97 protein-coding genes and 2 pseudogenes are annotated in these 92,478 nt (G+C 59.6%); 49 read left to right on the top strand and 50 right to left on the bottom strand.

Going from position 1 to position 92,478, the window contains the following annotated elements; translation table 11 throughout:
* Positions 1–506, bottom strand: a 506-nt coding sequence (locus HNQ81_RS13040) for an IS1595 family transposase (RefSeq protein ID WP_183351741.1), incomplete at its 3' end; no start/stop codon positions are given.
* Positions 507–636: 130 nt separating this feature from the next.
* Here HNQ81_RS13040 and HNQ81_RS13035 point away from each other — a divergent pair.
* Together HNQ81_RS13035 and HNQ81_RS13030 are read left to right on the top strand one after the other, a co-directional pair.
* Positions 637–894, top strand: a pseudogene (locus HNQ81_RS13035) (type II toxin-antitoxin system RelE/ParE family toxin); the annotation flags it as partial.
* A gap of 4 nt (positions 895–898) precedes the next feature.
* Positions 899–1,174 carry a helix-turn-helix domain-containing protein gene (locus HNQ81_RS13030; protein ID WP_183351740.1) on the top strand — a complete coding sequence of 92 codons (276 nt, stop codon included), beginning with the start codon at positions 899–901 and terminating at the stop codon, positions 1,172–1,174.
* Here HNQ81_RS13030 and HNQ81_RS13025 read toward each other — a convergent pair.
* The 3 genes from HNQ81_RS13025 to HNQ81_RS13015 all read right to left on the bottom strand — a co-directional run bounded on the left by HNQ81_RS13025 (position 1,171) and on the right by HNQ81_RS13015 (position 6,503).
* A complete protein-coding gene (locus tag HNQ81_RS13025) occupies positions 1,171–2,463 on the bottom strand; it encodes a D-alanyl-D-alanine carboxypeptidase/D-alanyl-D-alanine-endopeptidase (protein ID WP_183351739.1) in 1,293 nt (430 codons plus the stop codon). The two genes, HNQ81_RS13030 and HNQ81_RS13025, sit on opposite strands and share 4 nt — an antisense overlap.
* A gap of 49 nt (positions 2,464–2,512) precedes the next feature.
* Positions 2,513–3,856, bottom strand: coding sequence for a TrpB-like pyridoxal phosphate-dependent enzyme (locus tag HNQ81_RS13020; RefSeq protein WP_183351738.1), 1,344 nt, complete (start codon positions 3,854–3,856; stop codon positions 2,513–2,515).
* A 91-nt stretch (positions 3,857–3,947) separates the two neighbouring features.
* Positions 3,948–6,503 carry a TIGR03960 family B12-binding radical SAM protein gene (locus HNQ81_RS13015; RefSeq protein WP_183351737.1) on the bottom strand — a complete coding sequence of 852 codons (2,556 nt, stop codon included), beginning with the start codon at positions 6,501–6,503 and terminating at the stop codon, positions 3,948–3,950.
* 160 nt (positions 6,504–6,663) lie between these two features.
* Between HNQ81_RS13015 and HNQ81_RS13010 the strand changes: the two genes are divergently transcribed.
* The gene (locus HNQ81_RS13010; RefSeq protein WP_183351736.1) at positions 6,664–7,725 is read left to right on the top strand and encodes an AMIN domain-containing protein; all 1,062 of its coding nucleotides are present in this window, start codon (positions 6,664–6,666) and stop codon (positions 7,723–7,725) included.
* Between the two features lie 2 nt (positions 7,726–7,727).
* On the opposite strand, the gene HNQ81_RS13005 is transcribed toward HNQ81_RS13010, so the two are convergent.
* The 14 genes from HNQ81_RS13005 to HNQ81_RS12940 form a co-directional block, all read right to left on the bottom strand.
* On the bottom strand, positions 7,728–8,558 hold the full coding sequence (locus HNQ81_RS13005) for a hypothetical protein (RefSeq protein WP_183351735.1): 831 nt from the start codon (positions 8,556–8,558) through the stop codon (positions 7,728–7,730).
* Positions 8,530–10,269, bottom strand: a complete 1,740-nt coding sequence (locus HNQ81_RS13000; RefSeq protein WP_183351734.1) for a tetratricopeptide repeat protein — start codon at positions 10,267–10,269, stop codon at positions 8,530–8,532. The genes HNQ81_RS13005 and HNQ81_RS13000 overlap by 29 nt, the downstream gene beginning before the upstream one ends.
* A 4-nt stretch (positions 10,270–10,273) precedes the next feature.
* The gene (gene tmk, locus HNQ81_RS12995) at positions 10,274–10,909 is read right to left on the bottom strand and encodes a dTMP kinase (RefSeq protein WP_183351733.1); all 636 of its coding nucleotides are present in this window, start codon (positions 10,907–10,909) and stop codon (positions 10,274–10,276) included.
* On the bottom strand, positions 10,906–11,886 hold the full coding sequence (gene pdxA, locus HNQ81_RS12990; RefSeq protein ID WP_240191697.1) for a 4-hydroxythreonine-4-phosphate dehydrogenase PdxA: 981 nt from the start codon (positions 11,884–11,886) through the stop codon (positions 10,906–10,908). The genes tmk and pdxA overlap by 4 nt, the downstream gene beginning before the upstream one ends.
* A 96-nt stretch (positions 11,887–11,982) precedes the next feature.
* Positions 11,983–12,363 (bottom strand): YraN family protein, encoded by a 381-nt coding sequence (locus HNQ81_RS12985; protein WP_205240215.1) that lies wholly within the window; start codon positions 12,361–12,363, stop codon positions 11,983–11,985.
* Positions 12,353–13,024 carry a ribonuclease HII gene (gene rnhB / locus HNQ81_RS12980; RefSeq protein WP_183351730.1) on the bottom strand — a complete coding sequence of 224 codons (672 nt, stop codon included), beginning with the start codon at positions 13,022–13,024 and terminating at the stop codon, positions 12,353–12,355. The genes HNQ81_RS12985 and rnhB overlap by 11 nt, the downstream gene beginning before the upstream one ends.
* Positions 13,025–13,096: 72 nt before the next feature.
* Positions 13,097–13,450: a 50S ribosomal protein L19 gene (rplS, locus tag HNQ81_RS12975; RefSeq protein ID WP_183351729.1), complete on the bottom strand. Its 354-nt coding sequence runs from the start codon at positions 13,448–13,450 to the stop codon at positions 13,097–13,099.
* A gap of 64 nt (positions 13,451–13,514) precedes the next feature.
* Positions 13,515–14,084 (bottom strand): RNA methyltransferase, encoded by a 570-nt coding sequence (locus HNQ81_RS12970; RefSeq protein ID WP_183351728.1) that lies wholly within the window; start codon positions 14,082–14,084, stop codon positions 13,515–13,517.
* Entirely contained in the window at positions 14,081–14,845 is a 765-nt protein-coding gene (gene trmD, locus HNQ81_RS12965) for a tRNA (guanosine(37)-N1)-methyltransferase TrmD (protein WP_183351727.1), read from the bottom strand. Before trmD ends, HNQ81_RS12970 begins: the two co-directional genes overlap by 4 nt.
* A gap of 15 nt (positions 14,846–14,860) precedes the next feature.
* On the bottom strand, positions 14,861–15,412 hold the full coding sequence (gene rimM / locus HNQ81_RS12960) for a ribosome maturation factor RimM (RefSeq protein WP_183351726.1): 552 nt from the start codon (positions 15,410–15,412) through the stop codon (positions 14,861–14,863).
* A 15-nt stretch (positions 15,413–15,427) separates the two neighbouring features.
* Positions 15,428–15,658 (bottom strand): KH domain-containing protein, encoded by a 231-nt coding sequence (locus tag HNQ81_RS12955; protein WP_183351725.1) that lies wholly within the window; start codon positions 15,656–15,658, stop codon positions 15,428–15,430.
* A 5-nt stretch (positions 15,659–15,663) separates the two neighbouring features.
* Complete coding sequence (gene rpsP, locus HNQ81_RS12950; protein ID WP_183351724.1) at positions 15,664–15,909, bottom strand: 30S ribosomal protein S16; 246 nt, start codon at positions 15,907–15,909, stop codon at positions 15,664–15,666.
* 77 nt (positions 15,910–15,986) lie between these two features.
* Complete coding sequence (gene ffh, locus HNQ81_RS12945) at positions 15,987–17,339, bottom strand: signal recognition particle protein (protein ID WP_183351723.1); 1,353 nt, start codon at positions 17,337–17,339, stop codon at positions 15,987–15,989.
* 241 nt (positions 17,340–17,580) lie between these two features.
* Complete coding sequence (locus HNQ81_RS12940; protein ID WP_183351722.1) at positions 17,581–17,895, bottom strand: hypothetical protein; 315 nt, start codon at positions 17,893–17,895, stop codon at positions 17,581–17,583.
* Positions 17,896–18,137: 242 nt separating this feature from the next.
* Here HNQ81_RS12940 and HNQ81_RS12935 point away from each other — a divergent pair, with 242 nt between their 5' ends.
* Genes HNQ81_RS12935 through HNQ81_RS17375 form a run of 3 tightly spaced genes read left to right on the top strand, consistent with a single transcriptional unit; the run spans position 18,138 to position 21,740 of the window.
* The gene (locus HNQ81_RS12935) at positions 18,138–18,953 is read left to right on the top strand and encodes a CbbQ/NirQ/NorQ/GpvN family protein (RefSeq protein WP_183351721.1); all 816 of its coding nucleotides are present in this window, start codon (positions 18,138–18,140) and stop codon (positions 18,951–18,953) included.
* A gap of 11 nt (positions 18,954–18,964) precedes the next feature.
* Positions 18,965–21,223, top strand: coding sequence for a nitric oxide reductase activation protein NorD (locus tag HNQ81_RS12930; protein WP_183351720.1), 2,259 nt, complete (start codon positions 18,965–18,967; stop codon positions 21,221–21,223).
* Positions 21,224–21,275: 52 nt separating this feature from the next.
* Positions 21,276–21,740, top strand: coding sequence for a thioredoxin domain-containing protein (locus HNQ81_RS17375; RefSeq protein WP_183351719.1), 465 nt, complete (start codon positions 21,276–21,278; stop codon positions 21,738–21,740).
* Between the two features lie 67 nt (positions 21,741–21,807).
* On the opposite strand, the gene HNQ81_RS12920 is transcribed toward HNQ81_RS17375, so the two are convergent.
* Positions 21,808–22,926, bottom strand: coding sequence for a ribonuclease D (locus HNQ81_RS12920; protein ID WP_221270875.1), 1,119 nt, complete (start codon positions 22,924–22,926; stop codon positions 21,808–21,810).
* A gap of 239 nt (positions 22,927–23,165) precedes the next feature.
* Here HNQ81_RS12920 and HNQ81_RS12915 point away from each other — a divergent pair, with 239 nt between their 5' ends.
* The 21 genes from HNQ81_RS12915 (at position 23,166) to ribD (ending at position 40,243) form a co-directional block, all read left to right on the top strand.
* Positions 23,166–24,221 (top strand): microcin C ABC transporter permease YejB, encoded by a 1,056-nt coding sequence (locus HNQ81_RS12915; protein ID WP_183351718.1) that lies wholly within the window; start codon positions 23,166–23,168, stop codon positions 24,219–24,221.
* Positions 24,208–25,272, top strand: coding sequence for an ABC transporter permease (locus HNQ81_RS12910; RefSeq protein WP_183351717.1), 1,065 nt, complete (start codon positions 24,208–24,210; stop codon positions 25,270–25,272). Before HNQ81_RS12915 ends, HNQ81_RS12910 begins: the two co-directional genes overlap by 14 nt.
* A gap of 222 nt (positions 25,273–25,494) precedes the next feature.
* Positions 25,495–26,286 (top strand): MlaE family ABC transporter permease, encoded by a 792-nt coding sequence (locus HNQ81_RS12905; protein WP_183351716.1) that lies wholly within the window; start codon positions 25,495–25,497, stop codon positions 26,284–26,286.
* A complete protein-coding gene (locus HNQ81_RS12900) occupies positions 26,283–27,068 on the top strand; it encodes an ATP-binding cassette domain-containing protein (protein ID WP_183351715.1) in 786 nt (261 codons plus the stop codon). The genes HNQ81_RS12905 and HNQ81_RS12900 overlap by 4 nt, the downstream gene beginning before the upstream one ends.
* Positions 27,065–27,514, top strand: a complete 450-nt coding sequence (mlaD, locus tag HNQ81_RS12895) for an outer membrane lipid asymmetry maintenance protein MlaD (RefSeq protein ID WP_183351714.1) — start codon at positions 27,065–27,067, stop codon at positions 27,512–27,514. The genes HNQ81_RS12900 and mlaD overlap by 4 nt, the downstream gene beginning before the upstream one ends.
* Before the next feature lie 9 nt (positions 27,515–27,523).
* Positions 27,524–28,318, top strand: a complete 795-nt coding sequence (locus HNQ81_RS12890) for an MlaA family lipoprotein (RefSeq protein WP_183351713.1) — start codon at positions 27,524–27,526, stop codon at positions 28,316–28,318.
* 59 nt (positions 28,319–28,377) lie between these two features.
* Positions 28,378–28,992 (top strand): MlaC/ttg2D family ABC transporter substrate-binding protein, encoded by a 615-nt coding sequence (locus HNQ81_RS12885; protein ID WP_183351712.1) that lies wholly within the window; start codon positions 28,378–28,380, stop codon positions 28,990–28,992.
* Positions 28,992–29,444, top strand: coding sequence for a Crp/Fnr family transcriptional regulator (locus tag HNQ81_RS12880; RefSeq protein WP_183351711.1), 453 nt, complete (start codon positions 28,992–28,994; stop codon positions 29,442–29,444). The genes HNQ81_RS12885 and HNQ81_RS12880 overlap by 1 nt, the downstream gene beginning before the upstream one ends.
* A gap of 173 nt (positions 29,445–29,617) precedes the next feature.
* The gene (locus tag HNQ81_RS18180; protein WP_205240214.1) at positions 29,618–30,133 is read left to right on the top strand and encodes a YceD family protein; all 516 of its coding nucleotides are present in this window, start codon (positions 29,618–29,620) and stop codon (positions 30,131–30,133) included.
* Positions 30,134–30,180: 47 nt separating this feature from the next.
* Positions 30,181–30,369: a 50S ribosomal protein L32 gene (gene rpmF / locus HNQ81_RS12870; protein ID WP_183351709.1), complete on the top strand. Its 189-nt coding sequence runs from the start codon at positions 30,181–30,183 to the stop codon at positions 30,367–30,369.
* A 9-nt stretch (positions 30,370–30,378) separates the two neighbouring features.
* Positions 30,379–31,398 carry a phosphate acyltransferase PlsX gene (gene plsX / locus HNQ81_RS12865; RefSeq protein ID WP_183351708.1) on the top strand — a complete coding sequence of 340 codons (1,020 nt, stop codon included), beginning with the start codon at positions 30,379–30,381 and terminating at the stop codon, positions 31,396–31,398.
* The gene (locus HNQ81_RS12860) at positions 31,398–32,372 is read left to right on the top strand and encodes a beta-ketoacyl-ACP synthase III (RefSeq protein WP_183351707.1); all 975 of its coding nucleotides are present in this window, start codon (positions 31,398–31,400) and stop codon (positions 32,370–32,372) included. The genes plsX and HNQ81_RS12860 overlap by 1 nt, the downstream gene beginning before the upstream one ends.
* A gap of 13 nt (positions 32,373–32,385) precedes the next feature.
* A complete protein-coding gene (locus HNQ81_RS12855; protein WP_183351706.1) occupies positions 32,386–33,537 on the top strand; it encodes an acyl-CoA dehydrogenase family protein in 1,152 nt (383 codons plus the stop codon).
* Positions 33,538–33,603: 66 nt separating this feature from the next.
* The gene (locus tag HNQ81_RS12850) at positions 33,604–34,383 is read left to right on the top strand and encodes an electron transfer flavoprotein subunit beta/FixA family protein (protein ID WP_183351705.1); all 780 of its coding nucleotides are present in this window, start codon (positions 33,604–33,606) and stop codon (positions 34,381–34,383) included.
* 22 nt (positions 34,384–34,405) lie between these two features.
* Positions 34,406–35,599, top strand: a complete 1,194-nt coding sequence (locus HNQ81_RS12845; RefSeq protein WP_183351704.1) for an electron transfer flavoprotein subunit alpha — start codon at positions 34,406–34,408, stop codon at positions 35,597–35,599.
* Positions 35,596–36,342: a 3-oxoacyl-[acyl-carrier-protein] reductase gene (gene fabG / locus HNQ81_RS12840; protein ID WP_183351703.1), complete on the top strand. Its 747-nt coding sequence runs from the start codon at positions 35,596–35,598 to the stop codon at positions 36,340–36,342. The genes HNQ81_RS12845 and fabG overlap by 4 nt, the downstream gene beginning before the upstream one ends.
* Positions 36,343–36,461: 119 nt before the next feature.
* Positions 36,462–36,692, top strand: a complete 231-nt coding sequence (gene acpP, locus HNQ81_RS12835) for an acyl carrier protein (RefSeq protein ID WP_035229717.1) — start codon at positions 36,462–36,464, stop codon at positions 36,690–36,692.
* 62 nt (positions 36,693–36,754) lie between these two features.
* The gene (gene fabF, locus HNQ81_RS12830; RefSeq protein WP_183351702.1) at positions 36,755–37,993 is read left to right on the top strand and encodes a beta-ketoacyl-ACP synthase II; all 1,239 of its coding nucleotides are present in this window, start codon (positions 36,755–36,757) and stop codon (positions 37,991–37,993) included.
* 20 nt (positions 37,994–38,013) lie between these two features.
* A complete protein-coding gene (rpiB, locus tag HNQ81_RS12825) occupies positions 38,014–38,445 on the top strand; it encodes a ribose 5-phosphate isomerase B (RefSeq protein ID WP_183351701.1) in 432 nt (143 codons plus the stop codon).
* Between the two features lie 225 nt (positions 38,446–38,670).
* Positions 38,671–39,141: a transcriptional regulator NrdR gene (gene nrdR / locus HNQ81_RS12820; protein WP_183351700.1), complete on the top strand. Its 471-nt coding sequence runs from the start codon at positions 38,671–38,673 to the stop codon at positions 39,139–39,141.
* The gene (gene ribD, locus HNQ81_RS12815; protein ID WP_240191696.1) at positions 39,131–40,243 is read left to right on the top strand and encodes a bifunctional diaminohydroxyphosphoribosylaminopyrimidine deaminase/5-amino-6-(5-phosphoribosylamino)uracil reductase RibD; all 1,113 of its coding nucleotides are present in this window, start codon (positions 39,131–39,133) and stop codon (positions 40,241–40,243) included. The genes nrdR and ribD overlap by 11 nt, the downstream gene beginning before the upstream one ends.
* Here the strand turns inward: ribD and HNQ81_RS17665 are convergent.
* Positions 40,230–40,742 (bottom strand): hypothetical protein, encoded by a 513-nt coding sequence (locus HNQ81_RS17665; RefSeq protein WP_240191695.1) that lies wholly within the window; start codon positions 40,740–40,742, stop codon positions 40,230–40,232. The genes ribD and HNQ81_RS17665 overlap by 14 nt on opposite strands.
* 219 nt (positions 40,743–40,961) lie before the next feature.
* Here HNQ81_RS17665 and HNQ81_RS18315 point away from each other — a divergent pair, with 219 nt between their 5' ends.
* Positions 40,962–41,174: a hypothetical protein gene (locus tag HNQ81_RS18315; protein ID WP_240191694.1), complete on the top strand. Its 213-nt coding sequence runs from the start codon at positions 40,962–40,964 to the stop codon at positions 41,172–41,174.
* Positions 41,175–41,329: 155 nt separating this feature from the next.
* Here HNQ81_RS18315 and HNQ81_RS12805 read toward each other — a convergent pair whose 3' ends face one another.
* Positions 41,330–41,617 (bottom strand): integration host factor subunit alpha, encoded by a 288-nt coding sequence (locus tag HNQ81_RS12805; RefSeq protein ID WP_183351698.1) that lies wholly within the window; start codon positions 41,615–41,617, stop codon positions 41,330–41,332.
* A gap of 168 nt (positions 41,618–41,785) precedes the next feature.
* Positions 41,786–42,991, bottom strand: a complete 1,206-nt coding sequence (locus tag HNQ81_RS12800; protein WP_183351697.1) for a type II secretion system F family protein — start codon at positions 42,989–42,991, stop codon at positions 41,786–41,788.
* Positions 42,992–43,359: 368 nt separating this feature from the next.
* On the opposite strand from HNQ81_RS12800, the gene HNQ81_RS12795 reads away from it, so the two are divergent.
* Complete coding sequence (locus tag HNQ81_RS12795; protein ID WP_337833453.1) at positions 43,360–43,629, top strand: PxxKW family cysteine-rich protein; 270 nt, start codon at positions 43,360–43,362, stop codon at positions 43,627–43,629.
* A gap of 79 nt (positions 43,630–43,708) precedes the next feature.
* On the opposite strand, the gene HNQ81_RS12790 is transcribed toward HNQ81_RS12795, so the two are convergent.
* Genes HNQ81_RS12790 through HNQ81_RS12780 form a run of 3 tightly spaced genes read right to left on the bottom strand, consistent with a single transcriptional unit; the run spans position 43,709 to position 46,586 of the window.
* On the bottom strand, positions 43,709–45,019 hold the full coding sequence (locus HNQ81_RS12790) for a UDP-glucose dehydrogenase family protein (RefSeq protein ID WP_183351695.1): 1,311 nt from the start codon (positions 45,017–45,019) through the stop codon (positions 43,709–43,711).
* Between the two features lie 38 nt (positions 45,020–45,057).
* The gene (locus HNQ81_RS12785; RefSeq protein ID WP_183351694.1) at positions 45,058–45,753 is read right to left on the bottom strand and encodes a YggS family pyridoxal phosphate-dependent enzyme; all 696 of its coding nucleotides are present in this window, start codon (positions 45,751–45,753) and stop codon (positions 45,058–45,060) included.
* 20 nt (positions 45,754–45,773) lie between these two features.
* The gene (locus HNQ81_RS12780) at positions 45,774–46,586 is read right to left on the bottom strand and encodes a TatD family hydrolase (protein ID WP_183351746.1); all 813 of its coding nucleotides are present in this window, start codon (positions 46,584–46,586) and stop codon (positions 45,774–45,776) included.
* Between the two features lie 552 nt (positions 46,587–47,138).
* On the opposite strand from HNQ81_RS12780, the gene HNQ81_RS12775 reads away from it, so the two are divergent.
* The 3 genes from HNQ81_RS12775 to HNQ81_RS12765 all read left to right on the top strand — a co-directional run bounded on the left by HNQ81_RS12775 (position 47,139) and on the right by HNQ81_RS12765 (position 50,612).
* Positions 47,139–47,540: a roadblock/LC7 domain-containing protein gene (locus HNQ81_RS12775; RefSeq protein WP_183351693.1), complete on the top strand. Its 402-nt coding sequence runs from the start codon at positions 47,139–47,141 to the stop codon at positions 47,538–47,540.
* Between the two features lie 68 nt (positions 47,541–47,608).
* Positions 47,609–48,214 (top strand): GTP-binding protein, encoded by a 606-nt coding sequence (locus tag HNQ81_RS12770; protein ID WP_183351692.1) that lies wholly within the window; start codon positions 47,609–47,611, stop codon positions 48,212–48,214.
* Between the two features lie 13 nt (positions 48,215–48,227).
* Entirely contained in the window at positions 48,228–50,612 is a 2,385-nt protein-coding gene (locus HNQ81_RS12765; protein WP_183351691.1) for a hypothetical protein, read from the top strand.
* 115 nt (positions 50,613–50,727) lie between these two features.
* Here HNQ81_RS12765 and HNQ81_RS12760 read toward each other — a convergent pair whose 3' ends face one another.
* The 8 genes from HNQ81_RS12760 to ilvB all read right to left on the bottom strand — a co-directional run bounded on the left by HNQ81_RS12760 (position 50,728) and on the right by ilvB (position 57,560).
* A complete protein-coding gene (locus tag HNQ81_RS12760) occupies positions 50,728–51,570 on the bottom strand; it encodes a cytochrome b N-terminal domain-containing protein (RefSeq protein WP_183351690.1) in 843 nt (280 codons plus the stop codon).
* Positions 51,571–51,583: 13 nt separating this feature from the next.
* On the bottom strand, positions 51,584–51,994 hold the full coding sequence (locus HNQ81_RS12755) for a QcrA and Rieske domain-containing protein (RefSeq protein WP_183351689.1): 411 nt from the start codon (positions 51,992–51,994) through the stop codon (positions 51,584–51,586).
* An 8-nt stretch (positions 51,995–52,002) separates the two neighbouring features.
* Positions 52,003–52,506 (bottom strand): pantetheine-phosphate adenylyltransferase, encoded by a 504-nt coding sequence (gene coaD / locus HNQ81_RS12750; RefSeq protein ID WP_183351688.1) that lies wholly within the window; start codon positions 52,504–52,506, stop codon positions 52,003–52,005.
* A complete protein-coding gene (gene rsmD / locus HNQ81_RS12745; protein ID WP_183351687.1) occupies positions 52,496–53,170 on the bottom strand; it encodes a 16S rRNA (guanine(966)-N(2))-methyltransferase RsmD in 675 nt (224 codons plus the stop codon). The genes coaD and rsmD overlap by 11 nt, the downstream gene beginning before the upstream one ends.
* A 99-nt stretch (positions 53,171–53,269) precedes the next feature.
* Positions 53,270–54,298, bottom strand: coding sequence for an aspartate-semialdehyde dehydrogenase (locus tag HNQ81_RS12740; RefSeq protein ID WP_183351686.1), 1,029 nt, complete (start codon positions 54,296–54,298; stop codon positions 53,270–53,272).
* A 211-nt stretch (positions 54,299–54,509) separates the two neighbouring features.
* The gene (locus HNQ81_RS12735; RefSeq protein WP_183351685.1) at positions 54,510–55,154 is read right to left on the bottom strand and encodes a phosphatidylserine decarboxylase family protein; all 645 of its coding nucleotides are present in this window, start codon (positions 55,152–55,154) and stop codon (positions 54,510–54,512) included.
* A gap of 159 nt (positions 55,155–55,313) precedes the next feature.
* Positions 55,314–55,799, bottom strand: a complete 486-nt coding sequence (gene ilvN / locus HNQ81_RS12730) for an acetolactate synthase small subunit (protein WP_183351684.1) — start codon at positions 55,797–55,799, stop codon at positions 55,314–55,316.
* Between the two features lie 60 nt (positions 55,800–55,859).
* Positions 55,860–57,560, bottom strand: coding sequence for a biosynthetic-type acetolactate synthase large subunit (ilvB, locus tag HNQ81_RS12725; RefSeq protein ID WP_183351745.1), 1,701 nt, complete (start codon positions 57,558–57,560; stop codon positions 55,860–55,862).
* Positions 57,561–58,120: 560 nt separating this feature from the next.
* Here ilvB and leuA point away from each other — a divergent pair.
* On the top strand, positions 58,121–59,806 hold the full coding sequence (gene leuA / locus HNQ81_RS12720) for a 2-isopropylmalate synthase (protein ID WP_183351683.1): 1,686 nt from the start codon (positions 58,121–58,123) through the stop codon (positions 59,804–59,806).
* Between the two features lie 273 nt (positions 59,807–60,079).
* Positions 60,080–61,030 carry a UDP-glucuronic acid decarboxylase family protein gene (locus HNQ81_RS12715; protein ID WP_183351682.1) on the top strand — a complete coding sequence of 317 codons (951 nt, stop codon included), beginning with the start codon at positions 60,080–60,082 and terminating at the stop codon, positions 61,028–61,030.
* Between the two features lie 94 nt (positions 61,031–61,124).
* On the opposite strand, the gene HNQ81_RS12710 is transcribed toward HNQ81_RS12715, so the two are convergent.
* The 7 genes from HNQ81_RS12710 to HNQ81_RS12680 form a co-directional block, all read right to left on the bottom strand.
* Entirely contained in the window at positions 61,125–61,553 is a 429-nt protein-coding gene (locus HNQ81_RS12710) for a response regulator (protein ID WP_183351681.1), read from the bottom strand.
* Positions 61,554–61,607: 54 nt separating this feature from the next.
* Positions 61,608–62,255, bottom strand: a complete 648-nt coding sequence (locus HNQ81_RS12705) for a HAMP domain-containing histidine kinase (RefSeq protein WP_183351680.1) — start codon at positions 62,253–62,255, stop codon at positions 61,608–61,610.
* A 4-nt stretch (positions 62,256–62,259) separates the two neighbouring features.
* The gene (locus HNQ81_RS12700; RefSeq protein ID WP_183351679.1) at positions 62,260–62,616 is read right to left on the bottom strand and encodes a response regulator; all 357 of its coding nucleotides are present in this window, start codon (positions 62,614–62,616) and stop codon (positions 62,260–62,262) included.
* 2 nt (positions 62,617–62,618) lie between these two features.
* Positions 62,619–64,352: a sensor histidine kinase gene (locus HNQ81_RS12695; protein WP_183351678.1), complete on the bottom strand. Its 1,734-nt coding sequence runs from the start codon at positions 64,350–64,352 to the stop codon at positions 62,619–62,621.
* 69 nt (positions 64,353–64,421) lie between these two features.
* The gene (locus tag HNQ81_RS12690; protein WP_183351677.1) at positions 64,422–65,645 is read right to left on the bottom strand and encodes a response regulator; all 1,224 of its coding nucleotides are present in this window, start codon (positions 65,643–65,645) and stop codon (positions 64,422–64,424) included.
* A 24-nt stretch (positions 65,646–65,669) separates the two neighbouring features.
* The gene (locus HNQ81_RS12685) at positions 65,670–67,796 is read right to left on the bottom strand and encodes a SulP family inorganic anion transporter (protein WP_183351676.1); all 2,127 of its coding nucleotides are present in this window, start codon (positions 67,794–67,796) and stop codon (positions 65,670–65,672) included.
* 14 nt (positions 67,797–67,810) lie between these two features.
* Positions 67,811–68,407 (bottom strand): TetR/AcrR family transcriptional regulator, encoded by a 597-nt coding sequence (locus tag HNQ81_RS12680; RefSeq protein WP_183351675.1) that lies wholly within the window; start codon positions 68,405–68,407, stop codon positions 67,811–67,813.
* Positions 68,408–68,660: 253 nt separating this feature from the next.
* Between HNQ81_RS12680 and HNQ81_RS12675 the strand changes: the two genes are divergently transcribed.
* Positions 68,661–71,315, top strand: a complete 2,655-nt coding sequence (locus HNQ81_RS12675) for a glycosyltransferase family 39 protein (protein WP_183351674.1) — start codon at positions 68,661–68,663, stop codon at positions 71,313–71,315.
* A gap of 19 nt (positions 71,316–71,334) precedes the next feature.
* Here the strand turns inward: HNQ81_RS12675 and HNQ81_RS12670 are convergent, their stop codons facing one another.
* Positions 71,335–72,732, bottom strand: coding sequence for a class II fumarate hydratase (locus HNQ81_RS12670; RefSeq protein ID WP_183351673.1), 1,398 nt, complete (start codon positions 72,730–72,732; stop codon positions 71,335–71,337).
* Between the two features lie 272 nt (positions 72,733–73,004).
* Between HNQ81_RS12670 and HNQ81_RS12665 the strand changes: the two genes are divergently transcribed.
* Complete coding sequence (locus tag HNQ81_RS12665; RefSeq protein WP_183351672.1) at positions 73,005–73,820, top strand: ZIP family metal transporter; 816 nt, start codon at positions 73,005–73,007, stop codon at positions 73,818–73,820.
* A gap of 28 nt (positions 73,821–73,848) precedes the next feature.
* Here HNQ81_RS12665 and HNQ81_RS12660 read toward each other — a convergent pair whose 3' ends face one another.
* Together HNQ81_RS12660 and HNQ81_RS12655 are read right to left on the bottom strand one after the other, a co-directional pair.
* Positions 73,849–74,229, bottom strand: coding sequence for a putative zinc-binding protein (locus HNQ81_RS12660; RefSeq protein WP_183351671.1), 381 nt, complete (start codon positions 74,227–74,229; stop codon positions 73,849–73,851).
* 200 nt (positions 74,230–74,429) lie between these two features.
* On the bottom strand, positions 74,430–74,804 hold the full coding sequence (locus HNQ81_RS12655) for a desulfoferrodoxin (protein WP_183351670.1): 375 nt from the start codon (positions 74,802–74,804) through the stop codon (positions 74,430–74,432).
* A gap of 332 nt (positions 74,805–75,136) precedes the next feature.
* On the opposite strand from HNQ81_RS12655, the gene HNQ81_RS12650 reads away from it, so the two are divergent.
* The 10 genes from HNQ81_RS12650 (at position 75,137) to HNQ81_RS12605 (ending at position 81,923) form a co-directional block, all read left to right on the top strand.
* Positions 75,137–75,685, top strand: a complete 549-nt coding sequence (locus HNQ81_RS12650; protein WP_183351669.1) for a DOMON domain-containing protein — start codon at positions 75,137–75,139, stop codon at positions 75,683–75,685.
* 17 nt (positions 75,686–75,702) lie between these two features.
* The gene (locus HNQ81_RS12645; RefSeq protein ID WP_183351668.1) at positions 75,703–76,584 is read left to right on the top strand and encodes an SCO family protein; all 882 of its coding nucleotides are present in this window, start codon (positions 75,703–75,705) and stop codon (positions 76,582–76,584) included.
* A gap of 15 nt (positions 76,585–76,599) precedes the next feature.
* Positions 76,600–78,222 (top strand): cytochrome c oxidase subunit I, encoded by a 1,623-nt coding sequence (locus HNQ81_RS12640; protein ID WP_183351667.1) that lies wholly within the window; start codon positions 76,600–76,602, stop codon positions 78,220–78,222.
* Between the two features lie 19 nt (positions 78,223–78,241).
* On the top strand, positions 78,242–78,841 hold the full coding sequence (locus tag HNQ81_RS12635) for a cytochrome c oxidase subunit 3 family protein (protein WP_240191692.1): 600 nt from the start codon (positions 78,242–78,244) through the stop codon (positions 78,839–78,841).
* Positions 78,842–78,871: 30 nt separating this feature from the next.
* Entirely contained in the window at positions 78,872–79,162 is a 291-nt protein-coding gene (locus HNQ81_RS12630; protein ID WP_183351666.1) for a cytochrome C oxidase subunit IV family protein, read from the top strand.
* 13 nt (positions 79,163–79,175) lie between these two features.
* Entirely contained in the window at positions 79,176–79,769 is a 594-nt protein-coding gene (gene coxB / locus HNQ81_RS12625) for a cytochrome c oxidase subunit II (RefSeq protein WP_183351665.1), read from the top strand.
* Positions 79,766–80,677, top strand: a complete 912-nt coding sequence (locus HNQ81_RS12620; protein ID WP_183351664.1) for a UbiA family prenyltransferase — start codon at positions 79,766–79,768, stop codon at positions 80,675–80,677. Before coxB ends, HNQ81_RS12620 begins: the two co-directional genes overlap by 4 nt.
* Before the next feature lie 110 nt (positions 80,678–80,787).
* Positions 80,788–80,943 carry a hypothetical protein gene (locus tag HNQ81_RS12615; RefSeq protein ID WP_183351663.1) on the top strand — a complete coding sequence of 52 codons (156 nt, stop codon included), beginning with the start codon at positions 80,788–80,790 and terminating at the stop codon, positions 80,941–80,943.
* A 62-nt stretch (positions 80,944–81,005) separates the two neighbouring features.
* Positions 81,006–81,515: a ferritin gene (locus tag HNQ81_RS12610; RefSeq protein ID WP_183351662.1), complete on the top strand. Its 510-nt coding sequence runs from the start codon at positions 81,006–81,008 to the stop codon at positions 81,513–81,515.
* A 105-nt stretch (positions 81,516–81,620) separates the two neighbouring features.
* The gene (locus tag HNQ81_RS12605; RefSeq protein ID WP_183351661.1) at positions 81,621–81,923 is read left to right on the top strand and encodes an ArsC family (seleno)protein; all 303 of its coding nucleotides are present in this window, start codon (positions 81,621–81,623) and stop codon (positions 81,921–81,923) included.
* A 52-nt stretch (positions 81,924–81,975) separates the two neighbouring features.
* Here the strand turns inward: HNQ81_RS12605 and HNQ81_RS12600 are convergent, their stop codons facing one another.
* The 6 genes from HNQ81_RS12600 to mnmA form a co-directional block, all read right to left on the bottom strand.
* On the bottom strand, positions 81,976–82,134 hold the full coding sequence (locus HNQ81_RS12600; RefSeq protein ID WP_183351660.1) for a rubredoxin: 159 nt from the start codon (positions 82,132–82,134) through the stop codon (positions 81,976–81,978).
* A 182-nt stretch (positions 82,135–82,316) separates the two neighbouring features.
* On the bottom strand, positions 82,317–83,747 hold the full coding sequence (locus HNQ81_RS12595) for an NAD(P)/FAD-dependent oxidoreductase (RefSeq protein WP_183351659.1): 1,431 nt from the start codon (positions 83,745–83,747) through the stop codon (positions 82,317–82,319).
* A gap of 26 nt (positions 83,748–83,773) precedes the next feature.
* Entirely contained in the window at positions 83,774–84,880 is a 1,107-nt protein-coding gene (recA, locus tag HNQ81_RS12590) for a recombinase RecA (protein WP_183351658.1), read from the bottom strand.
* Between the two features lie 99 nt (positions 84,881–84,979).
* Entirely contained in the window at positions 84,980–86,236 is a 1,257-nt protein-coding gene (locus HNQ81_RS12585; protein WP_240191691.1) for a CinA family nicotinamide mononucleotide deamidase-related protein, read from the bottom strand.
* Positions 86,224–87,534, bottom strand: coding sequence for a tRNA (N(6)-L-threonylcarbamoyladenosine(37)-C(2))-methylthiotransferase MtaB (gene mtaB / locus HNQ81_RS12580; protein ID WP_183351657.1), 1,311 nt, complete (start codon positions 87,532–87,534; stop codon positions 86,224–86,226). Before mtaB ends, HNQ81_RS12585 begins: the two co-directional genes overlap by 13 nt.
* 4 nt (positions 87,535–87,538) lie before the next feature.
* The gene (mnmA, locus tag HNQ81_RS12575; RefSeq protein ID WP_337833452.1) at positions 87,539–88,576 is read right to left on the bottom strand and encodes a tRNA 2-thiouridine(34) synthase MnmA; all 1,038 of its coding nucleotides are present in this window, start codon (positions 88,574–88,576) and stop codon (positions 87,539–87,541) included.
* 95 nt (positions 88,577–88,671) lie between these two features.
* On the opposite strand from mnmA, the gene HNQ81_RS12570 reads away from it, so the two are divergent.
* Positions 88,672–89,940: a U32 family peptidase C-terminal domain-containing protein gene (locus HNQ81_RS12570; protein WP_183351656.1), complete on the top strand. Its 1,269-nt coding sequence runs from the start codon at positions 88,672–88,674 to the stop codon at positions 89,938–89,940.
* Positions 89,937–90,956 carry a metallophosphoesterase family protein gene (locus HNQ81_RS12565; protein ID WP_183351655.1) on the top strand — a complete coding sequence of 340 codons (1,020 nt, stop codon included), beginning with the start codon at positions 89,937–89,939 and terminating at the stop codon, positions 90,954–90,956. The genes HNQ81_RS12570 and HNQ81_RS12565 overlap by 4 nt, the downstream gene beginning before the upstream one ends.
* A gap of 449 nt (positions 90,957–91,405) precedes the next feature.
* On the opposite strand, the gene HNQ81_RS12560 is transcribed toward HNQ81_RS12565, so the two are convergent.
* Positions 91,406–91,561 carry a hypothetical protein gene (locus HNQ81_RS12560; protein ID WP_183351654.1) on the bottom strand — a complete coding sequence of 52 codons (156 nt, stop codon included), beginning with the start codon at positions 91,559–91,561 and terminating at the stop codon, positions 91,406–91,408.
* A 613-nt stretch (positions 91,562–92,174) separates the two neighbouring features.
* Here HNQ81_RS12560 and HNQ81_RS12555 point away from each other — a divergent pair.
* Positions 92,175–92,381, top strand: a pseudogene (locus tag HNQ81_RS12555) (site-specific DNA-methyltransferase); the annotation flags it as partial.
* Between the last annotated feature and the right edge of the window lie 97 nt (positions 92,382–92,478).

The raw sequence follows: 92,478 nt of genomic DNA, 5'->3' as shown, positions 1-92,478 counted from the left end.
GCAGCCACAAGTGGCACCTTGCCGGTAGCGCCGCGACCTCTTTTGCCGTCTCGCTTTTTACCGCCCCAATACGCATCGTCGATGAGGAGCAGTCCTTTCAAGGACTTGCAATCATCTCGGTTTTTCATGACCTGCTGCAGCTTGTGTTTCATTCGTAAGGCGGTATTGGCGGAGATCCCGACGGTCCTGGCCAGATTGAGCGAAGAGATGCCATCTTTTGCCTGTGTGACCAGATAAATGCCCATAAGCCAGAGCCTCAGTGGGAGTTTGGTGCTGGCAAAGATGGTCCCCTGAATCAGAGAGGTCTGGGCATGACACTTATAGCATTGGTAGACTTTGCGGTCACGAATCTCGCAATATCCCGGATGGCCGCACTTCGGGCATTGAAAACCCCGGGGCCAGCGCATTCTGAACAAGGCCTCCCGGCATTGTTTTTCAGTGCCATATTGCGAGAGAAATGCGGTCAAGCTTAACCCTTTTTGGAACTGAATTTTGTTTTTTGCCATGGCATTCTCCTCTTGTGGTTGTTCTTAGGGAGTATTTTACCATGGTCGGTAGGACAGATAGCGTCCTACCACTGATAAATCTGTCGAGGCTGAACTTCAGTGGTAATCAGATTCCAATAAGCAGGTTGAAAAGGTGTTCTTTGTTCTTCAGTTGGTTGAAACCATGGACTTTGTACCAACGAAATTCTTTAAAAAGCTGGAGTCGACTGACGACCTCTGGGAGGTAAGGGTTCAGCTTGGTAACAATATTTTCAGGTTCCTTGGTTTTTTTGATGGTTATGAATTAATTATTTTAAATCATGCCTTTACAAAGAAAGCGCAAAAAACTCCGAGCAACGAGATCAAGATAGCTGAACAGAGAAAGAAAGACTATTTCTCAAGGAGATGACCTCATGAGTGATTTGAAAAAATATATTGCAAAACGGAAGCAACAAGACCCGGATTTTTGGAAAGAGTATGATGAAAGATTTGAAACATTCAAACTTGGTGTTCTGTTGAAACAAGCCAGGAAAGAAGCCGGGATTACACAAGAACAAATTGCTCGTGAGCTGAAAACTACCAAGTCTGTTATTTCCAGAATGGAAAATCACGCGACGGATATCCGCCTCTCTACACTTGAGAAATTTGCCAAAGCACTTGGCAGGCGTATAGAAGTTTCTTTGGTTTAATCTTCCATTATTTTTTTCTCTTCAAATCCTCCGGCCACAAAGGAGGATTTTTTTTGGTATTTTCTGACAGCGGCTGAGCGAGGGGCGGAATGCCGCCGCTGCAGCCGGGCCAGGAGCGGATCGCGGTTGTTGTCGGGCTGGTTGAGGAGGATGACGAAGGGGTCGAGATCAGCGCCGCGGCGGAAGTAGCCGGCGTAGCAGTGGACCCCGGCAAGGGAGCCGGTCTTCAGCGGGACGCCGTCCTTCGCTCTCAGCAGGTGGCTGTACGGCTTGAAGCTGTGGAGCACTGCAAGCATCGCCGCCGGGGTGATGCGGGTGCGGCGCGACAGGCCCGAGCCCTCGACCATCGTGATGGCCCGGCGGTGCCGGGGCCAGGTCGTGGCGATGTGGGCCCGCAGCGCCTGCCGGCCCTTGTCCCAGGTCGCCGGCCAGCCGAGACTGACGGCGCCGCAGGTCAGGAACAGCTGATTGGCGATGAAGTTGCTGGAGTAGTGGAGGCAGGCCCGGACCAGGTCGGCGACCGTCTGCGGCGAGGTGTGGAAGTGGAGGGGCTGGAGTCCGGAGGGAACCGCGGCGGCGATGATCCGGCCGCCGACCCTGATCCCCTGGCGTTCGAGCATGACCTGGAACAGCTCGCCGGTGTAGCGCAGGGTCGGGGAGAGGGCGGCGCCATCGATAAAGGCGTCGGGGTTGACCCGGTGGGTGCCCGGCCCCAGCTGCCGGCCGATCTCCGTCATCAGCGGCAGCAGCGGGGTCTCTTCTTCGCCGGGCAGGATCCGGCCGTCGGCCCCTACCGTGATCGCCACCGCGTTGTAGTTGACCGCCAGGGCGCCGTTGGCGGTGTCGTAGGGGTTGGCCGAACCTTCGGCGCCGTCGGCCTTGCCGCTCAGGGCGAAGGCGCTCGCGTCGAGGGCGATATCGCCGACCTCCTCCAGCCCCAGGCGGGCGAGATCGGCGGCGATCGCGGCGACGGTGGCGCTGGTCAGCCCCGGATCGCCGGAGCCGCGGATATAGAGGGTGCGGTCCTTGACGAAGAAGGTCGTGGTGAAGCGGTAGTCCGGGCCGAGGAGCTGCAGGGCGGCGAGGCCGGTCACCAGCTTGATCGTCGAGGCCGGGACGAAGGCGGAGTCGAGGGCGCGCGCTTCCAGCACCCGGCCTTCCCTGGTGACGGCGTAGCCGCCGTGGGAAACCAGCTCGTTTGCCCTCCCCGCCGCCGGCGCCGGGGTGAACGCCAGCAGGCAGGCGAGGACGACGACAGGCAGGGGCAGGGAGTGGCTGGCCACGGACATGGGGGCAGGGGAGGCCCTCCCGCCGTCTGCGGCGGGAGGGCGGGAAGGTTCAGATCTTGGGCAGGTTGGCCAATGATCTGGCGAGGGCCTCTTCCGGATAGTCGAAGTTCTGCAGCTCACCGGCATAGAACTTGTCGTACGAGGCCATGTCGATCAGGCCGTGGCCGGAGAAGTTGAAGAGGATGGTCTTCGGCTCGTTGAGATCGCGGGTCGCCTCGATGATCGCGGCGCGGATCGCGTGGCAGGTCTCCGGTGCCGGGATGATGCCCTCGGTCCTGGCGAACAGGACGCCGGCCTCGAAGCATTCGAGCTGGTGGACGCTCATCGGTTCGATGATATTCTCGCGCACCAGCGCCGAGACGATCGGCGACATCCCGTGGTAGCGCAGGCCGCCGGCGTGGATCCCGGGGGGGATGAAGTCGTGGCCGAGGGTGTACATGTAGAGCAGCGGCGTGGTCTTGGCGACGTCGCCGAAGTCGTAGGCCAGTTTGCCCATCGTCAGCGACGGGCAGGAGGCCGGCTCGACGCCGATGAAGCGGATCTTTTTGCCCTCGAGGTAGTCGGGGATGTACGGGGTGGCGATGCCGGCGAAGTTGGAGCCGCCGCCGCAGCAGCCGATGATGATGTCGGGGTAGTCGCCGGCGAGCTCCATCTGCTTCTTGGCCTCGAGGCCGATGATCGACTGGTGGAGGATCGTGTGGTTGAGGACCGAACCGAGGGCGTATTTGGTGTCGTCGCGGGCGAAGGCGTCCTCCAGGGCCTCGGAGATGGCGATGCCGAGCGAGCCCGGGGTGTCCGGGTATTCGGCCAGGATCCGGCGGCCGACCTGGGTCTCGGTGCTCGGGCTGGGGACGATCTCGGCGCCGTAGGTGTGCATCATCGACTTGCGGTACGGTTTCTGGTCGTAGGACACCCGGACCATGTAGACCTTGCACTCGATATCGAACTTGCTGGTGGCAAACGACAGGGCGCAGCCCCACTGGCCGGCGCCGGTCTCGGTCGTCAGCCGCTTCACCCCTTCCCGCTTGTTGAAGTAGGCCTGGGGCACGGCGCTGTTGGTCTTGTGCGAGCCGACCGGCGACACGCTCTCGTTCTTGAAGTAGATTCTGGCCCTGGTGCCGAGGGCCTTTTCGAGGTTGGTGGCCCGGACCAGCGGCGTCGCCCGCCAGATCGTGTAGATCTCCCGGACCTCGTCGGGGATGTCGATATAGCGCTGGTCCGACATCTCCTGCTCCAGCAGGCCCATCGGGAAGATCGCCGACAGCTTGTCCGGGCCCATCGGCTGGCTGGTTTCGGGGTCGAGCGGCGGTTTCAGGCCACCCGGGATATCGGGGACAACGTTGTACCATTGACGGGGGATTTCATCATCGCGGAGCAAGATCTTCTTCTGCATGGAACCTCCTTCCAGTATGAGACGTTGAGGAGCGCGGCGCCTGACGGACAATGCCATTTTCTACCACAGCCGGACCGATCCGGGCAACAGCTTATGCGTTTTCGGCCGGCCGCCAGGCCGTTTTGAGGATCGTAAGGCCCAGGGCCGTCGCCGGGTCGAGGCCGAGGATGGCCTGCAGCGCCTCGACCGGCTTGATCCCGGGCCGGCCGCTGAGGCTGAGGAGGCGCAGTTCGATGGAGTCCGCCCCGGTCGGCCGCAGCGCAGTGACCAGCGGCCGGATGTCGACCGTCTGCTCCCGGCCCTTGCGAACCTTGACGACCCGGTATTCGCCGCCGGCGGCGAAGGCCTCCAGCCGCCGCCGGTCGTCGGCGGTCAGCGGCCGGGGCAGGGTCACGCTGTAGGCCGACTCGATATCGGCGGCAATGGCCCCCTGCTGCCGGGTGATGGCGGTGACGGTCAGGCCGGGCGGCAGCTTGTCGTTGAGCCGGGCCAGCGCCGTCGCCGGATCGGCCAGCGGCGCCGGCAGATCCATGATCAGGAATTCGGCGACGCTCTCGGTGCCGACCGGCAGGGCCGGGCCGAAGGAGACCTTCGGCGTCGGGTTGAAGCCCTTGGTGAAGTTGGTGGCGATCCCGGCCCGGCGCAGGGTGCGGAAGAGCAGGCGCAGGATCTCGAGATGGCCGAGATAACAGATGCGGCCGCGGCGGGAGTAGGTCACGAGGTAGCGGTGATGGGCCTCGGCGTGGGCCGGCCGGTCGCGGCGGCCTGCGGCCGGGGCGGGCGGGGCCGGCGGGGCGGGATCTTCCGGCCCGGCGGTGAAGCGGTCGCGGTCGATGACGACCGGGCGGATAATCTCGAAGTCGCAGAGGCCGCAGCCCTGGCAGTCGTGGTAGCGGCAGTCGGGGGTGTAGCTCTCCTGAAAGGCCCGCTGTCGTTCGGCCCGGAGGAAGCGGTCGTCGACGCCGCTGTGGAGGTGGCGCCAGGGCAGGATCTCGTCGTCGCCGCGCTCGCGCAGGTAGTCGTCGAGATCCAGGCCCAGCTTTTCGGCGGCCTGCTGCCAGATCGCCAGATCGAAATGATCGGACCAGCCGTCGAGCCGGGCCCCGTTCTCCCAGGCCAGGCGGATCAGGGCGGCGAGGCGGCGGTCGCCGCGGGAGAAGACCCCTTCGAGATAGCTCATCCGCGGGTCGTGCCATTTCAGGGTGCAGCCCCTGGGCAGCCATTCCCGCAGGTGGTTGATGACCGTGCGGCTTTCGTTCATGCTCATCTGCTTCTCCCACTGGAACGGGGTGTGGGGCTTGGGGACGAAGGTGCCGATGCTGACGTTGAGCTGGCGCCGCCCGCGGCCGTCGCGGTCCCCCTCTTTCTTGACCTTGCGCACCAGGTCGATGATCGCCTGGATATCGGCGTCGGTCTCGGTCGGCAGCCCGATCATGAAGTAGAATTTCATCACTTTCCACCCCAGGGCGAAGGCGTGACCGCAGGTGGCAAGGAGATCGTCCTCGGTGATGCCCTTGTTGATGACCCGCCGCAGCCGGTCGCTGCCGGCCTCGGGGGCGAGGGTGAAGCCGGTCTTGCGCACCCGCTTGATCTGGTCCATGATCGCCGGGCTGAGGGTGCCGACCCGCATCGACGGCATCGACACCGACACGCAATCGTCGGCGAACCGGTCCATCAGCCGCGGCAGGACCTGCTCGATGCAGGAATAGTCGCCGGTCGACAGCGACAGCAGCGCCAGTTCCTCGAAGCCGGAGTTGGCGATGCCGGCCTCGGCCAGCTCCATGATGACCTCCGGGGTACGCTCGCGCACCGGGCGGTAGGTCATCCCGGCCTGGCAGAAGCGGCAGCCGCGGCTGCAGCCGCGGGCGATCTCGATGCTGAGGCGGTCATGGATGATCTTGGCGTTGGGGACGATCGGGGCCAGCAGGTGATCGATGGCGTCGAGATCGGGCAGCACCCGACGACGGATCGCCGCCGGCGCCGCCGGGTTTGCCCGGATCGCGACGATGCGGCCGCGGTGATCGTATTCCGGGGTGTACAGCGAGGGGACGTAGACCCCGGCGATCGCGGCCAACCGCTGGAGCAGTTCTTTTTTGCCGGTCCGCTGCCGTTTGGCCGCGATCAGCAGCCGGGCGATGTCGACGATCGCCTCCTCGCCGTCGCCGAGGAGGATGGCGTCGAAAAAGTCGGCGACCGGCTCCGGGTTCATCGCCCCGGCCCCGCCGCCGATAATCAGCGGCTGGCTTGCGTCGCGGTCCGTCGCCGGCAGGGGGATGCCGGCCAGGTCAAGGACGGTGAGGATGTTGGTGGCGCACAGCTCGTAGGGCAGGGTGATGCCGATGAGGTCGAAAGCGGCGAGCGGGCGGGCCGATTCGAGAGTCGTCAGCGGCCGGCCCTGCCGGCGCAGCAGTTGCTCGCAGTCGAGATCGGGGCAGTAGCAGCGCTCGGCGACGATGTCGGGCTCGCGGTTGAGGATGTGGTAGAGGATCTGCAGGCCCTGGTGCGACATCCCGACCTCGTAGAGATCGGGAAAGATCAGGGCGCAGCTGAGCTCGACCGTCGCCGCCGCTTTGGTGACGGCGTTGTACTCCTCGCCGAGATAGCGGCCGGGCCGGGTGATGGTGGAAAAGCTGGTGGTGTCGATCATCGGCGAAGTCTCTGGTAGCGGTGCGGCCGGCATGGCGGCGGCGCCGCGGGGATATTAAATGTGGTTGACTTTTTTGTCAAAAGTGAGGTAAGCAAACAGATACTGAGTAAATAATCGTACAAAAAGAGCATGTTATGCTTCACAACCCAGGGTATGGACGATGAAACCGGCACTTTCTCTCACGGCGTGTATTGTTGGCCTGGTCTCACTTTTCCTCGTGTTTCCGGCGGCCTTCGCCCAGGACCAGCCCTCGGTCTCTTCGGTAACCCTGCACCGGGACGATGCGGGGCAGGAGAGGATCCGGATCAAGCTGGTCGGGACCCACGCGCCGCAGGTTTTCGCCTACCACGGCGACAATCCCCGCCTGATCTGCGATTTTCCCGGGGCCGGATACGCCGGCCTGGTCAAGCCGGTCATCAGGGGAGAGGGGACGCTGGTGCGGGGCATCCGCGTCGGCGTCCACAATCCGCCTGACAAAAAGGTGCGGGTGGTGCTCGACCTCCAGCCGGGCAGGAAATATACCTATGACCGGGAATTTAACAAAGAGGAAAACATCCTCAATATTGTTCTGCTGCCGATGGCAGGGGCCCGGAAGGCTGAGGATGCGGTTGCCGGAATCGATGCTTCCGAACCAAAACAAATAGTTATCACCGGGCCGAAGAAGGTGCGGCATTCGCCTGCGGCACGAGAGGAAATTTCGCCGGCCGGACCGCCGCCGGCTGCTGCAGCTGCCGCCCCGGCCGCCAAGCCTCAGGTGCCGCCCCAGGCAAAGCTCCCGCCGCCGCCCGCCGCCCCGGCCCAGGATTCCGTCTCCCCCGCAAAGGGCGGGGAATCGGCGGCGACGGCCCCGCTGCTGCAGGAAATTTCCTATGAGAACAGTTCGAGCAAGGGCGAGATGATCTTCTTTCGCCTCAACGGCTTCTTTCCCCCGACCGTGTCGGCAGTCGAATCGGACGCGCCGCAGATCGTCTGCGATTTTACCGGCATGGCCCTGGCGGGAGACAGCCCGCCGGTCATCGAGGCGCGTGGCGCCTATGTCCGAAGGATCGTCACCACCGTCGACCGCGATCCCCGGAAGATCAAGGTGATCCTCGAGCTGACCGCCGGCCGCGACTACGATCTCCGCCAGGTCTTTTTCAAGGACGACAACCTCTTCGTCCTGATCGTCAACGCCCTCGATGAAGAACGGGCCGCCGGGCCCGGAGATGACGGCGGCAGGTAAGGCTACGGCAGGGTCTGCAGGCTGTAGCTGGCCGGGACCGGCAGGTCGAAGTCGTGCGTCCGGCAGCGATCGCTCGCCTGCATCCGGGCGAGGTCGAGGCTGATCTCTCCCCCGAAGGCCAGCCGGCGCATCGTGATCTGCGTCGGCTGCCGGCAGCCGCCGACCTCCTCCCACCCCCCATAATTGATCTCGGCCAGGATCCGGCCCTTCCCGTCTGCAAGAATCCGGGTCAGGAGGAGGGCGCGATGAGGATCGATCAGCAGGTGGGTCGTCGTTGCCTCCCCCCCGCCGGCGGTGCGGAAGGAGATCCATGTCCCCCGCGCCTCGCCATCGGCGCGCAGGGCAAGCGATTCCTGCCGTTCCTGGTCGATCCGGCCGGTCAGCCACTCTCCCCAGGCGCCGGAAAAAAAGGCCGGGGGGATGTCGTGGAGCTCGGCGTAGACGGCGAGCAGGCCCGACATCGCCGTTCTCTGCCCGGTGTTGATGGTCGTGAAGGTTGTGCCGTCGGTGGCGGCGGCAAACAGCGGCTGGCCGAGCGGGTTGGCGGCGATGAACTTGACGTGGTCGGGCAGCCGGCACTGGATGTAGCCGCTGAGCGCTCTGGTGTCGAGGTGGTTTTTCATCGCCACCACGGCGTCGCCGTCGAAACAGGGGGGACAGGCGGCATCCCGCTGCTGCATGATCCGGAACACCTGCTCCGCCGCCCGGCCCTGGTCCGGGTGCAGGTTCTCCCGCCACGGTTTGCGGGCGCAGCCCCCGACCAGCAGGAGCAGGACGAGCAGGGGAAGGAGGAGGCGGGCGCCTTTATTGTCGGTTCTTGTTGTCGAGATCATCCAGCTTTTTTCCTGCAGCGGCTTTTTTTTCCTCATCCTCGAACAGTTCGATCGCCTTGCGATACGCTTCCTCGGCCTCGTTCGTCATCTCCAGCGCCGTATAGACATCACCGAGGTGTTCGTAGATATTGGGGTCATCGGGGGCGAGTTGCACCGCCTTCTCCAGCTCGGTCTGGGCTTCGCTCAGGCGGCCCAGCCGGTAGTAGACCCAACCGAGGCTGTCGAGGATATAGCCGTTGTCCGGTTTCAGTTCGACCGCCTTTTCGATGTACGTCAGTGCCTGGAGAAGGTTGATGTTCCTGTCGGCCCAGCTGTAGCCGATATAGTTCAGGGCCTCGGGATGATCCGGGTACAATTCCAGCACCCGCTCCATGACCGAGATGGCCTCGTCCTGCCGCCCTTTCCTGTCGAGCAGGATCGCCGACTCGAACAGCAGCTGCTCGTCGTCGGGAAAGTGGTCGATCCCGTCGCGGAGGTAGTTGAGGGCGGTGTCGATCAGCCCTTTTTCTTCGTTGAGCGAGGCGAGCAGGGCATAGAACAGCGGCCGCCGCCGGTCGCCGTCGGCCACCGCCTTGCGCAGCATCCCCACCGCCTCGTTGGACCGCCCGCTATCCCGTAGGATCCGCATGTGGAGGTAGACCGCCTCCTCGAATTCGGTATCGTCGGGACCGATCTTCTGCAGGTAGCGTATGGCGGCATCGTTGTCGTCTTCCTGAACGGCGATCAGGGCCAGGGTGTAGCGGGCCTCGGATGAGTGGTGCTGCTCGGCGACTTTGATCAGAAGCTCTTTGGCCTGGGCCGTGCGGTTGGTCCGCAGCAGGATGCGGGCGATGATCGGATCGATCCGTTCCGGCGTCCCGCTGAGGTCTCGGAGACGGGTCAGTTCGTCGATCGCCTCCTGGTTTTTCCCCATCAGCAGCAGGGTCTGGACAAGACCGAGAACCGCCCGTTCATCGGTATCATCGGTCTCGATGATCGCGTTGAGGAGCTTCAATGCCTTGTCGTAGCGTTCATGTCTGGTATAGAAATCAGCCATTTCATAGGCCAGTTCGGCTGACCAGTTGAGTTCCAGGGCCCGTTCGAATTCCTGGCCGGCGCCGGTGTAGTCGCGGATCTGGACCAGCAGCCGGGCGAGGTAGAGATGGCCGTAGAACAGCGTTTCATCGGCGCGGAGCAGATTGCGGAAAATGATCTCCGCCTCGCGGAAGCGTTTCCGTTCGGTATAGAGGATCCCGAGGCGGAGGAGGACGGTCGTGTTGTCCGGGTCGTGCCGCAGTGCCTCACGGTAGAGGCGGATCGCCTCCGCCTGGTTGTGGTCCTGGATCCTGAGATGGGCCAGAAGGAGGTAGAGGCTGCTGTCCTGCGGTCGTTCCTTGATCGCCTGCTCCAGCCATTCCGCCGCCTTGGCGTTTTCCCCCTGTTTGATCAGCACCAGCGGGATCTTCTTCTGCGCATAGTCGGCATCGGGGTCGCAGATGACGGCCTTGTCATAGGCCTCGAGGGCTTCGTCGAACCGCTGGAAGTATTCGGCATGGCTGCCCCACAGGAAATAGAAGTAGGAACAGCCGAGGTCGGCCTTCTCCTCCGTCTTGACTGCGGCCGCTGCCGGCGGGGGCGACGGTGGCGGTGACGGCGGCGGCGGGGGTGGGGCGGCACAGGCACCGAGAAGCAGGATGGACGCCAGCAGGAGTATCGGGTGGATGCGGTTCATCGGTTCAGTTCGCGGCGGAAGGTGGCGGCAGCAGCGGCAGGACCAGGGCCAGGATGGTGTCCCGGACCGTGTCGATCGGTTGGGCGGCGTTTATGCGCCGGATATAGGGCAGATCGAGCGCGGCGAAAATCCGGGCCACCCGGGTCAGGCCTTCGACCTTCTCGAAATCGTTCAGATGTTCTCCCCGGCTGGCGGTGATCCGTTCGATCCCGAGGGCGATCGGGGCCTCGAAGAGGATGGCGAGATCCGGGACCGGGGCGAAGCGGTTTCGGGCGAGAATGGTGTCGACGTCCATGCCGTTTGCCCCCTGATAGGCGGCGGTGGAGAGATAATAGCGGTCGCAGAGGATGATGCGGCCGGCGTCCAGGGCCGGCTGCAGCACCGTGTCGACATGGTCGCGGCGATCGGCGATGAACAGTTGCAGCTCCTCCTCCCGCGAACATCCTTCCCGGTTGGCGTAGAGACCTCGGATCCTGCGGCCGTACGGCCCATCGGTCGGTTCCCGGGTGGCAACGACCGGGTAGCCCCGCTGCCGGAGAACATCGGCGACCAGTCGGAGCTGGGTCGACTTGCCGGTCCCGTCTATGCCTTCGAAGACGATCAGCCGGCCCCTGGCGGGCGGGGAGGTGGTCCGGTTCATGGTCGGTGGTCGAAACGTTTTCTGTTGGCGCTGATGACGGCGGCGAGGTTGACGGCGGCGGCGAGGCTGGAAGCGTCGGCACGGCCTCTGCCGGCGATATCGTAGGCGGTGCCGTGATCGACGGAGGTGCGGACGATGGGCAGTCCGAGAGTGACGTTGACCCCGTCGCTGAAGTGGAGCAGTTTGAACGGGATCAAGCCCTGATCGTGGTACATGCAGACCACGGCATCGTAGGCTCCGGCGGCGGCCTTGAAGAACACGGTATCGGGCGGAAACGGGCCCTCGACCGCGATGCCTTCTCCCCGCGCCTGCTGGACGGCCGGTTCGATGATGGTGCCTTCCTCGCTGCCGAACAGGCCGTTCTCGCCGGCATGGGGGTTCAGTCCGGCGACGGCGAGATGCGGCTGCGCCATGGCGAAGTCACGCCGCAGCGAGCCATGGGTCATCCTGATGAGCCGCAGGACCGCCTCGGTCGTCAGCCGGGCCGGGACCTCGCCGAGCGGGCAGTGAATGGTGACGAGGGTGACCCGCAGGCGGGATCCAACCATCATCATCGCCACCTCCGCGGCCCCGGTCAGGGCGGCGAGCATCTCGGTGTGGCCGGGGTAGGGATAGCCTGCCGCCTGCAGCGCCGCCTTGGAGATCGGGCAGGTGGCGATCGCGTCCAGGATCCCGTCCCGGGCCAGCCCCACCCCCTCTTTTATGTAGTGCGCCATCGCCGTCGCGGTGGCGGGGGTCGGGCTGCCCCACGGCAGATCCCGGGGCAGGCGGGACAATTCGATGACCGGCAGGGCCGCGGTCGGCAACGGAGTCCCCGGCAGCCACGGGCTGAGGGCGACGCTCAGCGACAGCTCGGCCGCACACCTGGTCAGGACGCCGAGATCACCGAGGATGACCGGAGTGAAAGGGGGGGTGGAGTCTGTCCGCAGGGCGTGGCGGAGGATGATCTCGGGACCGATGCCCACCGGACAGCCCATTGTGATACCGATAATCGACATAGGCAACAATGTAATCGTAAATGCGGATTAGTCAAAGGCTTCGCCGCGTTGCCGGCAAAAAAGGGGGCAGGCGGGTCACCAGCCGCAATCGGGGAGGTCGAAGGCGTTGGGGATATGATCGATCCGCCACTGGCCGGCAGCATCGAGCAGCACGGCGACGACATCGAAGCGGGCCGGGATGTCGTGCAGCCGGTGGGCGGCGAGGTACATCTGTGCCACCCTGGCGATCTGGCGCCTTTTCTGGGCCGTGATCGCCTCGCCGGGGGAAAAGCGGCCTCCGGCCATACGGCTCTTGACCTCGATGAAGACGATGCAGTCGCCGTCTCTGGCGACGATATCGATTTCACCGCGCCGCTGCCGATAATTGCGGGCGAGAATCCGGTAACCGAGACCGAGGAGATGTGATGCGGCCAGATCCTCGCCTTTTTTGCCGAAGGCGATACGTTTATCGGACAAATTCCCGGACTCCTTTGAAGGTCCGACGATGTTCGGGGCAGGGCCCATAGCGGGCGATCGCCGTGCGATGCTCTTTTGTCGGGTAGCCTTTGTGGCGTGAAAAGCCGTAAACCGGGAATTGGCGATGCAACTCGTCCATGATCGCGTCCCGCCGCACCTTGGCGACGATGGAGGCGGCGGCGATCGAGGCGCTTCTCGCGTCGCCTTTGACCAGGGCCTCCTGCGGGACGGCGGCGGGGAACGTGAACCTGCCGTCGACGAGGATGAATTCGGGGGCAGGGTGGTGCCGTCGCCCCAGGTCCTCGTACGCCAGCCGCATCGCCTCCAGGGAAGCCCTGAGGATGTTGATGGCGTCGATGGCGGACGCGGAGACGATGCCGACGCCGATGTGGGCGCCGATGGCGGTCAGTTGCCGGCAGAGTTCGGCGCGGCGGGCAGGGGAGAGGGTTTTGGAATCGCGAAAGATCGTGTAGTCGCAAGCGGCGGGGAGAATCACGCAGGAGGCGACGACCGGACCGGCCAGAGGGCCGCGCCCGGCTTCGTCCGCCCCGGCGATCCGGCTGTAGCCTTGGGCCAGCAGCAGCCGTTCGTGGTGGAAGCTATCCCTGGCGCCGCTGCCATCCTCTGCACCGGCAGGGCCGGAGCCGTGCCCGGTCAGCATGCCTGGCGCCCGGCGACATCGGTGACGGCGGAGAATCGCTGACTCGATGTCGCCGGCAACAACCCGGCAAGGCTACTTGGTGAGACCACGCTCACGGATACGTGCGGCCTTGCCTCGTCTGCTGCGCAGGTAGTAGAGACGTGACCGGCGCACCCGGCCCTGGGTGATGCGCTCGATTTTTTCGAGACGCGGATTGTGCAGGGCGAAGGTTTTTTCGACCCCGACGCCGTGCGACATCTTGCGGACGGTGAAGGTGGCATCCATGGTGCCCCGGCTGCGCTTCAGGACGATACCCTGGAAGATCTGGATCCGCTCCTTGTTGCCTTCAACGATGCGAATATGGACTGCGACGGTATCTCCGGGGCGGAACTCCGGAACGTCCTGGCGCATCTGCTCCTCATTGATTCGTTCAAGTATTGTGCTCATATCGTATTCTATTGGGTTGAGATATATGGTTGGATCTGTGATCCTCTTCGTTGTTTCCTTCAGTTCACTGTCCGAGCAGGCGATCGAGAATGATCGCCACTGCCGAACGAACCGAAAGGTGATTGTAGGCCGTCCTGCCTTTCAGCGGCGGCAGGACCGCATCCGTCGTTGCCATGATCTCCGGGGCCAGTCCATGGGCGGTGCCGAAGATCAGCAGCAGCGGTCGGCCTGCAGCCATCATCTGCCCGAGATCGGCAAAGGCGATGATCCTGTCCTGTGCCTGGGCGCTGGTGCCGACGACAAGCGGCCGCCGACCGTAGGCCGCGGTCAGCTCGTCGATGGCCTCCTGCAGCCCGTCGACGACCCTGACAATCTCCAGGGCCTCCTTGCGCGCCGGGTTGTAGGTCGCCCCGTACCCTTCACGCCAGTGACTCATGATGTCCCCGACAAAGTCCCGCTGGTCGCCGTAGGGGGTCGTGATGTAGTACCTGTGAACCCCGTATGTCCGCGCTGCCCTGGCTATATCATGGACATCGAGATTTGTCACGGCTGAACCGATGACCTCGCCTCTTTTGTTCAGCACCGGGTAGTGGACAAGGGCGATGCTGACGGGGAACGGCGTTTCAGCAATCATCCGGTCGGCCCCGCCTTCACGGCCGCTATCGCCTCGAGGAGGCCATGTTTCTGCAACAGCCGGCTTTCCTGAGGGGTGAATTCTTCCTGGATCAGCAGATCCGGCCGGCGGGCGAGGGTTCTCCGCACCGCCTCGATGAACCGGTACCCCTCGATCTCGGCATGGTTCCCGTTCGTCAGCACCTCGGGCACATCCACCCCGCGAAAATTACGGGGGCGGGTGTACTGCGGGTGTTTCAGCAACCTGCGGCTGAAGGTGTCTCTCTCGGCGCTGTCCGGACAGCCAAGCACGCCCGGCAGCAGCCGGCTCACCGAATCGATCACGACCATCGCCGCCAGTTCGCCCCCGGTGAGGATGTAATCGCCGATGGAGAGCTCATCTTCGCAGAAGGCGGCGCGGAAGCGCTCGTCCACCCCTTCGTAGCGGCCGCAGACGAGGATCAGGCTGCTTTCGGTCGCCAATTCGCGGGCGATCTCCTGCGAATACCGGCGTCCCTGGGGCGTCAACAGGATGACCCGGCCCGTATTGCCTGCGGCGCGAACCTTTTCCACCGCCGCCGTCAGGGGCTCGGGCTTCATCACCATGCCCTCGCCGCCGCCGAAAGGCCGGTCGTCGGTGGTGGCGTGCCGGTCATCGGCAAAATCCCGGATGTCGGTCAGTTGTATCCGGATCTTCCCTTCCTGCCTCGCCTTCCTGAGGATCCCTTCCTCGAGCGGCGAGACGAACAGAGAAGGAAAGATCGTCAGGACGTCAAACAGCATATTCGGGGCCGCGGGTCACTCGACACTCGACCGGTTGATTTCGAGCAGTCCCGGTGGCGGATCGATGACGATGGCATCCTCGCCGATGGCGACGACGATATCGCCGACAATCGGGATCAGGCGTTCCTCATCGCCATCGCTGACGACCATGATATCCTGGGCGCCGTTGGAAAAGAGCTCGGTGACGGTCCCGAGATTCCTGCCGTTCGTGCAGACCACCATCCGTCCCTCGATCTCCCGCCAGTAGAATTCGTCGTCGTCGAGGGGCGGCAGATCGTGACGTGGGACGAGGACGGCCCGGCCAACGCAGGCCTCGGCCTGGCGTCGGTCGTTTATGCCCTTGAGCCGGACGATCGCCGTGCCTCCCTGGACCCGCATTCCGCTGAGCGGGAAGAGTTCCGGTCCCGGCCCGGTTGGCCCCAGCAGCGCCAGACGCGCGTAGCCCCGGATATTTTCAGGTTGACCCGAATAGGGACGCATCTTCAATTCGCCGTGGAGCCCGTGGACCCTGGTGATTTCACCGATCAGGACATAGTCCTTGCCGGCATACCCGCGCTGTGCGATCATCTGCTCAAGCCCGGCTCACTCGACGATTTCCAGCCTCGACCGCCTGTTTTCCTTGGCCGCCAGTGCGGCCAGCAGCGAACGCATCGCCCGTGCCGTCCGCCCCTGTTTGCCGATCACCTTGCCGAGGTCATCGGGCGCGACCGTCAGTTCGATGATGACGGTGTCATTGTCATCGCTCCGCTTCACGTGCACGGCGTCGGCATTATCGACCAGTGATCTGGCAATGTGGGCGAGAAGGTCTTCCATGAGTGCTATTCGCTGACTGCGGCCTTGCTGATCAGGCTCTTGACGGTCGTCGTCGGCTGGGCGCCCTTGCCGAGCCACTCCTGGAGCTTGCCCTGATCGATGGTGATCGCGGCCGGATCCTTCAGCGGGTCATAGGTGCCGACGATGTCGAGGAATTTGCCGTCACGCTTGCTTTCACTGTCGGCGACGATGATGCGATAGTATGCCTTTTTCTTCCTGCCAAGTCGGGTTAAACGAATACGAACTGCCATTCCAGGTTATTCCTCCGGTATGTTGAAGGGGCTTATCCCCATGTCGTGATCCTGGACGAAAAAGTCCAGGTCAGGAATTATCTTCTGAGTCCTTTTGGTAACTTGCGCCGCTTCATGCCGGTCAGAGCACCCGGTTTGCCGCGCATCTTCTTCATCATCTTCAGCATTTCCGAGTAGCTTTTGAGCACCCGGTTGACATCGGCGAGGGCGGTGCCGGAACCTCTGGCGATCCTTTCCCGCCGGCTGGTGTTGATGATCTTGTAATTTCTTCGTTCCGCGATCGTCATCGAGCGGATGATCGCCTCGGTCTTGAACAGTTCCTTTTCGTTCGGGCGCGGCGCATCCTTGAGCTGCCGCAGCTTGTTGATGCCCGGCACCATGTCGAGAATCTGTTCCAGCGACCCCATCTTTTTGATCTGCTGGATCTGATCGAGAAAATCCTCCAGCGAAAACTCGCTCTTCTGCAGTTTCTTGGCGAGCTTGTCGGCCTCTTTCTTGTCGACGACCGCCTCGGCCTTTTCGATCAGGGTCAGGACGTCACCCATGCCGAGGATCCGTGAGGCGGTACGGTCGGGGTGGAAGACCTCGAGGGCGTCGAGTCCCTCGCCCATACCGACGAATTTGATCGGTTTGCCGGTGACGCTCTTGATCGACAGGGCGGCGCCGCCGCGGGCGTCACCTTCCATCTTGGTCAGAACGACGCCGGTGATCGCCAGGTCGTGGTTGAACTTCTCGGCGACGGTAACGGCGTCCTGGCCGGTCATCGCATCGGCGACGAACAGGATCTCGGAGAGCTGGACCGCCTCCTGGATATCCTTCAGCTCGCTCATCAGCGATTCGTCGATGTGCAGCCGGCCGGCGGTGTCGATGATGACCGTGTCGTAATTCTTCTCGGCGGCGGCGACCATCGCCTGACGGCAGATGTCGACCGGTCTGGTATCGGTGGTCGACGGATGGACCGGTACGCCCAGCTTGTCGCCGAGGACCTGCAGCTGTTCGATGGCGGCCGGACGGTAGATGTCGGCCGGGACCAGATACGGCCGCCGCCCTTTGTTCTTGAGCATCGCCGCCAGTTTTCCAGAGGTCGTGGTCTTGCCTGAGCCCTGGAGACCGGCCATCATGATGGTGACCGGCTGGCGGCCGTCGAGACGGAGCTGTTCGGTGTTGCCGCCGAGCAGAGCGACCAGTTCCTCGTGGACGATCTTGATGACCTGCTGTCCCGGCGAGAGGCTCTTGGCGACCTCACGGCCGATCGCCTTTTCGGTGACACCGGCAACAAAATCCCGGGCCACCTTGAAGTGGACATCCGCCTCGAGAAGGGCCATGCGCACTTCGCGCATCGCCTCCTGGATATTGTCTTCAGTCAGGGTGCCGTGGCCGCGGAGCCGGCGAAAGACACCCTCGAGCCTGTCTGTCAGGTTTTCAAACATAGCGGTTGTTTCTGTTCCGTATCGAAGCGGCAGGACGAGCGGTACGCAGCGCACACCGGGGTCGTCCGGATTTCATGACAGCAGAAGCATTGCCCGTCGCACCGACAGCGGCAGGGACGATTGGTGGGGGCAATTATTCTAAAAGATCAAAAGAGAAGAAAAATACTGTGTATGCCGGAAGATGTCAAGGAGGTAACGATTGGCGGCGGAAAAAGTCGAGGTCCGGGCCGGGAACGGCCGGTCAGCCGGCGGAGGATGCGGGGCCAACGGGCTGCCGCGGTTTGAAGCCGTGGCGCAGCAGGTACACCAGGCCGGCGGGCCAGAACAGCAGGATGATGACCAGCCAGAAATACTTTGTCCGCGAATTGTCGAAGGTTCGCTGGAAAATATCGCGAAAGACCAGGAAAAGAAAGATGATATTGACGATCAGGCCGACCGAGCAGGCCGGCAGCAGGATCGACAGGCGCTGGTATTGCGGTTGGAGCAGGAAGAAAACGACCAGGCCGATCTCGAAGATGATTGCCGCAATCGCATACAGCTTCTCAAAAAAATTCATTGGTCCCGATGAGGTTGGAGGTGAACTCGCCGGCATCGCCGGGGGCAGCCCCGGCATTCGATGATCCTGTCGATTGCAGGCTGCGGACCATCCCGCTGGGCGAAGGTTGAAAGACTTACCTCATTTGTCCGTTCAGGTCAACCGTGCCGATATTGGTCGCCCGTTGTCCTTGTCGTCCGCCGATTGATGCATATTTTTAATGGAAACCGTTCCTATATGCCAAATATTCCTAAAGACGATATATGAATACGACGAACCAGCAACGCATCGAAGAACACCGGATCCTGTCCGAACCATTCTACCTGGCCCAGGGCAACGAGGTCGAACTTGCCCTGGCCGCTGCCAGGGAACAACTGCCGCTCCTGCTCAAGGGGCCGACCGGTTGCGGCAAGACCCGGTTCATGCGCTACATCGCCTGGCGGCTGGGGCGGCCGCTGATCACCGTTTCCTGTCATGACGATCTTTCGACCTCGGACCTCATCGGTCGCTACCTCGTGAAGGGGATGGAGGCGATGTGGCTCGACGGGCCGCTGACCCTGGCGGTCCGGCATGGGGCGATCTGCTATCTCGACGAGATCGTCGAGGCCCGCAAGGATACGACGGTCGTGATCCATCCCCTGGCCGATGACCGGCGCGAATTGCCGGTGGAAAAGCTCGGCATGATCTATGCGGCCCCGCCCGAATTCATGCTGGCGGTCTCCTACAATCCCGGATACCAGAGTGTTCTGAAAGATCTCAAGCCCTCGACGCGGCAGCGTTTCGTCTCGCTGTCCTTCACCTACCCGCAGCCCGCTCTTGAAAGCCGCATCGTCATGACCGAAGGGCAGATAGAGGAAACCCTTGCCGCTCGCCTGGTGCGCCTGGCCGGGATGACCAGGAGCCTGAAGGAATCGGGCCTGGCCGAAGGGGCCTCGACCCGCCTGCTGATCCAGGCCGCCCAGCTGCTGCGCCAGGGGCTTGACATCCGCAGTGCCTGCCGGGCCGGAATCATCGACAGCCTGACCGATGATCCGGAGTTGCTGGAGGCGATGGAAGAGATGGTGCAGTCGATTTTCTAAAGGTGGTGGCGATGGATCTCGACGCTCAGAAGCAGGCCTTCTACGAGTTGGTGTCTCCCTCCCGTCCCAATGACTGGGAGGTCGAGGAGGTTATGGAACTGCTCGCCGGGATTCCCGCCGATTACCGCCGGGCCCTTCTCGCCCACGTGCCGACGATCTGGCCGATAAGCCACAGTCTCTGCTTTTCCTTCCTGGGCGAGGGGGTGAAAGGCGCGTCCCGCTGCCCTCCCGAACTGCTGTCGGAATGGGTGCGGCAGATCCTTTCCCGCTACGAGGAGTCCGGGCTGCGGGCCGCCCGCGACTTCATGGGCGATATCGACACCAATTTTCTTCAGCCGCTGCACGGCAATGCCGGGGTCGCCGTCGATGCGATCAGGGGGGCGATGGTGCCGTATCTGCGCGGTGTTTCCGGCCTCGCCCTCGATCTGGCGGCGGATGGACAGGGCCGGTTGTGGACCGATACGCGGACGATCTTCGTCCCGGGGCGGCAGCGGCTGTTTGCAGAGCGGGTCGACAATCTGCTGTTCCTGCGGTTCACCGTCATCCTCCAGTGGGGGTACATTGCCGGCGGCAGTTTTCGTCGCCAACCTGATGGCCGGGACTTTGCCGCCCTGGCGGCACGGTATGGGACCGGGGCCGGGGAAGGAGCGATCGACGCCTACCTTTCCTGTTTTCCAGACCCGGCTCGGGCCGGACAACTCCTGCTGTTGTTTGAACTGCCCCGCGTTTTCGATCTCATCCGCCGTGAGCTGCCGGGCCTGGTCCGGGCGGTGCAGCCGCTCTGCCAGCGCCTGCTGGCGGAGGATCAGGGACGGTGCGGGCGGAGGGGGGATCAGGTCCACGATCTGCTCCGGTCGATCCTGCTGCCGCCCGATCCGCCGCCCCCGGTCGGGGACCACCGTTTGCAAGGCGATGGAGAAAGCGGGGCGCTGTCCCGGTTTCCTGATTTTTACGATCGCCTGGCCGACGGCAGGGCCGGTGCCGACCACGTGCTGACCCTGCTGGTGGGAGAGCCCGATTTCATCGCGGCCCGCAAGCGGATCGAACAGACAAGGGCGGAGGACAGGGAACAGTTCATCTCCCGGCTGGCGGGGGTGCTGGAACAGACCCGAGCTCAGGGGCCGGCCGGGGAGAAAGGGCCGGGCGGGGCTGGCCGGGCGGACAGCATCGTCCTGACCGCTCAGGGCGGTGACCGGCACGGAGAGCAGGAAGAGGCGCCGGGACTGTCGCTGCTGGCCGAGATCGAACTGCCGCCCGATCTCGCGGCGGTGAGGCAGCGGATAGAGGCCGACCTCGGCGAGGTGCCCGCCAGCTATATCCAGGCCGCGGCCGGGATGGCGGGTCAGGGAAGGAACCTCGCCTCCGGCCCCGAGACGGACGGCCAGATAGTGCCGCCCGCCGCCTCTTTCGTCTATGACGAGTGGGATTACCGCCGGGCCGGCTATCGCAAGGACTGGTGCGTGCTCGTGGAGAAGGAACTGCCGGCGGTCATGACCGATTTTGTGCCGCTGACCCTGCACAAATACCGGGGCCTGAAGACTCGGGTACGGCGGCAGTTCGAGATGCTGCGGACCGCCCATCGCTTCGTGAAGCGAAGACGGTACGGCGACGACATCGATTTCGACGCGATGGTCGACGCCCTCGGCGACCGGCAGGCCGGTTTCGCTCCCTCCGATCGCCTGTTCATCCGGCTGGTGCGTGACCATCGTGATATCGCGGCGCTGTTTCTCGTCGACATGTCGAATTCGACGGAAGGCTGGGTCGGGCGGATGATCAAGGAGGCCCTGGTCCTGCTCTGTGAAGTCATGGAGGTGTCCGGCGATCGCTACGGCATCTACGGTTTTTCCGGAATGCGGCGGTCGCGCTGTGAACTGTTCCATGTCAAGCATCTGCATGAGGTCTATGGCGAGGAGGTTCGACAGCGCATCGGCGCTATCGGCCCCCGGGAATATACCCGGATGGGGCCGCCCATCCGCCATCTCACCCGGATGCTCCAGGGAACCGATGCCCGTCTCCGCCTGCTGATCACCTTGTCCGACGGCAAGCCGGAGGACTATGACGGCTATGTCGATGTCTATGCCATCGAGGACACCCGCAAGGCCCTGGTCGAGGCGAGGGGCGCCGGCATTCACTCCTTCTGCATCACCGTCGATCAGACGGCTCAGGACTACCTGGCCCACATGTACGGTCGCGGCAATTATATCTTTGTCAACAAGATCGAGAATCTGCCGCGGAGAATGACGGAGTTTTACCGGTTGCTGACCAGTTGAGAGGCGGTCGAGATCGGGTAATGAACCATCAATCAAGGCGTGGAGGTGGAAAGTGGAAGCTGCAGTGATCGTGGGGTGCGGCAGGTGCGGGACGAAGAACAGGATTCCGGAGAAGCGGCAGCATGAAGGACCGCGGTGCGGCAAATGCGGGGAGATCATCGATCTGGCGGCCCAGGTCGTCCCGGTCGAACTCGGCGACCAGGACCTCCAGTACTTTCTGGCCGGAAGCCGGCTGCCGGTGCTGGTGGATTTCTACTCTCCCGACTGCGGACCGTGCCGGGCACTGGCGCCGGTCATCGAGACGATGGCCCGCAGATTTTTCAGAAAAGTTGTCGTCGCCAAGATCAACACCCGCCGGCATCCGAACAGCGCCGCGCGCTACGGGATCCGGGGGGTGCCGACGCTGTTGTTTTTCCGGGACGGCAAGGTGCTCGACCAGGTCGTCGGCGCCCCTCCGGAGCCGCTGCTGGCCGAAAAGCTCGGCAGACTGGCTGCCGGAGTCCAGTCGGGACGGTAGGGCCTGCGGTGCTGAGGCGGCGCCGTGCTTTTTGATATCGATCGAGCCTGCAGCCGGCCGGCAGGAACTAGCGTTTCTGGTTCTGGAAGAAATCCTCGAGAAAGAGCTTGCGCCATCCCTCGGTCTGGCGAAGCTGGCGGGGCGCCTCGACATTGCGACCGTGCAGGATCTTGACGAGGGTTTTCAGTTCGGTACTGTTGCCGAGAAGTGCCGGGTCGATGCCTTGAATCTCGCACTTGAGGTTGATCAGGCTGGTGAGCTTCTCCATGGCCTCCTTTTCCCGGGCGGTCAGCCGAGGGGGCTGATGCAGCGACGGATAGGTCGACGGATCCGCCTGAAGCACCTGGTCGACGAGATTGACAATGATCTTGCCGTGGCGGTGGAGGGCCTTGCTCGACAATACACCTTTTTCCTTCAGGGATTCGATCGAATCCGGATGCTTCTGGGCGATCAGCAGCAACGCCGAGTCGGGAATGATGTGGCTCCGCGGACGGTCGACGGATCTCGCCTCCTGGTCCCGCCAGTTTGCCAGCTCCCTGAGGATCGCCAAGGCCTGGCGGTTGAGAGTGCCGGCCCCCCTGATTTTCAGGTAGCGCGAATTATTCTCGAACGAACCCATGTATGAATTCGGATTGTTGAGCAGATTCAGCTCTTCCTGCAGCCAGATCCTGATGGTGGGGCCGATGACCCGGTTGAGCAGGATAATCCGCAGGGCCCGGAGATAGCGGACATCGTCGAGGGCGTAGTCGACCTGTTTGTCGTCGAGCGGTCGCTGGAGCCAGTTGGTTCGGGTTTCGGTCTTGGGCAGATCGATCTCGAGCAGTTCCTTGATCAGATTGGCGAGGGAGAGGTTGGCCGACAGATTGGCGAAGCCGGCGGCGAGGCGGGTGTCGAAGATATTCTGCGGCGTCGCCCCGGTGGCCCGGTTGAGGATCGCCAGATCCTGGGGGGCGTCATGGAAAATCTTGATGACGCCGCGGTCGCACAGCAGGTCGCCGAGCGGTGTGAGATCGGAAAGGGCGCAGGGATCGATGAGGTGGCAGTCTTCGTCGGAAAGCGCGATCTGGATCAGTCCCAGCTGCGGGTAGTAGGTTCGTTCCCAGACGAATTCGGTATCCAGGGCGACGGCATCGGACTTCCTGGCCCGGGCGATCAGGTGGACAAGTTGTTCTTTGGTCGTAATCATAATAACTTGCTTTATTCTATACTTTTTGCCATCCTTCAAGAAAAAATGGCCCCGGGCGTTCCGGTGATCGGAGCGATTGGCACGAGGTCCCGGTGTTGCGGCCACTTACCGGATCACAAAGACATACTGTTCCATAAAATACAAGAAATATTCTTCTTTTAAGATGTCCGTCGGCGATATTTTTCGTATGATCAGCGGTCTGGCTTCATAATCGAGCGACCGGTGCGGATACTGACACGATGCTTGTCTACATACTCAAAAGAATTGCGCTGATGATCCCCACCCTGTTCGGGGTGATGCTGGTGACCTTTGTCGTCACCCAGTTCGTGCCGGGGGGGCCGGTCGAAAGACTGATCGCCGAGATGGAGGGGCACGGCAAAGGCGGTGAGGCGGCGGTCGTCGGTACTTCCTCGCTGTATCGCGGCGGGTCGGGGCTGGACCAGGAACGGATGGCGAAGCTGCAGCAGCTTTACGGCTTCGACAAACCGCCGGCGCAACGTTTCCTGCTGATGATGAAAAATTATCTGCTTTTCGATTTCGGCACGTCCTACTATTATCATGAGCGGGTTGCCGACCTGGTCATCGCCCGGCTGCCGATCTCGATGTCTCTCGGCCTGTGGAGCTTTCTCATCGTCTACGGGGTCTGCATCCCCCTGGGCATCGCCAAGGCGGTGCGGGACGGGTCGCGCTTCGACGTCGTCACCAGCACCGTCATCCTGGTCGGGTACGCGATCCCGGGGTTCGTTCTCGGCATCGTCCTGATCGTCCTGTTCGGCGGCGGCAGCTTCTGGAGCCTGTTCCCGCTGCGCGGCCTGGTCTCGGACAACTGGGCGGAGATGAGCCTGGTCATGAAGATCCTCGATTACCTCTGGCACATGGTGCTGCCGATCACCGCCAGCGCCGTCGGCAGCCTCGCGGTGATGACGCTGCTGACCAAGAACTCGTTTCTCGAGGAGATCCGCAAACAGTACGTCCTGACCGCCCGGGCCAAGGGGCTGAGTGAGAATCAGGTGCTCTACCGCCATGTCTTCCGCAATGCGATCATCCCGATCATCACCGGTTTTCCCGGCTACTTCATCGCCTCGTTCTTTACCGGCAGCCTGCTGATCGAGACCATCTTCTCGCTCGACGGCATGGGCCTGCTCGCCTATCAGTCGGTGCTCAACCGTGATTATCCGGTGGTGCTCGGCACCCTCTATTTCTTCACCCTCATCGGCCTGGTTTCGCGCCTCCTCTCGGATCTCAGCTATGTCCTCGTCGATCCCCGCATCAGTTTCAGGCATGTCGACAGTTGAGCCGGCCGCCGGCGGCACCAGCGGAAGGTCGGGCCGGCAGAGTCTGGGCCGCAGGCGTTGGCGCCGATTCCGCCGCAATCGGCGGGGGTATTACAGCCTGGTCCTGTTCTCGATCCTCTTCGTCTTGAGCCTGTTTGCCGAGCTTCTCAGCAATGACGTCCCGTTTCTGGTGCTGTACAAGGGCAAACCGTATTTTCCCCTGCTGGTCAGCTATCCCGAGACGGTCTTCGGCGGTGATTTCGACACCGAGACCGACTATCTCGATCCCTATTTTCTGCAGGAGATGGACGCGACAGGGGGCACGGTCTTTTTCCCGCCGAACCGGCACAGCTACAATACCATCAATCTCGATATCGACGGTCCCGTCCCCTCGCCGCCGACGACCGTCAACTACCTGGGGACCGACGACCGGGGCCGGGATGTCCTGGCCCGCCTGCTCTATGGCTTCAGGCTGAGCATTCTCTTCGGTTTTACCCTGACGCTGGTCGGTACCGTCGCCGGCATCGTCGCCGGGGCGATCCAGGGTTTTTTCGGCGGCCGGACCGATCTGTTCTTTCAGCGCTTTATCGAGATCTGGGGGGCGATGCCGGAACTGTATCTGTTGATTATCTTCGCCTCGATCTTCCAGCCCAGCGTCCTGCTGCTCCTGATCCTGCTGTCGCTGTTCAGCTGGATGGGGCTCTCCGATTATGTCCGGGCCGAGTTCCTCAAGGGGCGGAGCATGGAGTATGTCAAGGCGGCGCGGGCCCTCGGGGTCGGCAATTTCATGATCATGTACCGCCATCTCCTGCCCAACGGCATGACCCCGGTCATCACCTTTCTGCCCTTTCGGGTCTCGGCCTCGATCCTGGCCCTGACCAGTCTCGACTTTCTCGGGCTGGGGGTGCCTCCGTCCACCCCCAGTCTCGGCGAGCTCCTCGCCCAGGGCAAGGCCAACATCGAGGCCTGGTGGCTGTCGCTTTCGGCTTTTTCGGTCCTGATCCTGACCCTGGTCCTGCTGATCTTTATCGGCGAAGCCCTGCGCGAGACCTTTGATCCGAGGAAAACCTGATCGGGATGCGTACTACATCTCCCGATCAAGGTGCATCTCCGGGAGGTGAAAAGGTTCAAAATTTGTATCGTTATTGACATTGATCGCTCAAGATTTTATTCTATTGAGCTCGACTGCCAACGCTGTTGGTCGAAACGGTATCGTTTCTGCCCCGGCAAAAGAACGAATCCTTTGCGCTGTTTTCCTATTTCAGGTACGGCAGTTTATTCTGGTCAGAGGCGTATGCAGAACAATCCCATAGCGCGGCTCGGCGATACCGGGGTCTATGTCCTTCAGGACCTCGGCCGGATGACCTTCTTCCTGCTGAAGGCCTTCCGTGGCGTCTTCAGGCGCCCCTTCCGCTTCAGAGAGGTCCTGCGGCAGGTGCACTTCATCGGTGCGGGGTCGCTGACCGTCATCATCTGCACGGCCGCGACGACCGGCATGGTGCTCGGGCTGCAGGGTTTCTATTCCCTGAACAAGTTCGGGGCCGAGGGCTGGCTCGGTTCGGCGGTCTCGCTCTCGCTGATCATGGAACTCGGTCCGGTCCTGACCGCCCTGATGGTCGCCGGGCGCGCCGGTTCGGCGATGTGCGCCGAACTCGGCATCATGCGGATTTCGGACCAGATCGATGCCCTCGACTGCATGGCGATCGACCCCTTCCGATATCTCATCAGTCCGAAATTTCTGGCCGCCCTGTTCTCCGTCCCGCTGTTGACGGCGGTCTTTGACGTCGTCGGCATCGCCGGGGGATACGTCGCCGGCGTGACGCTGATGGGTGTCAGCCCCGGCAGTTACATCGAGAGCATGCAGGCGAGCGTCACCAACCACGATCTGCGCCTCGGCATCATCAAATCCTTTGTCTTCGGCCTTCTCGTTGTCTGGATCTGCACCGGGCGGGGTTATTTCGTCTGGGAGATCAGGGGGGCCGGTTTCGGGGCCGAGAGCGTCAGCCGGGTAACGACTCAGGCCGTTGTCATGTCCTCCATCACGGTCCTGGTCTTCGACTATCTGCTGACGGCGGTGCTGCTGTGAATGGTCCTGCAATCGAATTCAGGGAGGTGCTGAAGGTATTCCCGAAACGAAGCGGCGGGGTCCAGACGGTGCTCGATAAGGTCAGTTTTTCGATTCCCACCGGCAAAACCACCGTTATCGCCGGGGGGAGCGGCCAGGGCAAGAGCGTTACCCTGAAGCTCATCCTCTGTCTGATGCGGGCCGATGCCGGCAGGATCTTCGTCCATGGCCAGGATGTCACCGATATCGAGGGCAAGGCCCTGGAGGATCTGCGCACCAGGTTCGGCGTGCTGTTCCAGGGGGCGGCGCTGTTCGATTCCCTGACGGTCTATGAAAACGTCTCCCTGCCGCTGCGGGAGCGGACGAAGAAAACTGAGAAAGAGATCGGCGACCAGGTCGGCGTAACCCTTGAACGTCTCGGGCTTACCGGGCACGAGGGCAAATACCCGGCGCAGCTGAGTGGCGGGATGCGGAAGCGGGTCGGGCTGGCGAGGGCCCTGCAGCTCAAGCCGGAGATCCTGCTCTTCGATGAGCCGACGACCGGGCTCGACCCGGTGATGACCCAGGATATCTACCGGCTCTTCGCCGAGACCCAGGCCCAGGAGGGATTTTCCTCGATCATCGTCAGCCACGATATCCCGAAGATCTTCAGCCTTGCCGACCAGGTCATCATCCTGAACGAAGGGAAAATGGATGTCTTCACCAGTCCGGAGGAAATCCAGTTGTCGCGGCAGGAGCATATCCGGGAATTTGTACGGACCACAATGGGAGAGATTTATCAGAGTCATCTGGTGGAGCGATGAAAAAAAATACGCTGGAATTGGTTGTCGGCCTGTTCATGGTGGCGGGGCTTCTGGCCTTCGGCTACCTGGCCTTGAAGCTTGGAGAGGTGTCGTTATGGGGCGACAGCCGTCGGTACACCCTGACGGCCGAGTTCGATAATGTGTCGGGGGTGAAGAAGGGGGCATCGGTCCAGATTTCCGGGGTGGTGGTCGGCGAGGTCATCGGTGTCGACCTGTCCGAGGACCACTTGGCGCTTGTGACCCTGCGCATCGACAAACGGTTGCAGGTTCCGGCCGATTCGATCGCCTCCGTGAAGTCCCAGGGGATTGTCGGTGATAAATATATTCAGCTGTCGCTGGGGGGTGACGACGAGATCCTGTCCGAAGGCGGACTGCTGACCGAGACCGAATCCGCCATCGATATTGAATCGTTGATCAGCAAGTTTGCCTTCGGTAGTGCCAAATAGGGGGAAGGGATGAAAATTCGCACCTGTTCTGCTATCCCGGTACTGTTGTGTCTGTGGCTTTTTCTACTTGGCTCGTCGCTGATCGCTCCGGTCGCCGCGGTCGCCGCCGATGCAATGCCGGACCTGCTGCTTGAAGACGAATACGATAACGACTATGACGACTGGCAGGATGCGGATATAATTTCCGACCCGCTCGAGCCATGGAACCGCGCGGTTTTTGTCTTCAACGACAAGCTCTACTTCTGGATGCTGAAGCCGGTCAAAAATGTCTACGCCGAGGCGCTGCCGCACGATATCCGTGGCTGCATCGATAATTTCGTCAACAACCTGTCCAGCCCGATAGTGCTGATCAATACCCTGTTGCAGGGGCGATTCAGCGATGCCTGGACGGTCATTTCCCGGTTCGGCATCAATACGGTCCTCGGGGTGTACGGTTTTGGCGACCCGGCGGCCAGTGAATTCGCCATGCACCCTCCTTCGGCGGATTTCGGGCAGACGCTGGGCAGATACGGGGCGGGGACCGGAATCTATCTTTACTGGCCGATCTTCGGTCCCTCCAATGTCCGCGACACGCTCGGCCGGGTGGCCGATTTTGCCGCCAACCCGGTGAACTACGTGGGATTGAACTCGGATGAGGCGCTTGGTTATTCCGGTACGGCCCTCGTCAACCGGATGAGCGTCTCCCCGGATGTGTATGAAGAGACGATAAAATATTCTCTCGATCCCTATGTGGCGATACGTCAGGGCTACTACGAGTATCGCAATGCCCGCATTCGGGGAGGCGGAACCGAGGAGAACCAATAGACGACCGCGGCGGGATTGTCGGTCGAAGTCGTATTTTTTTACGAGGTGAAAGCAAAAATATGAACGTCAGAACTGCCGTACTGCTCTTCCTGCTGTCCGTGTTGTTGTGCCCTGTGGTGAATGCGGTCGAAAGTCCGATGGCCCAGCTGAAACCGACACTCAAGTCACTGACCGATCTTCTGGCCGATGAACGTCTGAAGGGGGATGCCCATCGTGATGAACGACGAGCGAAGATCATGAAGGCGATCAAGGTCGGCTTTGATTTTGAAGAGATGTCGAAGCGAATCCTCGGCCGGACATGGCAGGATATTTCGGCCGAAGAACGGGAATATTTCACTCGCCAGATGATCAAGCTCCTGGAAAATATCTATGTTGGAAAACTGGAAAGCTACTCGGGCCAGCAGATCGATTTTCAGGAAGAGCGGGTGAAGGGGAAAAGGGCCCAGGTCTCGACTACCATTGACAATCAGGGAGTCAAGGTTCCGGTCCACTATATCCTCAATCTGACCGACAGCAGATGGATGGTTTACGACATCAATATCGAGGGGGTGAGCCTGGTCGGCAACTACCGGGAACAGTTCAAGTCGATCCTGCGCACGGATAAGTTTGCCGGGCTGATCAAGGTCATCGAAGAGAAGAACAAGAGCTTCGAGAAGGGGCAGGCAAGTCTGTAATGGAGCGACCGATACCTGATCAGGCTGTGCGGCTGGCCTTCGACTTTCTTCAAGATGACGACCTGGCGGCCCTGCAGCCGGAACTGGCCGAGGTGAGGCTGGCGGCAGGTGAAACGCTGTTCCGTATCGGCGAGAATTCGACGCTGGTATATGTGCTTGTTGCCGGCAGGCTGGCGGTACGGAAGATGACCGGCTTTGCCGACAAGATGCAGGTCGTGGCCCTGCTCGATCCCGGCGCACCGCTTGGCGAAGGTGCCGTCTTTGCCGGACAGGTTCACGAAGCCACCGTCGCCGCCGTTGAAGATTCGCGTCTTGTCTCGTTCTCGGGCGAAAAACTGGATGTACTCAAGGATCGTTATCCGGAGCTGGCCTGGAAGATCGTCAACCGCCTCCTCTATATCTCGCACCTGCGGCTGAGAAAAGGTTCGGAGCGGCTGGCACGGGTTCTGTAGTCGACCTCGACAGATCCGGGAGGGGATGGGGACAATCGGCTGCAGCCGACACGCCGCCACCGGCGGCAACACCAACGTGTTGTTCCGGTTTTTTCTCTAGCCATCGGCGTTGAAATTGATTATTATCGCACTTTTTTCTCCACCTGATTTTTTCAGCCGTTACAAGGAACGTAATGAAACTGCTATTTTCTGAAATTTTTCAGGAATCGCGGAGTTTCAGACCCTCCGGAACGGGTTGGTTCCCGGAGAAGGATGTGGAGTGTGTCGGTTCGCCGCAGGTTGCGATCACGGCGAAAAGAGAAGAAGAAAAGGTGCTGCTCGGCGGGACGATTGGATTCACCGCTCTCCTACCCTGCGACAGATGCGGAAAGCTTGTCGAGCTCAGGGTTGAGGAGGAATTTGAGTATATTTTCACCCTTGATGAGAATATAGCTGTCGAGCTCGGCGAGATGGAATGCAGTGCTGAGGACTGTATCGCTGTCCACCTGAAGCAGCCCGTTATCGATCTTGGTGAAATTCTGCGGGAACAGGTTTTCCTGGCACTCCCTCTCAAGGTTCTGTGCGATGAGAATTGCAGGGGGCTTTGCCCGGTCTGTGGCGCCGAGTTGCAGGACGATCATTGCAGCTGTTCCGACAATGGCCGGAACAGACCTTTTGATGTATTGAAACAGCTCAGAAAAGAACAATAGAAATCAAATTTATTCGGTAGTTACCGTTACCGAAGTGGAGGTAAATCATGGCCCTGCCAAAAAGAAGACATTCACATGCCCGGACTCACAAACGACGTTCCCACGATGCCCTCAAGGCAACCGGGATCGCGCTCTGCGCCGAGTGCGGCGAGCCGAAGGAACCCCATCGTCTGTGTGCCAGTTGCGGCAAATACAAAGGACGTACCGTCTTCACTCTTGATGCCGAAATAGAGTAGGAGTTTCCTGTGCACATTGCCCTGGACGCCATGGGAGGAGATCATGGTCCCGAGGAGTTGATTGCCGGGGCATTACTTGCCGTGGAGCAGGCAGACCTTCATGTCACTCTGGTCGGGGATGAAACCTTGCTGGGGTCGATTCTCGGCAAGCGTGGTTCCGGTTCTTCAGCCTCTGCACGTATCCGGATCGCTCATTCATCTCAGGTTATAGAGATGAATGAGCATCCTGTCGAGGCCGTCCGCAAGAAAAAGGACTCCTCGATCATGGTCGCCGTCAACCTTGTTCGCAGGGGTGAAGCCGATGCCGTCGTCAGTGCCGGTAACTCAGGCGCCACGATGGCGGCGGCGGTACGGGTGCTGGGACGGCTGGAAGGGATCTCCAGACCGGGTATCGCTTCTTTTTTTCCCACCTTGAAAAAACCGGTCGTGTTGATGGATGTCGGCGCCAATGTCGATTGCCGTCCTCTGCATCTGTACCAGTTCGCGGTCATGGCCTCCTGCTTCTCCCGTATTTTTGATATCGGCAACCCCCGGATAGGCCTGCTCACGATCGGCGAAGAGGGGGGGAAGGGCAATCAGCTGGTCAAGGAAACCTACGCTCTACTGAAGAACAGCTCGCTCAATTTTGTTGGTAATGTCGAGGGGCGCGACGTCTTTCGGGGGGACGTCGATGTCATCGTCTGCGATGGCTTCGTCGGCAATATCTGCCTCAAGATGAGCGAAGGGCTGGCCGAGGCGGCGATGCAGATGCTGAGAAACGAGATCGTCAAATCGCTCCCGGCAAAAATCGGCTATCTCCTGGCCCGTCCCGCATTCAACAGATTCAGGAAGCGGGTTGATTACGCCGAATACGGCGGCGCGCCCCTGCTCGGGATCGACGGGGTCGGGATCGTCTGCCACGGCGCATCGAGCGACCACGCGATCAAGAATGCGATCCTGGAGGCAAGAAAAATGGTCAAGCACCAGGTCAACGCCGCGATTCTGAAGAGTCTTGCCGCCGATGACAACGATCGGCTGATGGAGTCGTGATGGGGACGGTTATCCTGGGAACCGGCTCGTATCTGCCGCAAAAGATCGTCACCAACGATGATCTGGCCAGGCTTGTCGACACCTCCGACGAGTGGATCCGGACCCGGACCGGTATCAGCGCCCGGCACGTCTGCGGCCAGGATGAACAGGCCTGCAACCTGGCGACGACGGCGGCCCGGCGGGCCCTTGACGCCGCCGGCGTGGCGGCCGAAGAGATTGGAGTGATCATCGTGGCGACGATGACCTCCCATACCCTGATGCCGTCCACCGCCTGTCTGGTGCAGAAGGATCTGGGGGCCGCAAATGCCTTCGCCTACGATATCAATGCCGCCTGTTCGGGGTTTCTCTTCGCCCTTGACCTTGGAGACAAGTACGTTCAGGCCGATCATGCGCTGAAGGTCCTCGTTATCGGCACTGAAAACATGTCCTCGCGTCTGGACTGGTCCGACCGCAACACCTGCATTCTCTTCGGCGATGGGGCCGGGGCCGCCGTTATTGGATACCGTGAGGGAATGCCCGGATATCTGGGATCGAAACTCCTCTCCGACGGTCGACTTTGGGATCTCCTGTACATGTACGCGCCGAAAAGCAGCAATCCCGACATCGATAATCAGGGCCACCCCGGAACGTGTATCGTCATGGAAGGACGCGAGGTGTTCAAATATGCGGTCAAGGCCATGGAAGAAGCCGTCCATGGCGTCCTCGCCATGAAAGGACTGACGCTCGATGCGGTGAAGCTGTTTATTCCCCATCAGGCCAACAGCCGGATCCTGAACAAACTGGCGGAACGGCTGCAGTTGCCGGCCGAGAAGGTGTTTGTCAATATTTCCGAATACGGCAATACTTCGGCGGCATCTATACCGATCGCCCTTGACGAAGCTGTCCGCAGCGGACGTATCCTGCGGGATGATTTGATCTTAATATGCTCCTTCGGCGGAGGATTTACCTGGGGAGCGACCCTGATTAAGTGGTGAACAGGAGTGTGACATGGACTATTTCTTGACCGAAGAACAGCAGATGATCGTCGATATAGCCCGGCAAATCACTGATGAGCGGATCATTCCGCGTCGGGCCGAACTCGATGAAAAACATGAGTTTCCACGGGCGATTCTGAACGAGATCGCTCAGGCTGATCTTTTCGGTATCCCGATGCCTGAGAAGTTTGGCGGTTTTGGCGGCGGGTGTCTGGATATCGTTCTCGCCCTCGAGCAGTTCGGCCGCGGCTGTATTGGCGTCGGAACGGCCTTTGCCGCCAGTTTCCTCGGGATATACCCGATCCTGATCGGTGGTTCCGAGGAGATGCAGCAGAAATACCTGCCCGATGTCGCAACTGGCAGAAGGTTCGCCGCCTTTGGCCTGACCGAGGCCAACGCCGGTTCCGATGCCTCCGGGATTCAGACGACGGCGGTCCTCGACGGCGACCATTGGGTGCTGAACGGGACGAAACAGTGGATCACCAATGGCGGCGAGGCTGAAATCTATTCCGTGGTGGCGATCACCGACCGCAGCAAGGGGCCCCGCGGGGCATCGATGTTTGTCGTCGAGGCGGGCGACCCCGGGTTTTCGTGCGGGCCCAAGGAGAAGAAGATGGGGATCAGGGCCTCGTCGACGACCGAACTGATTTTCAAGGACTGCCGCATCCCCAAGGATCGCATCATCGGCCGGGCCGGGACCGGATTCATCACCGTCATGAAGACCCTTGACTTTTCGCGGCCGGGAATCGCCGCCCTCGGTGTCGGTCTCGCCCAGGGGGCCCTTGACGAGGCCGCCAGGTATGCCAAGCAGCGGGTCCAGTTCGGCAAGCCGATCATCGCCTTCCAGGCGGTGCAGCACATGCTGGCCGACATGGCCATCGGCATCGAAGCCGCCCGCGCCCTCGTCTACAATGCGTCAAGGCATATCGATGCCCATCCGAAAAACATGTCCAAGGTCTCGTCGATGTGCAAGGTCTTTGCCACCGATGTCGCGATGAAGGTCGCCACCGATGCGGTCCAGGTCATGGGCGGATATGGGTATATGTGCGAATATCCGGTGGAGAAGATGATGCGTGATGCCAAGATTCTCCAGATCTACGAAGGGACCAACCAGATTCAGCGCAACGTCATCGGCCAGGAGCTCAATCGGGAGTATGCGCAGTAACGATTCTGCGGCCACTTCTGCCGGACGGCTTTCCGGTTCGGCACGTTTTTCAGCAAGGTCGGTTCAATGAAGATTATCGTATGTGTCAAGCAGGTACCGGATGCCAAGGATGTGCGCCTTGACCCGGTGACCAATACCCTGGCCCGGGAAGGGGTCGAGTCGATCATGAACCCCTATGACCAGCACGCCCTCGAGGAGGCCGTGCGTCTGGTCGAGGCCCATGGCGGCGAGGTGACGGTCGTGACCATGGGGCCGCCGCAGGCGGAAGACGTCCTGCGGCAGGCCATTTCCTGCGGTGCCGATAACGGTGTGCTGGTAACCGACAGGGCCTTTGCCGGAGCCGACACCTGGGCGACCTCGTATACCCTCGAGAGAACGGTCAGGACCCTCGGAAACTTTGATCTGGTGCTCTGCGGCAAGCAGGCGATCGACGGCGACACGGCCCAGGTCGGACCGGGGCTGGCCACCCGGCTTGATATCCCGTATGTTACCTGCGTTCAGAAGGTTCGGGAGATCAGCGGTGCCGCGATCGTGGTCGAGCGGATGATGGATGACGGCTATGACGTTGTGAAGACCGATCTGCCGGCGCTGCTGACGGTGGTCAAAGATATCAACGAACCGCGGGTACCTTCCCTGAAGGGGAAGATGAAGGCGAAAAAGGCTGTGATCAGAAGGCTGACCGCCGCCGATATCGGCGCCGATCCCGCCTGTATCGGTCTGCCTGGTTCTCCGACCCAGGTCATGCGGGTCTTCCCGCCCCAGGCCCGGGGTGCAAGGGCCGTCCTGACCGGTAGTATCGACGAGCAGATCGATCAGCTGGTCGCCAAGCTCGCTCCTTATCTCTAAGTTCTCTGCGGAGATCCCTGTCATGTTGAAAATCGATCAAGACCTCTGTATCGGCTGCGGCATCTGTGCCGATCAGTGTCCCTTTGCCGCCATAAAGATCGTCGATGGCTGCGCGGTCGTGGGGGATGCCTGCACCCTGTGCGGCGCCTGCGTTGAGAGCTGTGATGTCGGGGCCCTGAGCCTGGAGGGAACGGAGAAGGCTGTCAAGGTCGATCTTGACGAGTGGTCCGGCGTCTGGGTCTTCTGCGAATATCGGCTCGGGTGTCTCGCCCCGGTCTCCCTCGAGCTTCTCGGGGCCGGCCGCCGGCTTGCCGATCTGAGAGGGGTGAAGTTGAGTGCGGTCCTGTTCGGGCATGATACCGGCGATACGGCCACGACCCTGATCGCCCATGGGGCCGACATCGTGTATCGGGTCGACCACGAACAGTTGGCGGTTTACTCCGAAGATACCTATGCCGCTGTCCTGACCTCGCTGGTCAGGGAACACCGTCCCGAGATTGTCCTCGCCGGGGCCACCGCCATCGGCAGATCGTTCGTCCCGGGAGTCGCGACCAGTCTCGATGCCGGTCTGACCGCCGATTGCACGGCCCTCGACATCCGGGAGGAAGACGGGGCGCTGATGCAGACCCGGCCGGCCTTCGGCGGCAATATCATGGCGACGATCGTCTGTCTCTCCTCCCGGCCGCAGATGGCCACCGTCCGCCCAAAGGTCATGCGGGCGCTGGACTGCGACCCGGCGCGGACGGGGGATATCGTAGATATCGCCCCGCCTCCCGGACAACTGCGCAGCCGGGTCCAGGTCCTGGAATCAGTCGCGGCCCACGGCGCCAAGGTCAATATTCAGGAAGCCGACATCCTCATCTCCGGCGGCCGTGGCCTTGATACTCCCAAGGGATTCGAATTGCTGCAGCAGTTGGCGGATGTGCTCGGAGCCAAGGTTTCGGCCTCGCGGGCGGCCGTCGATGCCGGCTGGATTCCCTACCCGCACCAGGTCGGGCAGACCGGCAAGACCGTCGCCCCCAAGCTCTATATCGCCTGCGGGATCTCCGGTGCCGTCCAGCATGTCGCCGGGATGCAGTCTTCCGAGACCATTGTGGCGATAAACCGCGACCCGCATGCCTCGATATTCGATGTCGCCGATTTCGGCATCGTCGGCGATCTCTACGAGATCGTACCAAAACTGATCAAACGAATTGAGGAGTATCGCCGAGGATGAACCTTCAGGGAAAAATCGCCGTCGTCACCGGGGGCAGCCGTGGAATAGGACGGGCGATTTCGCTTCGTCTTGCAGCCATGGGTGCGGTAGTGTATATCAACTATGTCAGCCGTCCGGACGCCGCCGAGGAGACCAGACGGCTGATCGAGACCAGCGGCGGAACGGCGAGGATCATCGCCTTCGATGTCGCAGATGGCGGGCAGATTCAGGAGGCCTTCAAACGCATCGTCAGTGAAGCGGGGAGGGTCGATATCCTGGTGAATAACGCCGGTATCACCCGTGACGGCCTGCTGGCGCGGATGAAGGAGTCGGAATGGGACCAGGTCCTGTCGACCAACCTGAAGGGAGCCTTCCTCTGCGCCAAGGCGGTTTCGAAGACCATGATGAAGCAACGCTGGGGGCGGATCGTCAACATCACCTCCGTCATCGGTTTCGTCGGCAATGCCGGTCAGGTCAATTACGCGGCCGCCAAGGCCGGTCTGGTGGGGATCACGAAGGCGATGGCGCGGGAGTTGGCCTCACGCAACATCACCGTCAACAGCGTCGCGCCGGGATATATCCAGACGGAGATGACGGACGCTCTGCCTGAAGAGGCCAGGCGGCAGCTGCTGCAGGAGATTCCGCTGGCCAGCCTTGGTACCCCTGAGGATGTGGCGGGGGCGGTCGCCTATCTGGTCAGTGAGGATGGAAGGTATCTGACCGGCCAGACGCTGCACGTCAACGGCGGCATGTTTATGCAGTAACACGTTATGGATCCTGTCGGATCCATGTTATCCAGGATATATACAAGGACCGACGGCAACCAGACAGCTGTGCCGGCGGCCGAAATTCGACAGACTATTACCAACAGGGAGAAAAGCAAATGGCTATTGAGCAGGAAATGATTGATATCATCGTTGAGCAGTTGAGTGTCGAGAAAGAGAAGGTTGTGCCGAATGCGTCATTTGTCGATGACCTCGGGGCCGACTCGCTTGATCTGGTTGAACTGATCATGGCAATGGAAGAGGGATTCGACATTGAGATCCCCGACGAGGATGCCGAGAAGATCACCACCGTTCAGGATGCGATCGATTACGTCAAGAAACTGAAGTAACATGCGGTAGCTCATTTCAAACCCATCTGTCAGGCAGCACACAGACTGAAGGAGATGCTATAGTGAAGCGCAGAGTTGTGGTTACAGGCGTCGGGCTGGTGACACCCCTCGGAACCGGTGTCGCCAAGAGCTGGGAGAATATCTGTGCCGGCAAGAGTGGCGTGGCCCTGATAACCCGTTTCGATACGAGTGACTTTCAGGTCAAGATCGCCGCCGAGGTCAAGGATTTCAATGTTGAAGATTTTCTCGACAAAAAGGCGGTCAAACACTTCGATCTCTTTGTGCAGTACGGCCTTGCCGCAGCCATGATGGCTGTCGGCGACAGTGGGGTTGAGATCAATGAGTCAAATTGTGGTCGGGTCGGCGTGATTACCGGTTGTGGTATCGGCGGCCTCCCGACCATTGAGAAGTATCACCAGATCTGCCTGGAAAAGGGGTATAAAAAACTTACCCCTTTCTTTATTCCCATGGTGATACCGAACATGCCGTCGGGACACATATCGATGCAGATCGGCTCAAAAGGCCCTAACCTGACCTTGACGACGGCCTGTGCGGCCGGCACCCATGCCGTCGGAGAGGCGTATCGTCACATCAAGTACGGGATGTGCGATATCGTCGTCACCGGCGGGGCCGAGGCGGTCATCTGCCCGTTGGGGGTGGCTGGTTTCAGTGCGATGAAGGCACTTTCCAGTCGCAACGATGCCCCGGAACAGGCATCGCGGCCCTTCGACAAGGATCGCGATGGGTTCGTGATGTCGGAAGGGTCCGGCATGCTCATTCTCGAAGAACTCGAACATGCAAAGGCCCGAGGCGCCCATATCTATGCCGAGGTCTGCGGTTATGGTCTGAGCAGTGACGCCTATCACATCGCGGCGCCGCCGGAAGGCGGGGAAGGGGGGGCTCGAGCCATGCAAATGGCGGTGGAGGATTCCGGCCTCACCCCCGAAGAGTTCGATTACATCAATGCCCACGGCACCTCCACCCCCCTCAATGATCGCTGTGAGACCCAGGCGATCAAAACGGTGTTCAAGGATCACGCGTCGCGGCTGGCGATCAGCTCGACCAAATCGATGACCGGGCACATGCTCGGAGCCGCCGGGGGGATCGAGGCGGTATTCACCGCCCTGAGCGTTCATCACCAGATCGCTCCGCCAACCGCCAACCTCATCGAGCCGGGTCCGGAGTGTGATCTTGATTATGTGCCGGGACAGGCGCGGGAGATGAAGATCGAGGCCGCCCTCTCCAACTCCTTTGGATTCGGGGGGACGAACGCAGTTGTTGCGATGCGGCGGTTTCGATAAACCCGTCCGGAGAGAAATCAATGAAGATTGCGCTTGGCGCTGATCATGGCGGCTATCATCTCAAGGAAAAGATCGTGCAACTGTTGCGTGACCTTGACCATGATGTCACAGATACCGGCTGTTTTTCCGGTGATTCCGTAGACTATCCTGACTATGCCGAACGTGTCATCGCGTTGGTGGACGATGGCAGTTGCGAGAGAGGCATTCTTGTCTGCGGTACCGGGATCGGTATGGCGATCGCCGCCAACCGGAATCGGAAAATACGTGCCGCCAACTGCCACGACGAATATACTGCGAGAATGAGCCGGGAACATAATGATGCCAATGTCCTCTGTCTCGGCGCCAGAGTCACAGGTGAAGGGGTGGCTGCCGATCTTGTCAAGGTCTGGCTGGCCACGCCCTTTTCCGGGGGACGTCATCAGTCCCGCATCGCCCGGTTCAGCGATTTCTGATCATTGGGGGATTCGTCACGGCGTGGCCCCTGCTCTTTTTCCAACGTATCCGTGTTGACGGCGACGCTCCGTCCCCGTCGCGTTTCCCCCGCCCCCTTCTCTCTGCTCCCCAATACGAACATTTACAGCGTGTCCGCGGGATATCTGCTAAACTTGCGAGCCAAGTGATACGGTTATGCAAACGGTCCACGTATACAGGAGTGCCGTCATGTTAGGGAGAATTCAATGAAGTGTCCATATTGTGGTCATCTTGACAACAAGGTCATAGATTCCCGGCTGAACAAGGATAGCACCATTACCCGGAGAAGAAGGTCCTGTCTGGTCTGCAATCAGCGGTTCACCACCTATGAGCGGCTGGAGGTGATGATGCCGATGCTGGTCAAGAAGGATGGGCGACGCGAGGCATGGGATCGGCAGAAGATGGTGCTGGGGCTTGAGAAAGCCTGCGAAAAGCGGCCGGTCAGCCGTGACCGGATCGACCAGTTTGTCGATGAAATTGAACACCGGTTACAGGACTTTGGAACCAAGGAAGTTTCATCGCAGGTCATCGGCGAGTGGGTGATGGAGGAATTGCCTCAGCTCGACGAAGTGGCCTATGTCCGTTTCGCCTCCGTCTATCGGCAATTCAAGGATGTCAATGAATTCATGGACGAATTGAAGACGCTTCTGGAGTCCCGAGCAAACGATGATTACTGAAATCGACCAGCGCTATATGGCCCTCGCCTTGAACGAGGCGAAAAAGGGGCTGGGCCGTACCTCGCCTAACCCATGTGTCGGCTCGATCATTGTCAAGAACGACCAGGTGATCGGCAGAGGATATCATAAGAAGGCGGGAACCCCCCATGCTGAAATCCATGCCCTTGCGGCGGCCGGGGCAGAGTCGAGGGGGGCAACCCTGTATGTGACGCTGGAACCCTGTTCGCACACCGGCAGGACGCCGCCTTGCTGCGAAGCGGTGGCGAGGAGTGGGGTCGCCCGGGTTGTGATCGGGATGGAAGATCCCAATCCTCTGGTGCAGGGGCGTGGTATCCGTTATCTGCTCGACCGCGGCATCGCCGTGACCTCGGGGGTGCTGGAGCCGCAATGCCGGCAGTTGAACTGGCCGTTCATCAAGCATATCACTACCGGTCTGCCTTGGGTCGTGATGAAGGCCGGTATGAGTCTGGACGGCAGGATCACCTATAACGGGCGGCAGACCGGATGGATGACGGGGGGCGAGACCTCTGCCGTCGTCCATCGTCTGCGAGACCGCTACGATGCCATCCTGGTGGGAGCCGGCACCGTCCTGATCGACGATCCTGCCCTGACGACGCGCTTGCCGGGTCGGAAAAAGGGGAGGGATGCGCACCGGGTGATATTGGACTCCGGTCTCTCCATCTCGCAACGGGCAAAGGTCCTGTCCGGGGAATCGACCGCCCGGACGTTGATCTTCTGCAGCGTCGAGGTTGATACGGCAAAGTGTGCCAGGCTGGAAAAGAGGGGCATTTGCGTTCACCGCGTCGAGCGTGGCGTCGGTGGCGGTCTCGATCTCCACCAGGTGCTGCGTCAGCTGGGTGAGCAGGGCATCTCCTCGCTGCTGGTCGAAGGTGGGGCGAAGGTGCATGGAAGCATGCTGAATCAACGCCTCTACGACTATGCCCATCTGTTTTATGCACCGGTCTTCGCCGGAGAAAACGGGATTCCGTTTCAGTCCGGCTACAGCAGTTCAGGACGCGACACGGCCCACAGACTGACAGAGGTTCAATACCGGCGATGCGGTGAGGACATGATGGTCTCCGGCAAGCTCATGTATCGCTGAGCCCCATATTTTTCAGACCGTCCATCAATGTCGCCGATGCCTTCCGGAGCTGGTCGAAATTTTCGAATTTGATCGAGAGGTGCACTTCCTCAGTTTCAAAGGCTTGACTGTGGAGGACAGTGCAGGTTGAAGGGAGCGCCAGCGTGGCAACGCGGGCCTTGAAGGATTGTTCGTCTCTATAGAGGGAAGGGGTCGCCATCTGTTGCAGGATGACCAGCAGATTCTGCACTTTCTGCGGGGCATTCATCTGCCGGTGCTGGAGGATTTCCTGGAGGGGCGGCTGGTCGAGGAGCTCGGCAATGCTCGTTTCAGCGCGCATGGCGACATCTCTGGCCAGGGAAAAAAAACGCCGTTGTTTGCCGCCACCCATCTGGAAGTCGGTAAACAGGTCCGCCAGTCTGCTCCTGTCCTCCGCCTCGAGCTGCAGCAGCTCGAGGGCCATGGTTTCAGAGATGAATCGTTGATGGACGTGAACCTGAAGCCTGAATTCGAGAGACACGAGTCGCCTATATCGTGTCAACAGTGACATGCTGTTGCTGCCGGTGAGGGTGGGGAGGAACAGTTTTGCAATTTCTTCCGGGGTCAGGTAAAGCCCGCAGATCTGTAGAAAATAAGCGGTCTCCATCGGGGAGAGAGGAGTGCAGCAGCCTTGGGATGCGAGAAGGGACGAGAGGACATCCTGCGGCGGGCTTGCCGGTGGTAGGACGAGGCATGGGCAGTGGCTCAGCCTGAGGATTCTTCCGGCCGCCTGCAGACGTTTTCTGCCGTCGATAATCTCGAACCTTCCGTCATCGCCCTCGAGAAGAAGAGGAGGATGAAGGATGCCGGACTCCAGAAAGGACCGGTTGAGACCGGTCGGGATTTCATGCCCAAGGAATGGATGAATATTCCAGCGGGGATCGGCATCAATGCAATCAAGGGGGACGATTGAAATTTCAGGACGCTGCATACGTCTTACCGGTGGTAATCTCGCTTCTGCAAAAGATGTCCAGATCAGGAACGTTGTCGTGAAAAAACCCGGGACGATTTCTCATCCCGGGTTGTGCAAATCTCAGAAGGGCCGATACAGACAGTAAAATCTTTTTGTCAGGACGCGTTTATCCTGTCACGAAGGATGCCCGACGGTTTGAACGTAACCACCCTTCGCGCATCGAGAGTAAGTTCATCACCGGTCTGGGGGTTGCGTCCTCGGCGAGCGTTTTTGTCCTTTACGTTGAATTTGCCAAAGCCGCTGAGCAGCAGGTCGGAGCCTTCGATCAGTGAATTTTTCGACAACCGGAGAAATGCCTCGACAGCATCGGTTGCCTGCGCTTTGGTCAGGTTTTCATGATTCTTGTATACTTGCTGTACCAGATCTGCTTTTGTCAGAGTCATACGGCCTCCATCATTTCTGAATGATTTGCATTCGCTTTCAATTGATCATATATCTTCGGCAAAGAATGTCAATGTGAGGTGCATAAATTATCGGATAAATTTATATATTAACCTCAGGCAGTTGAATGTCGATCCGGACTCAAGCCGCAGTGTCGGTTCCTTCCGGCATCAAACAAGTCCACCAATTTTAAAGATCGGCAGATACATGGCGACAACAATGCCTCCGATCATCCCACCGAGAAAGACCATCATGAACGGTTCAATCATCGCGGTCAGGTTTTCCACGGCCTGGTTGACTTCTTCATCATAGAAATCAGCAATTTTTTCGAGCATGCTGTCGAGGGCGCCTACCGACTCGCCGACATTGATCATCTGCACCACCATATTGGGGAAAACCCCGCTTTCTTCCAGCGGATCTGCAATCGGCCGCCCTTCAGAGATCGAATCGGCAACTTTGAAGACGGCCATCTCGATGATTTTGTTGCCCGAGGTCTTGGCGACAACCTGGAGGGCCTCAAGGATCGGAACGCCGGCATGGAGCATGGTGCTGAGGGTGCGTGTAAACTTGGCAACGGCTACTTTCCGCAGCAGCATTCCAAAAACCGGCGCCTTCAGAGAATATCTATCAAAAAATAATCGTCCTTTTTCGGTGTTGTAGATCTTTTTGAAGAGCATGACGAGAAGAACAAGACCGATAAGAAGGAAGAAGAAATAATCCTTCACCAGATTGCTGAGATTGACCAGAAATAACGTCGGAAGCGGCAGGGAACTGCCGAAGTCTTCAAACATGGTACTGAAGACCGGAATGACAAAGATCAGGATAACGGCGAGGATGAGAATGGATATCGACAGGCAGATTGCGGGGTAGGTCATGGCCCCCTTGATCTTCTTTTTCAGGGCCATGGATTTTTCCAGAAAACCGGAAAGACGCATAAGGATAGTGTCGAGAATACCGCCGGTTTCGCCGGCTTCAATCATGTTGCTGAACAGGCTGTCGAAGACCTTGGGATGTTTCCGCATCGAATCGGCAAGCGTGGAGCCTGCTTCGACATCGGACCGGATCGTACCGAGGATTTTTTTGAAAGTCGAATTGTCCTGCTGTTTTTCGAGGATTTCCAGACCCTGGACAAGAGGGAGTCCGGCATCGATCATGGTCGACAGCTGACGGGTGAAAATAACTACATCTTTTCCTGTTACCTTGGGCTGGAAAAACGGTACGTTGGCGAATAAGTCCTTCGGTTTTTCCTTGATGACGGGATCGACAATCCGCAGACGTTTGAGCTGGGCCAGAACAGCAGACTGGTCGGGCGCTTCGATCTCTCCTTTACGTTTTTCACCCTGAGAATTCTTTCCTTTCCAAATATAAACAGGCATCCTTGCCTCCTCTGGTGTAAGGGCATGCAGACGAGCGAAGAAAACGTTCAAGAGGGTTTGCAAAATAAAACCGATACTATATCGAATGGTTGTAAAATACAAGGCAATGAATTTGAAAACAATCCTTTTTTTTTCAGAAAGTTGAGCTTGTATGAAAATGTATCACGCCCGATCCGGGCGGTTCGACGCGGGAGGGAGTGAACGGGTCGAGACGATAAAGTAAAGCGGTGACGAAGCCTGTGGAATGTATCTTTTTACTTGCCAATGAAAGGGGGATACATTAAATTCGAATGTTCGGAATTTATATTTTAACAGTGTGTCGTTGATAGCTTGTTCTTGCCGATTGGTGCCGGCAGGATAAGAAATATCTGAAAAATCTGGAGGATAACATGCAGAAAATGGCTGCAGTGAATTATAGCGATGGCAGGCATAAAACGATTGTTGACAAATGCGAGGGGTGTGAGCGGATTGTTGAAGAAGCCGGTGCGAAATATTGTCACAGCTATCTCAATCCTTCAGCTAAATGGAAACTGGGATTCTGCAACTTTGCCACCCATGCCAAACCCGAGATAAAAGTCGCGAAGATCAGGATCAACCCATTGAAAGCTGCCAAGCGAGCATCGAAATCGAAGAAGTAAGAGCTGGAACGGAATTCCCTCCCCAGAAGGCACCCCCGGCGTTCATCCGAGGGTGCCTTCTGAGTTTCTGCATGTTCTCCTACGATCGTCCCACCCCGGCGTAGATAAAGCCTTTATCCTTCATCTTTTGCGGTTCATAGACATTGCGGAGGTCGACGAATACCCTCCCCTGCATCTCCTGAATGAGGCGGTCGAGATCGAGTGCCCGGTACTGGTTCCATTCGGTCATGAGGACCACGGCGTCGGCATTTTTACAGGTTTCATAAGCATCCTGTGTGTATTCGATGCCTTGCGGCAGGTACTTCCGCGCCTCGGCCATCCCCTGCGGGTCATGTGCCTTGATGCGGGCACCTTTTTCCAGCAGGGCGGGAATGATGGTGATGGCCGGTGCATCACGCATATCATCGGTTTCCGGCTTGAAGGTCAGGCCAAGGAAGGCGATGGTTTTTCCGGCTTCCGATCCATCAAGCATATCCCTGATCTTTTTGACCATTTTTGCCTTCTGGGCGGCATTGACTTCTACGGCGGCCTCGACGATTCTGAGGTTTTGTCCATGTTCCTGGGCGATGCGCATCATTGCCAGGGTGTCTTTGGGGAAACACGATCCTCCATAGCCAGGACCCGGATGAAGGAATTTCTTGCCGATCCGGCCGTCCATACCGATACCCTTGGCGAGGGACACGACATCGGCTCCCAGGCTGTCGCACAGTAGCGCGATTTCATTGATAAAGCTGATCTTGACCGCGAGAAAGGCATTGGCGGCGTACTTGGTCAGTTCTGCTGTCTCGATGTCGGTTTTGACAATTGGCGTTTCCTGAAGGTAGAGGGGTTTGTAGATCTCCCTGAGGATGTCCTCGGCCTTGTGGGTTTCAATACCGATGACAACCCGATCGGGACGCATGAAATCAGCTATCGCGGCACCTTCGCGCAAAAACTCCGGGTTGGAGGCGACATCGAAGTCGGCCTCGGGGTTGACTTCGCGAATGACGCGGGCAACCTGGCGGGCGGTTCCGACCGGAACGGTGCTCTTGTCGACGATTACCGTGTATCCCTTCAGGTGGGGAGCAATCTCCCTCGCCGCCTCAAATATGTAGGTCAGGTCGGCATACCCGTCTCCACGTCTGCTGCTGGGGGTTCCGACAGCCATGAAAACCGCGTCGGCGACGGCGACGGCATCGGCGATATCAGTCGTAAAGGTCAGGCGCTTCTCCCTGGTGTTTTTTTGCACCAGCGTGTCAAGTCCCGGTTCATAAATGGGTATCTGTCCTTCCAGAAGGGTTTTGATCTTGTCCTCGTCCTTGTCGACGCAGGTGACATGGTGGCCGAACTCGGCGAAGCAGGTGCCTGTCACAAGTCCGACGTATCCTGTTCCTATTATCGTGATTTTCATAAATATTCCTGATTTGGTGATATCTGTTGCGGCCGGATCTATGCCCTGACAGTGCGATGGCCGAATAGAGCCGTGCCGATACGGACCATGGTCGCGCCTTCCTCGATCGCAACCTCGAAATCGTCCGACATACCCATCGACAGGGCCACATGCTGGTTATCGTGGAACAAGCCCTTGCCGGCCAGTTCTTCGGCAAGATGGCGGAGGGCCTTGAAATACGGGCGGGTTGCTTCGGGGTTTGGGGAGAGAGGGGGAATGGTCATCAGGCCGATGACTTCAAGCCTTGGGAGAAGCCGAATCTGTCGGAGCAATTCCTCCACCTTTTCAGGCATGGTCCCCGATTTGTTCGGATCGTTGCCGATGTTGACCTGAATCAGAATTCTCAGGTTCCTGTCCAATGCATTCAGGTGTTTGTTGAGCGCTTCGGCTAATCTGAGGCTGTCGACTGTTTCGATGACGGAAGAGATGGTGGCGGCAATCTTTGCCTTGTTGGTCTGGAGATGGCCGATGAAATGAAGGTCGACGGCTCGATCCAGTTCCTGCCATTTCTGTTCAGCTTCCTGGATATAATTCTCCCCGAACGTGCGTTGCCCATGCTGCATGGCTTTTCGCATCAGGGCAACGGGGATCGTTTTGGAAACGGCGATCAACTGAATATCTTCAGGATTCCTCCGGCAACGCAGAGCGCAACGGTTGATCGTTTCCTTGATTCGCTGGAGATTTTCTTCAATCATGATCAGGTAGTGCCTGCCATTTAATGGAGACCGGGTTGGAACAGGGCAGTGGCATTAGCCGTAGTCGTCCGGGCAAGATGTTCAAGAGAAATATTGCGGAGATCGGCAATACACGCTGCGGTGGCGAGTATGTATGCGGGTTCGTTGCGTTTCCCTCTCCAGGGTTGCGGTGCGAGAAAGGGACCGTCGGTTTCAAGGAGCAGGGAAGTCAGAGGTACTTTTCTCGCGACTTCCCGGAGATTATTGGCATTCTTGAAAGTTACTATCCCTGGAACAGAGAGGAAAAAACCAAGGTCGATCGTTCTGCATGCCATGGTGTAATCACCGGAAAAGCAATGCATGACGCCGCCGGCAGGAAAGGGGCCGCACTGCTCGAGAATGCGCAGCACGTCCTCGTGAGCGTCCCGATCGTGGATGATCACCGGCAGGTTGAGGGTTTTGGCCAGTTCCAGTTGGATACGGAAATGATGTTGCTGCAGTTCCATAGGGCAGTACATCTTCGCGTAATCCAGCCCGATCTCTCCGTAACCAGCAATGTGCTCCCGATTTTCTTCGACAAGTCTGACAATAGCAGCATACGTACTCTCGGCAGACGAAGGCAGATCGTGGGGATGGATCCCCACTGATGCCCTGACGCCGGGATATTTTCCCGCCAGAGATACCGCTTTTTTTGAACTCTCGAGATCGATGCCGATCGTGATTATTTGTTCGACTTTTTTTTGCCGTGCCCGTTCGATAACAGCATCAAGATCGCCGACATAATCGTTCATGTCGAGGTGGCAGTGAGTATCGATGATGCAGGTGTCTTCAGGCAGGTCGGGGAAAAGATGCATTGGGTCGTTCACTGAAAAATCCTCCAGCCCTTACATAGCAAATATTGGAATTGCCTGCAACGGGGAAGAATCGCAAGAGATGCTTCAGTCGTAAGATGCGGGCAAACGGGTATCGCGGGAGGTTTGAAAGGAAGGGGGCAAAGAGACTGAGGAGGCGATTTGGCCTGGGAGGACAAGAGGGATTCGAGAGGGAACGCTATTGAGTGATATTGATCTATTACTTATTGAAATTAAATGAAATAATTGATGTCCACCTGGTGTGAGCCTGGTTTTTCACAAATAGAAAAAATTTTCTTCATATAATCAATTAACTATCGTATAGTGAAATACCTTCGGAAGGAGTATTCTCAATGGACACGCGAAGGATTGTTCGCAGCCGGCTGAAAGACGAAGCATAGTATTCTCATTTGTTCCCTGTCGTTTATTCAAAAATTCATATCTTCGGGTTTTATTTTGAGTTGATACAAGGTTGTCGATTGAGTCGAGATATCTCTTGATCGTTTAAAAATATAATCGTGTCCAGTGACAAACAACCACCTAGAGGAAAACCGCATGAATTATGGGATTGTCAGTCAGGAGCAACTTGAGCAGATAGATGTGATGTTGACGGAAAAGCTGATCAAGCTTGGTGTCGACTGCGTCATGATAATAGATATGGCAGGGAATATTATCACTGCCAGGGATAATGGTGAAAGCAAATACGATGTGTACTCCTTTGCTGCCCTGGCAGCCGGGAATTTTGCCACTGTAGATGCGATGGCCAAACTCGTCGGAGAACAGGAATTCTCTCTCCTTTTTCACAAAGGGCAGGATTCGAATATTCATTTCAGTAAGATAGACGATGAGTTGCTGCTCATATCGATGTTCGGCAAGGATATTTCGTTGGGATTTCTTCGACTCAATGTTGTGGATGCAATCGAAAAGATCAGAAAAATCTGGAACAAGAAACAGTAGAACGGTTTCGCCGCAGCAAGAACATCAAGGGTCAATATGCAGAGCAACAACAGGGGAGGGAGGGTCCTTTGAGCTTTATCAATCTGAAAGATAAGGTTGTGCAGGTCAAAATCGTTTATTACGGACCTGGGCGAGGCGGCAAGACGACCAATCTCGAATACATCAATCGCACGTATCGCAAGCAGATACTGTCCGAGATGGTTAGTTTGAAAACGCATGGAGACAGGACGTTGTTCTTTGATTTCCTGCCTTTCGACATGGGACAGATCAAGGGATACCATATCAAGATCCAACTGTATACCGTCCCCGGTCAGGTGAAATACAACGCCACCAGAAAACTCGTTCTGCGCGGAGTGGACGGCATAGTGTTCGTGGCGGATGCGATGGAAAAGCAGCGGGAAAAGAACATCCGTTCATTGAACCAGCTTCATGAAAATCTTCAATCATACAACGAGAGTATATTCAAAATCCCCCTGGTCATGCAATACAACAAGGTCGATCTCAAGGAGCATGGTATTCCTATCCTGCCGATAGAGGTATTGCAGAAGGATTTGAACAGCAGACTACAGGTACCGTATTTCGAAGCAAGTGCTCTGACCGGATATAATGTTGCGGCGACTTTGAAAAAAATCATTTCTTCGACAGTTGTTTCAATACAGAAAAAATTACTCTGAGAGAGAAGGTACGGTGGAACACTATACAGAAAAGCAGTATGACGATGACCTCACTATCGTTGCTGATGAGTATGACGATTCCCTCCAGACGGACAATGTCGATTTGTTCGAGTTTCCCACCTATGACGAGTCGCCTCTCACCAGATTGAAATCGCTCGTTCTGTCCATTGACTGGGAGATTACGGATGATATTCTGAACCAATTCAATGAAGAGCTTATAGACTTGAAGGATGTCTGGGCGGACGAAAAAATATATCTTGTCTATATCCAGGCCCTGGAGAAAATCAGCAAATACATCTACAAAGAGAAGGCTGCCGCCAATCCAAATGCGATAAAACTGCTGCTCTCCTTCTACCACAACCTCGAAAAAATGGTTGCTACCGATTCGATGACAGAGGGAGAAAGACGACAGCTGTTACTTGAAGATGTCAGAAAATTCGAGATTCTGAAGAAACAGATCAGTAAGGAGCAGAAAAAAGACGCAGTGACAACCCATCGCGAGATCCACGCAGATGAAATGCAGCCGTCTCCCGTGACTGCGCCGGATGCCGGGTCCGTCCTCTCCGATCTGAAGGCGATTGTACTTGGTATCGATTGGGAGATCACTGAGACTGAGCTTGAACGACTTCGAGATGAAGTCCTGCGTCTCAGGGAGGTTTTTGCCGGCAGCCGGCCGAAGCAGATCTTCCTTCAGGGGTTGGGCGCCCTGGCTGCCTATATTCGGCTCAAGAAGGGTGATGCCCATACCGAGGCCTTCAGACTCCTCCACTCCTTCGTTGCCGGTCTTGAAAAGATTGTAACTGTGCCCATGAGCCTTGAGGAAGAGAAGAGAATTCTTCTTCCTCAAGTTGAGAAATTCAATGAATTCAAAGTAATCGTTGAATCGCAAGTCAACCCGAGAGAGGTCGAGGAAGAAGAATTCTCAGACGATGCAGTGGAGGGAAGCACAATTGCTCCCGCCTTGTCCGATTTTCCGGAAGAGGAGGAACGAGGGTTTCAGGAAGAAGAAGAGGCCGCTTCCCTGGGACTAGTGGCATCTTCGACGGTCGATGGCCAGGTCGACAGGTTCTTTACCGACACCGACGAACTGCACCCTGACGAAATCAAGAAGGATCAATCCGAGGTTCAGGCAGACGGAAATGTTCCGGGCCAGGGCGGAGAGGCGAAAGGACCCCATCCCGGCGCCATGTCTCAGCCGGAGATCGTTCCTGCCGGCCCCGGTAGTAGAGAGCAGGAGGTGGCATTGCAGGGGGTGGATGTCGAGAGCGATACGGATGATGGATCCGATTATGACAGGCTCCGCTACCAGGCTGGCGATCTGGCGCCGGCCTTGTCTGAACTCGATGACACGGTGATGGTTGCGAGAAGCGAGACTGTTCCCGAAGAAAGTATTGAATTCGCCGCTGACGTGGAAAGCCGGCTGGATGATTTCTTCGGTGCGCTGGACGTCGACGAGGCGCAACCACGAGAAGCGGATCTCGGAGGAGAACCGGGAGAAGCAGTCCCGGCCGAGTTCCAGGAATCAGTGGTATTTTCTTCTGGACAAACCAGTGCCGATTCTTTGGAAACAATCGCGATTCCGGGAGTGGACGTTGAATCAGAGGATGATGATGAATCAGGGGAAGAGCCGCTGGCGTTTACCGGCGAAGACCTGGTTCCGGCTCTCTCCGGTGAACTTGAGGCAGAGGACTCGGCAACCGGCGAAGACCGTTTTGCCGCCTTCGCGTCTGCAGACCTTGGATCAGGTCAAGATCAACGTATTGCCGGGGAGATGGATTCGATAGCAGACATTGAGGATCGACTCGATTTTCTCTTCGAGAAGGAAGAGGAGCCGCCGCAGGAAGATCAAACGCTTGTCGACGACCTGCAACCTGCGTTGGCGGAAGAAGCTGGCGGAGAATCGCTCAGTGAGGAGAATCTGGCAATAGATGAGGCTGAAGTTGCGTTGGAACAGCCACCTTCCTCGAGGCCTGTGATAGTGCTTGAAGACGGAGAGGTCGGGGAAGAGTTTGCCTTCGAACCGGTAGAGGAAGAAGAGGGTATTGCTACCGCGGAAGCTTCCCCGGACACCGAATATATGGCTGTATTCGAGGGTGTGGAAGAACCTGTAGCCGTCGCTTCAGATTCGGAAGATATCTTCGCTGTTGAAGATCTGGTGGTTGAAACGCCGGAAACGTCGGCAGATCAACAGATCGTCAATATGGATGACGACTCGTATGCGGCTCTGGCAGATGAACTGGCCGGCGAACGCCTTGCCTTGACCGGTGCGGACGGTATCGACGAGGGTTTGGCGAAACTGATCAGAGAACTGGTCAGGAGCGAGGTTGAATTGATCCGCCAAGAAATGCTAAGTGGTATCGAAAACCTGCGAAGAGAACTGGTGGACAGGGAACGCTGAAATTTACTCCGGCAAAACCAGTTCCCGGGAAAAAGGGCTGCCTCATCTGATGATGAGGCAGCCCTTTTTCGTTGAAGAGTGGCTGAAAACATGGAGAACAATTCCGCCTGGTCGCTCAGTGCAGCAGGGCGAGGACACTCATTACCAGATACAGCAGAAGCCAGATTGCAAGAAAGATGAGGATCGATTTGAAAAATCGATGCTGTTTCCTTGCCATGAAAAGAGCAAAGATGAATGTAGCCGGAAAGATCCATCCGGCTACGAGCGGGGGGAAGTAGCGAAGGAGTTCCTGCAGGCCGAGAAAGAACCAGGGCCCTGAGATATAGCTGACACCGAGTTTTTCAGGATCGATCGGGGCGGCCACGAAGACACTGAACAGAAGTACGAGACCGATCGCAGGGAGATAATCGGTCAGGCGGATCCGATAGCGGCGCAGATGTTCCCAGGTCAGGGCAAGCCAGAGAAGGTCAAAGGTTATGATGTGGGTGACGTAGACACGCTGCATTCCGTGATCCGTGATGGAGAAGAAGGCGCTGTTGATCGCCGGACCAAGGATCGGGATATCCAAAAGAATCGCTTCGGCAATCGCTCCTGCGGAGACCCCCGTGCTGTCGGCGCGCAGTATGTAACCGGTAAAGAGCAGAAGCAGGATCACCGGCAGGGCTGCGATCAGTCTGCTCCACTGGGCTGTCGTATAGCTGTCGGTGCTGCGATAGACGGCAAGGAGATGAATGATGGCCAGAAGGAAGAAGAACTGGCTCGAATAAAAGTGGAGGGAACGAAAATACTGGCCGAAGGGAACGAGCAGATCCATCGCTGCCGTTGAATAGTAGGCGGCGGCCGGATCGTAATGGAGGGCGACAAGGACTCCGGAGACAAGGGAAATGTAGAGGCAGACCAGGCTCCACGCGCCCCATTTGACAACGATGAGGTTCCCCGCCAGTGTTTTCAGGTTCATAACCGGATCCCCGCTATAAGGTCACGATGTAGTAGGGGGGATCCTGCCGAACTTCAACCGCGAAGGTCTTCAATGGTGTCTTGGCCGGACCGTTCAGCAACCGGCCTTCACTGGAGAATCGACTCTGGTGGCATGGGCATTCGAGGAGATCTTCTTTTTCCACGTAATGGAGGGTGCAGCCAAGGTGGGTGCACTTTCGCGACACCGCCCAGACCCGGTCTTCCCGGGCGAAGAGAATGAAATTTGGGAAAAGTCGGAATTGTCCCGGCAAAATCTGCTTGGCAACCTCGATCCGCTGCGGTTTTCGAGGCAGTCGAAAACCGATGAATCGATACAGCGGATACAGGAGCGAGAGGATGCCTATTCCGAGAAAAATCCGCCGCGTTACCAGAGTCTTCCGCGATTTTTTTGCCGGCCGGCGCATGAGTCGGGTCAGCGGGCCAATTTTTTCTTCAGCATCTCGTTGACACAGGCTGGCACCATGTCGCTGACGTCCCCGCCATGGCGGGCGGCGTCCTTTATGATCGACGAGCTGATAAAGATCCATCGCAAACCCGGCATCAGGAAGACGGTGTCGACTTCCCGCTCCAGTTTTCTGTTCATCAGCGCCAACTGGAATTCGTAGTCGAAATCGGAGACCGCCCGCAGACCGCGGATGACGGCTCGTGCTTTCTTCTGGGCGGCATATTCGACCAGCAGTCCGGAAACGGATTCGACGCTGACCCGGGAATTATGTTCTCGAAACACTTCCTGTATCATGCTGATCCGTTCGTCGAGAGTGAACAGCGGCGTCTTGCCCGGATTGATGGCGACGGCGACAATGACGGAATCGAAGAGTTCAAGAACACGGTTGACCAGGTCCACATGGCCGTTGGTGATCGGGTCGAAAGTGCCGGGATAGATGGCGAGGGAACGACTTTTCGGGCTATTCTGCATGGCTGCTCCTTGTTGTGTGGGAATGAGCGGCAAGCTCTCGGCTCAGGCCGGTGTCGGGCTGCATCCTTTGAAAGATCCAGAAGGCGGTATCGCCATAAACGCGCTTATCGATCAGTTTCAACGTTGTAAAGTTGTCCTCCGGTTTTTCGTCAGCTCGTTCTTCTGCGATCAGCAGACCTTCCGGCGCCAGGAGATGGCTGTCGTCCAGGTCGTGCAGCGTGCGCTGACAGAGACCTTTGGCATAGGGGGGATCGAGGAAGATCAGGTCAAAAAGAGAAAATCTTTTGTGCTGGAACTGGCGTACAGGCAAACCCCTTCGCAAGTCGTGCTGGATCAGAGACAAACGCGGTTGAACGACCGCGGAGGATGTTTCCGGAGACCATTCCTCCACTCCGGCACAGGCCCGGATGTTTCTGGTGATCAGGTCTAACGCGAGACGACTGCTGTCGACGAAGAGCACCCTTGCTGCGCCGCGGCTGAATGCCTCGAGACCGAGGGCGCCGGTGCCGGCATACAGATCGAGGACTACGGCCTCCTGAGGGCGTTGGCCGATGACATTGAACAACGCCTCCCGGGCTCGATCGGAAGTCGGTCGGATGACCAGGCTCTGCCCGGGGGGTGAAAAGAGTTTCCTACCTCTGGCAGATCCGCTGATGATTCTCAAGTGTTCTGGATTGTGGAGATGGGGTTGAACCTTCCCGCCGTCGACACGACGATCCGGATCGTTGTGCCACAGACCCGGATCGTCAACGACGAAAGTTGATCAAATGTAATCGGCTGTCAGTTTTTCGGCGATCTGCACGGCATTGAGGGCGGCACCCTTGAGGATGTTGTCGGCGACAACCCAGAGATTGATGCCGTTGGCGATCGAATCGTCTTCACGGATACGGCCGACGAGCGTCTCGAAATTGCCGGCACAATCGGTGGCGAGGGGATACAGGCCCTGCTTCGGTTCATCGACCAGTCTGACGCCGGGGGCGGTCGCGAGGAGCCGTTTCACTTCCTCGGCAGAGATCTTCGATCCGGTCTCGACATTGATCGACTCCGAATGGCCATAAAAAACAGGGACCCGGACCGTCGTCGCGGTGACGCCGATGGCTGGATCTTCGAAGATCTTGCGGGTCTCGTTGACCATCTTCATCTCTTCTTTGGTATAGCCGTTGTCAAGGAAGGAGTCGATCTGGGGCAGACAGTTGAAGGCGATCTGGTGCGGATACACCTTGACCTCCATCGGTTTGTCGGCGGCGTAGGCCATGATCTGGTTTTTCAACTCGAGAATCGCCTTGGTCCCGGTGCCGGAAACGGCCTGGTAGGTCGAGACGACGATGCGCTTGATGCCGACCTTGTCGTAGATCGGTTTGAGGGCCACCAGCATCTGGATGGTGGAACAGTTTGGATTGGCGATGATTCCCCGCCTCGTATATTGGGCGATGGCATGCGGGTTCACTTCCGGAACGACGAGAGGGATCTCGGGGTCCATGCGGAAGGCACTGGAGTTGTCAACGACGATGGCCCCCGCAGCCGCGGCTGCGGGTGCAAATTCGAGCGAACGGTCTCCGCCGGCCGAGAACAGGGCGATATCGATGCCTTTGAAGGCGTCCTTGGTCAGCAGCTGCACCGGAATCTGCTCGCCCCGAAAGGTGAGCTTCCTGCCGATGGAGCGTTCGGAGGCGAGCAGCCTCAGTTCTTTAATCGGAAAATTCCTTCTTTCCAGCACGTCCAGCATGGCGCCGCCAACCGCTCCAGTGGCCCCCGCAACCGCGACCGCATATTCTTTTTTCGTCGCACTCATCGCTATGTCCTCGAAAGGTAAAATCACCTGTTGAACAGGAAAAAACCGGTATTCCAGAGCGCTACGCCTGGAAATCCAGGGTTTATATTGGCAAATGATGCGGCCGAGACGGCAACTGTGTCTCGGCCGTTCATTTACAAACCGGGATTACTGAAAAATCACTGAACCATACAGTATACGGTGATACAAGGCAAAAATGTATCGGCAGGCCTCAGGGGAGCAGTCCCAGGACTGTCTCGCCGGCGATGACCTTCTGCCCCACGGCAACCTGGACGCTGGTCTCTTTCGGCAGGTAAAGGTCGACCCGCGAGCCGAAACGGATCAGGCCGATGCGTTGGCCGCGCTGTACGTGATCTTTGGGTTCAAGCCAGCAGACGATCCTCCTGGCGATGAGACCAGCCACCTGAACGACGGCGATTTTGCTGCCGGAGGAGGTGGTGAGCAGCGTTGCGCAATATTCATTGCGCAGCGCCCCCTGGGCGGAATCGGCGGAGTAGAACATGCCGGGAACGTAGATCGTCCTGTCGACATCGCCATCGCATGGCGCCCGGTTGACATGAACGTTAAAAATATTCATGAAGATCGATATCTTGTAGGCTTGGCCACCGGTGAAGTTCTGATCCATGACGTCTTCGACCAGGATGACCTTGCCGTCCGCCGGGGATACCAGGGCGTCGGCCCGTTCCGGGATAAAGCGTTCCGGATCCCTGAAGAAATAGAGGGTGAAGGCGGTGGCGAGCAGGGCAATCAGGGTTGTCCCGGTCAGGCCGAGAATGGCGAAGATCAGCGTCAGAAAGGCGGAAAAACCGATAAACGGATAGCCTTCCTGGGCAACGGGCACTTTGGCTGCAAGCATGATACAGGTTTCTCCTGGGAGGTGGGAACTCCGACTGGCGTCAGCGGCATTGGCTGAACATTTCGGTTTGCGAAGGCTGGCGTAAAATCCGATATGAGGGAAAATTGACGTTCCTGCCATCGGTTCCTCCGTCGATCGGGGAAGGAACCGATACCGGGTTTATTTGTTTTTTGAGGCCCTGGCCATGGCAATGGTCCCGGTGCGGACGATTTCCTTGATGCCGATCGGTTTCAGCAGATCGATCAGCGCCTGGATCTTGGAGGCCGAACCCGTGACTTCAACGGCATAGCTCCTTGAACTGACATCGACGACCTTGCCTCGGAAGATATCGATCACCCGCAGGACCTCGGCGCGGGTCTGGGACTCGGCCTTGATCCTGATCAGCACCATTTCCCGCTCGACGTATTCCTTCTCGCTGATGTCGGTGACCTTGATGACGTCGATCAGTTTGTGCAGTTGTTTGGTGATCTGTTCGATGATGGAGTTGTCGCCCCTGGTGACAAGGGTCAGGCAGGAGATGCCGGGGTCGAGAGTTTCGGCGACACAAAGACTTTCGATATTGAATCCCCTGCCGCTGAACAGCCCGGTTACCCGTGAGAGGACTCCGGGCTTATTTTGAAGAAGAACGGATAAGGTGTGTTTCATTGTTGTCCTGTATGCGTGACGGGTTATGGAAATCCTGCTGGTTATCGATAATGCGCCGGATCAGACGAGCAGCATCTCGGTCGTAGCCTTGCCTGCCGGTACCATCGGGTAGACGTTCTCCTCGCGAGCGATGGAGAAATCCATGATGACGACGTTGTTGGAGGCCAGGGCCTTCTCGATGACGGGGACGACCTCGCTCTTCTTCGTGGCGCGCAGGCCGACCGCACCATAGGCCTCGGCCAGCTTGACGAAATCAGGCGTGACCTCCATCACCGTCGAAGCATAGCGTTTGTCATAGAACAGTTCCTGCCATTGCCGCACCATACCGAGATAACTGTTGTTCAGGATCGCGATCTTGACCGGGCAGTTGTACTGTTTGGCGGTGGCCAGTTCCTGGATGTTCATCTGGATCGAACCATCGCCGGCGACATCGATAACCAGCCGGTCGGGGAAGGCCATCTGGGCGCCGATGGCGGCCGGCAGACCGAAGCCCATAGTGCCGAGACCGCCCGAAGTGACGAAATGGCGGGGCTTGTTGAACTTGAAAAACTGGGCCGTCCACATCTGGTTCTGCCCGACCTCTGTGGTGATGATGGCATTGCCGCCGGTCAGCTTGTCGAGCATCTCGATCACGTACTGCGGCTTGATCAGCTCACCTTCTTCCTTGTATGTCATGGGATATTTGGCGCTCCATTCCCGGATCGTCTCCAGCCACGCCTCGTGCTGGGCGGCCTCCTCCTTGATGTTGATTCCGGGTTCCTTGGAGAACCAGCTGTTGATCGCGGTCAAGGCGTACTGGCAGTCGGCGACGATCGGGATGTCGACCTTGACGTTCTTGCTGATCGAGGTCGGATCGATATCGATGTGGATGATCTTGGCGTTACAGGCAAACTCCTCGAGTTTACCGGTCACCCGGTCATCGAACCGGGCACCGACGGCGATCAACAGGTCGCTCTGGGCGACGGCCATGTTGGCGGTGTAACTGCCGTGCATGCCGAGCATCCCCATCGACAGCGGATGCGAGCCGGGAAAGGCCCCCAGTCCCATCAGGGTCATCGTCACCGGGATATTGAGGTTGATGGCGAGTTCCTCAAGGGCTTTGTGGGCATCGGAGAGGATGACCCCGCCGCCGACATAGAGCACCGGCTTCCTCGACTTGAGGATCTGCTTGCAGGCCTTGGCTATCTGGCCGATATGCGGCTCATACGTCGGTTGGTAGTTCTGCATGCGGATCGGCTTCTGTTCCGGATAGGTGAGCTGGCCGGCCATCAGATCTTTCGGCAGATCGACCAGCACCGGACCGGGGCGGCCGGTCCGGGCGATATAGAAGGCCTCGCGCAGAACCGGCACCAGATCCTCCTTGTTGCTGACGAGATAATTGTGTTTGGTGCACGGGCGGGTGATGCCGACGATATCGACTTCCTGGAAGGCGTCGTTGCCGATCAGCGAGCGGGGTACCTGCCCGGTCAGGATGACCATCGGGATCGAATCGCAGTAGGCGGTGGCGATGCCGGTCACGCCGTTGGTCGCCCCCGGACCGGAGGTCAGCAGCGCCACGCCGACTTCGCCCGTTACCCGGCTGAACGAGTCGGCGGCATGCACCGCCCCCTGCTCGTGACGGACCAGGACGTTGGTGATGTCGGAATCCATAAGGGCATCGAACAGATCTATGACCGCCCCGCCCGGGTACCCGAAGATTGTCTTGACGCCTTCTTCCTGGAGGCATTTTACTATTGCCTGTGAACCGGTCATTTTTACCATCAGCTCTTCCTCTTTCATGAATGTGAGCACCAGACGGAGTTGCGGCGCCTGGGAAACAGATGAATCATATGTAAATTAGAAAATATATATTTGAAAAAATGATATGTCAACATGGATCAAAAATGATTGGTATTTCAAATATTGTCTGTTTACAGAGAATTTTCAATACCTGATTCCGATACGCTTTTATTTGCCATCCTCCGATCGACAGACGAACGATCGAAGGGGATGGAAGGGCGGCCTCATCCTCAACGGATGCCTGATTTGGAGCAGGGCAGCGCCATTGCCTTCTGGAAAACATTCTTGACATCAGCATTGGATCACGTATATTTCGAGATATGCAGACACGGCGATCGCCGTGTTTGAATACTCACCGATCAAGGGACTGAAAAAAATGTCTATCCTTCTCGCTCTACTACAGGGACTATGCGTTGCCGCCGTGGCAGGGTCGGAGGGATTGTAGTTCGCTAACAATACAATACGATGACTTTCAAGGCCGCGGTTGATTCAACCGCGGCCTTTTTTGTTTCCATACACTGTGATTTTTCAAGGAGAAAACGATGAAACCGGAAGCAGTGAAGAAATACCGCCCTTTCCCTTCATTCGACATGCCTGACCGCAACTGGCCGTCGCAGGCCATAACCACGGCCCCGGTCTGGTGCAGCGTCGACCTGCGCGACGGCAACCAGGCCCTTATCCAGCCGATGAGCCTTGCCAAGAAGTTGGAGATGTTCAAACTGCTGGTCGATGTCGGGTTCAAGGAGATCGAGGTCGGTTTTCCTTCGGCTTCACAGGTTGAATATGACTTCACCCGCACCCTGATCGATCAGGAGTTGATACCGGAGGGCGTCCTGATTCAGGTGCTGACCCAGGCGCGGGCGCACCTGATTGAAAAGACCTTCGCATCTCTCAAAGGGGCGAGGGAGGCCATCGTCCATCTCTACAATTCCACCTCGGTGTTGCAGCGGCGGACGGTTTTCAAGATGAACCGCAAGGAAATCATAGCCCTGGCGGTCGAAGGGGCAAGGCTGATCAAGGAGGAGGAGGCGAAATACCCGGAGACCCATTTTCGTTATGAGTATTCGCCGGAAAGTTTTACCGGCACCGAACTGGAATTCGCCCTGGAGATCTGCGAGGCAGTGATGGATGTCTGGCAACCCACCCCGGACGAGCCGGTGATCATCAATCTGCCGGCGACGGTCGAATTGGCCAGCCCCAATGTCTATGCCGACCAGATCGAGTGGTTCAGCCGCAGGGTATCGCGGCGTGATGCGATCATCCTCAGTCTGCATGCCCACAACGATCGCGGCTGCGCCGTCGCCGCCACCGAACTCGGTCTGCTGGCCGGCGGGCAGCGCGTCGAGGGCACCCTGTTCGGCAACGGTGAGCGGACCGGCAACGTCGACATCATCACCCTGGCCCTGAACATGTTCACCCAGGGGATCGACCCCAGGCTCGATCTGCACGAGATCAATCAGCTGGTGGAGGTCTATGAGCGGGTCACCCATCTGCCGGTCCACCCGCGGCATCCCTATGCCGGAGAGCTGGTCTACACCGCCTTCTCCGGCTCACACCAGGATGCCATCAACAAGGGTATGACGATGTACGAAGAGGCTGAATCCGGTTTATGGGAGGTCCCCTACCTGACGATCGACCCCACCGATGTCGGGCGGACCTACGAGTCGATCATCAGGATCAACAGCCAGTCCGGCAAGGGTGGAATCGCCTATGTCATGGACAAGGAATTCGGCTTCAAACTGCCGAAGGAGATGCATCCGGAATTCGGCACGATCATCCAGGATCTTACCGAAAGGGAAGGCAGGGAACTGCAGCCGCAGGAAATCTACGACTCCTTCGAGAAGGTTTACCTGTCGGTGTCGCAACCTTTCGCGCTGAAAGGATTCAACACGGTCAAGCGGCACTTTGACAGTGCCGACAAGGCCTCGTTCGCCGATGTCGAGGCCAATCTGCTGGTCGACGGCGTTGAACGGACGCTCAAGGGTTCGGGCAACGGTCCGCTCGATGCCTTCTGCGCGGCGATGAAGGCCTCGGTGGCCGGCGAGTTTACCCTCTGCAGCTATCATGAACATGCGTTGAGCGGCGGACAGAGCGCGAAGGCGGCGGCCTATATCGAGATCGAGGACGCCGGCGGCAGCCGCTTCTGGGGGGTCGGAGTCGATACCGATATCATCGTTGCCTCGATCAAGGCGGTAATGAGCGCGCTGAACCGGTCGTGTCAGAGATGATCGCTGACGGAAGGGGAATTCCGGTGAAGTGAATTTTAGATAAAATAACTTGATTTGCCGGAGAATTCTGCTACAGCTTCAACTCGAATTCCCCTTCGGCAGGATCAACCTTCGTGTCTCAACCCGTCCCGTCGAAGCACTGTGTCGAAAGAGGCGGAGCGGTGACGAGATGGCGACGGCGTGTTTGCCAGTCGTGCCGCGCAATCCTGTCACCAGCCGGCTTGGCAAAGACGCTGTCTGGCCTCAACTGGAATAAAACAACATAATAACTACATGACCTTACTGACCGCAAAACGCATACTGGTAACCGGCGGCGCCGGTTTTCTCGGCTCCCATCTCTGTGAGCGCCTGCTCAACGATGGCCATGATGTTCTCTGTGTCGACAATTACTTCACCGGCAACAAGAACAACATCCTTCACCTGCTCGACAATCCCCATTTCGAGCTCATGCGCCACGACATCACCTTCCCGCTGTATGTCGAGGTTGACGAGATTTACAACCTGGCCTGTCCGGCCTCACCGATCCATTACCAGCACGATCCGGTGCAGACCACCAAGACCTGCGTCCACGGCGCCATCAACATGCTCGGCCTGGCGAAGCGGGTCGGGGCCAAGATCTTCCAGGCCTCGACGAGCGAGGTCTACGGCGATCCCAATGTCCACCCCCAGCCGGAGAGCTACTGGGGCCACGTCAACCCGACCGGCACCCGCTCCTGCTACGACGAGGGCAAGCGCTGCGCCGAGACCCTGTTCTTCGATTACTACCGCCAGCATAAGCTGCGGATCAAGGTGGGGCGGATCTTCAACACCTACGGCCCGCGGATGCACCCCAACGACGGCCGGGTGGTCTCCAACTTCATCGTCCAGGCCTTGCAGGACCAGCCGATCACGATCTACGGCGACGGTTCGCAGACCCGTTCCTTCTGCTATGTCGACAACCTCATCGAGGCCTTTGTCCGTCTGATGGACACTGATGATGGGTTCCTCGGCCCCGTCAACCTCGGCAACCCGGTCGAGTTCACGATCAGGCAGCTGGCCGAGCAGGTCATCGCGTTGACCGGCTCCAGATCCGAGCTGGTCCACAAGCCGTTGCCCGCCGACGACCCGCTGCAGCGCAAGCCGGACATCACCCTCGCCCGGGAAAGGTTGGGCTGGAATCCGGATGTCCAGCTGCAGGATGGGTTGGTAAAGACGATTGCCTATTTCAAGGACCTGCTGTCATAGCAGACCGCAGCGATGATCCTCCCGGAGGCTGAACCTGCCGAAGCCTCCGGGGGGCTTCCCTCTTCCATCACGGCCACGGCCTAAGCCCGGCTGCCTACCAGCCCTTGGTGGCCATGATCTTTCTGATCGTCTCCTCGTTCTTTTTCTCGACAATCAACATCTTCCTGGCCTGAGCGGTCTTGATCTTTGCCGTCAAGGCATTGATGTCGGCCGGTTTTTCGAGGAGATCGAGGGCGCCGAGTTTCATCGCCTCGATGCCCTGCTTGATCGTGGCATGGCCGGTCAGCAGGATGACCTGGAGATCGGGATTCTTTTCCTTGAGGATCTTCAGGGTTTCGATCCCGTCCATTTCCGGCATCGCCAGGTCAAGGATGACGGCATCAAAGGACTCGGCGGAAACTTTTTCGAGGCCTTCCTTGGCCGATGAGGCGGTCGTCACCTGCATGTCCCTCGCCTTCATCCGCTCGGACATCGCCGACAGGAAATCAACCTCATCATCGATCAACAGGATTTTCTCAGACATATCGTTCTCCATTTTGGTGGTTTGCCATTTTTGATCCTCGACCGCAACATACGATCATGCCAGATGCAGGGTCAGGGTGTGTCCGGCCGGATCGGTTGTCATTGTGGCCCCGAGGGCGGCACGGATGGCTTCGAATCCGGTCTCATCCGGTACCGGTAAGGTCTCGCTGAGACCGTCGATGCCGGTGATATGCAGCAGTATGGTCGACGCGGTCTTTTCCGGGATCAGGGTCAGGGTCCGGCCGGCGCCGGTTGCGGCGATCGCCAGTTCGAGGCAGAGCCAGACCAGGTTTTCGAGCAGAAAGGGATTGCAGGTGAGATGGATCGGCTGGGCCGGCGCCGTCGTTGCAAGGGATATCCTGCCCATGGCCGCCTTTCTCGCCGCCAGGTTCGCCACCAGTACGACCAGGTCATGGAGATCGATCTGGGACTCGAACTGATCGACACTGTGGGCGAACCGGTTCATGTTCTTGAGGATTTCGTCGGCGCGATGGATTTGCTTGGAAAAATTCTGAACGGTGCGGTCAAGCTTGTCGGGGTCGATCGGGGATCCCCGGCGCGCGGCAAAGGTCAGATCTTCAAGCAACCCTGCATTCTCGTTGATTATCGCCAGGACGTTCTTCAATTCATGGGAGATGGAGGCGGAGACCGTGCCGAAAAACTGCAGCCCCGACCCGCCGATACTGTCATACTGTACGGTCATGGAGTTACTTTGCCTCCAGGGCTTTTTTGATCCTGGCCACCAGGATGTCGATGTTGATCGGTTTCACCAGGTAACCACTGGCCTCTGAGGAACCGGTGCGATAGTCCTCCTCCGAGCCGTGGCCGGTCAGGAAAATGTACTTCATCCCCGGGCACTGCTTTTCCAGCATCGCTTTCAGCTCGATGCCGCTGATGCCGGGCATCTTCATGTCGAGGACCGCCAGGTCATAGGTTTTCCGGGCGGCAAGTTCTATGGCCTCGGCAGCCTTGGTGGCATAGTCGACCTCCATGTTCCTGAATGACAGGCGCTCGGCCAGGGTAGCGACGAATTCAGTTTCGTCATCGACAAGTAGGATGCGCATCGTTATTTCTCCGCTTTTTGAGGGGGGTGCAGGGGCAATTGGATGGAAAAGGTCGTCCCCTCTCCCTTGGTGCTGGTCACTTTGATTTTGCCGCCCAGTTCCTGAACCAGGCCGTAGGTGATCGACAGGCCGAGCCCGGTCCCGCCTGTCTTGGTTTTGGTGGAGTAGAAGGGTTCGTAGATCTTGCCGAGTTCTTCCTCGGTCATGCCGCAGCCATTATCGGTGATCGTGACGACGATATGGTCTGGAGGATCGGGATGCACGGTGATGGTGAGTTTGCCGCCGACGTCCATCGCCGAGAAGGCATTGTTGACGATATTGAGAAAGATCTGCTGCAGTTTGCCGCGGTCGCACTGGAACTCCGGTATATTCGGCGCGACGTCAACCTTGACCGAGATGTTGCGGTACTCCGCCTCCTTGTTGAGAAAGGTGAGGACCTCGTTGATGACTGTGCCGATGCTGATCGATTCGAGAGTGACCTCCATGTGACGGGCAAAGCCGAGCAGACGCTTGGTGATGATGCCGCAGCGTTCGACCGAGGACAGGACCGAATCGATCAGGCCGACGATCCTGGTGTCGGCAGCATAGGTGTCGGTGTAGGTGAACAGGTCCTTGATCAGCCCCGCCTTTTCGTTGATGATCGCCAGCGGGTTGTTGATCTCATGGGCCACCCCGGCTGCCAGCCGGCCGATAGAGGCCAGCTTGTTGGAGTATTCCATCTCATGCAGGATCATCAGACGGCGTTCATCGGCAAGGTACATGTTGTTGACCAGGTAGGTCGAAAAAGCGAAGATGACGAGGATAATGACCGAAATACTGACCGCTAGGAACAGTATAAGCTTCAAACGGGTCTGATGCCAGGACTGCATCATGTCGTTCTTATGCTTGATGATCATCAGGATATACGGCGAATCGGGGATATAAGACGAACAGACGATGACCGGTTCCCCCTGTTCGTTTTTGTCTTCCCTGATCTCGGTGTTTTCCGAAAATTCCGGGATGGTGTAGGAAATGTTCTCGAAAATGTCTTTCTGGTAGCGGGTCGGGGTCTGAATAACCCCTTCACGGTTGACGAGAAAGGCGTCGCCGCGGCCGCCCAGCTCCAGAGTGGTCAACAGTTCGTTGAACCGCACGGTGTCGAGGGCGGTGCGCAGAATGTAACAGGAGCCGTCGGGGAGGGTGTGCTTGACGGCGATCACCAGATGCGGCACCTTGCGGAAGCCGAGGAACACGTCGCTGATGTGGAAGCCTTTATCCTGGACCTCGGTGCACCAGTCCTGATCGCTGTAATCTTTGCCCTGGAGGGAATACGGCCCGACATAGGTGGTCTGGACCCCGTCGCTGTTGATGACTCCGAGGTCGACAAAGCCGCCGTAGCTTTCGCGCAGGTTGTCGAGGAGGACGGCCAGTTTCGCCGGATCGTTCAATTCTTCGTGGGACTTGTCGCGGACGACGAAGGTCAGGGCGGCCAGCCGTTCGCTGAGGAAGGAGGAGATAGTGCGCTTGGCGTTGGAACCGACCCGCAGGGTCCGGAGCAGATTTTCCGACTCGATCGATTGCTGGGTGACATTGTAATCGATGGCGGTAATGAGAACCAGCGGGACCAGGGTGACGAGCGAGGTCAGCAGCATCGCCCATTGCCAGATCCTGCTGTAGTTGAACATCTGGCGGAAGGGGCCGGTGGTGATGTTCCGGCTCCGGAGAAAATCGGGTTTGATGCGATCGATGATCGTCATGCGTGACTCCGGCCTCTGCAGATCGGGGAGGAACGCCGGCCTGTTGACCGGCCGGCGTCCATCACCCGTTTAACCACGGGTTTTCTTGCTGTGAACCTTTTCATTGGCCTTGATCAGGGTCTGGCTGAGCAATTGGATGTCGACCGGTTTCTGGAGGAAGGCGAAGGCCCCCAGTTCCATGCAGATGTCCTTGTCTTTGTCGGTGCCATGGCCGGTAAGGACGATGACCTCGATATCGGGGTTCGTCGCTTTGACCTGGCGCAGGACCTCGATGCCGTCGATGCCCGGCATCTTCAGATCGAGGATCATGACTTCGGGTTCCTCGTCCTGGATCATGGTCAGGGCCGATTCGCCGTCGTAGGCCACCGCCGAGCCCATATCACGCATGATCAGCCGTTCGGACAGGGTCTGGACGAAATCCCGCTCGTCGTCGACGAGAAGAACCTTCGACGGCACCTCGAAGTCGTATCTGCGGTAGATATCGGGTTGGTAGAAATTTTCGCCGATCCTCGTGGCGGCCCCGGTAACTCCCGGCACCTTTTCGACGATCGATTTCAGTTCCTCTTCGAGGCGCGACAGCATCAGGACATTTTTGTTGATGGTCAGGGTGATCTGCCCCTTGTGCGCGTCGACCCCGACGTTGTGCCCCTCCTGGGCCAGTTTGACCTCGACCTGGGCGGCAAGCAGAAAATCATCCAGGATGTGCAGGGAATGCGGGGTCCTGGCGACGACATCGCTCTTCGCCTTGTCGATGATCAGCGCCGCGGCATCGACCACACTGGTCTTGTCCATCGGCACAACGATGTCGTAGAGGGTCGAGGCCCATGGATCCTCGCCCCGGTCCAGCATCTTCAGGAGAGCGGCGAGGTCTTCGTCCTGCTGGCGGATGTGCTGCAGGGCCGCCTTCTCCGACAGACCCTGGCGCTGCATCGCCTCGGTGAGGCGGTATTTGATTTCGGCCACCAGGCACACCCTGAGGATGTGGGTGATCTTTTCCGGGATCAGAAAACTCACCGGCCCGGTGATCAGCAGCTGGTCGTCTTTCAGAATATGGGCCAGGGCCAGACGCAGGTGGGCGATCGAGCGTTCCTTTTCATGGGTGAAACGGTTGAAGACCGAGGTTTTGGCGGAGAAGGCGGCCATGATCTTGGCCTCGCTCATCCCCGACGACTTGCCGGCCAAGGCTGTGATCTCGTTGACATCGACCGTGCGGTAACCGGATGTGGCGGACACTTCCTTGATGACCTCTGACTTATTGCTGAACGCAGCCCCGACTAGAGTTATGACAGACATAAAATCTCCTTGATTTGCACGGTATTAAGCTATGTAGCAGACGTTGGTGAGCGGACACTGGCTCTCTTCCGATTTCCTGTGGGCAGACTCATGCACCGCACAGATGGCCTTCTCCATCGTGGAATAGACATGGTCCCGGCCGATCTTCTCGATCAGGTGGGTCCTTTCGAGGACCTCCATGACCGTTTCGTTGACGCCGCTGAAGGAGATATCCATTCCTGCGCTCCTGACGTTTGCCACAACCAATGATAGCACTTCCTCACCGGAGGCATCAATGTCATTCATGCCGTTGGCGACAATGACGATGTGCCGGAGGTCCTTCTTGTTCTCCATCCGGGCGGAGATCTGGTCTTCGAGGTAACTGGCGTTGGCGAAGAACAGCGGCCCGTCGAAACGGATCATGTCGATGTACTGGCATTGCCTGAGACCGTGGACCACCGAGTCGCGCAGGGATTCGTCTTCAAAACGGGAGAGGGAGGTGACGGTCGGGCGCATGCTCTTGTACAGAAATACGGCGAGTGAAAGGCCGACGCCGATCATGATGCCCTTGTCGAGATGGGGGGCGAAGGCCAGGGTCATCAGGAAGGAAATGACGGAGATGATCCCGTCGTAGCGCTTGGCCTTCCAGGCGTGAATGAAACCGGAGGCGTTGATCAGGCCGATGACCGCCATCATGATGACCGCCGCCAGTACTGACTGGGGCAGATGGTAGAGCAGCGGGGTGAAGAAGAGGAGGACGAGGGCGACGGTGGCGCTGGTGAAGAGGCTGGACAACCCGGTCACCGCCCCGGACTGGAGGTTGACGGCGGAACGCGAGAAGGAGCCGGAGACCGGGTAGGCGTTGCTCATCGAGCCGAGGATGTTGGCGAGCCCCTGGCCGATCAGTTCCTGGTTGGGGTCGAGCCGCTGGCCGGTCTTGGCGGCCATTGCCTTGGCAATCGAAATGGCCTCCATGAAGCCGAGCAGCGAGATGATGATGGCGCTGGCGAGCAGATGCGAGATCGCCCGCATGTCGATCGCGGGCATCGACAGGGACGGCAGCCCTTTGGGGATGTCGCCGACGACGGCGCCGCCGCCCATCATCTTCAGCTCGGCGGTCTTGAGCGGCGAGTTGCCGACCTTGATCCGCCAGGTCCGGCCGTCATCTTCGACACCGTCCGGCAGTTCGCCGGCCAGGTGGAAGGAGAGGCTGCCATTGTCCGCCGGCACGGCCTGGAACAGCAGGTCGCGCAGCTCCTTGCGGTATTCGGAGGCCTTGTAGCTGATTTCCTTGATTTCGAGCTGAATGCGGTTGCTTTCGTGCTCGGCGTCGAGGGTCGCCATGTTGTCATGGGCCTTTTTGGCCTCATCGAGGATCAGGGCGACATCCGTCTGTTTTTTCTCGAGGGCGGGTTTGGCCTCCATCGCCGCATTGAAGGCAACTATCATCTCCCTGGCCTTTGGCGACTGGATAGTGTCGATCGCGGCGGTGGTGTCATGCTGGAAACCGGTGGCCCAGGCGATGACCGTCGTCAGGACGACGGCCACCAGGACGTTGGGGACCTTCGGCGCCATCTTCTTGAGAACGAACATCAGGGTGAAGGCGCCGACGCCGAAGACCAGGGTCGGCCAGTGGGTATAGTGGAGAGCGCTCTTGCAGACCTCGATGATCGTCTCGTAGTGATGGGCCTTGCCGTCGACGTAGACGCCGAACATCTTTTCGAGCTGGGAGGTGGCGATGATGATTGCCCCGGCATTGGTGAAGCCGTTGACGACCGGATGCGACAGGAAGTTGACCACGAGTCCGAGGCGCAGGACGCCGAGGAGGAACTGGAATACGCCGACGATCAGCGACAGCAGCAGGGCGTAGCCGATATAGCCCTCGCTGCCGGCGGTGGCCAGGGGCGCCAGCGAGGCGGCGGTCATCAGTGATACCACCGCCACCGGCCCGGTCGCAAGCTGGCGGCTCGAGCCGAAGAGGGCGGCGATCATCGGCGGCAGGAACGCCGCGTAGAGTCCATAGTACGAGGGCATCCCGGCGAGCTGGGCGTAGGCCATCGACTGCGGGATCAGGACGAGGGCGACCGTCAGACCGGATATGAAATCTGCCCGGAAGCTGCCGGAGTTATACCCCTTCAACCAACTGAGGAACGGAAAGATTTTTGTCAGCATTCACTCCACCTATTCTATTGTTTATTTTCAACCATTCTACGGCAGGAAACGATGAGCTCGCCGTAGAGAGCGCCCGCATTGTATAAATTGTTGCTTTCAAGCTGGATGATACCGTCGACCATGGCGAGGATGATCAGGGCCGTCTTCCGGGTCGACAGGTCCTGGTTGATGGAGCCGTCCTGTTGGCCCAGATCCAGGGCTTTCTCGAAGATATCGACGAGACAGGTGTAGATGTCTTCGAGGTATTTCCGGCAGATCGGGTTGACCACCGCCAGTTCGTAGGTGTAATGGCGCCGCAGCAGGAGAAACCATTCCCGGTTGGCGGTGGCGAGGTGCAGATGATAGGCGACGGCGCCGAGCAGCATCTCGAGTCCCGAGGTGAACTGCTCCTCCTGGAAGTAGAGGGAGAATTCCTTGACGATACCGGTCTTGACGCTCTCGAGGACGGATACGAACAGGTCTTCCTTCGTTTTGAAGTGATAGAAGATCGTCGCCCCGGCGATGTCGGCCATGCTGGCGACTTCGGTCATCGAGGTATTGGTGAATCCCTTGGTGGCGAACAGGAGCGTCGCCATCGACAGGATCGTGCTTTTCTTGGATCTCTTCGGCATCTTGACCCTTCTTGTTCCAAACTGACTGACTAGTCAGTTAGTACAATATGCGGTTTCTGCCGTCAAGAATTTATTTTATCCCTATTGATATTTGGCGATGACCGGAAGCGGCGACGGTAATCATCCAAAACATGATTTGAAATATATACTTATGGGAATGGCCAGGGAATTCCTGTATACTCCGTGCGCTCGCTCCGGGCAGGCATCGAGGCCTGCACCGGAGGGCTGAACAACCCAAACTCCCTGATTGCGCATGACCATTGTCTCCATCATCGTCCCCACCCTGAACGAAGCCGGCAATATCGATCCGTTGCTGGACAGGATATTCAAGGTCCGTGACGCAGAAGCCATCGATCTCGAGGTCGTCTTTGTCGATGATCAGTCGACCGACGGCACCGCCGACGAGATCATGGCGTGGCAGGCAGACTATCCCGTCCGTCTGGTGCGGCGTGAGTTTGATGACGGGCTGGCCGGAGCGGTGATGGCCGGGGCCAGGGCCGCCGAAAGTGAATTCGTGGTGGTGATGGATGCCGATCTCAGCCACCCGCCGGAGGCCATCCCCGAATTGGTCGCGCCACTCCTTGCCGGCAGCCACGATATGACGATCGGCAGCCGTTACGTCGAAGGCGGAGCGATCCCGGGATGGTCGCTGTCGCGGAAGGTCTCGTCGAAGCTGGCGACCTTGCCCGCCCGGCTGTTTACCGATGTCAGGGACCCGATGGCCGGCCTCTTCGCCGTGCGTCGGCAACGGCTGGCCGGCCTCTGCCGCCGGGTGAGCGGCTTCAAGATCGGCTTCGAACTGCTGGCGACCGCCGAGGTCGACCTGCGGGTGGCCGAAGTCCCGATCACCTTTCATGACCGCCACCAGGGCACGTCGAAGATGAATGCGGCGGTCATCGGCGACTATCTCCGGCAACTGCTGCAGCTGACCGGCGGCCGCCTGCTGCCGGCGCCGGGCGACGGGTTGTGGCTCGCATTCGGCACGCTGCTGGGAATCGCCACCGATTATACCCTGATCCACACCTTCCTCCGGCAGGGGATGCCGTTCGGGAGCGCCCATGTCCTCGGCGGTCTCGGCGCCGCGGCCGCCGTATTCGTCGCCCTGATCGCCCAGCCGCTGTGGCGGGTGCTCACGACCTGTCGCCTGACCGTGGCGACGGTTGCCGGATTCTGGTGGGTCGCCTTGCTCGTCGTCCTGCTGCGCGGCGGGATCGGCGGTGTGCTCCAGCGCTATGGCGGATGGGACGGGCCGGGGCTGACCGTGGCTGCCGTCCTGATCGGCGCCGTCGCCGGCTGGTTCGGCAACATGATCTTCATTTTTCCCAGGGAAAAGAGGCGGATCAACCTCGAACTGCACTGGCGCTGTCTCGGGTTGACGGTGGTTGCGTTTCTCTTCCTGTTGCGACTGATCTATGCCGGTCAGCTGGAACTGCTCGAGGAGGAAGCGTATTACTGGAATTACGCCCGCCATCTCGATATCGGCTATCTCGATCACCCGCCGATGATCGCCGTCCTGATCCGGCTCGGTACCACGCTCTTCGGCGATTCCGAATTCGGCGTCCGGGCCGGCGCCCTCTGTACCTGGCCGGTCGGGGCCTGGTTTGCGTATCGCTACGCCTGCCGCTCCTTTGATCGGAGCATCGCCTTCCGCACCCTGTTCCTGTATTCGCTCCTGCCGTTTTTCTTCTGGACCGGACTGGTGATGACTCCCGACGCGCCGCTGGCGGCCTGCTGGGCGGCCGCCGTGTATTTCCTGCACCGGGCGCTGATCGGCGGCGACAACACGGCCTGGCGGTGGGTCGGGCTCTGGCTCGGCCTGGGGATGCTGTCAAAATACACCATTGTCCTGCTGGGACCGGCGACGGTACTGTTCATGCTCCTTGACCACCGCGCCCGCGCCTGGTTCCGCCGCCCCCAGCCGTACCTGGCGGCCCTGCTGGCCCTGCTGGTCTTTTCGCCGGTGGTCCTCTGGAACCTCCGCCACGACTGGGCCTCCTTCGCCTTTCAGAGCCAGGGGCGGGTCGACGCCGTCGCGGTGTTCAGCACCGACGCGCTGATCGGCGCCATCGTCCTCCTCATCACCCCGCTCGGGCTGGTCGCCCTGGGGCATTTTCTTCTTCATGGCCGCTCCGTGCTCGGCCGTTTCCTGGACGCCGACGGGCGGGCGGCGGCGAGGGAGTACCGCTTCATCCTGTGCATGGTCCTCCTGCCGCTGGCGGTCTTCCTGTTCTTCAGCCTGTTCCGGGAAGTGAAGCTCAACTGGACCGGGCCGCTGTGGTTCGCGTTCCTGCCCGCCATGGCATTGACGATGCGGGACCTGGGCCGGCGGGTGGCGGCGGATCGGTTCGTCGGCGCCATGCGCCGGTTGTGGCCGGCGACCGCCCTCATCGTCATGCTGTCGACCCTGGCCGGCCTCCACTACTTCAGCCTCGGTCTCCCCGGAGTTCCGGGTTTTCGCGGGCCGTTCATGATGGGCTGGCGGCAACTGGCCGTCGAGGTCGACAGGATTGTCGAACGGGTGGAGGGCAAGACCGGCGCCACCCCGCTCGTCGTCGGGATGGATCCGTATCCGATCGCCAGCGCTCTGACCTTTTATCGTCGCGACGCCGGCAGTCATGGTGCCGGGCGGCATGGGGATGTCGCGGCCGGCGGTGACACGCTCGCCTGGCATGTCTTCGGCTGGAAGGGCTTGATGTATGGTTTCTGGTTCCCGCCCGCCGCTCTCGAGGGCAGGGACATGCTGCTGGTCGCCAAGGACCGTGAGCCTATGCGCAACGCCTATTTTCAACGGTATGTGACCAAGGTGCACAACGTCAGGCAGATCCCGGTCGACAAAAACGGGGCGCCGCTGACGATCTATTATTACCGTCTGGTCCGGGGCTACCATCACCGGCCGGACCCGTACTGAGTCCCAGCGCCGTTGGGGCTTATCCCGAGGCTCCTCCACCGCCCCCGCCGCCGGCCAGATTGCGCGGGTCGAGCAGCCGGCGCAGCCGGGCGGGCGGCAGATCGGTCTCGGCGAGGGCCGCCTCGAGGATCGGTTTATCCTGCTCCATCGCCAGCTTCGCCAGTTCGGCCGCTTTGAGGTAGCCGATCTCGGGGGTCAGCGCCGTCACCAGGATGGGATTGCGGGACAGCGCCCGAGTGCAGGCCTCGATGTTGACCCGCAGCCCGTCGATCGCCTTCCCGGCGAGGGATCTGGCGCTGCCGGCCAGCAGGTCGACGGCCTCGATCAGGTCGGTGGCCACCAGCGGCAACATCGTGTTGAGCTGGAAGTTGCCGGACTGGCCGGCCAGGGTGATGACGGCGTCATGACCGATGACCTGGGCCGCGGCCATGCACACCGCCTCGGGAATCACCGGGTTGACCTTGGCCGGCATGATGCTTGATCCCGGCTGCAGGGCCGGCAGGGTGATCTCGCCGATTCCGGCCAGCGGTCCGGAATTCATCCACCGCAGGTCGCCCGCGATCTTCATCAGCACCACCGCGACCGTCTTCAACTGACCGGAGACCTCGACGACGGTGTCGAGGCTGCTCAAACCCTTGAACAGGGAGGGGCCCGAGGTGCAGGGCAGGGCGGTGAGCTCCGCCAGCCGGGCGACCGCTACGGCGGCAAAGTCGGGGTGGCAGTTGACGCCGCTGCCGACCGCCGTTCCCCCGAGGGGCAGACGGAGGAGGCGGGGGAGGACATCGGCCAGGCGCTCGCGGCACTCGTCGACCGCCACCGCCCAGGCCTCCATCTCGTCGCGCAGGTAAACCGGCAGGGCATCCATCAGATGGGTGCGGCCGGTCTTGACGACCTCGTTGTACTCCTGCGCCTTCCGCCGGATCGAATCGGCCAGCACCTGCAGGGCCGGATCGAGGCGGAGCGTCAGCCCTTCCGCCGCCGCCAGCTGCATCGCCGTCGGGAACACGTCGTTGGTGCTCTGGCCGAGGTTGACGTGGTCGTTGGGCGAGAGGTTGATCCCGCGTTTTCCGGCGATGCTGGAGATGACTTCGTTGACGTTCATGTTGGTGCTGGTGCCGGACCCGGTCTGGTAGACCGAGACCGGGAAATGTTCCCTGTACGCTCCCTGGGCGATCTCGCCGGCGGCGTCCCGTATCGCCTCGCCGGTTTCCCGGTTCAGCAGCCCGAGGGCGGTGTTGGTCTCGGCCGCCGCCTGCTTGATCCTGGCCAGGGCCCTGATCAACGCCCAGGGGATGGTTTTTTGTGAAATGGTGAAATTGCCGATCGCGCGCTGGGTCTGGGGCCCGTACAGGGCGTCGGCCGGGATCGATACGGCACCCATGCTGTCGCGTTCCGTTCGATAGGTTGTGGTCGTCATAGCTGGCCTCCGGGTGATAGGAGCATGAAGCTTCCTCGTTGACACGATGTCCGGAACATGGAACTGTTTTTCCGTAAAGTTCGTGCAATTCTCGGCTCTACGTCGTTGCATGTAAATAACCGTAACAGTGCAGCGTCGTTACCGGCAAAAAAGGGCCGTAACGAAATAGGTGAAGTTGGAATGGTTGTTCCGTAACGGTTCTTAAACACTATAGCATCTTGGCCCCGGTGTCACTGGCGACACTGCTGAATTCGCCGGTTATGGAGTGATGTATGGTTGCGTGGTTCCTGTCCCTGTCCCCGGTTGCCCAGGCCCTGGCCGCCACCTGTTTCACCTGGGCGATGACGGCCCTGGGGGCGGGGTTGGTGTTCTTTTTCCGGACGATCGACCGCAAGGTTCTCGACGGCATGCTCGGCTTTGCCGCCGGGGTGATGATCGCCGCCAGTTTCTGGTCGCTGCTGGCCCCGGCGATCGAGATGGCCGAGGCCGAGGGCCGGCGGGCATGGTTGACGGCAATGGTCGGGTTTCTCTCCGGCGGCGCCTTTCTCTGGGTGGTCGACAAGATCCTGCCCCATATCCATCCCGGATTTCCGGCCGGTGAAGGACGGGAAGGGGTGAAGACCAGCTGGCAGCGCAGCGTCCTGCTGGTCCTGGCGATCACCTTGCACAATATCCCCGAGGGGCTGGCGGTCGGCGTCGCCTTCGGCGCCGTGGCGGCCGGTTACCCGGCAGCCAGTCTGGGGGCGGCGCTCGCCCTGGCGATCGGTATCGGGATTCAGAATCTGCCGGAAGGAGCGGCCGTTTCAGTGCCGCTGCGGCGCGAGGGGATGTCGCGGCTGAGGAGTTTTGTCTACGGTCAGATGTCGGGTGTGGTCGAACCGGTGGCGGGAGTGCTCGGTGCGGTTGCCGTCATCGCCATGCGACCGCTGCTGCCCTATGCCCTGTCGTTTGCCGCCGGGGCGATGATCTACGTGGTGGCGGAAGAGCTGATCCCGGAATCCCAGGCGGAGAAACATTCGGATGTCGCCACCATCGGGGTGATGCTCGGTTTTGCCCTGATGATGGGCCTCGATGTCGGTCTGGGATGAGGAAATCCCCCCAGCTTCGCCGATCGGCTCAGATGCCGCACATGCAGCCGCCAAGCCGGACGATCGGCTGGACCTCGGCGCAACAGGCCTGGATCGCGTCTTTGACCAGCTGGAGTTGTTCACCATCGATCTGCAGGCCGTCCTCCCGATCGATGCCGAGATCGGTGATGATCAGCTGGTGGTTGCAGCCGATCCCGCGCTGCTCCAGGATCCGACGGCTGCATCCCGTGTCACAGCCGTCGATGGCCACGATCATCCGGACCTTGCCGGCATCAGCGGCAGCGGATGGCAGACCGGCGGCGATGGCGGCCAGGCTGTACATCCTGCCGAACCCTGCAGCGGTCAGCTCGACTGCCGCCTGATGGCTCAGCTGGCCGACACTGCAGGCCCCGGCGCAAGGCAACATCATGATTTTATCGGGATGGATCGGGGAACAGGGGGTGGGCATGCCTTACCTTACGGAAGTCGTGCAGTTGCGGTGACCGGGAGAAGTGCCGGCTCGCCGGCATGGACGGCTGTATCAACGAACCGCTCATGCCGGACGATACCGATCGCCGGCTCGATATCCTGTTCGGCCGGTCTCAGACGTCTCCCGCTGGGAATGGGGTATCAGGCCTTCCACAGACCGTGCAGGTTGCAGTAGGCGCGGACTGTCACCTTGTCGGCGGAGCAGGCGAAACGAGCGGATGGTTTATCCCCCGGCTTGAGGTCCTGGCGATAGACCATATCGCCGTCAATCAGCTCGATCCACTCGATATAATGTTCGGCAGTCATCGGATGATCGACGGAACCGACATTGACCTGCCAGAAACCGTCCTTCTTCTCAAGGACCGGGACATGCTTTTCGTACGCCGCATCGGTGGTGTTCTCGGTCATTCTGGCCATCGGCTGGCCGCAGCACACCAGGGACCCGGCCCCGCCGGCAAGCACTTCAACGATATTTCCGCAGATCGAGCATTTGTATACTTCCATTTTTTCAGCCATAACTTCCTCCAGATATTGATGTTGAATGAAAAAAAACCCAACACCACTATACAGGAATGGAGGCGGTACTGTGAAGCAAAAAATAATATTGGTTATCATTTTCCATTTAGATTGCCCGCAGCGGCCGTCGTATCCAAGTTCCATGGAGCCATAATTTTTTTCCGTCCCGTTGCTGGAGGTATCGTCGTCCGGTTGCCGTAGCGGCAATGGACGGCCGGCGCCGTCGACCTGTGGTTTTCGAGCAACCTCGTGGTTGACAACAGCGTTCAATTGTCTGATTGTTTAAGGGGAGGTCTTTCTCGTATGTTTTTAAAATCATAAGGAGAATCTTCATGAAACGAAGTGTTCGACGAATCGCCTTGACGGTTGCCTGCATCCTGCCTCTGACCGGCGCGTCATCGTTGGTGGCGGCTGACTATGCCCATGAGGTCCAGGCCAGGAAAATGGCCTTTGCCTGGACGGTGAACGGCAAGCAGCTCGACGTCAGGTTGAGCGCGGATACCACCGGATGGGTCGCGATCGGATTCAATCCCACAAAGCGCATGCAGGGCGCCAACTATATCCTGGGGTATGTGAAGGACGGCAAGGTTTCGCTGTCGGATGATTTCGGTGATGCACCGACAGGGCACAAACCCGACGCCAAACTCGGCGGGACTGAAGACGTGACCGTGGTCGGCGGATCGGAGGAGAATGGCAGGACCACCATCGAGTTCTCGATACCGCTGGCTTCCTCCGATGTCAATGATGGCACCATTGACGCCCAGGGTGAGACGGTGGTCCTGCTCGCCTATGGGCCGGACCGTGACAGCTTCAAGCTCAAGCATACATTCCGGACGGCGATGAAGATCAATCTCACTACCGGTGCGACGTCGGCGCCGTAAAGAGGTGGCCCGTGCGGTTGACCCTGTGGACAGTCGTGCTCGCCCTGGCCCTGCTGCTGCAGGCGGCAGGGGAGAAGCATGCACGCGCCCACGGCCCGCCGGTCGAGACGGGGACGAACTCCGCCGCGGCGGTCGAGACAGGGGACCATGATCACGAGACTGCCCTGGCGCTGGCGGACGCCAAGGCGCCGAGGGAATGGGTCGAGGAGAAAACCGGGGCCTATCTGCCGCTGCAACTCCAGTTCAGCGATGAGGCCGGCCAACCGCTCAGCCTGGGCCAAATTGTCGACAAGCCTGTTCTGTTGTTGCCGGTCTACTACTACTGTGCCGGTTCCTGCAGCCGGAATCTCGCCAACCTGGCGGTTGCCCTCGGGCGCATGAAATCGCAGCCGGGCCGGGATTTCCGGGTTGTCGCCTTCAGCATCAACGACCGGGAAAGGAGCGAGGATGCCCGTCGGGCCAGAAAGACCTTCCTCAAGCTCGCCGGCGGGAAAATTCCGGAGGGGGAATGGCGCTTCCTCACCGGTGACCGGGAGGCGATCGCCGCCCTTGCCGCCGCGATCGGCTATCGATTCGAACAGCAGGCCGACGGCACCTACATCCACCCTTCGGCGCTGGTGGCGGCGGCAAGAGACGGCAGGATCATTCGCTACGTCTATGGCGATTTCATCCCCGGCGATCTCGATATGGCGGTTCTTGATGCCGGTCGCAACACCCCGTCGCTCTCGGTCAAGCGCCTGCTCGACATCTGTTTCAATCGCGATCCCAGTGCCGGCCGGGGGGTCGTGCTGGCGGTCAAGGTCGGGGTGCTGGCGGTATTCGGCGCCTTCGCGGCGGCAATCCTGCTGCTGTACCGGAAACGGGGCGGAGGACAGCGGAACAGAGGGGATACGGAATAGGGACAGGATGAGGCCATGACCACAGCGCAATCGTACCTCGAACACTCTTCACCCCCTGGTCGCCGCGGCTGGAAGGCGTGGTTGTTGACCCACGATCACAAGCGCCTGGGGCTGATGTACCTGTGGGCCATCCTTTTCTGGTTCGTGCTGGCGGTCCTTCTCGGCCTGCTGATGCGGACCGAGCTGATGGGCGCGGGGCGGACCATCATGGGGGCCGAGACCTACAGCTCGATGTTCACCCTGCATGGGGTGATCATGATCTTTTTCTTCGGCATTCCGGCCATTCCGGCGATATTCGGTAATTTCTTCCTGCCGATCCAGCTGGGCGCCGACGATGTCTTCTTCCCCCGGCTCAACCTCCTGTCCTGGTACCTGTTCATGTTCGGGGGAGGCTTTGCGATCTTCTCCCTCTTTTTCGGCGACGGCTTTCCCGATACCGGCTGGACCTTCTATGTCCCCTTCAGCATCTCCAGTGCCGGCAATGTCTCGCTGACCGTCACCGCCGCCTTCATCCTCGGGATGTCGTCGATGCTGACCGGCCTGAATTTCGTCACCACTTTCCATCGGCTGCGCCATAAGGGCATGGGGCTGATGAAGATCCCGCTGTTTACCTGGTCGCTGTACGCCACCGCCTGGGTGCAGATCCTGGCGACACCGGTGATCGCGATAACCTTCGTCCTGGTGGTGCTCGAGCGGCTGCTGGCGATCGGGCTGTTCGAACCGGACAGGGGCGGCGATCCGCTCCTCTACCAGCACCTGTTCTGGATGTATTCCCACCCGGCGGTCTATATCATCATCCTGCCGGCGATGGGGGTCATCTCCGAGATCATCCCGGTCTTCTCCCGCAAGGCGATCTTCGGCTACAAGGGCATCGTCTATTCCTCGCTGGCGATCGCCATCGCCGGCTCCCTGGTCTGGGCCCACCACATGTACACCAGCGGCATGAGCGACGTCTCGGTGTTCGTCTTCTCGCTACTGACCTTTCTCGTCGCCGTTCCCTCGGCGGTCAAGGTGTTCTCCTGGGTGTCGACGATGTACAGGGGTTCGATCGCGATGTCGCCGCCGTTTTTTCTCTCCCTCTGCTTCATCTATCTGTTCACGGTCGGCGGTCTGACCGGGCTTGTCCTCGGCGCCGCCGGTACCGACATCCATGTCCACGACACCCATTTCGTCGTCGCCCATTTTCATTTCGTGATGCTGGGCGGCACCGGTTTCGCGTTTTTCGCCGCCCTCCATTACTGGTGGCCGAAGATGTTCGGGGTTCTGTACCGCAACCGGCCGGCCTATGTCGGCGCGGTCGCGGCGGCGGTCGGGTTCGTCTTCCATTTCGTGCCGATGCTGATCCTCGGGATGCAGGGCATGCCGCGCCGCTACTACGACTATCTGCCCCAGTATGAGACCGGGAATTTTCTGGCCGGATTCGGCGCCTATCTGCTGGTCTTCGGCCTGCTGCTGATGCTGCTCAATCTGGTGCTCAGCCTCAGAGGTCGGCGGACCGCGCCGGCCAATCCCTGGGGCGGGACGACGCTCGAATGGACGGTGCCTTCGCCGCCGCCGGTGGAGAATTTTACCGCCACCCCGGAAATTAAGGATTTCCCCTACGACTTCAGCGAGATCGTTGCGAATTCGAAAAAATGACGGCAGAGGCGACAGGGATATGATGGCTTCCACAAGCGACACGACCGGAATCCGGATCGGGATGTGGATCTTCCTCTATTCGGAGATCATTCTCTTCGGCGGCCTTTTTGTCCTCTATGCCGTCTATCTCTATGAATATTCCGAGCTGTTCGCGCAGGGGGGCAAGGAGCTGAATCGGATCATCGGCTCCCTCAACACCGTGGTCCTGCTGGCCAGCAGCTGTACCGTCGCCGCCTCGATCACCGCCATCCAGCGGGGGAAGAAGGGACAGGCCATGGCCTGTCTGGCCGTTTCCATCTTCTGCGGCCTGGTCTTCGTGGTGAACAAGTATTTCGAGTGGGGGGCGAAGATCCATCACGATATCTACCCCAATTCCGCGACCCTGCAGGACGGCGAACCGGGGCTCAACATCTTTTTCGGTTTGTATTACGTCATCACCGGCCTGCACGGCCTCCATGTCATCATCGGCATGGTCCTGCTGACGACCAGCCTGGTCCTTGTGCATCGCGGCCGGATCACCGCCTCGCGTTACGCCGTGCTCGAGAATTCCGGCCTGTACTGGCATCTCGTCGATCTGATCTGGATCTTTGTCTTTCCATTGTTCTACCTGGTCCTTTAGGGCCGGAATCTCCGCGCGGGGGCATTGCCCATGGAGTCTAGCGAAGAACACAGACACATTGTCGGTTACGGTCAGCTGGCCGTGGTCCTGGCCCTGCTGCTGGCCCTGACCGGGGTGACGGTGGCGGTGTCCTATATCGACCTCGGTTTCCTCAACGTGCCGGCGGCGTTGACCATCGCCACCCTCAAGGCCGCCCTCGTCCTCCTCTTTTTCATGCATCTGCGGTACGAGGGGCCGATCATCAGGTATGGGTTCATCACGACGGTCATGTTTCTGGCCATCATGATCGGTTTCACCTTCTGGGACGTGGCCTTCAGGTAAGGGAGAGCGGCATATGAGTCCGGCACACGACGTCGATCTGGCATTCTGGTACATCCTCGGCATTTCCCTGCTCCTGCTGTTCGGCATCACGACGGTCATGGTGATCTTCGTCGTGCGTTATCGACGCAGCCGCCATCCGGTGCCGGAGGATATCCGGGACAACCTCGCCCTCGAGATCGTGTGGACGGTCATTCCCACCCTGATCGCCCTGTCGATGTTCTACATGGGGTGGAAGTCCTATATCGGCCTGCGCACCGTGCCGGAGGGGGCGATGGAGGTCGAGGTGACGGCCCAGATGTTTTCCTGGATCTTCACCTACGACAACGGCCGGGAGAGCGAAAATGAGCTGGTGGTGCCCCTCGGCGAGGCGGTCAAGCTCAACGTCACTTCGGTGGACGTTCTCCACAGCCTCTACATCCCGGCCTTCCGGATCAAGATCGATGCCGTCCGCGGCATGACGACCTATGCCTGGTTTCGGGCCGATGAAGCGGGCGAGTATGATATCCAGTGCACCGAGTACTGCGGCACCGACCACTCGGCGATGATCGCCAGATTGAAGATCGTGCCGGAACAGCAATACCTGACATGGCTGGAGGCGGAGGAGTGAGTACGGCTTCGGTCGGGCGGACGTCATCGGCCATCCCGGTCAGGCTTGGGGCCAGATGGCGTCTGGCCAAGGGGGGGCTCAGCCTGATGCTTGGCCTCACGTCGCTATTCGGTTTCCTGCTCGCCTCGCCTCCTGTTCCGTCGTCCCTGCGGCTGGGCGGTGGCGTGGTGCTGCTGGCCGGAGGAGCGGCGTCGCTGAACAGTCTGCAGGAATGGCGCCGGGACCGCCTGCTGCGGCGGACGATGCACCGCCCTCTGCCCCAGGGGGAGCTGGTCCCCGCTCAGGCCCTGCGGCAGGCGGTGCTGCTGATCGGCTGCGGCCTGCTGCTGCTGTCGACCTGCCCCGGCCCGCTGCCGGTATCGCTCGGCCTGCTGGCGGTGGTGCTGTACAACGGCCTGTATACCCCGCTCAAGGCGGCAACGATGCTGGCGCTGGTCCCCGGGGCAGTGTGCGGCAGCCTCCCGGCGGTCATCGGCTGGGTTGCCGGCGGCGGCAGTCCCGGGTCGCCGATCGCCGCCCTGGTGATGGCGCTGTTGGTCGTCTGGCAGATCCCGCACTTCTGGCTGCTGTCGCTCCGCTATTACGACGACTACGCCGGCGGGGCGCTCCCGCATCTGCTGCGGCGCCTGTCCGAGTCGGCGGTGCGGCGGCTGCTCGTGCCCTGGGTTGCAGCCCTGGCGGCGGTGATGCTGCTCTTCACCCTGCTGCCGCTCGGCATCGACGGGGTGTTCCGGGATGTGACGTTCGTCATTGCGGCCACCCTGGTGCCGGTCTTCATCTTCCAGACCCTGCGCCGTCATCCGCCCGACTACAGGACCTTGTTCATCTTCTTCAATCTGACCTTTTTCTTTTTCATCCTGGTTGTCTGTGCCGCGAGAATATCGCTTGACCCTGGTTCCGGCCTGTGATCTACGACAATCGGGGCGGAAAAATCTGCTCGCAATACAGCTGATCGTCGTTATTGTCTGGTGGAACACTATCCGGACCAGCCATCGATTACCAGCGGGAGGGTACTGCAATGGGAAAGAAAGACAAGTGCTGTCACAAATTCGAGAAAAAGGGCAAATGCTGCACGGGTTGTCCGCTGAAGGATGCCGCCGAAGCGGAGACCAAGGGCAAGAAAAAAGACAAGGATAAGAAGGACAAGAAAAAGAAGGACAAGAAAAAGAAATAAAGGTTCGGGCGCCGAGGTATGGCGTCCGGTTTTCTGGACGATCAACGGAAATGGAGGAAACTATGATCAGCGACAAGCTCAACGACGCCCTGAACGGCCAGATCAACGCTGAACTGTACTCGTCGTATCTGTATCTATCGATGTCGGCCTGGTTCAGTACCCGGAGTCTGCCCGGGTTCGCCACCTGGATGCGCTGCCAGGCCCAGGAAGAGCTGTTCCATGCGACCAAGATGTTCGACTACGTCAACGAACGGGGCGGGACAGTGGTTCTGGAGGCGATCGCCAAGCCGGACGCCACCTGGGACTCGCCGCTGGCGGTGCTCAAACAGGTGGCCAGGCACGAGGCCCATGTGACCCAACTGATCAACGACCTCGTCAACTGCGCCCTCGACGAGCGTGATCATGCCTCGACCATCTTCCTCCAGTGGTATGTCACCGAGCAGGTCGAGGAGGAGGCCAGCGTCGGCGAGGTGGTCAACAGGTTGAAGATGATCGGCAACGATTCGGCGGGAATGTTCGCCATGGATATGGAGATGGGCAAGCGGATCTTCACGCCGCCGGTCGCGGTCTGAGGCGGTGACGATCGACGTGGTTCAGGCCGCCGTCAGCGGCGGCGGCACACTTTTACACGGGGGATGAAGATGAGCATTGAGTGGGGATATTTTCGCGGCGGTTGAGTGTCCTGTCAGAAGGCCCGGGTGGCCCTTCAACAGAGCGGGATGACGGTTGAGGAAGAGGTGGATGCCAGGAAAACGGTGCTGCAGGGGGATGCGGCCTGGCAACTGGTCGCCGGGGCCGACAGGATCGTGGTGGCAACCGGCAAAAAGATCGAGGAGTTCGTACCGGCCAAGGCGGCGAAGGATGCAATCCTGGCCAAAATCACCGGTCGCACCGGCAACCTGCGGGCCCCGGCTCTGCGCCGCGGCGGCACATTCTATATCGGCTACAACGACGCGCTGTACTCTCTGATTGCTTCATGAACAGCCGGGGAGGAGGGCTGAACCTTCTCTCCCCGACATCTAGCCGGTGGTATCAGTCCGCCTTCCAGAAGGCTTCCTTTTCGGCGCCGCACATCGGACAGACCCAATCGTCAGGCAGATTTTCCCAGGCAGTACCGGGATCGACGCCGTGGTCAACATCGCCTTCTGCCGGATCATAAATGTAACCGCACGGACATTCCCATTTTTCCATGATTGTTTCCTCCCTGTAGGTTTATGGATCGGCACAAAAGAAAATAATAATCATTACTGACTGTGTTGAATTATACTCAATAGAGATCGGATGTCAACAGGATAATGGAGGCCGTCCAGCCTGCCCCGACAGCGAACGGCCGCCGTCGCCGGTTTTTTTCGAGGGCTGATGGCGGCCGGGGTTCAGACGCCGTTGTCCTCGCCGGCAATCGGCACGGGGTAGCCGCTGCGCCGCAGAATCTCCTTCGATGGGACCAGGGCGGTGGCCGTGGCCGAAACGATGTTGCCGGCCACTCCGGGGCCGTCGCCGGCGACGAACAACCCCCTGATCGCGGTCTCGAGGTGGTTGTCGGTCGTGATCTGGGTGGCGAAGAATTTGATCTCCGGGGCATACAGCAGGGTCTCGTCGTTGGCGACCCCGGGGATGACCTGGTTGAGCTGCTCGAGGCCGTCGACCAGATTGGTGAGGATCCGCTCCGGCAGGGCCATCGCGATATCTCCGCAGGTGACGTTCTTCAGGGTCGGCTCGATGTAGCTGTTGCGCACCCGGTTCCAGGTCGAGCGGCGGCCGCGGGTCAGGTCGCCGTAGCGCTGGAGGATCGGCTTGCCGCCGCCGATCAACGTCGCCAGCCGGCCGATCGATTCGCCGTAGGCCTGGTTGTCCTCCACCGGATCGGTCAGCACGACCTTCGACAGGAAGGCGAAATTGGTGTTGTCGGATTTTTTGTCCATGTAGGCGTGGCCGTTGACGCAGACGAAGTCCTGGTAGTTTTCCAGCGCCACAAAACCGCCGAGATTGGTGCAGAAGGTGCGGGTCTGGTCGTCGTACTTGGTGGTGCGGACGAAGAAGGTCGGGTCGTAGATGATCGAACACAGATCCTCCATGATCTCGTTGTGGACCTCGACCCGCACCCCGACCTCGATCCCGCGCTGGGACACCTCGATCCCATGGCTGCGGGCGACCCCGCCGATCCACTCCGCCCCAACCCGGCCCGGGGCGAGGATGACGTTGGCCGCTTCGTAACTGCCGCGGTTGGTGACCACCCCGGTGACGGCGCCGCCCTCGACCACGACCTCGCGCACCTCCTCCGAGTGGTGGAAGGTCACCCCCCGGCCCTGGACGTAGTCGGCCATCGCGGCGATATGGCCGGGCAGGTTGTCGCTGCCGAGATGCTTCTGCCTGATGATCAGCAGCTCGATCCCCTGCTTGCGCGCCTGCTTGCGGATCTCCCTGGCCTTCTCCATGTCGGTGGGGAAGACCTTGCCGTCCATGCCGAAGCGGTTGTAGATGCGCTCGGTCTCATCGATCAGCCGGATCGCCGCCGAGGTCTCCATGAACTGGGTCAGGTCGGTCTTGCCCAGCTTGTGGATGAAGTTGAGCTTGCCGTCGGAAAACAGCCCCGCCCCGCCGATGCCGCAGAGGATGTTGCAGGGGCGGCACTTGATGCAGCCGTGGTCCTTGATCGGGCACTTCCGCTTCAACGGGGCCTTGCCCTTTTCGATCAACAGGACATCGAGCCGGCTGTGTTCGCTGAGGTAGTAGGCGGCGAAGAGGCCGGCCGGGCCCCCGCCGACGATGATGACGTCAAACTGCGTTCTGATGTTCCTCATCATTTCTCTTGGCGAGGCGCGGCCGGAGGTCAGGGTTGTTCCTGGGCCGGTGCGGCCTTATCCTTGGCCGGCAGAGTCTTTTCGTCGGCGGGCTTCGGCGGTTCGATCGTCGCCATGCCGAAGGCCATTCGCACCTTGTTTTCGATCTCGGTGCACATCTCGGGATGGTCGGCGAGAAAACGCTTGGAGTTTTCCCGACCCTGGCCGATCCGTTCGTCGTGGTAGGAGTACCAGGCCCCGCTCTTGTCGATGATCTCGTGCTCGGTGGCGAGGTCGAGGATGTCGCCGGCCTTCGAGATCCCCTCGCCGTAGACGATGTCGAACTCGGCCGTTTTGAACGGCGGGGCGACCTTGTTCTTCACGACCTTGACCTTGGTGCGGCTGCCGATGGCCTCGTCGCCCTGCTTGATCGTGGCGATCTTGCGGATATCGAGACGGAGCGAGGAGTAGAACTTGAGGGCGTTGCCGCCGGTGGTGGTCTCGGGGTTGCCGAACATCACCCCGATCTTCATCCGGATCTGGTTGATGAAGATCAGGATGGTGTTGCTGCGGTTGAGGACGCCGGTGAACTTGCGCATCGCCTGGGACATCAGCCGGGCCTGGAGGCCGACATGGGCGTCGCCGACGTTGCCGTCGATCTCGGCGCGGGGGACCAGCGCCGCCACCGAGTCGATGACGATGACATCGACGCCGCCGGAGCGGATCAGGATCTCGGCGATCTCCAGGGCCTGCTCGCCGAAGTCCGGCTGCGACACCAGCAGGTTGTCGACGTCGACCCCCAGCCGCTGGGCGTAGGCGGTGTCGAGGGCGTGCTCGGCGTCGATGAAGGCCGCCGCCCCGCCGCGTTTCTGGGCCTCGGCCACGACATGCAGGGCCAGCGTGGTCTTGCCCGACGATTCCGGCCCGTAGATCTCGGTGATCCGGCCCTTGGGGAAGCCGCCGACGCCGAGGGCGATATCGAGACTGAGGGCGCCGCTCGGGATGACCGGGATCGGTTCCGTCACATGGGTGCCGAGACGCATGATCGAGCCCTTGCCGAACTGGCGCTGGATCTGGTTGATCGCGTTGTCGACGCTCGTCGATCTGTCCTTGCCGCTCTGTGCTACTACCTGTTCCTTGCTGCTGCTTGCCGCCATGTTGTTCTCCACAATAATAGATTGAAAGGGATCATTCCTGCCGGAGCCATGCCCGGCTCTGCACAGGAAGTCCCGATCCTAGTTGATGGTTCTTACCGATCATGTCCCGGTCGTCTGCAGCAGGTACTTGCGGACCAGGTCGAGCCCGGACTGGGCCGTCATTTCCCGGATCTGCTGCCGATCGCCCGAAAACAGGAAGTGCGTGGCCCAGGTGCCTTCGGTCGTGGCGATGCCGATATAGACCGTGCCCACCGGCTTTTCTGCCGAACCGCCCCCGGGCCCGGCGACCCCGGTCACCGACAGACCGATGTCGGCGCCGGTGCGGTTGCGGATGCCGCCGGCCATCGCTTCGGCGGTCTCGCGGCTGACCGCTCCATGCGCCTTGAGGAGATCTGCGGGAACATCGAGAAACTGGGTCTTCAGGTCGTTGGCGTAGGCGACTACGCCGCCGAGGAAGTAGTTCGAACTGCCGGCGATGGCCGTCAATTTTTCCGCTATCAGGCCGCCGGTGCAGGACTCGGCCACCGCCAGACGCCGCCCGGCTCGCTGCAGCAGGCCGCCGGTTACCGATTCCATGCAGTCCCGGTCGTAGCCGTAGATGGCGTCGCCGAGCACAGTATTAATGGCTTTGCAGGAAGATATAAAGAGTTTTTCGGCGCTGCTGTCCTGTTTGTCACGGATGATCAGGCTGAGGTGGACCTCGGGGAACACCGGATAATAGCCGATATGGGCGTCGCCGCTCAGGTCGAGGGTGCTGATCCGGCGGTTGACCTCGGATTCCGGCAGGTTGAAGATCTTGAACAGCCGCTGGTAGGTGGTGAGGTAATGATCCTTGTGCCAGGTCGCCAGGCGCGGCAGCACATGTTCGCGCAGCAGCTGCTTCATCTGGCTGGGGATGCCGGGAAGGAAGAAGATCGGCTTCTGATCGTGAATCAGCTGGTAGCCGGCCATGCACGATTGCGGGTTGAGGACCTCGGCGCCTTCCGGCAGCCACGCCAGCTTCTCGAGCTGGCCGACGTGGGCCGGGCTGATCTCGTCGAGGTGGGTGCGGACGATCGACAGGACCTCGAGATTGGGCAGGGTCGGGCGGTTCAGAGCCTTCGACACCGCCTCGTTGGTCAGGTCGTCGTCGGTCGAACCGAGACCGCCGGTCACCAGCACCGCGTCGACTTCGCTGATCGCGCTTTTCAGTGCCTCGCCGATCAGCTCCGGGGTGTCGCCGATGGTGTGCATCGCGTGGATCTCATACCCGGCCTCGAACAGCTGGCGGGCAGCGTAACTGCTGGTGGTGTTGAGGATTCGCCCCGAGGTCAGCTCGTCGCCGATGGCGATGATTTCCACCTTCATCCCAGACATGGTTCCCCCCGTACGATGGTGTTGTCCAACTGCTGCAGTTCGACCATGACGATCGTGTCCATCAGTGCATCCTCCCCGGTGAATACCACCGGGACGTAGTTGTCGGTGAAGCCCCTTAGCAGTCCGTCGCCGGTCCGCTGGGTCTCGACCAGAACCGGCAGTGTCCTGCCGAGCTGGCGGCGGTAGTAGGCCAGTTTTTTGCGTTCTCCCAGGGCCATGAGCTCCGCCACCCGCCGTGATTTTTCCTGTTTTCCGACCTTGCCGGGGAAGGCGGCAGCCTTCGTGCCCGGACGGTCCGAATAGGGGAAGACGTGGAGATAGGTCCAGTCGACGCCCTCGAGAAAGGTCCGGGTCCGGGCGAAATGGGCCTCGGTCTCGCCGGGAAAACCGGCCAGGACGTCGATGCCGATGGCGGTGTCGGGAAGATACCGGCGGCACAGGGCGACGACCTCGGCGAAGCGGGCGACCGTGTAGCGGCGGTTCATCCAGCCCAGGATCTCGTCATCGCCCGATTGCAGAGGAATGTGGAGATGGGGCATGAGGTTGGGGCGGGCGGCGATCAGCGCCAGCATGCGCTCGTCGATTTCGAGCGGCTCCAGCGACGAGATGCGGAAGCGGACCTGAGGCAGGGTGGCGGACAGCACATCGAGCAGGCCGGTCAGGTGCGGTCCCCCGGCCAGGTCGCGGCCGTAGTAGCCGAGGTGGATGCCGGTGACGACGATCTCCTTGTGGCCGGCGGCGGCGAAAATCGCCGCCTGCCGCACGACTTCGTCCGCCGCCAGGCTGCGGCTGGGGCCGCGGGTGAACGGGACGATGCAGTACGAGCAGTAGCTGTCGCAGCCGTCCTGGACCCGGAGGAAGGCCCGGGTCCTGGCCCCGAAGCGGCCGACCGGCAGGCGGCAGATCTCGGTGGCGGCCATGATGTCGCCCATCAGCTCCCCCGGCAGGTCGCCGTCCTGCAGGGCGGTCTGGACCAGCAGGTGTTTGTTGCTGTTGCCGACCAATGTGAAGGAGCGGTCGGCCAGCTCCGCCATGTCGGCGAGGGCGGCGGCAGCCGCCTCGGCATAGCAGCCGGTGACGATCAGCCTGGCGTTTGGGCTGTGGCGCAGGGCCTGGCGGATCGCCTGCCGCGATTGGGCCCCGGCCTTGGCAGTGACGGCGCAGGTGTTGACGACGACCAGGTCCGCCGGGTGTTCGTTGCCGGCCGTCCAGCCGGCCTGTTCGAAGCCGGTACGGAAGGAGGCCGACTCGTACTGGTTGACCTTGCAGCCGAGGGTGATGATCTGAACTCTGTGCATGCCTTTACCTGCAGATGACGCCGCTGCCGAGAACCTCGTCGCCCCGGTAGAGGACGGCGAACTGGCCCGGGGTGACGGCCCGTTGGGGGAGGTCGAAATGTAGCCGGGCGCGGATTTCGCCGGCGTTCTCGAAGGTCGCCGTCGCCCCGCGGTGGGTCGAGCGCAGGCGGACCTCGAAGCGGTCGCCGCTTCGAGCCGGCATGCCGGCCAGCCAGTGGAGATCGGCGATTTCGACCTGCCGCTGCAGCAGGTCGTCCTGTTTGCCGACGATCAGGCTGTTGTTTGCCGGGTCAAGACGGACCACGTACCAGGGGCTGCTGTCCGGCAGCCCCAGGCCCCGGCGCTGGCCGACGGTGTGGCGGAAGAGGCCGCGATGGCGGCCGATCTCCCGCCCGTCGATCGTGATCACCGGACCGTCGCCGGCCAGATCGGGCAGGCGCCGGGCCAGGAAATCGCCGACGTTCTCGGCGGCGAGAAAGCAGACATCCTGGCTCTCGCTGCCGGAGAAACCGGTAAAGCCATGGGCGGCGACATAGGCGTAGGTCTCGTCCTTAATCCGATTCCCCAGCGGCAGCAGCAGGCGGCGCAGCTGCGTCTGGTGCAGGCGGGCGAGAAAGTAGCTCTGATCCTTGTGCCGGTCAATCCCCTGGAGGAGGTGGAAGATGCCGTTCCGCTCGACGACCCGGGCGTAGTGGCCGGTGGCCATGGTGTCGACCCCGGCGGCCGTCATCGTCTCCAGCAGCAGTCCGAACTTGATCTCGCGATTGCAGACCAGGCAGGGGTTGGGGGTGAGGCCGGAACGGTAGCTGGAAGAAAAATAGTCGAGCACCTCCTCCTCGAACCGGCGGCGCAGGTCGACGACCGTCAGACCGATGCCGAGGCGGGCGGCGATCTCCTCCACCCGGGCGAGTTGCCCCTGGTAGTCGGGCTGGGCCAGGTGCATGAAAAAGCCCTGGACAGCATGGGTTTTCTGCAGCATGATGGCACAGGCGGTCGAGTCGACGCCTCCGCTCATGGCTATGCCGATCTGTCTTCCGCTCACCGAATTCCTTGTCTGTCGCGGGTGGATATCTTCCTGTAGCAGGTCCAATCGGCCCTCTATCGGCCGGAAAAATCAACATAATATAATACTGTACGATGAACGAAAAGGAAAGCGGCAAAGGTCCCCGCCCGGTCCTGCCGGAACTGCTGGCCCCGGCCGGCAATTACGAAAAACTGGTGACCGCCGTCCACTATGGCGCCGATGCCGTCTACCTCGGCGGCCGCCGCTTCAGCCTGCGGGCCAAGGCCGGCAATTTCGACGCCGACACGATGCGCGACGGGGTTCGGTATGCCCATGGCCACGGGGTCAAGGTCTACGCCACCGTCAATATCCTTGCCCACAACGATGATCTGGCGGGGCTGGACCAGTATCTGTGCGAACTGGGGGCCATCGGCGTCGATGCCCTGATCATCGCCGATCCGGGGATCCTGAGGCGGGCCCGGACCCTGGCGCCGCAACTGCCGCTCCATCTCTCGACCCAGGCCAACGTCACCAACCGCCTGGCCGCCGCCTTCTGGCTGGACCAGGGGGCGGCCCGGCTCAATCTCGCCCGCGAGCTGTCGCTCGCCGAGATCCGGGAGATCCGCCGCGCCGTCGCCGGGCAGCTCGAGGTCTTCGTCCACGGGGCGCTGTGCATCTCCTATTCCGGGCGCTGCATGCTGTCGAACTACATGACCGGCCGCGACGCCAACCGGGGCAACTGCGCCCATCCCTGCCGCTACAGCTACGCGCTGGTGGAGGAAAAACGACCGGGCCAGTACTTCCCGGTCGAAGAAGATCAGCGTGGCACCTATATCTTCAACGCCAAGGACCTCTGCCTGCTCGAAGCCCTGCCGGAACTGGTCGCCGCCGGGGTCGATTCGCTGAAGATCGAGGGGCGGATGAAGTCGATCTTCTATGTCGGCGGGACCGTGCGGGTTTACCGGGCGGCGCTCGATTTTCTCCGCAGTCTGCCGGCGGAATCGTGGCGGCGGTCGGAGGAGATCAGGCTGCCGGAGACCATGATGGAGGAGTTGCTGAAGACCGGCACCCGCGGCATTACAGATAACTTCCTGCGCCGGCGGCCGGGATCAGAGGAGATGTTGTACGCAACGCCGCGGGCCGCTCAGCCCTGCGAGCCGGTGGCGGTGATCCGCCGGGCCGGCGACCGGCCGCTGGTCGAGGTCCGCAATACCCTGACCAGCGGCGAGGCGGTCGAGTACATGGGGCGGGGAATCGCGGTCCAACCGCTGCGGATCGCGGCGATGCACAACGAGCGCAGCGAACCGCTCAGCCGCGCCAACCCCGGCGAGCGGATCGTCCTCACCACCGACCCGCCGTTGGCGCAGGGCGAGGTCAACGGCATCCTGCGGCGGACGAGATGAGGCCGGTCATTAAGGCGTTGAGAACCGACTGGTGTCGGGCCGCATCTGACAGCGGTGGTCGGCCGGGGACGTCACTGCCGAGCCGTCGGTCGGTCGCGCCGCTGATCGTCACAGTTCTGCTCGCGCTCATCGTCCTCTGCGGGTGCGGAGCCGGGCATCCCCCTGCCGGCACCGGCGCACCCGCCCACCTGGTAGTTCTCGGCGATCCCCATCTGCCCGGCAACAATCCGGCCGCCAAGCGGACGGTGCTGGCGCAGATCAATTCCTGGCGGGATGTCGCCCTGGTTGTTGCCGTCGGCGACCTTACCGAAAGGTACGGCACCGAAAGGGAATATGCCGCCGCCGCCACCTATTTCCGCAACCTGCGCCACCCCCTGGCCCCGATTGTCGGTAACCACGACTATTACTTCAAAACGCCTTATCCACTTGCCGCCAGGGGGTATGTCCGTGCCCCCTTTGTTTTTCAGCAGGCGAAGCTGGCCAAATTCCGGCAAACCTTCGGCCTTGGCCAGCACTACTACAAGCTGGAAATCGGCGGTTACCTGCTCCTATTCCTCTCCACCGATCATGACCGTGTTGGCACCGGCATCGGCGAAGCGCAACTGGCATGGCTCCGCATTCAGCTCCTCCGGCACCGCAACCAACCGACCATCATCTTCGCCCACCCTCCGCTTCCCGGGACCCAGACCAGATTCAGGCACTATGTCAATCGTCCCGGTGCCGTGGTCCAGCCGGCGGCCTGGATGCACATGCTCCTGATCACCAACCCCCAGATCTTTCTCTGGGTGTCCGGGCATACCCACACCCCGCCCACTGAAGCCAGTTATGCCTCCTTCATCAACATCTACGCCGATCGGATCGTCAATATTCACAATAACAGCATGAAAGGCGACACGATCTGGACCAACTCCCTCTACCTGTATCCGAATCGGGTCCAGGTCCGCACCTTCAACCATCGTGAAAATCGCTGGCAGGCCGAGTTTGACCGTACCATCCTCGTGCCGCCGCCGCGCTGACCCGGCGCGGAAAAGTTTCAAAAACGGCGGGGTACACATTTTCAGTGATTGAATTTAATTGTGGATTGGTCAACGATAGGCGCACAGTCTATATCTCAAGTCAAGGGAGAGCTAATCGTTTTGAACGATTAGGAGCGGCAAGTTCAATCTGCCTTTATACCGGATAGTACCGGTAAACTTCTCACTAGCGGGCAGCTGGTCAGCTTCAAGAATTAATCCGGCCCCTTTCGCGCATTCCGATTCAAAGTTTACTGAAATCCACATGAAATGACGAAAAGCCAGGATATGCTTTTCGAACAGCTTGGTAGTCATCAAGCTTTTTTTAAATAATTCTTGTCATTTATTCCTGCGGCACTATAAAGAATTGGATAATTTCTTGATGAGCAACTGCGCATTTTTCCCGAGGTCATTGAAAACACAAACACATTCAAGATACTCCGCCCGCTCTTTTAGAGACCCATCTTCACCAACGCCGAACCGCCATCCAGCGCGATGTCACCGAACGAAACGCACGTTTCTTTGCAGCCGAGGCTGATAAACTCGATGGTTGGGCCGATGACCTGAAAGCGGGACTGGAACGAGAGATAAAAGAGATCGATCGTCAAATCGAAGAAGTCCGTCGAGCGACGACCACAGCTTTAACTCTGGAGGAAAAGCTCGCCGGTCAAAAACAAATCAAAAGCTTGGAGTCCCAGCGCAATCAGAAACGGCGTTCACTCTTTGAAGCCCAAGATCAGGTGGATCGGCAGCGGGATGAGTTGATTGCGCAGATTGAGGGGAAGTTGCAGCAGCGGGTCGAATCAGATCAAATGGTTATGATTCGGTGGAAAATTGAAGCTGAGGAAAGGAGGAAGCCGGAATGCCCGAGGATGAGCTTCGCCGGCATATTCAAGAAATCTGCCCTTTGGAAAAAAAGTTCCTGCCGATCTGACCAGCGTAAAGAAACAAACCAAGGTGAAAAATTTACTCTCCGAGATGAGAGCCAAGGATCAAAGCATAACGAGTTCCGGGAAAGGTACGGATTACAAATGGAAACTCGTTGAAAAATAGCCACTGGGTGCGTTCAAAACGCAGATTTAAACGCTCGTTAAACGTCATTTAAACGCTGGTTCACGCCGATCAGAAACGGTCGACGACATATAAAATATTGAAACAAAATCATAAAATTATTTTCCCGAGCAGTTTTTTTTGTGCATAATCGCTACAACTATATGAGCAATGAAGAAACAAAAACTTGAGCTGACTTGGATTGGCAAGGAGGAGCGGCCGAGGTTGGAGCCGCGCATCCTGCTGGAGGATCAGGAGTTGTCGTATCATGCCGGGCATCGGGTGACGGAGGCGGATCTGTTCGACAACCGGCTGATCTTTGGCGACAACCTGCTGGCGCTGAAGGCCCTGGAGCAGGAGTTCACCGGTAAGGTTAAATGGTATCCGTCAAAATAACCGCATCTGTTTTTCCCTGCACTGAGCTGTCATAGTGGGACCACCTTTTATCATGGAGGAGCTTCACTATGAACATTGC

The organism is Desulfoprunum benzoelyticum (assembly GCF_014201505.1).
Lineage (GTDB): Bacteria > Desulfobacterota > Desulfobulbia > Desulfobulbales > Desulfocapsaceae > Desulfoprunum > Desulfoprunum benzoelyticum.
This window is presented reverse-complemented; position numbering and strand designations above follow the sequence as displayed.

What these genes read in the sequence shown, in the direction of transcription:
- HNQ81_RS12600 (WP_183351660.1), bottom strand. Translation starts at nt 82,134, where the DNA reads ATGGAAAAATGGGAATGTCCGTGCGGTTACATTTATGATCCGGCAGAA.
- HNQ81_RS13015 (WP_183351737.1), bottom strand. Translation starts at nt 6,503, where the DNA reads ATGATCGACACCACCAGCTTTTCCACCATCACCCGGCCCGGCCGCTAT.
- HNQ81_RS12920 (WP_221270875.1), bottom strand. Translation starts at nt 22,926, where the DNA reads ATGATTACGACCAAAGAACAACTTGTCCACCTGATCGCCCGGGCCAGG.
- HNQ81_RS13030 (WP_183351740.1), top strand. Translation starts at nt 899, where the DNA reads ATGAGTGATTTGAAAAAATATATTGCAAAACGGAAGCAACAAGACCCG.
- HNQ81_RS12660 (WP_183351671.1), bottom strand. Translation starts at nt 74,229, where the DNA reads ATGATGTTGCCTTGCGCCGGGGCCTGCAGTGTCGGCCAGCTGAGCCAT.
- HNQ81_RS12700 (WP_183351679.1), bottom strand. Translation starts at nt 62,616, where the DNA reads ATGCGCATCCTACTTGTCGATGACGAAACTGAATTCGTCGCTACCCTG.
- HNQ81_RS13010 (WP_183351736.1), top strand. Translation starts at nt 6,664, where the DNA reads ATGAAACCGGCACTTTCTCTCACGGCGTGTATTGTTGGCCTGGTCTCA.
- HNQ81_RS12740 (WP_183351686.1), bottom strand. Translation starts at nt 54,298, where the DNA reads ATGAGTGCGACGAAAAAAGAATATGCGGTCGCGGTTGCGGGGGCCACT.
- rplS (WP_183351729.1), bottom strand. Translation starts at nt 13,450, where the DNA reads ATGAGCACAATACTTGAACGAATCAATGAGGAGCAGATGCGCCAGGAC.
- nrdR (WP_183351700.1), top strand. Translation starts at nt 38,671, where the DNA reads ATGAAGTGTCCATATTGTGGTCATCTTGACAACAAGGTCATAGATTCC.
- HNQ81_RS12790 (WP_183351695.1), bottom strand. Translation starts at nt 45,019, where the DNA reads ATGAAAATCACGATAATAGGAACAGGATACGTCGGACTTGTGACAGGC.
- HNQ81_RS13000 (WP_183351734.1), bottom strand. Translation starts at nt 10,269, where the DNA reads ATGAACCGCATCCACCCGATACTCCTGCTGGCGTCCATCCTGCTTCTC.
- HNQ81_RS12635 (WP_240191692.1), top strand. Translation starts at nt 78,242, where the DNA reads ATGATGGCTTCCACAAGCGACACGACCGGAATCCGGATCGGGATGTGG.
- HNQ81_RS12585 (WP_240191691.1), bottom strand. Translation starts at nt 86,236, where the DNA reads ATGTCTGGGATGAAGGTGGAAATCATCGCCATCGGCGACGAGCTGACC.
- rpsP (WP_183351724.1), bottom strand. Translation starts at nt 15,909, where the DNA reads ATGGCAGTTCGTATTCGTTTAACCCGACTTGGCAGGAAGAAAAAGGCA.
- HNQ81_RS12565 (WP_183351655.1), top strand. Translation starts at nt 89,937, where the DNA reads ATGAGGCCGGTCATTAAGGCGTTGAGAACCGACTGGTGTCGGGCCGCA.
- HNQ81_RS12650 (WP_183351669.1), top strand. Translation starts at nt 75,137, where the DNA reads ATGAAACGAAGTGTTCGACGAATCGCCTTGACGGTTGCCTGCATCCTG.
- HNQ81_RS18180 (WP_205240214.1), top strand. Translation starts at nt 29,618, where the DNA reads ATGAAACTGCTATTTTCTGAAATTTTTCAGGAATCGCGGAGTTTCAGA.
- tmk (WP_183351733.1), bottom strand. Translation starts at nt 10,909, where the DNA reads ATGAACCGGACCACCTCCCCGCCCGCCAGGGGCCGGCTGATCGTCTTC.
- HNQ81_RS12805 (WP_183351698.1), bottom strand. Translation starts at nt 41,617, where the DNA reads ATGACTCTGACAAAAGCAGATCTGGTACAGCAAGTATACAAGAATCAT.
- trmD (WP_183351727.1), bottom strand. Translation starts at nt 14,845, where the DNA reads ATGCTGTTTGACGTCCTGACGATCTTTCCTTCTCTGTTCGTCTCGCCG.
- HNQ81_RS12685 (WP_183351676.1), bottom strand. Translation starts at nt 67,796, where the DNA reads ATGCTGACAAAAATCTTTCCGTTCCTCAGTTGGTTGAAGGGGTATAAC.
- ilvB (WP_183351745.1), bottom strand. Translation starts at nt 57,560, where the DNA reads ATGGTAAAAATGACCGGTTCACAGGCAATAGTAAAATGCCTCCAGGAA.
- HNQ81_RS12630 (WP_183351666.1), top strand. Translation starts at nt 78,872, where the DNA reads ATGGAGTCTAGCGAAGAACACAGACACATTGTCGGTTACGGTCAGCTG.
- HNQ81_RS12690 (WP_183351677.1), bottom strand. Translation starts at nt 65,645, where the DNA reads ATGTCTGTCATAACTCTAGTCGGGGCTGCGTTCAGCAATAAGTCAGAG.
- HNQ81_RS12970 (WP_183351728.1), bottom strand. Translation starts at nt 14,084, where the DNA reads ATGATTGCTGAAACGCCGTTCCCCGTCAGCATCGCCCTTGTCCACTAC.
- ilvN (WP_183351684.1), bottom strand. Translation starts at nt 55,799, where the DNA reads ATGAAACACACCTTATCCGTTCTTCTTCAAAATAAGCCCGGAGTCCTC.
- HNQ81_RS12905 (WP_183351716.1), top strand. Translation starts at nt 25,495, where the DNA reads ATGCAGAACAATCCCATAGCGCGGCTCGGCGATACCGGGGTCTATGTC.
- HNQ81_RS12910 (WP_183351717.1), top strand. Translation starts at nt 24,208, where the DNA reads ATGTCGACAGTTGAGCCGGCCGCCGGCGGCACCAGCGGAAGGTCGGGC.
- mlaD (WP_183351714.1), top strand. Translation starts at nt 27,065, where the DNA reads ATGAAAAAAAATACGCTGGAATTGGTTGTCGGCCTGTTCATGGTGGCG.
- HNQ81_RS12655 (WP_183351670.1), bottom strand. Translation starts at nt 74,804, where the DNA reads ATGGCTGAAAAAATGGAAGTATACAAATGCTCGATCTGCGGAAATATC.
- HNQ81_RS12595 (WP_183351659.1), bottom strand. Translation starts at nt 83,747, where the DNA reads ATGATGAGGAACATCAGAACGCAGTTTGACGTCATCATCGTCGGCGGG.
- rpiB (WP_183351701.1), top strand. Translation starts at nt 38,014, where the DNA reads ATGAAGATTGCGCTTGGCGCTGATCATGGCGGCTATCATCTCAAGGAA.
- HNQ81_RS12845 (WP_183351704.1), top strand. Translation starts at nt 34,406, where the DNA reads ATGTTGAAAATCGATCAAGACCTCTGTATCGGCTGCGGCATCTGTGCC.
- HNQ81_RS13005 (WP_183351735.1), bottom strand. Translation starts at nt 8,558, where the DNA reads ATGATCTCGACAACAAGAACCGACAATAAAGGCGCCCGCCTCCTCCTT.
- HNQ81_RS12860 (WP_183351707.1), top strand. Translation starts at nt 31,398, where the DNA reads ATGGGGACGGTTATCCTGGGAACCGGCTCGTATCTGCCGCAAAAGATC.
- HNQ81_RS12680 (WP_183351675.1), bottom strand. Translation starts at nt 68,407, where the DNA reads ATGCCGAAGAGATCCAAGAAAAGCACGATCCTGTCGATGGCGACGCTC.
- HNQ81_RS12785 (WP_183351694.1), bottom strand. Translation starts at nt 45,753, where the DNA reads ATGATTGAAGAAAATCTCCAGCGAATCAAGGAAACGATCAACCGTTGC.
- HNQ81_RS12935 (WP_183351721.1), top strand. Translation starts at nt 18,138, where the DNA reads ATGAATACGACGAACCAGCAACGCATCGAAGAACACCGGATCCTGTCC.
- HNQ81_RS12850 (WP_183351705.1), top strand. Translation starts at nt 33,604, where the DNA reads ATGAAGATTATCGTATGTGTCAAGCAGGTACCGGATGCCAAGGATGTG.
- HNQ81_RS12890 (WP_183351713.1), top strand. Translation starts at nt 27,524, where the DNA reads ATGAAAATTCGCACCTGTTCTGCTATCCCGGTACTGTTGTGTCTGTGG.
- coxB (WP_183351665.1), top strand. Translation starts at nt 79,176, where the DNA reads ATGAGTCCGGCACACGACGTCGATCTGGCATTCTGGTACATCCTCGGC.
- HNQ81_RS12570 (WP_183351656.1), top strand. Translation starts at nt 88,672, where the DNA reads ATGAACGAAAAGGAAAGCGGCAAAGGTCCCCGCCCGGTCCTGCCGGAA.
- recA (WP_183351658.1), bottom strand. Translation starts at nt 84,880, where the DNA reads ATGGCGGCAAGCAGCAGCAAGGAACAGGTAGTAGCACAGAGCGGCAAG.
- HNQ81_RS12880 (WP_183351711.1), top strand. Translation starts at nt 28,992, where the DNA reads ATGGAGCGACCGATACCTGATCAGGCTGTGCGGCTGGCCTTCGACTTT.
- HNQ81_RS12715 (WP_183351682.1), top strand. Translation starts at nt 60,080, where the DNA reads ATGACCTTACTGACCGCAAAACGCATACTGGTAACCGGCGGCGCCGGT.
- HNQ81_RS12885 (WP_183351712.1), top strand. Translation starts at nt 28,378, where the DNA reads ATGAACGTCAGAACTGCCGTACTGCTCTTCCTGCTGTCCGTGTTGTTG.
- HNQ81_RS12800 (WP_183351697.1), bottom strand. Translation starts at nt 42,991, where the DNA reads ATGCCTGTTTATATTTGGAAAGGAAAGAATTCTCAGGGTGAAAAACGT.
- HNQ81_RS12675 (WP_183351674.1), top strand. Translation starts at nt 68,661, where the DNA reads ATGACCATTGTCTCCATCATCGTCCCCACCCTGAACGAAGCCGGCAAT.
- rimM (WP_183351726.1), bottom strand. Translation starts at nt 15,412, where the DNA reads ATGATCGCACAGCGCGGGTATGCCGGCAAGGACTATGTCCTGATCGGT.
- HNQ81_RS12775 (WP_183351693.1), top strand. Translation starts at nt 47,139, where the DNA reads ATGAATTATGGGATTGTCAGTCAGGAGCAACTTGAGCAGATAGATGTG.
- HNQ81_RS12760 (WP_183351690.1), bottom strand. Translation starts at nt 51,570, where the DNA reads ATGAACCTGAAAACACTGGCGGGGAACCTCATCGTTGTCAAATGGGGC.
- pdxA (WP_240191697.1), bottom strand. Translation starts at nt 11,886, where the DNA reads ATGGGCTGTCCGGTGGGCATCGGTCCCGAGATCATCCTCCGCCACGCC.
- fabG (WP_183351703.1), top strand. Translation starts at nt 35,596, where the DNA reads ATGAACCTTCAGGGAAAAATCGCCGTCGTCACCGGGGGCAGCCGTGGA.
- HNQ81_RS12665 (WP_183351672.1), top strand. Translation starts at nt 73,005, where the DNA reads ATGGTTGCGTGGTTCCTGTCCCTGTCCCCGGTTGCCCAGGCCCTGGCC.
- HNQ81_RS12930 (WP_183351720.1), top strand. Translation starts at nt 18,965, where the DNA reads ATGGATCTCGACGCTCAGAAGCAGGCCTTCTACGAGTTGGTGTCTCCC.
- HNQ81_RS12695 (WP_183351678.1), bottom strand. Translation starts at nt 64,352, where the DNA reads ATGACGATCATCGATCGCATCAAACCCGATTTTCTCCGGAGCCGGAAC.
- HNQ81_RS12940 (WP_183351722.1), bottom strand. Translation starts at nt 17,895, where the DNA reads ATGAATTTTTTTGAGAAGCTGTATGCGATTGCGGCAATCATCTTCGAG.
- HNQ81_RS12755 (WP_183351689.1), bottom strand. Translation starts at nt 51,994, where the DNA reads ATGCGCCGGCCGGCAAAAAAATCGCGGAAGACTCTGGTAACGCGGCGG.
- HNQ81_RS12710 (WP_183351681.1), bottom strand. Translation starts at nt 61,553, where the DNA reads ATGTCTGAGAAAATCCTGTTGATCGATGATGAGGTTGATTTCCTGTCG.
- mtaB (WP_183351657.1), bottom strand. Translation starts at nt 87,534, where the DNA reads ATGCACAGAGTTCAGATCATCACCCTCGGCTGCAAGGTCAACCAGTAC.
- HNQ81_RS12735 (WP_183351685.1), bottom strand. Translation starts at nt 55,154, where the DNA reads ATGCTTGCAGCCAAAGTGCCCGTTGCCCAGGAAGGCTATCCGTTTATC.
- HNQ81_RS12615 (WP_183351663.1), top strand. Translation starts at nt 80,788, where the DNA reads ATGGGAAAGAAAGACAAGTGCTGTCACAAATTCGAGAAAAAGGGCAAA.
- HNQ81_RS12955 (WP_183351725.1), bottom strand. Translation starts at nt 15,658, where the DNA reads ATGGAAGACCTTCTCGCCCACATTGCCAGATCACTGGTCGATAATGCC.
- HNQ81_RS12855 (WP_183351706.1), top strand. Translation starts at nt 32,386, where the DNA reads ATGGACTATTTCTTGACCGAAGAACAGCAGATGATCGTCGATATAGCC.
- HNQ81_RS12640 (WP_183351667.1), top strand. Translation starts at nt 76,600, where the DNA reads ATGACCACAGCGCAATCGTACCTCGAACACTCTTCACCCCCTGGTCGC.
- rnhB (WP_183351730.1), bottom strand. Translation starts at nt 13,024, where the DNA reads ATGCTGACCGGGCACGGCTCCGGCCCTGCCGGTGCAGAGGATGGCAGC.
- HNQ81_RS12915 (WP_183351718.1), top strand. Translation starts at nt 23,166, where the DNA reads ATGCTTGTCTACATACTCAAAAGAATTGCGCTGATGATCCCCACCCTG.
- HNQ81_RS13020 (WP_183351738.1), bottom strand. Translation starts at nt 3,856, where the DNA reads ATGCAGAAGAAGATCTTGCTCCGCGATGATGAAATCCCCCGTCAATGG.
- ffh (WP_183351723.1), bottom strand. Translation starts at nt 17,339, where the DNA reads ATGTTTGAAAACCTGACAGACAGGCTCGAGGGTGTCTTTCGCCGGCTC.
- rpmF (WP_183351709.1), top strand. Translation starts at nt 30,181, where the DNA reads ATGGCCCTGCCAAAAAGAAGACATTCACATGCCCGGACTCACAAACGA.
- coaD (WP_183351688.1), bottom strand. Translation starts at nt 52,506, where the DNA reads ATGCAGAATAGCCCGAAAAGTCGTTCCCTCGCCATCTATCCCGGCACT.
- leuA (WP_183351683.1), top strand. Translation starts at nt 58,121, where the DNA reads ATGAAACCGGAAGCAGTGAAGAAATACCGCCCTTTCCCTTCATTCGAC.
- acpP (WP_035229717.1), top strand. Translation starts at nt 36,462, where the DNA reads ATGGCTATTGAGCAGGAAATGATTGATATCATCGTTGAGCAGTTGAGT.
- HNQ81_RS12670 (WP_183351673.1), bottom strand. Translation starts at nt 72,732, where the DNA reads ATGACGACCACAACCTATCGAACGGAACGCGACAGCATGGGTGCCGTA.
- HNQ81_RS13025 (WP_183351739.1), bottom strand. Translation starts at nt 2,463, where the DNA reads ATGTCCGTGGCCAGCCACTCCCTGCCCCTGCCTGTCGTCGTCCTCGCC.
- HNQ81_RS12705 (WP_183351680.1), bottom strand. Translation starts at nt 62,255, where the DNA reads ATGACCGTACAGTATGACAGTATCGGCGGGTCGGGGCTGCAGTTTTTC.
- HNQ81_RS12780 (WP_183351746.1), bottom strand. Translation starts at nt 46,586, where the DNA reads ATGCATCTTTTCCCCGACCTGCCTGAAGACACCTGCATCATCGATACT.
- HNQ81_RS12610 (WP_183351662.1), top strand. Translation starts at nt 81,006, where the DNA reads ATGATCAGCGACAAGCTCAACGACGCCCTGAACGGCCAGATCAACGCT.
- ribD (WP_240191696.1), top strand. Translation starts at nt 39,131, where the DNA reads ATGATTACTGAAATCGACCAGCGCTATATGGCCCTCGCCTTGAACGAG.